Origin of the sequence: Pseudonocardia sp. NPDC046786 (genome assembly GCF_040645415.1) — a bacterium.
GTDB lineage: Bacteria > Actinomycetota > Actinomycetes > Mycobacteriales > Pseudonocardiaceae > Pseudonocardia > Pseudonocardia kongjuensis.
On the sequence record NZ_JBEYYF010000001.1, the window covers coordinates 212,337 to 327,438 of the forward strand.

Genomic DNA, 115,102 nt, shown 5'->3' on the forward strand with positions numbered 1-115,102 from the left:
CCAGGTCGGTAGAGAGGGCGACCCGCAGCCCGCCGGGCGCGACCGGCTCGGGCGGCGCCGCGAACAGCTCGCCCGGGTCGCCGAGCGCGTGCGGCGCCCGCGGATCGGGCCCGGCCAGCACCGACAGCAGCAGCGCGAGGTCGCCGACGGTGCGCGCCATCGGGCCGCCGGTCGACGTGGTCTCCCACATGTTCTGCGACGGCCACTCCGGCACCCGCCCCCAGGACGGGCGCAGGCCGACCACCCCGCAGAACGACGCCGGGTTGCGCAGCGAGCCGCCCATGTCCGAGCCCTCGGCGAGCGGCACCATCCCGGCCGCCAGCGCGCAGGCGGCGCCGCCGGAGGAGCCGCCCGCGGAGCGGGACGGGTCGTGCGGGTTGCGGGTGGTGCCGAAGACCGGGTTGAACGTGTGCGAGCCGGCCGCGAACTCCGGCACGTTGGTCTTGCCGATCGGCACCGCCCCGGCCCGCCGGATCCGCTCGACGATCAGGTCGTCGGTGTCCGGGACGTGCTCGGCGTAGAGCGGCGAGCCGTAGGTGGTGCGCCAGCCGGCGGCGGCGTGCGTGTCCTTGAACGCGAACGGCAGCCCGTGCAGCGGGCCGACCTCGGCACCGGAGGCGAACCGCTCGTCGGCGGCCGCGGCGCCGGCCAGTGCGCGCTCGGGATCGAGCGACACGATCGCGGTGAGCTCCGGGTTCCGCTCGGCGATCCGGTCCAGGTGCAGGGCGGTCAGCTCGCGCGCGGAGATCTCCTTGGCGCGCAGCGCGGCGAGCTGCTCGCGGGCGGTGGATTCGACCGTCGGCCCGGTCACCGGCGCCGCCCGATCGCGGCGCCGACCAGGACGCCGAGCAGCGCCACCGCGGCGCCGACCCCGACGCCCCGGGTGAAGTCGCCGCTCGCGGGCGGTGCGGTGAACACCCCCGCCGGTGCGGTGGACCCGGGATCGCCCACGAGCGCCGCGCCCGGCAGCACAGCACCGGAGGCCGCGCCAGAAGGCACCGCGCCGGAGGCCGCGCCAGAAGGCACCGCGCCGGGCGGCGCGGCGATGGCCCTGCCGACGTTGCCGAAGAACTCCGCGGCCATCCGCTTCGACACGCTCGCGAGCATCCGCTGCCCGACCCCGCCGACCATCCCGCCGACGGTGGCGTCGGCGGCGTAGGAGATCCGGGTGCGGCCATCGCCGAGGTCGTCGAATCCGACGTCGACGACGGCGTCGACGGTGCCCGGCCCGCCGGACCCGCGCAGCGTCATCACCAGCGACTCGTGCTCCTTGAGATCGGACAGCGCGCAGCTGCCCGCGTAGGTGCCCTTGATCGCGGCGACCCCGGCGGTGACCGTCATCGCGTAGGCGTTCTCGCCGGTGGCCTCCAGCTTCTCGCAGCCGGGGATCGTGGTGACCAGCACCCGCGGGTCGAGCAGCGCCGCCCAGACGTGCTCGACCGGGTGCGGGACGACGTCGGTTCCGCTGATCTTCACGCTCGGTGCTCCTCACGCAGGGTGTGCAGGTCGGACGGCGAGATCGGCATCGCGGTGATCGGGAAGCCCTCGGCGTCGGAGATCGCGGCGGCGATCACCGCGGACACCGGGATCACCCCGGCCTCGCCCGCACCCTTGATGCCGAGCGGGTTCAGCGGGGAGGGCGTCTCCAGGTGGTCGATGTCGATCGCATCCGGGATCTCGCTGACGTAGGGCATCAGGAAGTCCATGAAGGACGCGTTGAGCAGCTGGCCCGAGTCGTCGTAGGCCATCCGCTCGTACAGCGCGCCGCCGATGCCCTGGGCGACGCCGCCGTGGATCTGGCCCTCGACGACCATCGGGTTGATCAGGTGCCCGCAGTCGTGCACGACGGCGTAGCGCAGGATCCGGATCTCGGCGGTCTCCGGGTCGGTCTCCACGATCACCGCGTGCATGCCGGACGCGAACGTCGCGTGCACCGGGCTGTAGAAGTCCCTGCCCTCCAGGCCGGGTTCCTCGCCCTCGGCGACCGGCGGCGCCTCGGCGTCCCCGACGGAGAACTGGGTGGCCGCCTGCGACGCCTCGTCGAAGGCGTAGCGCAGCGGATTGGACAGCACCGACAGCGTGCCGAGCGGCACCGACCGGTCGGTGCCGCGGACGCCGACGATCCCGTCGACGATCTCCAGGTCCTCGACCGACGCCTCCAGCGCGTCGGCGGCCAGCCGCAGCGCCTTCTCCCGGGTCCGCCGGGCGGCCTTGTGGATCGCCGAGCCGGACATCACCGCGGCCCGGGAGGCGAACGTGCCGACCGCGTACGGCATCCGCCGGGTGTCCCCGGTGACCACCTCGACGTCGTCGAAGCGCACCCCCAGCTCGTCGGCGACGATCTGCGCGAACGCGGTGGCGTGGCTCTGCCCCTGGGTGGTCAGGCCGGTCGCGACCTTCACCTTGCCGGTGGTCTCGACGTGCACGTGCGCGCCCTCGTACGGCCCGACGCCGGTGCCCTCGACGTAGCAGGCCAGCCCGATGCCGACGGTGCGGCCCTGCTCGGCGCAGGCCCGCCGGAACGCGGCGAAGCCGTCCCAGTCGATGAGCTTGCGCAGCTTGTCCAGCGAGGCGGGGTAGTCGCCGGAGTCGTACTCCAGCGCCCGGCCGTCCTGGAAGACGAGGCCGTGGTCGTAGGGGAACTCGTCGGGCCGGATGAAGTTGACCGCCCGCACCTCGGCGCGGTCGCGGCCCAGGTACGCGGCGATCGCGTCCATCGTGCGTTCCATCGCGAAGCAGCCCTGCGGCCGGCCGGCGCCGCGGTACGGGGTGACGATCACGGTGTTCGTGTACATCGACTCGAAGGCGACCCGGTAGGCGCCCGGCTTGTACGGGCCGAGCAGCTGCGTGGAGGTGATGATCGGGACGATCAGCCCGTACGGCGTGTAGGCGCCGTGGTCGTGCCAGAACTCGACGTCCAGGCCGAGCAGCCGGCCGTCGTCGTCGAACCCGACCTCGACGTGCTGGGTCTGGCCGCGCTCGTGTGCCGAGGACACGAAGTGCTCGCGGCGGTCCTCGGTGAACTTCACCGCCCGGTCCAGCGCGCGGGCGGCCATCGGCACCAGCAGCTCCTCCGGCCACGGGTGCACGATCTTGACGCCGAACCCGCCGCCGACGTCCGGGGTGATCACGTCGACCCGGCCGATGTCCAGGCCGAGCTTCGCCGCGACGGCGGCGCGCACGCCGGTCGAGGTCTGGGTGGACGACCACAGGACCAGCCGGTCGGCGTCGCGGTCCCAGCGGGCGACGGTGCCCCGGCCCTCCATCGGCATGCAGGCGCTGCGCTCGATCTCCAGGTCCAGCGCGAGCCGGTGCGGCGCGGCGGCGATCGCGGCCGGGGCGTCGCCGACGGTCTGCTCCAGGCGGGCGCCGACGTTGCCCGGGACGTCGTCGTGCACCAGCCGGTCCGCGGCGCGGGCGGCGTCGAGCCCGACGACGGCGGGCAGCACCTCGTAGTCGACGACGATCCGGTCCACCGCGTCCTCGGCGAGATAGCGGTCCTCGGCGACGACGAACGCGATCGCCTCGCCGACGTGGTTCACCTCGTCGCGGGCCAGCGCGTACTGGGTGCGGCCGTGGGTGAGCGCGGGATGCGGGATGAGCACCGGCAGCGGTTCGGCCATCGGGCCGGTCAGGTCGTCGTAGGTGTAGACGGCGTGCACCCCGTCCACGTCGAGCACGCCGGACACGTCGATGTCGAGGATCCGGGCGTGCGCGTGCGGGGAGCGCAGGACGGCCGCGTGCAGCGTGCCGGGGCCGTCCGGGCCGGTCAGCACGTCGTCGACGTAGCGGCCCTCGCCGAGCAGGAACCGGCGGTCCTCGACCCGCGCGACCGGCTGCCCCATCAGCCTCGTGGTCACCGGCTCGACTCCAGCTCAGCGGCGCGCTCCACCGCGCGCACGATGTTCTGGTAGCCGGTACATCGGCAGAGGTTCCCGGCGATCATGTCCCGGGCGCCCTCGTGGGTCGGGCGCGGATCGCGGCGCAGCCCGGCGGTGACCGTCGTCAGGAAGCCGGGGGTGCAGAAGCCGCACTGCAGGCCGTGGCACTCGGCGAATGCGCGCTGCACCGCGTTCGGCTCGCCGTCCGGCCCGGCCAGGCCCTCGACGGTGGTGATCTCGTGCGCGGTGGCGGTGACCGCCAGCATCAGGCAGGCCCGGGCCGGCTCGCCGTCGAGCAGGATCGTGCAGGCACCGCAGACGCCGTGCTCGCAGCCGACGTGCGTGCCGGTCAGCCCCAGGTCGTGGCGCAGCGCGTCGGACAGCAGCCGCCGGGCGGGGACGCGCAGCTCGTGCGTCACCCCGTTCACCCGCAACCGGATCTCGTGCCGGGTCTCGCGCCGGATCTCGTTCATGGCGTCCCTCCCTGGGCGTTCGCGATGGCGGCGGCCACGACCCGGTCGGTCAGCACCCGGACCAGGGTCCGCCGGTAGGCCGCCGTGGCGTGGATGTCACCGGCCGGGTCGAGCCGGTCCAGGGCGGCGTCGCCGCGATCGCCCGGCGGCACCCCGGTGAGGTCGACGACGGTGGGCACGTCGCTCACCGACAGGTACCCGACCCGGATCCGCTCACCCTCGACCAGCGCGGCGGCCCCGGCCAGCGCGTAGTCGCCGTGCCGGCGGGCGATCTCGTCGAAGGCGACACCCGCGCCAGGGGGCAGCGCCGGGAAGAACGCCGAGAGGGCGATCTCGTCCGGCGCGACCGACGACTCCAGCGGGCCGACGAACAGCTCCGGCGCCGCGATGGTGCGCCGCCCGGCGGGCCCGGCGACCTCGACCGACCCGCCGAGCAGGCTCAGCACCACCGGCATCTCGGCGGCGGCGTCGGCGTGCACCAGCGAGCCGACCGTCGTCCCGCGGTTGCGGATGGTGGCGTGCGCGACGTGCTCCAGCGCCATCGGGACCAGCGGCTGGACCCGCGCCACCTCCGGCGACTCCAGCACCGCGGTGTGCCGGGCCAGCGCACCCACCTGCACCCCGCCGGCCGCCACGGTGATCACGTCCAGCCCGGGCAGGCCGTTGATGTCGACGACCAGCGACGGCGACGCGAGCCGCATCGACAGCAGCGGGACGAGGCTCTGGCCGCCGGCCAGCACCTTGCTCTCCGGTGCCGCCAGCGCGGCGACGGCGTCGGCCAGCCGATCGGGACGGACGTAGTCGAAGGGCGGGGGTTTCACGGCTTCCTCCCGGCCTCACCGTCCTGGTCGGGGGCCTCGGTCTCCATCCGGCCGGCCGGCACACCCTCGGCGGGGGGCCCGGCGCCGACCCGCCGGTCGCGCAGCGCGACGACGTGGAAGTAGACGATCACCAGGATCGTGCCGAGCGCGATCCCGCCGATCTCGAAGCCGCCGCCCAGGTCGAGCGCGACGCCGCCGATCCCGGCGACCATGCCCGCGGCCAGCCCGACCAGGTTGCGCGGTTCGGCGAAGTCGACGCCGTTCTCCACCCAGATCTTGGCCCCGACCAGCGAGATCATCCCGTACAGCACGAGCGTGATCCCGCCCAGCACACCGCCCGGGATGGCCGCGACCAGCACCCCGAACTTCGGGCACAGGCCGAGCACGATCGCGACGCCCGCCGCGACGTAGTACGCCGCTGTGGAGTACACCCGGGTCGCGCTCATCACGCCGATGTTCTCGGCGTAGGTGGTCGTCGGGGACCCGCCGAACATGCTGGCCAGCGCCGTCGCGGCACCGTCGGCGCCGAGCGCGCGGCCCATGTAGGGATCGAGATCGTCGCCGGTCATCTCGGCGACCGCCTTGACGTGCCCGAGGTTCTCGGCGACCAGCGCGATCACGCCGGGCAGCACCAGCAGCACGAACACCAACGAGACGCTGGGGCCGTGCACGGCCGGGACGCCGTCGTCGAGGGTGCCGCTGGGCAGCCCGAACCAGGCCGCCTCGGCGAGCCCGTCGAACCCGACCCGCAGGTGCGGCTCGGGTGTGCAGCCGTCGCCGCCGCAGGAGGTGATCGGGCCCAGCAGGACGTCGAACAGGTAGGACAGCAGGAAGCCGAACACCAGCGCGAGGAACACCGCGATCCGGCCCCAGAAGCCGGGGAACAGCACCGCGGCGAGCACCAGGAACGTCGCGGTGAGCAGCGCCGTCCACTGGTCCACCGGCCAGTAGACCGACGCCACGACCGGCGCGAGGTTGAACCCGATCAGCATGACGACGGCGCCGGTCACCGCAGGGGGGAGCACCGCGTGCACCATCCGCGGCCCGGCGAAGTGCACGAACACGCCGACGGCGAGCAGGACCAGGCCGGCCACCATGATCGCGCCGGTGACGTCGGCGGAGTCGCCGCCCATCGCCCGGATCGCGGCGACGCCACCGACGAACGCGGCGCTGGTGCCCAGGTAGCTGGGGACCCGGTTCTTGCAGACGACCAGGAACAGGATCGTACAGAGCCCGGAGAACAGGATGGCGAGGTTCGGGTCGAGCCCCATCACCACCGGGAAGACGAAGGTGGCGCCGAACATGGCGACGACGTGCTGGATTCCCAGCCCGGCGGTCTTCCCCCAGCGGAGGCGCTGGCGGGCTCCGACCGGCTCGCCGGGTGCGGGATCGACCACCTCCCACTTGAACATCGACATGCTGGTCCCTCCGGTCCGGTGCCTCGCGAACCTGACTCAAGCTAATGAGACCCAGGTCGCACCTCGACGGCGATCCTTGCCGATCGTCCGCCGGATCCGCTGGCACGAATTGATGACGCGAACACTCTCGCCCCGTGCGTTCCCGTGCAGGTTTCCGGCGGATGTCCGGGATGTCGCAGCCGGGGGTCCCGGTAGTCGATCCCGCCGGCCTCCGGCCTCAGTACTCGATCCCGCCGGCCTCCGGCCTCAGTACTCGATCTTGCGGGCCTGCAGCGCCACCGCCACGTCGAGGCGCAGGTTCGGGTCGGTGGACAGCGGCCCGAGCAGCCGCTCCAGCTTCGAGACCCGGTAGCGCATCGTGTTGTAGTGGAAGAACTGCAGCCGGGCGGCCTCGGCGACGTTGAAGTTGGTGTCCAGCAGGATCTGCAGCGTCTCCCGCAGCTCGGCCGCCTCGGCGGTCGGCTCGGCCAGCGGGCCCAGCGCGTCCCGCACGAACGAGCGCAGCTCGGTCGGGTCCGGGATCAGCGCGATCAGCCGGTGCAGGCCGAGCTGGTCGAAGAACGTCGTCCCGCCGCCGCCACCGATCCGGCGGCCCACCTCGACCGCGCGGCGGGCCTGCCCGTAGGCCGCGGGCAGCGCGTCGACGTCGGCCGCCGGCCGGCTGACCCCGGCCGAGAACTGCCTGCGCCCGCCACCCTTGTCCCCGGCCACCGCGGTGACCACCCGCCGGACGATGTCCCGGCCCGCCGGACCGGCCTCACGGTCCGCGGCGACCGGCAACAGGGCCACCACCTCGGAGGAGAAGTCGACGGTCGGGATCCCGTCGCCGACCCCGGCGCACACCTGCCGCCAGGCGGCCGAGAAGCGCTTCTGCCAGGCCCGGCGCTGCTCGCCGGACACCGGCTCGTCGGTCGGGTCCAGCTCGGCCGAGACCACCACCATCGGCCGGCGCAGGTCCCAGCCGAAGGTGTCGGCGTGCTCGGCGACGTAGGCCGGATCGGCGGTGCGGCGCAGCAGCAGGTCACGCAGGAAGTCGCCCTGGTACTTCGTCTCGACCGCGGTCACCGCCTCCTCCCGGACGATCAGCAGCGCGGCGACCGCGGCGGCCCGCTCCAGCGCCCGCACGTCGTCCGCGGTGAGCCGGGCACCCCGGCGCAGGCAGACCAGGCGCGCCAGGTTGGTGCCCCCGGCCGCGACCCGCAGCGTGCGGGCCTCGCCGCCGCCGATCGCGATCCCGTCGGCGCCCATCCGCTCGACCCGCAGCCGCCCGGTCGGGTCGACCAGCTCGTGCTCGGCGAGCAGCTCGCGCAGCTCACCGGACAACGCGGAGGCGCGCTCCCGGCCGTCGGTCGAGGTGAAGGCGACCCCGACGCCGAGCACCCGCCCGACCTCCGCCGCGATGCCGTCGAGATCGCCGCCCTCCAGGGCGATCTGGGTGAGCCCGGTGTGCAGGGCGTCGACCCGGGCGAGCGCGGCCCGCGCCGGCAACTCCGGATCCGGACCATCACGTTTGAGCAAGAGTTGCCTTCCCTCGGAGCCGAAGGTGGCACAAATTAACATCGGATCGCGGGATTGCCCAGGCTAGCGTCGGCTCCGTGATCGCCGTCAGCGCGCCCGTCCGGGTCCGGGACCGGCTCCGGTCGGCCGCCGACGGCCCGCTGCGGATCGTGCACCGCGGGCCCGCCGCCGTGTATCTCGCCGTCGGCGGGGAGTGCGTCGGGGTGACCGCGCGGGACGCGGTCGCCGTCCCGTGCGCGCTGCACACCCGGCTCGGGCGGCTCGAGGTGAGCAGAGCAGAGCTGCGCGACGGCGTGCTGCACCTGGACGGCGAGCCGCTGCGGATCCGGCGGTTCGCCGACACCCGGGTCCCGCCGCTGCCGGCCGGCGCCCTCGCCCGGCCCGGCACGTCACGGGCGGGCGGGACCGGCCGCCCGGCGGAGCCGGGCGCGGCGACCGGGCACCGTCCCGCGACGGGAACCACGTCCTCGCTCGCGGCGCTGCCCGGCCGGGTGCGCCCGGTGACCGTCTCCGGCCTGGTCGGCAGCGGCGACGGCCTCACCCCGCTCGGCGACGACGTGCTGTGCGGCTGGCTGGCCCTGCACCGCGCCGCCGGTGCGGCCACCCCGGCCGTCGACGCCGCCGTCCGGGCCCACCTGCACCGCACCACGCTGCTGTCCGCGACGCTGCTGCGCTGCGCGCTCGACGGCGAGGTGGTGGACCGGTTCGCCCGGTTCGTCGCCGCGCTCGGCTCGCCCGCCGAGCAACACGCGACCGCGGCGCTCACCGCCGTCGGGCACACCTCGGGTGCCGGGATGCTGCACGGCGCCCGGCTCGCCCTGCGGGAGCTGCACCCGGCCCGCCGGGCCGGCCGGCGGCACGACCCCGCCCAGCACGATCACGCGCGGCGCGACCCAGCGCGGCACGACCCCGCGCAGCACGACCACCGCCCCCCGGCCGACGAGCACCCTGGAGGGACCGCCGCATGAGCACGCACGTCGAGGTACGACCCGGCGCCTACGCCGACTCGGTCACGCTGCTCCGGGTGAGCCGCACGGTGGCCGGGCTGGACGGGGTGACCGCGGCCCAGGTCGCGATGGCGACGCCGCTGAACGTCGACGTGCTCAGCGGGATGGGGTTCGAGGTCCCCGCCGGGACCGGCCCGAACGACCTGGTCGTGGCGCTGCGGGTGACCGGCGACGCGGAGCTCCCGGCGGCGCTGGCCGGGGTGGACACCGCGCTCGCCGAGGCGAACCGGCCCACCGCGGGCAGCGGTGACGGCACCGGCACCGCCGCGCCGCGGACCACCGGCTCCGCGCTGGACCGGGCGGCCGCGCCGATCGCGCTGGTCTCGGTGCCCGGCCCGCACGCGGCCGTCGAGGCGATGGACGCGATCGAGGCCGACTGCGACGTGCTGATCTTCAGCGACAACGTCCCGGTCGAGCAGGAGATCGCGCTCAAGCGGGCCGCCGCCGAGCGGTCGGTGCTGGTGATGGGCCCGGACTGCGGGACGGCCGTGGTGCACGGCCTGGGACTCGGGTTCGCCAACACCGTCCCGCCCGGCCCGGTCGGGATCGTCGCCGCCTCCGGCACCGGCTGCCAGCAGCTGCTCGCCCTGCTCGACCACGCCGGCGTCGGCGTGACCTCGGCGCTCGGCGTCGGCGGGCGGGACCTGTCCGCCGAGGTCCGCGGGCTCGCCACCCGGGAGGCGCTGCGCCGGCTGGACGCCGATCCGGCCGTCGAGCTGATCGTGCTGGTCTCCAAACCTCCCGCCGACAACGTCGCCGACGAGATCCGCGCGCTGGCCGCCGGCTTGGCCACCCCGGTCGAGTTCGCCCTGCTCGGGCCGGGCCGGCCGGACCTGACCGCGGCCGCCGGCTCGGTGCTCACCCGGCTCGGCAGGCCGGTGCCGGACTGGCCGGTGCACGGCTCCGCCCGGCCCGCCGCAGGCGGCCGGTACCTGCGCGGCCTGTTCGCCGGCGGCACCCTCGCCACCGAGGCCGCGACCGTCGCCACCGCGGCCGGGGCCGGGGCCGGGCACACCTTCCTCGATCTCGGCGACGACGCCTACACCGCGGGCCGCGCCCACCCGATGATCGACCCGACGCTGCGGCTGGAGCACCTGCGGGCGGCGCTGGCCGATCCGGACACCGCCGTCGTGCTGCTCGACGTGGTGCTCGGGCACGGCGCCGAGCCCGATCCGGCCGCGGCCCTCGTCCCGGTGCTGTCGGGCGCCCGGCCACCGGTCGTCGTCACCGTGGTCGGGACGACCGCCGACCCGCAGGACCTGCACCGCCAGGTCGGCGCGCTGGTCGCGGCCGGCGCCGAGGTCCACCTGTCCCAGGCCGGCGCCACCCGCCGCGCCGTCGAGCTGCTCGGAGCCGCCCAGTGAGCACCACCCGCACCCCGGACGCCGTGGTGAGCACCGGCACCGATCTGCTCGCCGACGCCGTCGAGGACCAGGCCGTCCCGGTCACCCGGGTCGACTGGCGGCCGCCGATGGACGGCACCGCCGACGACCTGGCGACGGTCGCCACCGATCCGCTGCGGGCCGCGGCGAACGAGCGCGCGCTGGCCGCGATGCTCGGCGTGACCGCGACCCTGGTCGACGTCGCCCCCGCCGCCGAGGTGCTCGGGCTGGCGCCCGGCGAGTTCCTGCACGCCGGGCCGCCGATCACCTGGGACCGGACGTCCGGGCCGCTGCGCGGCGCGCTGATGGGCGCCGCCGTGCTGGACGGCCTGGTCGACGACCCGGAGGACGCCCCGGCGCTGTTCGAGGCGGGCACCTCGGTGTCGCTGGAGCCGTGCCACCATCGGGCGACGGTGGGCCCGATGGCCGGTGTCGTCACGTCCGGCATGTGGATGTTCGTGCTGGAGGACGCGGCGACCGGGCGGCGCACGTACTGCTCGCTCAACGAGGGCCTCGGCAAGGTGCTGCGCTACGGCGCCTACGGCCCGGAGGTGCTGGCGCGGCTGCGCTGGCTCGGCGACGTGTTGGGCCCGCTGCTGCGGGTCGCGGTGCGCGCCACCCGCGACGCGGGCGATCCGGTCGACGTCACCGCGATCCTGACCCAGATGCTGCAGATGGGCGATGAGGCGCACAACCGCAACCGCGCGGGGACCCTGATGCTGCTGCGCGACCTGTCCCCGGCGATGGTCACCGGCGCGGCGGACGCCGGGCGCTCCGCCGACGACGTCGCCGCGGCGTTGCGCTTCGTCGGCGGCAACGACCACTTCTTCCTGAACCTGGCGATGCCGGCCTGCAAGCTCGCGCTGGACGCGGCCCGCGACGTCGAGGGCTCCACGATGGTCGTCGCGATGGCCCGCAACGGCACCGACTTCGGCATCCAGGTCTCCGGCACCGGCGACGAGTGGTTCACCGGCCCCGCGCAGCTGGCCGACGGCCTGTTCCTCGGCGACCACGGGCCGGCCGACGCGAACCCCGACATCGGCGACTCCGCGATCACCGAGACGGCCGGCATCGGCGGGTTCGCGATGGCGACGGCCCCGGCGATCGTCCGGTTCGTCGGCGGCACCGTGCCGGATGCGCTGGCCACCACCCGCCGGATGCGCGAGATCACCCTCGGCACGAACCCGCGGTGGACGGTCCCGGTGCTGGAGTTCGCCGGCGTCCCCAGCGGCATCGACGTGACGAAGGTGTGCCGGACCGGGATCCTGCCGCAGATCAACACCGGGATGGCGGGCCGGGTCGCCGGGACCGGCCAGGTCGGCGCCGGGCTGGTGACCCCGCCGGCGGGCATCTTCCCGGCCGCGCTGGGTGCGCTCGCCGCCCGGACCCGCGCCCGCCGCACGACCTGACCCGTCGGGGCGTTCCGCAGGTCGGAGGATGGACTTCCGGTCCGCGCTCGGTACCGTGACCGCATCATCCGCAGCGCCGCACCGAACCGGACGCACGGTCCCGCCCGCACCGCCCGGCAGGCCCGGCGCGCGCCGGTGCCCACGGCCGGGGGCGCCCGGTGAGCAGCCCCGGTCCGGTCCCCGAGCGGCCGGCGTCGAAGGTGCGGCTGCGCGACCACGCCCCGCGCCCCGGGATCACCGTGCTCGAGGTGATCGGTGAGATCGACGAGGCCGAGGCGGAGGCGATCCGGCTGCGCATGGTCGAGCTCCTGCGGCGGACCGGGCCGGCGCGGGCCGTGCTCGACCTGTCCGGAGTCGGGTTCCTCGGGTCGCACGGGCTGACCGCGGTGGTCCGCTCCTCCCGGGCCGCCGTCGAGCTCGGGGTACTGCTGTCCGGGGTGACCGGGCCGGACAACCGGGCGGTGCTGCGGCCGGTCCGGATGACCGGCCTGGACCAGGTGATCCGCTGGTTCCCGGATCTCGACAGCGCGCTGGCCGACGGCCCCGGCCGGCCGCACCTACGGGACGGGCCCGCATCCGGTTCACCGCCGGGGCGGTGACGACTCCCACCGCGGCCGCGGACGTTCACCGTGCATCGGGCGGGTAGCCCGATCGCATGACGGACGTGTCCAACCGAACGGCCCCGGCCCACGACGAACGCGCAGCGGCGCCGGACGACGCACCCCTGGTGGTCCGCCATGACCTCCCGGAGGCCGCCGGGCCGGAGCGCGTCCTGGTGCCCGGCGGCTCGCTGGAGCCGCCCCGGACCCGGTCCGGCGAGCAGCTCGCCGAGGTGTTCGAGGAGGCGGTCGACCGGCATCCGGACCCGGTCGCCGTCGACACCGGGGACGCCCGGCTCACCTACCGCGAGCTCGACGACCGCGCGAACCGGCTCGCCCACCACCTGCGCGCGGGCGGGACCGGCCCCGGCCGCCCGGTGACGATCGGCTGCGCGCCCTCGGCGTCGTCGTCGCGCTGGTCCCGCTCGGGTTCTCGGTCGCGCTGTGGCCGGTGTGGGGGCTGTGGGCACCGGGCCTGGCCGTCGCGGCCGGACCGCTGCTCCTGCTGACGTGGTCGGCGCTGCTGGAGCGCGCGATGCTCCGTTTCCGGCCGCTGCAGCCGCGCACCGCGTCGATCTACGACCGCTACTTCTGGTTCCACGAGCGGCTCTGGAAGCTCTACGTGCGCCCGGTACTGGCCGGCACCCCGCTGCTGGTGTGGCGGAACCGGCTGGCCGGGCTGTCCGCCGGCGCCCGGGTGTTCGACGACGGGGCGTCGTTCCCGGAGAAGAGTCTCACCTCGGTCGGCGACGACGCCGTGCTCAACGCGGGCTCGGTCGTCCAGTGCCACTCGCTGGAGGACGGCCGCTTCGAGTCCGGCCGGGCCCGGATCGGCGCGGGCGCCGCGATCGGCGTGCGGGCGTTCGTGCACCACTCCACCGAGGTGGGTGACGGTGCCCGACTGGCGGCGGACTCGTTCCTGATGAAGGGCGAGCAGGTCGGCCAGGGTGAGCGCTGGGGCGGCAATCCGGCGGTCGTGGGCTGAGCCGGGCCGTGAGCCCGGACCAGGCGGTGCACGCCGGGCGCCGGCGTCAGGCCACGAGCGCGAGCACGCTCTGCGCCCCGACGCCCCCGCCGACCAGGAGCAGCAGCACCGCGAACGACCGGTTCAGCGCGGCCGCGGACAGCCGGTCGGCGACCAGCTTCCCGGCCAGCGCGCCGAGCACGGCGACCGCGACGAACGGGCCGAGCACCGTCCAGTCCGGCTGCAGGTGGCCGGCCCGGGCGGCCAGCGAGCCCGCCGCGTTCAGGGTGAGCACGAGCAGCGAGGTGCCGATCGCGGCGGGCATGCCCATGCCGAGCAGCACGACCAGCGCGGGGACCACCAGGAACCCGCCGCCGACGCCGAGGAACCCGGTCAGGAAACCGATCAGCGATCCGGCGGCCAGCACCTTCGCGGTGCGCACCGCGAGCGCCCGGCGGTGCGGCCGCACCAGCACCGCGGTGCGGCCGGCCGGGCCGGCCGGACCGTCCTCGGTCGGCACCGACCGGGCCGCCGGACCGGTCGAGGACGCCGGTTCGTCCCGGCCGTCGCCGCCGCGGACCAGCATCAGCGCGGCGACGGCGAGGGTCAGCCCGGCGAACGACAGCAGCAGCACCGGCTGCGGCACGGCCCGGTTGAGCACCGAGCCGGCCCAGGCCGTCGGCAGGCCGACGGCGCCGAACGCGAGCCCGGTACGCCAGTCGATGGTCCGGTCACGCAGCCTGCTCAGCACGCCGACCACGGAGATGATCCCGACGATGACGATGCTGCCGGTGGTGGCCGCGTGCGCGTCCTGGCCGAGCGCGTAGACCAGCGCCGGGACCGACAGCACCCCGCCGCCGCCGAGCGCGCCGATGACCAGGCCGACGGCCAGCCCAAGCACCCCGGCGACGATCCCGGTCACCGGCGCGGGTCCGTTCGGTCGGGGCTGCCCAGCAGCTCGAGCTGGTAGCCGTCACGGGTGGCGAAGTCGGCGCGCAGCACGAACCGGTCGCCCCGGACGAGGGTGTGCCGCCACTCGACGCGGCGGCCCTTCGCGGTGCCGAGCCGGCGGATCGAGTAGGCCGCGGTGGACGGGCTGCCGCCCAGCAGCCGGTGCTCGGCAGGCGTCGGCAGGATCGGCTGAATGGTCTCCTCGCCGCCGGTCAGCACCACCCCGCACAGCTCGGCGTAGCGCTCGTAGAGGGCGCCGCTGCTGAAGTCGGCCTCCAGCAGCGGGGCGGCCAGCTCGTGCGGCAGCCAGAGCCGGTCCAGGGCGAGCGGATCGCCGCCGGCCAGCCGCAGCCGCTCCAGGTGCACCAGCGGGGTGGACTCCTCCAGGCCCAGCCGGGTGGCGACGACGCCGTCGCGGCGGACGTCGAGCGCGCGGACCACGCTGTGCTGCTCGATCCCCATCGCGCGGACCGACTCGTGCAGGCTGTAGAGCGCGCCGAGCCGCTGCACGATCTCGACCGGTTCCGCGGTGCGGGAGGGGCGGCCGCGGGTCCCGACGACGAGACCCTCGTCGCGCAGCACCTTCACCGCCTGCCGGACGGTGTGCCGGCTGACGCCGTACTCCTCGACCAGCGCCAGCTCGCCGGGGAAGCCGTCGGTGAAGGCGTCGGCGTCGAGCCTGCGCCGCAGGTCGTCGAGCAGCTGGAGCCAGAGCCGGCGGTCCGGGGTCCGGTGCAGTGCCGCCGGACCACCGTTCCCCGCCATGCCCGTGAATGTACGGTCATTTGCCCGGGACGGCCAGCGTCACCGGACGTGACCTGCGTGACGGGCGCCGGTCAGAAGGGGACGTGCGCGGCATGTGCGGCGCGGGCCGCACCGGCGATCCGGGCGAGCAGCCCGGGCCGGCGCTCCCCGCCGTCGCCGGACGGGGACGGCTCGGCGGGCGGTGGCGGCACGGGACCCGCGCCGGATGCCGGAACGGGACCGGCGGGCGGCGCGTCCACCTGCGGGGACAGCACGGGGTTCACGGCGGATCGGCTCCGGGGGCGTCGCGGCGGGGTCTGACGGGTCTACGGAGCGGGCCGGACCGCCGGACCGGCGGCGCTCAGCCCGCGCAGGGCCCCCGGCGACAGCGACGGTCGTCGACCGACAGCAGCTCCACCGCGATCAGGCACACGACGAACGTGTGATCGGTGGACGGGCCGGTGGCGGACACGCCGTCCACTGCACCATGCCCCGGGCGCCACCGCAACGCCCGGACGGTCATCTCCGGGACCAGGCGCAGCCACCGGCGAAGGTGACGGTCTCGCCCTCGATCAGCCGGACCGTTGCGGGCCCGTTCAGCACGGCCCGCGCGACCTGCCCGCCGTCCGGGCCGACCCGGACGTGCTCGCAGGCCGATCCACGGCCGGGACCCGGGGTGCCGTAGTCGCCCGGCTCCAGGGCCGGTCCGACCCGGAACTCGCCGTCGGTGGCCGTCACGGCCGCCACCGGGGCGGGCACCGGCGCGGCGACCGCCTGGGTGGCGGTGGCCTCGGCCGACTCGCCGGGGATCACGAACGAGCGGACCACCAGCAGCGGCACGACGACCGCGAGCAGCACCCACGGCCACAGGACGGTCCGCTCCCCTGCGGCCTGCCGGTCCGCGTAGTAGCGCTCGTACGGTCCGCCGTCGTCCATCCACCCGCCCCGTCGCTCTCGTCGTCACTCTGCCCATCGAAGCGATCGGGCGGGTGCGTTACGCGGCAGGTGGGTGACATCGCAAGGACCGTGCTGGAATGGCCGGGTGAGCACGGGCCGCACCTACGCCGGGGAGTCGGCCGCCGACCGCGCCGAGCAGCGGCGCCGCCGGCTGCTGGACGCGGGCCTGCAGGTGCTCGGCACCGAGGGGTACCGGGCGGCGACGGTGCGCCGGATCTGCCGGGTGGCCCGGGTCGCCGACCGCTACTTCTACGAGTGCTTCGACGGCACCGAGGACCTGCTGCTCGCGGTGCACGCGGAGTGTGTCGACCGGTTGCGGGCGGCGGTGTCCGCGGCGCTGGCGGTGCCGGCCGGGGGGCACCGGCCGGCCGATCCGCTCGGCCTCGCCCGGACCGGGCTGGACGCATTCCTGGCCGTCGTCGAGGACGACCCGCGGCTGGCCAGGGTCGTGTGGTTCGAGGTGCTCGGGGTGAGCGAGCGGGTCGAGCGGACCTCACTGCGGACGAAGTCGGACTTCGGCAGGCTGCTCGCGGCGCTGGCCGCCGAGCACACCGGGACCGCGCTGGACGTCGACGACGACGGTCTCACCACCGACGCGCTGATCGGCGGGATCAGCCACGTCGTCATGACCTGGACGGCGCGCGGCTTCACCCCGCCCCGGGCGCGGGTGGCCGACGCGCTCGCCCGCTTCCTGGTCGGCGGCGCCGGGGCGGCCCACCGGCCGGGCGACGCCGGTCACCCCCCAATGAGGAATCAGCCGTCATCAGATTAGGCTCGGCGATCAGCACACCCCCCCCCCCCCGGATGGAGAGGCTCCCGGCATGAAGACGTTCACCGGCCGCACCGCGGCGATCACCGGGGCCGGCTCCGGGATCGGCCGCGCGCTCGCGCTGCGACTGTCCGGCCAGGGCTGTCATCTCGCGCTCGCCGACCGGGACGCCGCCGGGCTCGCCGAGACCGCCGCGCTCGCCGGGCCGCAGGTCCGGGTGACCACCACCGGGCTCGACGTCGCCGACGAGCAGGCCGTGTACGCCTGGGCAGACACCGTCGTCGCCGCGCACGGCGCGGTCGACCTGCTCGTCAACAACGCCGGCGTCGCCCTGTCCGGGACGGTCACCGGGCTGTCGCTCGACGACTACCGGTGGATCATGGACGTCAACTTCTGGGGCGTGGTGTACGGGACCAAGGCGTTCCTGCCGCACCTGGAGGAGTCCGGCGACGGGCACGTGGTGAACCTGTCCAGCGTGTTCGGCCTCGCCGCCCAACCGCTGATGAGCGGCTACAACGCCAGCAAGTACGCGGTGCGCGGGTTCACCGAGTCGCTGCGCCAGGACCTGGAGCTGACCGGGTCCCGGGTGTCGGCGACCTGCGTGCACCCGGGCGGGATCAAGACCAACATCGCGCGGGCCGCGCGGATGGACCCCAGCGTCGCCGACGCCACCGGGCGGTCGCCACAGGACGCGTCGAAGGAGTTCGAGGCACTCTTCCTGACGACGCCGGACCGGGCCGCCCGGACCATCCTGGACGGCGTGCTCCGCGACCGGCGCCGGGTCCTCGTCGGACCGGACGCCTGGGCGATCGACTCGATGGTGCGGCTGCTGCCGACCACCTACCAGCGGATCATCACCGGGGTCGTCCGGTCCCGGCGGAGCTGAGACCCTCATCCCCGCCGGGCGGTCCCCGGCCCGACCCCCAGGAGCCGCCCGATGAGCCCCGGCCAGCAGCCTCCGGTCACCGCCTTCGGCCCGGACTTCCCGTTCCCGTTCGACGACTGGATCTCCCATCCCGCCGGGCTCGGCCGGATCCCGACCGACCGGCTCGGCACCGAGGTCGCCGTCGTCGGCGCCGGGATCGCCGGGCTGGTCGCCGCCTACGAGCTGATGCGGCTGGGACTGCGACCGGTGGTGTACGAGGCGTCGCACCTGGGCGGGCGGCTGCGGTCGCAGCCGTTCGAGGGCGCCGACGGGATCGTCGCCGAGCTGGGCGGCATGCGGTTCCCGCGCTCGTCGACCGCGTTCCACCACTACGTGGACCTGCTCGGGCTGCGCACCGAGCCGTTCCCGAACCCGCTGACCCCGGCGTCCGGCAGCACCGTGATCGACCTGCACGGACGGACCTACTACGGCCGCACCCTGGCCGATCTGCCGCCGTTCTTCACCGAGGTCGCCGACGCCTGGGCGGCGGCGCTGGAGGAGCGCGTCGGGTTCTCGGCGATCCAGGACGCCATCCGGAACCGCGACACGGAGGCCCTGAAGCGGCTGTGGGACGAGCTGGTGCCGCAGTGGGACGACCGGACGTTCTACGACTTCGTGTCCACCTCGAAGCCGTTCGCCGAGCTGAGCTTCGCGCACCGGGAGGCGTTCGGGCAGGTCGGCTTCGGCACCGGCGGCTGGGACTCGGACTTCCCCAACTCGATGCTGGAGATCCTGCGGGTGGTGACGACCGCCTGCGACGAGGACCAGCTGCTCGTCGTCGGCGGCGTCGAGCAGGTCCCGCAGGGCCTGTGGCGGCGCGCCCCGGACGGGATCGCGCACTGGCCCGCCGGGACCAGCCTGTCGTCGCTGCACGGCGGCGGGACCCGGCCGGGCGTCGCCCGGATCCACCGGGTGGACGACGGCACGATCCGGATCACCGACGTCTACGGCGGCGTCCGCGACTTCCCGGCCGTCCTCGCGACCTGCCAGGGCTGGCTGCTGTCCACCCAGATCGAGACCGACGAGTCGCTGTTCAGCCAGGAGCTGTGGATGGCGATCGACCGGACCCGCTACATGCAGTCGACGAAGACGTTCGTGATGGTCGACCGGCCGTTCTGGCGGGACGTCGATCCGGCGACCGGCCGGGACGTCATGAGCATGACGCTGACCGACCGGCTCACCCGCAGCACCTACCTGTTCGACAACGGCCCGGACCGGCCCGGCGTGATCTGCCTGTCCTACACCTGGATGAGCGACTCGCTGAAGATGCTGCCGTACCCGGTCGAGAAGCGGGTCGAGCTGGCGCTGCGCGCGCTGCGCGAGATCTACCCGGGCGTCGACATCGCCGGGCACGTCATCGGCGACCCGATCACCGTGACCTGGGAGTCCGACCCGCACAGCCTCGGCGCGTTCAAGGGTGCGCTGCCCGGCCACTACCGCTACAACCGGCGGATGTACTGCCAGTTCGTGCAGGACGACCTGCCGCCGGCCGAGCGCGGGATCTTCCTGGCCGGCGACGACGTGTCGTGGACCCCGGCCTGGGCGGAGGGCGCGGTGCAGACCGCGCTCAACGCCGTCTGGGGGATCATGCACCACCTCGGCGGCAGCTGCCCCGCCGACAACCCGGGGCCCGGCGACCGGTTCGCCGAGCTCGCCCCGCCGGCCCTGCCCGACTGATGCGGATCGCGCTCGCCCAGTGCGTCCCCGGGCCGCGGGACGTGCCGGGCAACCTGCACCGGCTCGACGGGTTCGCCGCGGCGGACACCGATCTCGTCGTCACCCCGGAGATGTTCCTGACCGGCTACGCGATCGGCGCCGACGCGGTGCGGGCGCTCGCCGAACCGGCCGACGGGCCGTCGGCCGCCGCGGTGGCCGCGCTGGCCCGGCGGCACAGCACGGCGGTCCTCTACGGCTATCCCGAGTCCGACGGCGGGCAGGTGTTCAACGCCGTCGCGCTGATCGGGCCGGACGGCTCCCGGCTCGCCGGGTACCGCAAGACGCACCTGTTCGGCGAGCTGGACCGGGCCCGGTTCAGCGCCGGTGCCGACCGGCCCGCGGTGGTCGAGCTGGACGGCTGGCGGCTGGGCCTGCTGATCTGTTACGACGTCGAGTTCCCGGAGGCGGTCCGCGATCTCGCGCTCGCCGGGGCGGACGCGGTGCTCGTCCCGACCGCGAACATGACCGGCTACGACCGGGTGCCGACCACCCTCGTCCCGGCCCGGGCGTACGAGAACCAGATCTACGTCGGCTACGCCAACCTCACCGGCGCCGAGGCCGGCCTGCTCTACGGCGGGCTGTCCTGCGTGGCCGGTCCGGACGGCGCCGACGTCGCCCGCGCCGGGCGCGGCGAGGAGCTGCTGCACGCCCGGCTGGACCGGACGGCGCTGGCCGCGTCGCGCCGGGAGAACCCGTTCCTCGCCGACCGGCGGCCCGAGCTCTACCGCCGCCTCACCGGCCGCTGACCGGCGCGATCCGGATACCGATCTTCGTCGCGCCGCCGCCCGCCCGGCGGGCCAGCTCCAGCGCGGCCGGGGTCTCGGCCAGCGGCAGCTCCCGCTCCAGGCACTGGCCGACCTCGACCAGCCCGCCGTCGACGAGCTCGAGCGCCTCGTGGAATGAGCGCAGGCCCGGCTCGTACTGCGCGCCGCTCGGCCAGACGATCGTCACGTTGCGCCGGAACGCCAGGTGCGCCGGGAACGCGCTCGGCTCGTTGCGCTCCGGGTACCCGAAGAAGCAGACGGTGCCCGCCCAGCGCACCATGCCGATCGCGGCGGCCCGGCAGTCGTCGTAGCCCGCCGCCTCGACGACGACGTCCGCGCCGCGCCCGCCGGTGAGATCGGCGACCAGCTCCTCCGGGCTCCCGTCCGGCACCAGCACGGTGTGCGTCGCCCCGAGCCGGGCGGCGACGGCCAGCCGATCGGCGTCCCGGTCGGTGACGACGACGGCCGGGTACCCGAGCCGGCGCAGGTGCTGCACGAAGTAGCCGCCCGCCGAGCCCGCCCCGATCACGACGGCCACGTCGCCGTCCGGGCGGCCGACCCGGCGCATCGCGAACAGCGTGGTGCCGAGCTGCTGCGCGGTGACCGCGCGGCGCAGGTCGGTGCCGGGCGCGAGCGGGACCAGGTAGCCGGCCGGGACCGCCTGGTACTCGGCGAAGCACTGCCCGGTCGTCCCGGGCGGGACGGTGAGCACCGGGGTGCCGGGCGGCAGCGGCGCGTCCTCGGGCCCGACGACGACGCCGGTGCCCTCGTGGCCGGGGTACCCGGGCCGGCCCAGCATGTCCGGCCGGTGGAAGCCGTCGAACACCGAGTGCACGTCCGAGCCGCAGACCGAGGCGTGGTGCATCTCGACCAGCAGCTCCCCGGGCCCGGGGACCGGCCGCGGGAACGACCCGACGACCGGCTCGCCGGGCGCGGCCAGGGTCGCTGCCGTCATGGGAGGACTGCTCGCCGAGGTGCTCACGGGGACATATTCCAGCACATCCGGTGCGTCGCGAGCACGACCTCGCGGGTAATCGACCCAGTGCCGGCGCCGGTCGATCGTGGACGCCAGGCACCGGGGACCCACCCCGGCACACCGACCGCGCTCGGTACGGCCTTCCTGCTGGCCCAGGCCGTGGTGGTGGCGGTGTTCGCCGGGTGGCAGTCGGCCGCCGGGCGCTGATCGCCGTCCGGTGGAGGTCCGGTGCCACCAGTGGCACCGGACCTCTACGAAGCGCTGATCACTTCGGCTGGTCCCCGGTGCGGGTCCGCAGCACAGTGCGGGCGCGCCGGAGCAGCTCGAGTGCCTCGTCGGGACCGAGCACCCCGGCGGCGACCGCCGCGGTCAGCCGGACCGGCATCTCCTCCACCAGCCGCGCGTGCTCGGCCAGGTCGATCTCGTCCGCCACTGCGCACCTCCCGCACCCGGAGCTACGCACGCCGGCGCCGGTCGGTTCACCGGTGCCCCCGGACGCAGCAGGGCCGCCGTGGCGAGCACCAGGCCCGGCCGCTCGCCGAGCAGCAGCCCGGCTACCCGTCGTCGCCCAGCGCGACGTCCGACACCGCCGCGATGTGCTCCCCCATCGCCGCCGACGCCGCGACCGGGTCGCCGGCGCGGATCGCCAGCAGCACCGCGCGGTGCCCGGCCAGCGACTCGGCCGGGCGGCCCGGCCGGCTGAGCGACTCGATCCGGGACTCCCGGATCAAACCGGCGATCTCGCCCATCAGGGTCGCGAGCAGGCCGGAGTGCGCGGCGGCGGTGACGGCGGCGTGGAACTCCTCGTCGGCGGCGATGCCGCGGCCGCCGGCGGCGATGTCGGCGGCCATGCCGGCGAGTGACTCGTCGATCCGCCGCAGGTCCTGCTCGGTGCGCCGCTGCGCGGCGAGCGCGGCGATCCGGACCTCGAGGGCCTCGCGCGCCTCGATCACCTCGCGGAGCCGGTGCTCGCGGGCACGGACCGCGGCGAGCACCTGGCGGTCGGCGGGAACCTCGCGGACCACCGCGCCGTCGCCGTGCCGGACCTCGATCACGCCCTGCACCTCCAGCGCGACCAGCGCCTGCACGACCGAGGCGCGGGAGACGCCGAGCCGGCCGGCCAGCTCGCGCTCCGGCGGCAGCCGGTCGCCGGGGCCGAGCCGGTGCTCGGTGACGTGCTCCAGCAACCGCTCGACGAGCTGCTCGTAGAGCCGCGGCCGGGTGAGCGGCTGCAGCGTCGCCGGACGTCGGGACTCTGCGGGCACCGGCACCTCCGCGCATCTCGTTGACAGCCACCGTAGCGCGAGTGGATAGTCCACTGGGGTATTGGACTGTCCACTGCGCCACCGGGTGGCGATCGCAGCGACGCCGGTGACCCGTGACCGAGGGGGTCGCATGCCACCGCAACCGGTTCCGTCACCGGCCACCCGGACGCCCGGGTCGGCCGCTCTGCTCACCGCGCTGCTCGATCCCGGCTCGTTCCACCCGTGGGACTCCCCCGCGGCCCCGCCCGCCGGGGCCGGGCCGGACCACCGGCGCGAGCTCGACGACGCGACCCGCGCTGCCGGGACCGACGAGTCCGTGATCACCGGGCGGGGCCGGATCGACGGTCACCCGGTCGCCGTCGTGTGCAGCGAGTTCGCCTTCCTCGCCGGTTCGGTCGGCACCGTCGCCGCCCACCGGGTGATCCGCGCCGTCGCCCGGGCCACCGCCGAGACGCTGCCGCTGGTGCTCTCCCCGGCCTCCGGCGGCACCCGGATGCAGGAGGGCAACGCCGCGTTCCTGGCGATGGTCGACATCGCCGACCGGATCGCCGCGCACCGGGAGGCGGGCCTCCCGGTCGTCGGGTACCTGCGTCATCCGACGACCGGCGGCGCGTTCGCGTCCTGGGGGTCCCTCGGCAGCCTGGTGTTCGCCGAGCCGGGTGCGCTGATCGGCTTCCTCGGGCCGAAGGTCCACCGGGCGCTGCACGGCGAGCCGTTCCCGCCCGGCGTGCAGACCGCGGAGAACCTGCACGCGCACGGCCTGGTCGACGGCGTCGTCGACGCGGGGGGCCTGCGCGACCGGGTGGCCGGGATCCTGCGCTGCACCGGCCGGGGCGCCCGGCCGCCCCACACCCCCGCGGCCCCCGGACCCGGCCCGGACCCGGACCCGGACCATGCAGCGGGCATCCGCCCCGCCGACGCCCGGACCGCGATCACGGCGACCCGCCGGGACGACCGGCCCGGCGTCCGGGACCTGCTCGCCCACGCCCGGGACGTCGTCGAGCTGCACGGGACCGGCGCGGGCGAGATCGCCGCGGCCACCGTGCTGTGCCTGGCCCGGCTCGGCGACACCGGCTGCGTGCTGGTCGGGCAGGACCGGGCGGCCCTCCGCCCGCCCGGCCCGGCCGATCTGCGGGTCGCGCAGCGCGGCATGCAGCTCGCCCGCGAGCTGCGGCTGCCGCTGGTCACCGTGGTCGACACCGTCGGCGGGGAACTGAGCCCGGCTGCCGAGAACGGCGGCCTGGCCGGGGAGATCGCCCGCTGTCTCGCGACCATGACGCGATTGCCCGTCCCGACGGTGTCGGTGCTGCTCGGCCGCGGCACCGGCGGGGTGGCGCTGGCCCTGCTCCCCGCGGACCGGGTGCTCGCGGCCGGGCACGGCTGGCTCGCGCCGCTGCCGCCCGAGGGCGCGAGCGCGATCGTGCACGGCACCCCGGACCGGGCGGTCGAGGTCGCCGGGACCCAGCGGGTCACGGCGGGCGAGTTGGCCGCGCTGGACGCGGTCGACCGGATCGTCGCGGAGGTACCGGATGCCGCGGACGAGCCGATCCGGTTCGTCCGGCGGCTGGCCGGGGTGATCGAGGACGAGATCGCGGTGGCGCGCACGGTCCAGGGGCTGCACCGCAGCCGGTCCGGGGCGACCGGCGGGTGAGCCGGGCCGGGCCCGGGCCCGGCACGTTCTCAACGTGCCTGTGATCTTGGCGGCGGCTGCCCTAGGGTCCTCCCCATGTCGTCGTCCGCAGGCACCACCACCGGCCGGTCCCGCCGCCCGGGACCGCCGAAGCGGGACGGCCGGCTGGCCGGCGTCCGCCGGGTCAGCGTGGTCGACGAGCTCGTCGAGCAGATGACCAGGAAGATCGTCACCGGGGTCTGGCCCGCCGGCACGATGCTGCCCTCGCTGCGCGAGTTCGCCGCGGACACCGGCACCTCGATGCTCACCGTGCGGGAGGCCGTCCGCACCCTGCAGGCCCGCGGCTGGGTGGAGACCCGGCAGGGCGTCGGCACCGTGGTGCTGGAGGTCGAGCACGACGGCCGGTTCGTCCCGTGGTCGCTCGGCGCCTCCGACGTCTCCGAGTACGTCGAGATGGTGGAGGCCCGCGAGGCCATCGAGTCCGCGATCGTCGATCTCGCCGCGCAGCGCCGCACCGATGCCCAGCTCACCCGGCTCGACGAGCTGCTCGACGCGATGTTCGAGGCCGGCACGGACATCCCGCGCTTCCTCGCCGCCGACGGCGAGTTCCACATCGTGCTCGCCGAGGCGGCGCACAACCGCATCCTGCTGCGGAACATGCTCGCCATCCGCAGCCCGATGCGCCGGCTGATGGCGAACCGGCTGGAGGCCGAGATCGCCGACCGCGGCGACCTCATCCGGTCGCACGCCGACCACCGGGACATGGTCGAGTCGGTCCGCGGCCGCGACCCGCGTGCCGGGCGTGCGGCGCTGGGCCGGATGAGCGAGCGGGCCCGGCTGCACCTCGACGCGCTCGGCCCCGCCGACGACGGCTGACCCGCGCCCGCGGTCCTGCTCGGCCCCGCCGACGACGGCTGACCCGCGTCCGCGGTCCTGGTCGGCCACCCGTGGCCCGCGTCCGCACACCCGGCGGCCCGCGCACGCCCCCGCACCCGGCCGGGCCCGGCAGGTCATCCCGGGCGGGTGATGCGACCCGCCGGTCCCGCGGCCATCGTCGGCACACGCCGTCCCCGAGCAGCCGGAGTGTGATGACCATGCCGGACGGACCATCCGGCGCGCGCCCCTCGACCCGGCGGCGGCTGGCCGCGGCGCTGCCGACGGTCGGGGTGCTGCTGCTCACCGGTTCGGTGCTGCGGCTGGTCGCGGTGGTCGTGCTGGTCCCGCTCGCCACCGCGGCGGCCCGGGTCGCGATCGGCCGCGACCTCGCACCCGAGCCGTCCGCGGCCCGGGCGGTCGGCCCGGCCCGTCCGGGGTGCCGCTGATGAACCCGCGGTCCGGCGGCGGGAAGGTCGGCCGGTACGACCTGATGGGTGCGGCCCGCCGGATGGGCGTCCGCCCGGTGCTGCTGCGCCCCGGCGCCGACGTGCTCGGGATGGCCGGCGGCGTGGTAGCCGTCGAACAGCACCCGGCGCTCGGACGGCAGCGAGTCCCGGTAGTCGCGCAGGAACCCGCGCAGCAGCGCCTCCCGGTCGGCCACCGCCCGGGCCGGGAGCAGCTCGCGCAGCGGGACGACCAGCGGCGGGGCCGCGGTCAGCCGGAGCCCGTCGGCGGTGGTCGTGGTGAACCGGCGCAGCGCGCCCATGTTGTCCCGGCCGTGCGCCCTGGCGATGCCGCGGTCCAGCCGACAGAACCGGCGCTGGCCGACGCGAACCGCGCCCACAGCGCGGCGAGCAACCCGGCGGCAGGCTCGGGATCGGCCGCGGGCCCGGGCACGAACCCGGGCACCGGATCAGGATCGGCCGGGCCGGTCGGTCGCGGCACCGCGCCGGGCGCCTCCGGTCCCGGACCGGGACCGGCCGGGACGCCGTCCCCGCCGGCGGCGGGCTCGTCGGGCCATCGTCGGTTCACGGCCGCCGGTCCCCCCGGTGTCACGAGCCGGGACGCCGCGCCCCGGGACCCCTCACCCGGGGCGCGGCGTCCTGTACCGCAAGGTCATTGATATTTGTCGTAACGTCTAGTCAAATTATTCGGCCGGACGGGACCGGGTCAAGACTCCATCCGCCGCAGTCCACCCTGGTGACGGCTGTGCGGCCGGCGCCGTTCGGGCACCGTTGCGGGATGCTCGTATCGAGGAAGCGGCCCGGCGTCCGGGTCACCGACAGCGTCGGGGTGGTGGGCGGCGTCGCGGTCGCCGGGAGCGCGGGCGTCGCCGTCGCGGGGAGCACCGGGGTGGTCGGCAGCGTCGCGACCGCGGGCAGTGCCGGGGTGCTCGGCAGCGTCGCCACCTCGGCGGGTGTCGCGGTGCTCGGGAGCGTGCTGACGTTCCTCGGCATCGGGCTGCTCGGCTGTGTCGGCTGCGCCGCCTGCGTGTTCTGCCGCCGCTGCGTCGGCTGCGCCGCCTGCGTCCGCTGCACCGACTGCGTGGGTTGCGCGGGTTGTGTCGACTGTGTCGGCTGCGTGGGGTGCGTCGGCCTGCGCGGTGCCGTCGGGGTGGTGCGGCAGGCGGCGTGAGGCCGCCGGGACGGCGCAGGACCCGGCGATGCCGCAGCCCGGCGCGATACCGCAGCCCGGCCGCGGGTGACACCCGGTCCGGCCGCAGGTGACGCCCGGCCCGGCCCGCCCCGTTCCGTCCCCGGCCGGTCGTCGTCCGCTATCCGGTGGTGACGGTCAGCCGGCCCAGGGTGGTCGCGTGGTCCGGGTGGTCGGCCGGGACGACCGCCGAGGACAGCGCCGTCCAGCAGGAGGGGCAGCTGTACTGGCGGAACACGACGGGCGCGTCGACGTAGTCCGCCGCGACGGCGATGATCTGCGGCCCGGCGGCGGTCGGCGGGCCGTCGTAGACGGCCAGGGCCAACGGTGATCCGCCGCCGGTGTCGCCGAGGATCTCGGCGCAGTGCACGCAGACGATGGTGTCGCCGACCTCGGCGAGGTTGTCGTCGATCCGCCTGGCCGAGGTCAGGTCCGCCCGGCCGCGGGTCCGGCCGACGGTCCGGGACCGCGCGCGACGCCCGTCCCGCAACCGGGCCCGCTCGGCCCGGGTGGCGTCCGGGTCGACCGCCCCGTCCGCGGCGACCACCCCGTAGACCTCCGCCGCGGCGGCCGGGGTGATCTTCTGCTCGCGCAGGTCGCGCAGCACGGCGTCGGGATCACGGGTGAGCGGGTCGCCGTAGCCGCCACCCCCCTGCCAGGTCATCGCGAACACCTCGCCGGGGGCGAGATGGCTGGAGACGTAGTTCTGGCCGGGTTCGAGGGTGTCGCTGATCTCGTCGAGCCCGGAGGGCAGCCGGCCGGCGGCCAGCAGCTCGGCGATCCGGCTGTTCCGCGCGACGACGTCGAGCCCGCTGTTGCCGGGATGCCCGCCGCAGAGCCCGGCGTTCTGCGCGACGGCCTTGCCGGCCGATGCCAGGACCAGGCCCATCGGGATGCTCGTGCCGTGCGGGGTGAGCGCGATCGAGGCGCCGAGCCCGCCGCGGTGCCGCCCCGGGCCGCCGGAGTCGCGCACCTCGCGCCGCCAGAGTGCGAGGACCGGGTACATGAACTCGGTCATCTCGACGTCCGGGACCCGGCCCATCGGGATGCCGAGCAGCCCGCCGGTGTCCACGCCGTCGGCGTGCGGCCGGGCGCCGTAGCCGCCGGCCATCGGCTCCATCATGATCGACAGGAACGGCGCGGGCTGCTCGCCGCGCTCGTCCAGCCCGGCGATGACCGCGGTGTCCCAGGTGCCGCAGCAGGTGGCCTGCACGTTCTTGCCGAGCTCCAGGTCGCGGTCGAGCATCTGGGACAGGCACTCGGCGATCAGGCTGCCGGTCAGCCAGGCCGGCCCGATCGGCCCGCGCCCGACGGCGGCCGGGAAAGTCGCGTTGTTGAGCGTGCCCTCCTCGGTGACCAGGTCGAAGCAGCGCATCAACCCGCCCGCCGACCAGGGGATGTCGTGGGCGAGGATCGGCAGCAGCGCCAGCATCACGCCGCCGCGCATGCCGGCGTAGGTGCAGTTGATGACGCCGGCCTGCGGATCGGTGCCGGTGAAGTCGAAGGTCAGCCGGTCGGCGGTCTTCGTCGTCCGCACGGTGATCCGGTGCAGGCCACGGTCGCCCTCGTGCGACTGGTCCTGGTAGCCGGTGGCGGTCCACGAGCCGTCCGGCAGCGCGGAGAGCTTGTCCTTCAGCCGGGACTCGGCGTCGGACATCATCCGCTTCATCACGGCCTTCACGGTGTCCGCGCCGTACTGCTCGACGAGCGCGGCCAGCCGCTCGGCGCCGACGTTGTTCGCGCCGATCTTGGCCCGCAGGTCCAGGCCGACCAGCATCGGGACCCGGGAGCGCCGCACCCACAGGTCGGCGACGTCGCGCTGGAGCTGACCGCCGCGCACCACCTTGACCGGCGGGGTGGGCAGCGACTCGGAGAACACGTCCTGCGCGGCGGGTGAGAACGACCCGAGCCCGACGCCGCCGAGATCGGGCTGGTGCGCGACGGCACTGGTCCAGGCGAACAGCTTCCCGTCGTGGAACACCGGCTGGTAGACGATCACGTCGTTCTGGTGCAGCCCGCCGCCGACCCACGGGTCGTTGCACAGGAACATGTCGCCGGCCTCGATGCCCGGGTTGTCCGCCCGGTTCCGCAGCGTCCAGTAGATCGCCAGGTCGACGGCGCCGACCAGCATCGTGTTGTAGAGCCCGACCTGCACCTCCTGGCCCAGCTCGTCGGAGATGGCGAAGTCGAAGTCGTTGGCGTCGGTGACGATCGGCGAGCCGGACATGCGCTTGAGCGCCTCGCCCATCTCGTCGGTCACCGACCACAGCCGGTGCCGCACGACCTCGTAGGTGAGCGGGTCCAGCGCGTCGATCTGGTCCTGGCCGACGGTGTGCACGGCCAGCGCCGATGGCAGCGAGCGGGCGAGCTCGTCGGGATCGACGGGACGGCTGGAGAAGACATCCGAGCCGGGGATCGGCATGGTCATCAGGCGCTCCTGCGGATGGAGAGGTTGCCGAGGTGGTCGACGGTTCCGGTGGTCCCGCCGGGGACGACGACGGTGGTGGTCGGCACCTCGACGATCGCCGGTCCGTGCAGCACGTGGCCGGCCCGAAGCTCGCGGTAGTCGTGCACCGGGGTGTCGACGTAGCCGAGCCGGGCGTCGAGCTGGACCGGCCGGCTGGTGAACCCGACGGCCTCCGACGTCGCCGCGGGCACCGGGGGCAGCTCGGGGCTGAACGGCAGCACGCCGACCGCCCGGACCCGGAAGGTGATCGCCTGGATCCCGGCCTCGCGGAAGCCGGCATCCCGGCCGAACAGCTCCGCGTACCGCTTCTCGAACGCGTCCGCGGCGGCCTCGACCTCCGGCATGCCGAGCGGGCCGTCCGCGACCGGCGCGGTGACCTCGGCGAGCTGCATCGAGTACCGCATGTCGATCTCGCGGTGCAGCTCCACCGTGGAGAACGTCACGCCCTGGCGCTCCAGGCCCGCCCGGACCCGCTGTTCCAGCTCGGCGAAGTTCCGCTGCGCCCGCTGCGGGTCGAACGGCACGGTCAGCGGATCGGACAGCTCGGCGGCCAGCACGATGTCGCTGGACGCCAGCCCGAACGCGGAGAACGCGCTGGCGACCGGCCCCAGCGGGACGACGACCTCGGCGCAGCCGACCTCGGCGGCGTACCCGGCGCAGTGCGCGGGGCCCGCCCCACCGAAGGCGTAGAGCACGAAGTTGCGCGGATCGTGGCCGGACTCGACGACCGTCTTGCGCAGCAGGTCGCCGGTCTGGGCGTTCTGCACGGTGTAGATCCGTCGACCTCCGCCGACGTGATCGAGCCGTACGCCGCGACGGAACAGACCCCGCTATGCGCATGGCCTAATCACGGTCAGGCTGCAGGCGTGCCGCTCGGTATGAGCATTTGCGGCGGGGATCTGACCACCGGTCGGTCGCCATCAGAAGTCGGCGCGCCTGCTTACCAAGATTTACGCCTCGTCGGTCTGCGTGAAGCAGACGAAAGAGCCATAAAACTCGCATCTGCATCTGCATCTGCATTCGACGTTGCTAGTACTCTTTACATACCTGGCAGGGGCGAACAACACGCCTGAGCTAAAGGGGCGACTGTGCGTCACAACGGAAGCACCAGTTGGCGCCGACATATCACCGACCCTGGGGTACCAACACGTTCTTCTGGGCTGTATGGGCGCTTCGTATAGTCTTGACGGACTAGCCTGATGTCGGCAGGTTTATGAGCATGATCGCAGAAGAGGTTGGCATTGGGGTCTTGCCGACGGACCGCCTAGTCCTAGCCTTCGATGCCACATGCGGTACCTGCAAGCGCATGGCAGAGGCCGTTCGGGTCCACGCTTACGGCGTCATCGATGTCGTGCCACTGAGCCACCCTGAGGTTGTTCGGCAGCGCGAAGACCTTCTGGGGCCGGAACCTCCATGGGTGCCAACACTGATCGACATCGCTGACCGGAAGGCGTGGACGGGGCTTAGGTTGCGCACCACGCTGACCAGGCGCCTTGGGGTGCGCAAGTCGGTGCGGATGCTGGCAGCTATCGGTGCTGCGAGCGCCGCAACCCAGCCGGCGAAGCCCGGTGAGTTGTCACGGGGGGAGTTCTTCAAAGCGGCATCGCTCGTAGTGGCAGGGGCGGCCGTCGTCGGGATCGGCGGCAAGGTATCAGGTCGGCTTGCGGAAGCAGCCGGAACAGGGCCGGCTTCGTCCGCGATCCGCAGCAGTACGCCGATGGGGACGGCTCAGATCTCCTCGCAGTTTGCAACATCCTTGACGGCGCAGGACCTGCGAAACGTTGCCGACCCTGATCTTGTCGATCTTCTGTCTTCGTCGCGGCAGGCTTCTGATCACACGCTGTCCAAGGACTACGGTGTCTGGACCCTGTCGGAAGCTGGTACGACTCGACTCGACGCACACACCACCGTTCGAGGTGAGCGGGCAGTCGTCCGTGCAACTGAGCATCTGTCCTACAGCGGGGCTCGGGCGGTCACGACGGCCATCGTGGTGCCGAGCCGCTCCCTCGTCCTGACCTACGAAGTGTCGGACGGCATGGGCGCCGACGTTCGAACCCATGCCCACGCGTGGAACTTCGACGCGAAGACTGGAGACATGACGCTGCGGGCGTACAGCGTCAACGGGTCGCATGTCGAAGCGCTTCGGAATGAACCTGATGCTCCACTACGAGCTTCAGCTCAGCAGGCCGACCCGTGCGGCGGCTGCGACCTGGTGCCGGGTGGAACCGATCGCACGCTGGGTAGCCGCTGCAAGGGCGGCGTTCCGTACGAGTGCGCCAAGTCGTCTGCGGCGTGCGGGGCCTGCGTCGTCGGATGTCGCGGAGTCCCTACCGCCGCGTGCCTCAGTTGCTTAGGCTCAACCTGCCCGTTCGCATGGATCGAGTGCTGTGGAGGACGTGAGCCCGCGTGCCTGAAGTGCGGCCAGACCTAAGGGGAGACCATGACTAACCAGTTGCCACGATCGAATGTCCTGCTGACTGTGGGCAACACGGCCCTAGGGCTGGCCCTTGGCCTTTCGCTCATGAACGCGTTCGTGTGGGCGTCGGCAGACTGGCAGAGCTGGGCAATTCTGATCTTGACCGCTGTCGCAGCCGTGGTTCAAGGAACGCTTCAGAGGCGATCGCGTCCGGTTAGCGACGCAGCATCACGGCCATGAGCATGGTGTGCCGTGGCCGCCAGGCCAGGGCCCACCATTGGCTCGTATGCGCAGCTCGCGTCATGTGGGGTGGTTGTTGTCAGAGGGTCCTGCCACTCTGAGTGCATGGCAGCCACTCCTGAGCAGGTTGCACGGATTCCGATGGGGAACTGCGGGTCTCGCGCTCGGAGTTCATCACGGTATGGTCCGTTGCGGAGCAACAATCGATCAAGCAGTCCGAGAACGGTGTCCTGGATTGGTACTCCGCGGCGATCGTCGCGACATGCGAGTGGATGGCGTGTGCGATCTACCGGCCGCCTTGGGGCCGTCCGCGCCCGGCCGAGGCGCCAGCGACTCGAACCCGAGCGTCAGCTTACGAGGAGCTGATCGAGGCGGAGTATCTCGCCGCGGACCGCTTCGAGGAGCTGCATCCTCATCGGGCGGAGCGAGAGCCTGGTTGGGCTGAGGGCGCTCGAGCGACGCTGCGGTGGGCCTGGCGGGGCCAGGGCCCACCCCCGATCGAAAGTCGACGGGTGGTCGGCGGCGGGGCGCCGGACGACCGGCATCCGGCTGCCGATCACGCCTGCCGCACCTTCGTCGGCCGCGGTGACCCACGCCGCGTAGTGGCGCAGCGTCGTGGTGCCGTCGCCGTGCCCGAGCCGCCCGGCGACCGTGCGGAGGTCGACTCCCGCTGTGAGGAGTTCGGTGGCCGAGTAGTGGCGCAGCTCCTTCAACCCGGTGTCGATCCCGAGCTTGGCGACGAGGCGCGCGTACCGGCGGGTGAGCGACGACGGGTCGCGGGGCCGGCTCATGTCCGGCGTAGCCGAGAACAGCCAGGTCCGGTCTGTCACGGCCAGCCCGAGCAGAGCCAGCCGCTCCTCGCAGTCCGAGCGGTGCTGGCGGAGGAGTTCGACGGTGGGCGGGTCGGTCGAGACCCGCCGCATCTGGTGGGTCTTCGTGTCCTTGAGGATCATGCCCCCCGGGCTCCGGACGTAGTTCTCGTCCAGGCGGACGATGCCCGCGTCGAGGTCGATGTCCTCCCACTGGAGCGCGACGACCTCGCCCCGGCGGGCCCCGAGGACGGCCGAGAGCCACACGAACAGGCCCCACTCCGCCGCGGCCGTCCAGGCGGCCTCGACGATGCGGGCCATCTGGGTGCTCGTCGGGGGCCGCGGCTGCGGACGCACCTTCGACGGCGGTCGGACCGACGGCATCGGGTTGAACGCGATCCAGCCCCACCGCACCGCGGCGCTGCACGCCCCGGAGAGGATCGCGTGGATCGACCGCACGCTCGACGCCGCGTAGGGCTTGCAGACGTGCCGCTTGCAGCCCGCCACGGCGCAGTCGTGCGGCCCCTCGACCGCGTGCTTCTCGACGAAGGGCCGGCCGTTGCACAGCGAGCGGCACTTCCGCAGGCGGCTGTAGAGCGTCTCCAACCGCTGCGAGGCCTCCCGTACGAACAGCACGAGCGGGACGTCGCCCAGGTTCGGGCCGATGTACATCCGGATCTGCGACTCGTAGGTCATCCGGGTCGTCGGGTCGATCTCGTGCTGCGCCATCCATCGTTCGAGCAGCGCCCCGACCGTCGCCTTGGTCCGGGCGATCTTCAACTCGTCGGCGTCCGCGAGGAGCCGGGTCCGGACCTTCTCGGCCTCGCGGTACGCCGCCTTCTCCGCGCGGTCTCCGGTGCCCTCGATGTCGACGCTCTCGCACAGCACGATCCGCTCACCGGTCGAGGGATCCTCACCTGCCGACACCCGGATCTCGTCGCACCGTGCTCGGCGGCGGATGCTCCCTCGCTGGCGCTTCACGGCGGCGTCGGATCGGCTGGCCACGTGGCGGAAGCTAGCAACGTTCGTGGACCGGTTCGTGGACCACGATCAACTTCTGACCCGGGAACGAGAACCGGCCCTGACCGTTCATGCTGGTCAGAGCCGGATCTTCTGCTGCGCGCCCGAAGGGATTCGAACCCCTAACCTTCTGATCCGTAGTCAGATGCTCTATCCGTTGAGCTACGGGCGCATGATCATTCAGTTGTCGACCCGCCGGTCCGGTAGGTCCGCCGTGCCGCAGCGGAGGCTCCGGGATTTGAACCCGGGATGGGGGTTACCCCAAACCGCATTAGCAGTGCGGCGCCATAGACCAGACTAGGCGAAGCCTCCTCGGTGCCTTACGGCCACCAGCGAGGACAACACTACACTGCGCCTCCCCGGCCGCTGAACCGGGGCCCCGCACGGGGCCCCGGGACGGTTCGGCTCAGCGACCCGCCAGCTCGACGAACGGGTTCAGCGACTCCGGGTTCTGCAGCGCACCCGCGGAGACGGCCTTCTCCGCCGGGGTCCCGGAGAGGATCTTCTTCACCGGGACCTCGCACTTCTTGCCGTTGAGGGTGCGCGGCACCGTGTCCACGACGACGAACCGGTCCGGCACGTGCCGCGGCGAGAGCTCCTTGCGCAGTGCCGTCCGCAGGCCGGGCTCGACGTCGTCGAGGGTGTACCCGTCGGCCAGCACGAGGAAGCAGAGCAGCGCGCCCTCCTCGCGGGCGCCCAGCGCGGTGGTGTCGATCACCAGCGAGTCGGCGACCCCCTCGAAGCCCTCGACGACGGAGTAGAAGTCCGCCGTGCCCATCCGGACGCCGCCGCGGTTCAGCGTGGAGTCCGACCGGCCGTAGATGACGAACGAGTCGCGCGGGGTGCGCCGCACCCAGTCGCCGTGCCGCCAGCGGCCGGGGAAGTCCTCGAAGTAGGCCTCGCGCAGCCGGCTGCCGTCCGGGTCGTTCCAGAACATCACCGGCATCGACGGCGTCGGCGTCGTGATGATCAGCTCGCCGACGTCGTCGAGCAGGTCGGTGCCGTCCTCGGCGTAGGACCGGACGTCGGCGCCCAGCGCCGCACAGGACAGCTCGCCCAGCCAGACCGGCACGGTCGGCGCGGAGGCGAGGAAGGCCGCGCACACGTCGGTGCCGCCGGACACCGAGCAGATCTGGATGTGGCTCCCCGCGGCCTCACCGATCCAGCGGAAGCCCTCCACCGACAGCGGGGCGCCGGTGGAGCCGAGCGCGCGCAGCGCGGAGAGATCGTGGTCGTCGCCGGGGCGCAGGCCGACCTTCATGCAGGACTGCACGTACGGCGCGGACACCCCGAACAGCGACACCCGGTAGCGGGCGGCCAGCGCCCAGAGCGCGTTCAGGTCGGGATGGCCGGGGCTGCCGTCGAACAGCACGATCGTGGACCCGACCAGGAGCCCGCCGACCAGGAAGTTCCACATCATCCAGCCGGTGGTGGTGAACCAGAAGAACCGCTCCCCCGGCCCGAGCCCGTGCTGCAGGCGCATCGCCTTGAGGTGTTCCAGCACAATGCCGCCGTGGCCGTGCACGATGCCCTTCGGCAGGCCGGTCGTGCCGGACGAGTACAGCACCCACAGCGGGTGGTCGAACGGGACCGGGGCGAACTCCAGCGGGCCGGCCTGCGCGGTGAACTCGCTCCACGGCGTCGTCCCGTCGAGGGTGGCCCCCGGGTCCAGGTACCCGACGAGCACGGTCTCCCGCAGCGAGGGCATCTGCTGCTGCAGGGACGCGACGTTCGACCGGACGTCGAAGCCCTTGCCGTTGTAGCGGTAGCCGTCGACGGCGACCAGCACCGTCGGCTCGATCTGGGCGAACCGGTCGTGCACGGCGCGGGCGCCGAAGTCCGGCGAGCAGGACGACCAGATCGCGCCCAGGCTCGCTGTCGCCAGGAACGCCACCAGCGTCTCGACCGAGTTCGGCGCCAGTGCGACGACCCGGTCGCCCTGGCCGACGCCGGCCCGGACCAGCCCGGCGCGGGCCTTGGCGACCTGGTCGCGCAGCTCGGCGTGGGTGACGGTGCGGGTCAGGCCGTCCTCGCGGACGAACTCGATCGCCACGTCGGCGTCGGCGCGGCCGGGCCCGGGGGTGAGGGCGTGCTCGGCGTAGTTGAGCGTCGCGCCGGGGAACCACTCGGCGCCCGGCATGTCTCGCGAGCCCAGCACGGCGGTGGGCCGGTCGTGGAAGATGACGCCGGAGAACTCGGCGACGGCGCCCCAGAAGCCCTCCAGGTCGGTCACCGACCACTCGTGCAGCTGCCGGTAGTCGGTGACGTCCTCGATCGGCGCGCCCCGCTCGTCCCGGGCCCAGGTCGCGAACCGCACGATATCGGTGTGCGGCACCTGCTCCGGGTCCGGGCTCCACAGCAGCTCGGGGGTCTCCGGATCGGTCACGGTCTGCACTGACGCCATGGCATCAGCTTCCCTGACCGCACCGGCTCGGCACCAGTGGTCGCGCCCCACATCCCCGCTCCGGAGCTGGGGGTGCACCACACCCCGGTGGTGGGTTCCGGATGGCCGCTCCCGGTGCGGTCGCGGTCGCGGCGACGAACTGGGGGTGCGGCACTCCGCCCGGCCCAGGCATTCGCACCCCCAGTTCGTCGCCGCACCTGCTCCAGGGAGTGCGACAACGAGCCAGAGGTGCGACGCCGAGCCAGGGATACGATGCCCGGACCAGAGATCCGACGCCCGAGCCAGGCGGGCGAGGCCGAGCCAGGGGGCGCCGCATCGGCTCAGCACGTGCTACGCCGACCCGGCAGGTGCGGCGCCAGGGTCAGCGGACGCGACGCCGATCCGGAGACGCGGCCCCGCCGGACCGCACCCCAACCCACGCGATCAGCGCAGGTGTGAGTCGAACCAGTTCAGCACCCGCTCCCACGCCTCCGCGGCCGACTCCGGGTCGTCGTCGAACCGGTGCCCGGTGCTCGGGTAGACGACCACGTCGGTCGCGACACCGGAGGACTCGGCTGCGGCGCGCAGCCGCCCGACGGCGTCGCTGTCGGCCTCGGAGTAGATCCCCAGCCACGGGCAGGTCAGATCGGGCGCCGCCTCGACCAGCGCGGGGACGCTCGGCGACGGCGAGGACTCGATGCCCTCCCCGGCGACGGTGACCGCCGCGCCGAAGGTGCGCCGGGCCGCGACCTGCAGCGCGACGGTGCCACCGAGGTCGAACCCGAGCACGCCCATCCGGTCGGCCTCGACGCCGGTGTCGGCGAGCCAGCCGAACGTCGTGTCGCAGTCGTCCAGCACCTGCTGGAAGGTCAGGCTGCCGACCCGCTCGGCGACCGTGTCGTCGTCGCCGGCGTCGGGATCGTCGTCCCCGCGGTAGAGGTGCGGTGCGACGGCCAGCCAGCCGTCCGCGGCGAGCCGGTCGACGATCCGCCGGACGATCTCGGTGACCCCCCGGGCCTCGTGCAGCACCACCACGCCACCGCGCAACGGACCGTCGGGCTCGGCGACGCTGAGCCGGAGTTCTCCCCCGTCCGTCAGCGGAACGCCCTCGATCCGGATGCCCGTCGTCATGGGCGTCACTCAACCAGAGCAGGCGTCCGGGTTTCGACCCCCGCCCGTTACCGTTGCCCACATGACGCCGATCCGTCCCGATCTGGACACGCTGCCCGCCTACGTGCCGGGCCGGACGGTGCCCGGGGCGATCAAGCTCGCCAGCAACGAGGTCTCCGATCCACCTGCACCGCCGGTGCTCGAGGCGATCGCGCGGGCCGCGGCGGGCGCCAACCGCTACCCGGATCTCGGGGTGGTCGAGCTGACCGCGCGGCTGGCCGCGGTGCACGACCTGGAGCCGGAGCGGATCGCCGTCGGCTGCGGCTCGGTGACGATCTGCCAGCAGCTCGTGCAGGCCACCTGCCTCGGGCCGGGCGACGAGGTGCTGTTCGCCTGGCGCTCGTTCGAGGCGTACCCGATCGTGACCCAGATCGGCGCGGCCGCGGTCCGCACGGTGCCGCTGACCGCGGACTTCCGGCACGATCTGGACGCGATGGCCGCCGCCGTCACCGAACGCACCCGGCTGGTGTTCGTGTGCAGCCCGAACAACCCGACCGGGCCCGCGGTGCACCGCGCCGAGTTCGAGCGCTTCCTGGCCGCCGTCGGGCCGGACGTACTGGTCGTGCTGGACGAGGCGTACGCCGAGTACGTCACCGACCCGGATGCCGTCTCCGGGCGGCCGCTGCTCGACGGGCACCCGAACCTGGTCGTGCTGCGGACGTTCTCCAAGGCGTACCGGATGGCCGGCCTGCGGGTCGGCTACGCGCTCGCGTCCGCCGAGGTCGCGACGGCGCTGCGGAAGGTCTGCCCGCCGTTCAGCATCAGCGCGGTCGCGCAGGCCGGCGCGATCGCTGCGCTGGAGCACAGCGCGGAGATCCTGGCCGGCTGCGCGGACGTCGTCCGCGAGCGCGACCGGGTGGCGAACGCGTTGCGCGGCAGCGGCTTCACCGTCCCCGACAGCCAGGCGAACTTCGTCTGGCTGCCGCTCGGGGAGCGGGCCGCCGAGTTCGCCGCGCACTGCGCCGAGCGGAAGGTGATCGTGCGCCCGTTCCCGTCGGACGGCGTGCGGGTCACCGTCTCCACCCCGCAGGAGAACGACACCCTGCTCGACGTGGCCGGCGCCTTCGCGCTCTGACTCACCCCTCCAGCTGGTAGCCGGTGCCGCGCACGGTGCGGATCCGCTCGGGGCCGATCTTGCGCCGCAGGTAGGAGATGTAGACCTGCACCAGGTTCGCCGACACGGGCTCGGACCAGGCCCGGCGGGCGAGCTCGTCGTGCGTGACGACCTCGCCGGCCCGTTCGGCCAGCGCCAACAGCAGCGCGTACTCGGTGGGCGAGAGCGCGACTCGGCGGCCGTCGGCGAACACCTGGCCGGAGTCGACGTCGACCGACACTCCGCCCTGGCCGATCACGGTGGGCGCGGGCAGCCCGACAGCGGCCCGCAGCCGCAGCCGGATCCGCGCGGCGAGCTCGTCGGGCACGAACGGCCGGACCAGGAAGTCGTCCCGGTCGCCGCGGAGCAGTCCGAGCACCCCCGCCCGGCGCTCGCGCGGGACGACGGCGATCACCGGCGTCGGCGGCGACTCCGCCTGCACCGCGCCCAGCAGGACGGTCGGATCGGGGCCGGGCAGTTCGAGATCGAGCACGACGAGATCGGCGGTTCCGGCGCGCACCGCGTCGAGCAGCTCGATGCCGTCGGCGGCGACGGCGAGGTCGAGCCCCTCGGCGCCGAGATCCTGGCGCAGGCCGCGGCCGAGCGAGGCCGATCCCGCGGACGGCGGCACCGCGAGCAGCACGGTCAGCGGGCGCGACGGGGCGCGCGGCGCCGGGATGTACGGACGGGGGTCCGCACCGGACACAGGACCGGACGCAGGGCCGGCGGGGGCACCGGGGGCGGGGCCGGGAACCACACGGGGAGCGTGGTCCTTCACGGCACGGACGGTCGGGGTCGGGAAGGCGGGGAGCACATCGGTGTCACCCTCCCGCGACCGGTAGCCGGTCACAATCGGCTAACGGTGCGACGCACTGTGCCGATGTGCGTCGAACGAGTGAATCTGAGATCGCTACTACGCCGTTCGGCGCAGAGATCCTGCCGATTTGGTCGAATTCTGCAGATCGTCGCTGATTCGCTACCTGTCGGCGCGGGGAGGCAACCACCCTTCTCAGCGAGGCTGTTCACACTGGGTCACGCTACATAGAGTCTTCGATCATGCGACGGAAGAGTTCCGCTGCGGCTGATCAGGTCGACCCCCGCGACCTGATCGAGCGGGTCGCCGCAGAGCACAGCTCCCCCTCTGTGCCCTCCCCCCGGGGCCGGCATGCCGACCCCGCGACAGCGTCGGCCGTCCCGGCGACGACCCTGCTCGCGGAGGCCCCGGTCTCGGCGTCCGGCCGGCACCGCCGCGCACGGGACGAGGCAGACACGGCCGACCCGGCAGGCGCGGCGGGCACAGCGACCGCGCTGGCCATCGCCGAGCTTCACGAGCCGGACGACCGGCCCGCCGGAAGCCGCTCCGGGAACTCGACCGTGATCGAGATCGACCGCGCCGCGTCGGCCCGGCGCTCCCGGATCCGCCGGATCGCGCCGCTCGGCGTGGGCGCCGCGGCGATCCTGGCCGCGACGATGGTGCTCACTCTGCTGCAGCCCGGCACCGAGGACCCCTCGCTCAGCACGGCGCTGCTCGACGACTCGTCGCGCCGGTCGGCCTCGGACAGCACGCTCGCCAGCAACCCGGCCATCGGCTCCGGCGGCGGGACCGCGCTCGGCGACGCCGCACTGGGCGCCACCGACCGGATAGGCGAGGCGATCGCGGCCCGGGAGGCCGCCGAGCGCCGCGCCGAGGAGCGCGCCCGAACCGGTGGCGGCGGCGACCGGCAGCAGTCCCCCGCGGGCGGCGCCGGTGCAGGCGGCGGGAGCTCCCCCCAGGTCGCCGGCGACGGCGTGCAGGCGGCGCTGGCCCGCGGCTGGCAGGCGATCGGCGGCGACGAGTTCACCGGATCGAGCCTCGGCGGCGGCTGGTCCGCCTACGACAGCGCGGGTCACGACGGCAACGGCCGCCGCACCCCGGACGCGGTGTCGGTGGAGAACGGCAACCTGGTGATCCGCGGCGACTCCCAGGGCAACACCGGCGGCATCGCGTGGGGCACCCCGCGGCAGTACGGCAAGTGGGAGGTGCGCGCCCAGTTCCCGGCCGGGGACCGGCAGTACCACCCGGTGATCCTGCTGTGGCCCAGCGAGATCGAGTGGCCGCGAGGCGGCGAGATCGACTTCGCCGAGACCACCAGCGCCAGCGACGACGTGTCGTTCTTCCTGCACTACGGGGCGGACAACTCGCAGGTCGACGCGCGCCGCACGCTCGACATCACGCAGTGGAACAACTACGCCGTCGAGTGGACCCCGAACGCGGTGATCGGCTACATCAACGGCGAGGAGTGGTTCCGCTCCGAGGACCCGCAGACGCTGCCGCCGGGCCCGATGCACGCCGCGATCCAGCTGGACTACTTTCCCGGCGGCGGTGGCCCGCCCGCACCGAGCGAGATGCGGGTCGCCTGGATGCGCATGTACTCCTGACCTCCCGCCCGGGCACCCCCGCCGTCCGGCGCTCCCCATCGGACGGCGGGGGTGCCCGGCGGTCAGCCGGTCGCGAGCCCGAGCCGGGTGAGCAGCGGCTCGATCCGCGGGTCCCGGCCGCGGAACGCGCGGTAGGCCGTCATCGCGTCCACCGAGCCGCCGCGGGACAGCACCTCGCGGCGGAACCGGTCGCCGTTCTCCCGGCGCAGCCCGCCGTGCTCGCCGAACCAGGCGACGGTGTCGGCGTCGAGCACCTCGGCCCAGATGTAGGAGTAGTAGGCAGCCGCATAGCCGCTGCCGCCGAAGACGTGGTTGAAGTATGTCGTCCGGTAGCGCGGCGGGATCAGCGGGTGCGCGATCCCGGCCGCCTCCAGGGCCTGCTGCTCGAACGCGCCGACGTCGGCGACCGCGTCGGCCTCCTCCGGCGAGAGCCGGTGCCACGCCTGGTCGAGCAGCGCCGCCGCCAGGTACTCGGTGGTGGCGAATCCCTCGCCGTAGCCGCGGGCGGCGAGCGCCGCCGCGAGCAGCTCGGCGGGCAGCGGCTCGCCGGTCGCGTGGTGCCGGGCGAACGACGCCAGGATCTGCGGGTCCTCCAGCCACATCTCGTTGACCTGGCTGGGGAACTCGACGAAGTCGCGGGGCACCGCGGTGGCGGCGAACGTCGGGTACTCGACGTCGGAGAACAGCGCGTGCAGGGCGTGCCCGAACTCGTGGAACAGCGTCCGGACCTCGTCCAGCGACAGCAGCGCCGGCTCGCCGGCGGCCGGCTTCACCAGGTTCAGCGTGTTCAGCACGACCGGGGTCGTCCCGAGCAACGACGACTGCGTGACCAGCGAGTTCATCCAGGCACCACCGCGCTTCGACGGCCGCGCCCACAGGTCCGCGCCGAACAGGCCGAGCACCGCGCCGGCGTCGTCGCTGACCTCCCACCACCGGACGTCGGGGTGGTAGGCGGGCAGGTCGGTGCGCTCGGCGAACCGGATGCCGTAGAGCTCCCCGGCGGCCCGGAACACGCCGTCGGTGATCACCCGCTCGGCCTCCAGGTACGGCCGCAGCGCCGCGTCGTCGACGGCGAGCCGCTCCCGGCGGAACCGCTCGGCGTGGAACGCGCGGTCCCACGGCTCGAGCTCGGTCCCGGCGAGCCCGGCGAGGTCGGCCAGCTCCCGGTCGGCGTTCGCGACGGCGCCCGGGACCAGCGACTCCAGCATCTCCCGGGCGGCCTGCGCGGTGCCCGCGGTCGCGTCGTCGATCACGTAGGACGCGTGGTCCGGGTAGCCGAGCAGCCGCGCCCGCTCGGCCCGCACCCGCACGATCCGCAGCACCGTCGCGCGGGTGTCGTGCTCGCCGTCCAGCCCGCGCGACACCGACGCGCGGTGCAGCTCCTCGCGCAGCGACCGGTCGGTCAGTGCCCCGAGGGCGGGCTGGCCGGTCGGCAGCACCAGGGTGAGCAGCCAGCCGTCGTCATACCCGCGGTCGGTGGCCGCCGCCGCGGCGGCCGCGATCGCGTCGTCGGAGAGCCCGTCGAGCCGGGACCGGTCGGTGACGTGCACCGCGGCCGCGTTCGCCCCGGCCAGCAGCATCGCGCCGAACGCGGTGGTCAGCCCGGACAGCTCCTCGTTCAGCTCCCGCAGCCGGGCCTGCTCGGTCGCACCGAGCTGCGCCCCGGCCCGGACCATGTCCCGGTGGTGGCGCTCCAGCAGCCGCAGCGACTCGGCGCCGAGACCGAGGATGTCCCGGCGGGCGTGCAGCGCGTCGATCCGGGCGAACAGCTCGGGATCGAGCCGGATCGCGTCGCCATGCGCGGCGAGCAGCGGCGCGACCCGGGCCTCGATCTCCTGGATCGCCGGGGAGGTATGCGCCGACACCCGGGTGAAGAACAGCGCCGACACCCGGTCCAGCACGGAGCCGGAACGCTCCAGCGCGGCCACCGTGTTCTCGAAGGTCGGCTCCCCGGCGCCGACGATCGCGGCCACCTCGGCGCGCTGCTGCGCCATCCCGGCCTCGAACGCGGGCAGGTAGTGGTCGTCGCGGATCCGGGTGGTGTCGGGGAGTGCGAACGACAGCTCGCTCGGGGTGAGGAACGGGTTCTCCGCGGTCGTCATACCGGCGACACTACGAGCCCAGGTCCCGGCGCATCGCCAGCCGCGGCCAGACGTCCAGGCCGCGGGCGATCTCGGCGTCCCGGACCGCCCGCAGACCGGGGCCGAGCTCGATCAGCTCGCGGAACCCGAGCCGCAGCCAGTACGGCCCGTTCCACGGCACGTCCCGGTAGGTGGTGAGGGTCAGCGCGGGCAGCCGCCGGTCGCGGGCCCACCCGGCCAGGTGCTCGACGAGTGCCTCGCCGATCCGCGAGCCTCGCATCCGGGGCAGCACCGACACCTGCTCCAGGTGCGCACAGCCGTCGACGAGCTCGGTGAGCAGGTACCCGGCCGGGCGTCCGTCGTGCTCGGCGACGAACGCGCGCCCGGCCGTGGCGTAGGCCGCCAGCAGCGCCGCCGGCGGCGGCTCGTCGTCGGCGACGACATCCAGCCCGATCTCCCGGAACGGCTCGCCCGCGGCCCGCTCGATCTCGCGCAGTGCCGGTGCGTCGGCCGGGACGGCGGGCCGGATCACGACGCCACCACCAGGTCGGCGGCCCGCTCGCCGATCATCACGGCGGTGGCGGCCGGGCCGCGCCTCGGGACCGACGGCAGGATCGAGGTGTCCGCGACCCGCAGCCCGGCCAGGCCGTGCACCCGCAGGTCCGGCCCGACGACGGCGTCCGGCCCGGTGCCCATCCGCGCGCTGCCGGACAGGTGCACCGAGGTGGTCAGCCGCCCCTGCACCCACTCGTCGAGCCGGGTGTCGTTGCCCAGCTCCCAGCCGGCCGGGCCGCCGTCGTCCGCCCCGGCCCGGTCCCAGTCGGCCACCCGCAGGATCTCCGCGCCGATCCGGACCGCGGCCCGCATCCGGTGCCGGTCCGAGGTGCTGCGCAGGTAGCGGAAGTCCAGCCGCGGCGGGTCCGCCGGGTCCGGTGAGGTGACCGCGAGCATCCCGCGGCTGTCCGGGCGCTGCACGGCGCACATCAGGTGTGCCGGGCCGCCCGGCGCGAACGGATGAGCGAACAACAGGACCTCCAGGTCGCCGGCCGGGTCGGTGCCCGAGTCCAGGTTCAGCGCGGCCTGGCCGGCCACCGCGTCCGGGTCCGGATCGGGCAGCCCGCTGCGCAGCGGCAGGAACACCGCCGGATGGTCCGACCAGCCGCGCCCGACGCCCGGCAGCTCGTGACGGACCGGGACCCCGGCCGCGCGCAGGGTGTCCTCCGGCCCGATCCCGGAGCGCTGCAGCAGCGCCGGGGTGCCCACCGCGCCGGCACTGACGATGACCTCGCCGGCGAGCAGCTCGTCGTCGCCGATCCGGACGCCGTGCACCCGGCCGCCGGAGTGCAGCAGGGTGTCGACGGCCCGGCCGCCGAGCACGGTCAGCGCGTCGCACCACTCGGCCTCGCCCCACGGCGGCGGCAGGTACGCGGTCGCCGAGCTGATCCGCCGGCCGTCGACGGCGTTCGTGGGGACCGGGCCCGCACCGGGCGGGTCGCCGGAGTTCTTGTCCGGTTCCGCCGGGTAGCCCAGCTCGGCGCAGGCCCGCAGGAACGGTTCGGTGACCGGGGCCAGCAGCCGGCCGGCCGGCCGGGAGATCCGCAGCGGCCCGGAGTCGCCGTGCACGTCGGCGGTGCAGAAGTCGAGATCGCGCTCCAGCCGCCGGTAGTAGGGCAGCACGTCGTCGTAGGACCAGTCCGGGACGGCCCAGTCCGCGAAGTCGGCGGGCACCGCGCGCACGAAGTAGCCGCCGTTGATCGCGCCGGAGCCTCCGAGCACCCGGCCGCGCGGCACCGTCGCCTCCCGGCCGTGCGCCAGCGTCGCGTGGTACGCCCAGTTCAGCACGTGCCCGGGCGCGGTCGCGGCGAGCGAGGCGATCGGTGTCGACTCCGGCGGGACGACGACGGCCCCGGCCTCCACCAGCGCCGTCCGGATCCCGCGCGCGGCGAGCCGCCCGGCCAACGCGCAGCCCGCTGACCCGGCGCCGACCACCACCACGTCGAAGGTCTCCGTCATCGCCGCCATCATCACTGACAGGATGCCTCACGTGACCGACGCCGCCCGTGATCTCTCCGCGTTCCTCACCGCGAGCCCGTCGCCGTACCACGCGGTGGCCGAGGCCGTCCGCCGGCTGACCGCCGAGGGCTTCGTCGAGCAACCCGAGGACGGCCCGTGGATCGACGGCGCCGGCGGCCGGTACCTGGTGCGCGACGGCACGATCCTGGCCTGGTGGCAGCCCGCCGGCGCGCCGCGGCCGCTGCGGGTGTTCGCCGCGCACACCGACTCGCCGGGGTTCAAGGTCAAGCCGAACCCGGACGTCGGGACGGCGGGCTGGCGGCAGGTCGGCGTCGAGGTCTACGGCGGCGCGCTGTGGAACTCGTGGCTGGACCGCGACCTGGGGCTGGCCGGGCGGCTCGCGCTCTACGACGGCCGGGTCGTGCCGGTGCTGGTGGACCGGCCGCTGCTGCGCATCCCGCAGCTCGCGATCCATCTCGACCGCGGCGTGAACCAGGGCCTCGGCCTGGACCCGCAGCGGCATCTGCTGCCGGTCTGGGGGATCGGCGACCCGGCGGGCGGCGATCTCGTCGGGTTCCTGGCCGCGCTCGCCGGGATGGACCCGGCCGACGTCGCCGCGCACGACCTGTTCACCTTCGACCTCACCCCGCCGGCCACCCTCGGCCGCGACGAGGAGCTGCTGGCCGCACCCCGGCTGGACAACCTGGCGTCGGTCCACGCCGGGATCTCCGCACTGCTCACCGCCGCCCGGCGGGACCCGGCGACGGTGCCGGTGTTCGTCGGGTTCGATCACGAGGAGATCGGCTCGGACTCGGCGACCGGGGCGGCCGGGCCGCTGCTGGAGACCGTGCTGACCCGGCTGGCCGGCGGGTTCGACGACCGCCGCACGGTGTTCGCCCGGTCGCGCTGCCTGTCGGTGGACGTCACCCACGCGGCGCACCCGAACCACCTCGACAAGCACGACACCGACCACCTGTCGCTGCCCAACCACGGGCCGTCGCTGAAGGTCAACGCGGTGCAGCGGTACGCCACCGACGCCCCCGGCGCGGCCGCCTGGAAGCGCGCCTGCCGGGCCGCCGACGTGCCGAACCAGGTGTTCGTCTCGAAGAACACGGTGCCCTGCGGGTCGACCGTCGGGCCGATCATGGCGACCCGGCTGGGGATCCGGACCGTCGACGTCGGGATCCCGGTGCTGTCCATGCACTCGGCCCGTGAGCTGTGCGGGGTGCGCGATCCGGAGCTGCTGCAGCAGGTCGGCGTCGAGTTCCTGACCGACCCGGACTGACCCGCCCCGCGCCCCCGCGCCGTGTCGCGCACCGCGTCGCACCGCCGCTCCACGCCACGCAGCGCGCCGCGGCGAACCTACCGCGCCGTGTCGCACCCCTCGCGCCACCGAGATGCAGATCAGCGGGCCGCAAAGATCAACAATTCCCGCTGATCTGCATCTCGGCGCGGCGCGGGGCACGGCGGCGCGGCGCGGCGCGGCGAGGTGCGGTGCGGCGCGGCGCGGCGAGGTGCTGTGCGGTGCGGTGCGGCGGGATCAGGCCGCGATACGCGAACCGGGCACGTAGGCGTCGGTGTCGACGATCTGCGAGCCCATCGGGAACAGCGACACCGGGATCAGCTTCAGGTTCGCCCAGGCCAGCGGCAGGCCGACGATCGTCACCGCGAGCGCCAGCGCGGTGCCGATGTGCCCCAGCACCAGCCACCAGCCGAACAGCAGGATCCACAGCACGTTGCCGATCATCGAGGCCACTCCGGCGGACGGGCGGCGCACCACGTCCCGGCCGAACGGCCACAGCGCGTAGAAGCCGATCCGGAACGACGCGATGCCGAACGGGATCGTCACGATCAGCACGCAGGCCACGATGCCGGCGGCCATGTAGCCCAGGAACAGCCAGAAGCCCGAGAGCACCAGCCAGATGACGTTCAGGATCAGCCGCAGCATGCTTCCAGGATGCCCGGCCCGGAGGGGCCCAACTCAGGGTTCACCCTGAGGTTCGCGCGAATTGTGCCGGGCGGCCGCGGGCGCTGTGCCGCCCGGCGCGCACCCCGCCCCGCGAACGGCCGCCCGCGTAGGAGCCCGGGCCGGCTCAGCCGGCCGGGATCTCCTCCACCACGCTCGCCCCCGCCCCCGGCCGCGACTCCCAGCACCAGTCCTCGTGCGACCGCAGCCGCCCGTCCGCGAGCACCTCGAGCCGCGCCTCGCACCGGCCGGAGCTCGACTCGCCGTCGACCGCGACGTGCACGTAGCGGAACCGCAGCAGGTCGCCGTCCCGGGTGCCGACCAGCCGCCCCAGCCGCACCGCGCCGCCGGCGTACTCGGCCCAGACCAGGCCGTCCGCCTCGTGGTAGCTGAACACGGTCGCCTGCCCGACCTCGCCGTCGGCGGAGTTGCTGATCCCCGCGAACCGGCGGCCGTCGAGACTGGGTGCACTGCTCACCCCGCCAGCCTGGCACGGCAGGATGACCGGGTGGAGTTCCCCGCGACGCGTCGGTGCCCGCTGGTCCGGACGGCCTCCGACAGCGGCGAGGGACCGTGGAACGAGCTGCTCGGGATCATCGCGCCGGTCGATCCGGTCGAGGACACGGCGCCGGCCGCGTTCGACGTCGTCACCGAGGACCTGTTCGGCGACTGGCCGGTGGACCGGGTGGTGGCGTTCGCACTGGAGGACGGGATCGGCGAGCGGCATCCGCTGCTGTTCGTGGTGGACGAGCACACCCTGACCGACCACGGCTTCCCGCTGGTCGCCGCGGACCTGCGCGACGAGCCCGGCCGGACCCTGCGGGTCGCCGCGGCGCAGCTGTGGAGCGTGCAGAACGACGTGTCGCTGCACGCCGTGGAGTTCGCCGTGTACGCCGACCACGCCCAGCTGCAGCCCGACCGGGTGTTCCGCGGGTTCGGGTGACCGGCCCGGGCTCACGCCCCGGCGCGGCCGTCGAGCTGTTCCCGGATCAGGTCCGCGTGGCCGCAGTGCCGCGCGTACTCGCCGATCATGTGGACGATGACCCACCGCACGGACACCGGCCGGACGGCGAGCGAGCCCGCCCGTCTCCGGGTCGGGATCGAACGACGGGGGCACCTCCTCACCGGCGAGCACGATGCGGAACCAGTTGCGCTCGACCGCGGTCAGGTGCCGCACCAGCCCGAGCAGGGTCAGCGACGACGGCGGAAGCGGCGCCGCACGCACCAGGTCGTCGCCCGGCCCGGTGCACTTCCCGACGAGAGTCGCCCGGTAGAAGTCGAGCCAGCCGTCCAGGGTGGCCTGCTCGCCGGGCCTGCATCGGCGGAACCGCACGTCCATCGGTCGTCATGCCGCCGATGGGGGTGCTGCTCACCGGATGCTCGACCGCCCCGGCCCCCGATCTCGCCCTCGCCTACTGGAACTTCTTCGGCGGCGGCGACGGCGAACGGATGGTCGGCCTGGTCGACCGGTTTCGCGCCGGAGGCGGTCGGGATGCGGCCGCTGGACGGGGTGCGGGCCGAGGGGGAGGAGGTGTCGGTGTCGCTGCCGCCGCTGTCCTGGGCGGTCGTTCCACTTCATGTGATCTGACTCACTTGAATTGGGCGCCGTTCGCTGGAAACGTGCTGTCTTGACGCAATGCGTTCCGACGAGATCCTCGCGTTTCTGGCGACCTTCCCCGGCACCCGGCTGATCGAGGCGAACGGCGACGTGTTCGCCGTTGACGATCCCGATCTCGACTACGAGCGACGCCCGCGGCAGGGCTGGGCCACGCTGGTCCACTCCGATGTCAACGACGCCTTCTCCGATCTGGACCGGCCGGGGGTGTTCCGGCTGAACATCGGACTGCCCGCGGCGCGTTTCCGGGAACTGTTCGGTGAACCGGGCGGGCACGACCCGGCCGCGCTCGACGTGCTGTTCCCGCACCCGGTCTACGCGTCGTCCCGGTGGGTGTCGGTGCTCAACCCGGACACCACCTGGCCGCTGGTGCGGGAACTGCTCGTCACCGCGCACGGGTTCGCGGGTTCCCGTTCGTCCAAGACGCGCGGGCGGACCGCGCCTACCGTCGTCCCGGACGCGACCGGCGCGAGCGAGGAGGACGGCGATGGCTGAGACGGACCGGGCCCCGGTGGTGCTGGGCCCCGGCGAGGGCCGGCACTACGACATGGGCCGGATCTCGGCTGTGTTCAAGGCCGACGGCGCCGAGACCGGCGGTGGCTACTCGGTCTCCGAGTGGTGGCTGGAACCGCACACCGCCGGGCCGGGCACGCACAGCCATCCCGAGGACGACGTGTTCTACGTGTTGGAGGGCACCATGTCGGTGCTGGTCGGCGACCGGTGGGTGGACGCGACGAGGGGCGCGTTCGTGGTCATGCCCGGTGGGGTGGCACACGACTTCGAGAACCGCGGCGACACCCGGGCGGGCGTGCTCAACCTGACCCATCCCGGGGACTTCGAGCAGCACATGCCCGGCGTCGTCAGCTGGTTCGCCGAGCATCCTGCGGGTCGGGCCGGACCCGCCTGACCCGGCCGCCGACGCCGATCCGGCCCTCCGGCAGCAGCCGCGTCCGGATCTCCGAGCCGACGCCCTGCCGCACCGTCAGCGACCGGCCGAGTTCCGCGGTGAGCCGGAGCGCGGCGGCGCCGGTGGCCTCGTCCTCCACGATCGCGTCGCCGCGCCACGGGAACGCCCGCGCCCGCACCGATCCGGCCGGCTCGTCCGTCCAGGCCCAGACGTAGAGGAAGCCGGTCCCGTCCGGCGGGACCGGGAGCGCATCGACCTCCGCCGGTGACGCGAGCTGCCGGGTGGTCCGGCCGGTCACCCACTCCGGACGGCCGGAGACCCAGCCGAGCTCCGCCGCCCGGCGCTGCCGCTCCACCGGACCGGACGGGTCGTCCAGGATCACGGCGAGCCGGTTGCCGGCTGTGTGTCCGGGGCCGCAGAAGACGTCGACGAGCAGTCGTTCGGGCACACCGGGAGCCCAGCACACACGGGTGCATACTCTGCGTTCGGCAGTGCAACCGGAGGGGACCGTGCCGCCGCAGCTCGTGCCGTTCGTGCTGGTCGTGATCGTGCTGACCGTCGTGCCGGGGCCGGACACCGCGCTCGGCCTGCGCAACGGCGCGCGCGGCGGGAGCAGCGCGATGTGGTGGACCGGCCTGGGCGCGTGCAGCGGGCTGTGCGTGCACGCGGCGGCGTCGGTGATCGGGTTGTCGGCGCTGCTCGCCGCGTCGGCCGAGACGTACACCGTCGTGAAGGTCGCGGGCGCGGCGTACCTGGTGTGGCTCGGCGTCAGCACCCTGTGGTCCACCCGGCGCCGGCGCGATCCGGTGCCGTTGCCGTTGCCGTTGCCGTTGCACGGAACGCTCGGCCCGTACGACGACGGGCACCGCCGGGCCGTGCTCGATCTGTCGCTGCGGGCGTGGGAGCCGGTGTTCCCCCGGACCCGCGCCGCGGTGCCCGGGTAGGTGTACGACGCGTTCTATCCCGACGGCTGGCGGGCCCGCCAGCTCGCCGGTCTGGCCGCGGTCTCCCGTCGGTCCGTCGCCGGGGTGGCCGTCGGGGACCTGGAGAAAGTGCTCACCGGACGCACGGGCCCACATCGGATCGATCGGATCGGTCAAGTCGACGTAGCCGAACCAGCGCAGCCACACTGCCGACGACACCCGAGTCGGCACCTGCGGCAGCGAGAGGATCCACCTCGGCGGTATGCACCCAGGTGGGCACGGTCCTGGCCTTCGCGACGGTCGTGGGCCTGTCGGCCCGTCTACGCGCACGGGAACCTCGACGTGAAGGCCGCCGCGCTGTCCCAGCTCAGCACCACGGTTACCGGCGGGTTGCGGTCAAGGGGTGAGGTCAACGGCGGCCGGGCGGACGGGTCGTGATCGCCGATCATGCCTCTGACCTGTGGCGGAAGCGGGGGGATTCGAACCCCCGGTCCTGTCGGACGCTCGCTTTCAAGGCGAGTGCATTCGGCCGCTCTGCCACGCTTCCGTCGGGGAGGGTACCGGGGCGGACCGGTCGCGCCACGCCCCGGCAGGACTGCCCGCCCGGTCAGCCGGACACGCCGACCGGACGACGAGGGCGGTCCAGGCAGGGCCGCTTCGGATCGAACTCCCAGCCGGGCAGGATCGTGCGCATCGCGACGGCGTCGTCGCGCATCCCCAGCCCGTGGGCCAGGTAGAGCTCGTGCGCGGCGGCGACGGCGTCCTCGTCGAGGGTGACGCCCAGGCCCGGGCGGTCCGGGACGGCGATCCCGCCCTCGACGATGCGCAGCGGGTCGGCGGTCAGCGCCTGGCCGTCCTGCCAGATCCAGTGCGTGTCGATGGCGGTGATCTCGCCGGGCGCAGCGGCCGCGACGTGGGTGAACATCGCCAGCGACACGTCGAAGTGGTTGTTCGAGTGCGATCCCCAGGTCAGGCCCCAGTCCGCGCACAGCTGGGCGACGCGCACGGAGCCCGCCATCGTCCAGAAGTGCGGGTCGGCCAACGGGATGTCGACCGCGCCCGCCTGGACGGCGTGACCCAGCTGCCGCCAGTCGGTGGCGATCATGTTGGTCGCCGTCCGCAGGCCGGTCGCCCGGCGGAACTCGGCCATGACCTCGCGGCCGGAGAAGCCGTCCTCCGCGCCGCACGGGTCCTCGGCGTAGGTGAGCACGTCGGACAGCGACCGCCCGACCCGCACGGCCTCGGCCAGCGACCAGGCCCCGTTGGGGTCGAGGGTGACCCGGGCGTCGGGGAAGCGCTCCTTGAGCGCACGCACCGCCGCCGCCTCCTCGTCCGCGGGGAGCACGCCGCCCTTCAGCTTGAAGTCGGCGAAGCCGTAGCGCCGCTGCGCGGCCTCCGCCAGGCGGACGACCGCCTCCGGGGTGAGCGCCTCGGCGTCGCGCAGCCGCATCCAGTCGTCCTCCGGCGCACCGGCGGCCCGGTAGGGCAGGCCGGTGGCGGTGGCGTCACCGACGTAGAACAGGTATCCCAGCGCGGGCACCGTGCCCCGGACCTGCCCGTCCCCGAGCAGCTCCGCGACCGGCAGCTCCAGGTGCTGCCCGAGCAGGTCCAGCAACGCCGACTCCAGCGCGGTCACCGCGTGCACCGTCACCCGCAGGTCGAACGTCTGGGCACCACGGCCGCCGGCGTCCCGGGCGCCGAACCGCTCGGAGACCGCGCGCAGGGTGGAGCGCAGCCGGGCCGGCGCGGTGCCCACGATCAGGTCGGCGCTGTCGGCCAGGGTGGTCCGGATGGCCTCGCCGCCGGGCACCTCCCCGACCCCGGTCCGGCCCTCGGAGTCGGTGAGGACGACCAGGTTGCGGGTGAAGAACGGGGCGTGCGCGCCGGAGAGGTTCAGCAGCATGCTGTCCCGGCCGGCGACCGGGACGACGCGCAGACCGACCACGGTGGGAACAGGACTCATCGCAGGCCCTCCTCGATCGCGGCCCGGGTGAGCTCGCCGTCGACCCGGCGCCAGGCGCCCTCGGGATTGTCGTTGCGCAGCACCGCGGGCAGCAACGCCTCCGGCACGTCCTGGTAGGCGACCGGACGCAGGAACCGCTCGACGGCCAGCGTCCCCACCGAGGTGGAACGGCCGTCGGTCGTCGCCGGGAACGGTCCACCGTGGACCATCGCGTGCCCCACCTCGACGCCGGTCGGCCAGCCGCCGAACAGGATGCGCCCGGCGAGGTCCTCCAGCACCGGCATCAGCCGCGCCGCGAGCTCGACGTCCCCGGCCTGCTCGACGTCGGCGTGCACGGTCGCGGTGAGCTGCCCCTCCAGCACCCCGAGAACCGCGAACAGCTGCTCGGTGTCGGTGCAGCGCACCACGAGCGAGGTGGCGCCGAACGCCTCGGCCTGCAGCGCCGGGTCGTCGACGACGCGCTCGCCGTCGACGACGAGCAGCCGGGCACGACCCGCCGCTGCGGCGTCCGGGGACGCCCCGCGGGCCAGCTCCTGCACACCCGGCCGGGCCGCGACGGCGTCACCGGCCCCTGCGTAGTGCCGGGCGATGCCGGGGGTCAGCATGACGGCGCCCGCGTCGGCGCCGACCGCGGTCGCCGCGGCGTCCAGGAAGGCGTCCAGCCCTGGCCCGTCGACGGCCAGTACCAGGCCGGGGTTGGTGCAGAACTGGCCCGCCCCGAGCGTCAGCGACCCGACGAAGGCGATGCCCAGCTCGGCGCCGCGGGCGGCCAGCGCCCCGGGCAGCACCAGCACCGGGTTGATGCTGGACATCTCCGCGTAGACCGGGATCGGCGTCGGGCGGGCGGCGGCGGTCGCGGCGAGCGCGAGACCGCCGGCGCGCGAGCCGGTGAAGCCGACGGCCCGGATCCGGGAATCGGCCACCAGGGCCGTCCCGGTCTCGTTCCCGGTGCCGACGAGCTGGGAGAACACGCCCTCCGGCATGCCGCTCGCCACGGCGGCGTCCCGCACGGCGGTGGCCACCAGCTCGGCGGTACCGAGGTGCGCCGGGTGCGCCTTCACGACGACCGGGCAGCCCGCCGCGAGCGCCGACGCGGTGTCACCGCCCGCGGTGGAGAACGCGAACGGGAAGTTGCTCGCCCCGAACACCACCACCGGGCCGAGCGGCACCCGTCGCCTGCGGATGTCGCTGCGCGGCAGCGGGGTGCGGTCCGGCCGGGCCGGGTCGACGCAGGCGTCCTGCCAGGTGCCCGCGAGCAGCTCGGCGGCGAAGAGCCGCAGCTGCCCGCTGGTGCGGCCGACCTCGCCGGTCAGCCGGGGCAGCGGCAGCGCGGTCTCGGCGTGCGCGCGCTCGACCAGCGCGTCCCGCCGCTCGTCGAGCAGGTCGGCCACGGCGGTGAGGAAGCCGGCCCGCTGCTGCGGGGTGGTCGCCCGCGCGGGAGCGGCCGCCGCGGCGGCGAGCGTCACGGCCGCCTCGACCTGCTCGTCCGATGCCGCCGGGTAGCCGGGCTCCAGCGCCTGGCCGGTCCGCGGGTCGGTGGACGTCTGCCGCGGCCCGGTCCCGGTGACGGCGTCGAATCCGATGATCATGCTGCCGGTCGGGCCGGCCAGGGTGGGGGCGGACACGCGTCGTGCTCCTCCGGGTCGTGTGGGTGTCGTGGACGGGTGCTCAGTCCTGGTCGAGCTCGGCGACGAGCGCCTACGCCCGCTCGACGATCGCACCCAGCTCGGCCAGCTCGTCGTCGGTGAGATCGGTCAGCGGCGGGCGGACCGGGCCCGCGGGGTGCCCGGTGACCGTCATCCCGGCCTTGACGATGCTGACGGCGTAGCCGGGCCTGCGGTCGCGCAGCGCGGTCAGCGGCAGCACGACCTCGGACAGCAGGCGCCGGACGGTGTCCCGGTCACCTGCCCGCACCGCCGCGTAGAACACGAGCGCGAACTCGGGCAGGAAGTTGAACAGCGCCGAGCTGTAGGTGGTGACGCCCAGCTCCAGGTAGGGCAGGGCGAACGTCTCCGCGGTGGGCAGGCCGCCGATGTAGACCAGCCGGTCGCCGACGGCCGCGTGGATGCGGGTGATCGCCTCCAGGTCACCGACGCCGTCCTTGAACCCGATCAGGTTCGGGCAGTCGGCGGCGAGGGCCGCGACCGTCCGCGGGGCGTAGACGGCGTTCGCCCGGCTGTAGACGATGACGCCGAGCGAGGTCGCGGCGCACACGGCGCGCACGTGCTCGGCCAGCCCGTCCTGGGACGCCTCGGTCAGGTACGGCGGGAACAGCAGGATGCCGTCGGCGCCCGCGGCCTCGGCGGCCCTGGCGAACGCGATCGCCTGTGCGGTGCCGTGACCGGCCGGAGCCAGGATCGGCGTGCTGGCAGGGGCGCTGTCCACGGCGGCGCGGACGACGGCGTCCACCTCGGCCGGGGTGAGCGAGAAGAACTCGCCGGTACCGCCGGCGGCGAACAGCCCGGCGACGTCGTACTTGCCGAGCCGGACGATGTTCTCCCGGTAGGCGATCTCGTCGAAGGCGAGGTCCGGGCCGAAGTGCGTGACCGGGAAGGACAGCAGGCCCGAGCCGAGCCGGGTGGCCAGCTCGACGGGGGTCGGTGTCGGCATCAGGGGGTCTCCTTGCGGGTCGTGGTCGGGGTGGCGGCGGTGGGGGTGGACGGCGCGGTGGCCGCGTCGTCGGTGCCGGACAGTCCGTCACCGACGGTGCGGTCCTGGTGGAGCATGACCACGAGCAGCGCGGCGAGCAGGCAGAACCCGGCCAGCCCGTAGAGCCCCCAGGTGACCTCGCCGGTGGCCTCCTTGATCAGGCCGAACCCGTAGGGCGCGACGAACCCGCCCAGGTTGCCCAGCGAGTTGACGACGGCGATGACGGCGGCCAGCGCCATCGGGTGCACGGTCGACTGCGGGATCGTCCAGAACAGCGGGCTCGCGCTCTTGAAGCCCATCGCGGCGATGCAGAGCATGATCAGAGCGAGCCACGGGGCGACGACGGCGGCGGCGAACGTGCCCGCTGCCGCGACGAGCAGGCAGCCGACGAGCAGCGGGCGGCTGCGGCCGAGCCGGTCGGAGGCCTTGCCGGTCAGGTACATCGCGATGACCGCGCAGATCCAGGGCAGCGACGACAGCAGGCCGACGGTGATGTCGTCGGTGCCCTCGATCCGGCGCACGATCGTGGGCAGCCAGAACGTGTTCGCGTAGATGGACAGCTGGATCGCGAAGTAGATCAGGCAGAACATGAGCACGGCGGGCTGGACGAGCAGCGTCCAGCGCGACACGGTCGCCGGGTCGGTGCCCGCGGCCCGCTCGGCGTCCTCGCGGTCGATGGTGTCGCCGAGTGCGGTGCGCTCACCGGCGGTGAGCCAGCGGGCGTCGGGGATGCGGCTGTCGAGCCGGGTGTAGGCGAACAGGCCGACGACGACCGAGAGCAGGCCCTCCAGCAGGAACAGCCACTGCCATCCGTGCAGGTCGAGCAGGCCGTGCATGGACAGCAGCGGGCCGGACAGCGGGCCGGACAGCGCCGCCGCGACCGACGAGCCCGCGACGAAGATCGCGGTGGCCCGTCCGCGGTGGCTGTGCGGCAGCCAGCGGGTGAAGAAGAAGATGATCGCCGGGAAGAAGCCGGCCTCGGCCGCGCCGAGCAGGAAGCGCAGGACGTAGAACGAGACCGGGCCCTGCACGAACATCATGGCCGCGGAGATGAGTCCCCAGCTGACCATGATCCGGGTCAGCCACACCTTCGGGCCGAACCGCTCCATCATCATGTTGCTGGGCAGCTCGAACAACGCGTAGGCCACGAAGAACAGGCCCGCGCCGAGCCCGTAGGCCGCGGCGCCGATGCCGACGTCGGCCTCCAGATAGGTCTGGGCGTAGCCGATGTTCGAGCGGTTCAGCTGATTGCAGATCAGCATCACCACGAACAGCGGGACGACGCGCCGGAACACCTTGCGCACGGCGCTGTCGAGCAGTTCCCGGGAATCGTCGAGTCGTGGGTTCGAGGACATCTGTGGCCTCCGTGACGGGCACCGTCGTCGGTGCGTCGGACCGGCCAGGGGGCCGACGATCTGCGGAGCGGAGGTGTTCCGCTGCAACGACGCTAAGCCGCTCGGCCATGCACGTCTAACATTAGTTCAGCATCGAGCAATGCCCTCACGGCATCGTTGACGCGGTACCGCCGACGAGGGCGTCCACCACCGACCACACCGCCGGGTTCGACGACTGACGCCGCCACAGCAGGTGCAGCTCCACCGGATCGGCCCGCGCCGTGTCCAGCTCGGCGTGGACGACCCCCGGGATGCCCAGCCGGCGCGCGGACGCCGGGACGACGGCCACGCCACGACCCGCCTCGACCAGGCACAGCATCGTCAGGATCTGGTCGACGGTGTGCGCCACGTTCTGCGGCGGCACCGTGATCACCGAGACGACCAGGTCGTAGAAGTAGCGGGCCCTGGTCGGCGAGTACATGATCACCGGCTCGTCGCGCAGGTCGTCCGCCCGCAGAGCGCGACCCAGGCCGGCCAGCTGGTGCCCGGCGGGCAGCGCGACCACCAGCGCCTCGCGGGCGAGCACGTGCGAGGCGAACACCGTGTGGTCGAACGGGGGCCGCCCGAGACCCAGGTCGATCTCCTCGTTGAGCAGACCGGCCACCTGGTCCCGGGTGACCATCTCGGCGAGCACGATCTCGATGTCGGGCAACGTCCCCGCCAGCCGGTCGAGCAGGCCGCCGAGCACCCCGAACGTCGACGCCGCGGTGAACGCGATCCGCACGACGCCCGCGGCACCGGACGACACCCGGCGGGCCAGGTCCGGGGCCGACTCGGCCAGCGACAGGATGCGGCGGGCCTCGACCAGGAACGCGGTCCCGGCCGCGGTGAGCTCGACCGAGCGCGGACCGCGGTCCAGCAGCCGGGCGCCGACCGCCGTCTCCAGCTTCTGGATCTGCCTGCTCAGCGGTGGCTGGGTCATGGACAGCCGGGCCGCGGCCCGGCCGAAGTGCAGCTCCTCGGCCACGGCGACGAAGCCCTGCAACTGGTCCAGGCTGAACTGCACCGCAGGACGGTAGCAACGCCGCGGGGGTGTCGTCGGCGCGCCGCGACGGCCGGTGTGGTGGGATCCGTCCACGGGTCAGGGGAGGTCACCGTGCGGTTCGACGAGAACGCCCGACTGGACACGTCCGGGGTGGACGATCTGCGTGGCTCCGGCGGTGGCCGGATCGGCGGCGGCCGGGTCGGCGGCGGCCGGGTCGGCGGCCGGGTCGCCGGTGCCGGCGGCGGGCTCGGCATCGTCGGCGTCATCATCTACCTGCTGCTGTCGAACTTCGCGGGTGTCGACATGGGTGGGATGGGCGCGGGCGGTGGCTACCCCGGGCTCGACCAGGTCGGGGCCGGGCAGACCGCGGACAACTCCTCGCTCGCCCAGAACTGCGCCACCGGGGCGTCGGCGAACGACTCGACGGACTGCCGGATGGTCGCTGTCGTCAACTCCCTGGACGACTTCTGGTCGACCCAGTTCTCCTCCGGTTTCGCGCCGCCGCGCACCAACTTCTTCTCCGGAGGGGTGAGCACCGACGGCTGCGGTTCGGCGTCGTCGGACAGCGGGCCGTTCTACTGCCCGGCCGACTCCGAGATCTACATCGACCTGACGTTCTTCCAGGACCTCCAGGACCGGTTCGGCGCCCAGGGCGGCCCGTTCTCACAGTCCTACGTGATGGCCCACGAATACGGCCACCACATCCAGAACCTCACCGGTGACCTGCAGCGGGCGGGCCGCGAGACCGGCCCGGAGTCCGGGCAGGTGCGGCTGGAGCTGCAGGCCGACTGCTACGCGGGCATCTGGGCACACCACGCGACGACGGTCCCCGGCGACTCGGGGCGCCCGCTGATCACCGAGCTCACCCAGGCCGACATCGACGCCGCGCTGGACACCGCGTCCCGGATCGGGGACGACTTCATCCAGGAGAACCTCGGCTCCGGCCGGGTCGACGAGTCGCAGTTCTCGCACGGCAGCTCCGCGCAGCGCGAGCGCTGGTTCCGCACCGGCCTGGAGACCGGCGACGTCCGGGCCTGCGACACGTTCTCGGCCCGCGACCTGGGCTGATCCCGGCTCAGGCGTCCGCCGGGGGTGGGTCCGCGGCCAGGAACCCGGCCAGCTCGCCGGTGTAGCCCTCGACGGCGAGGTCCCAGCCGGGCCGGGCGAACTCCTCCGGCGTGAGCAGCAGCCGGTGCTGCACCTCCCGCACGTCCCGGGCGGTGTTCAGCGAGGTCCCGTCGTAGCGGTAGCCCAGCCGCCGGGAGACCTGCGCCGAGGCGTCGTTGCCCTCGACGTGGTCCGAGCGGGCACTCGTCGCACCCAGCCGGTCGAACGCGAACGCCAGCACCGCGGCCCGCATCTCGGTGCCGTAACCCTGCCCCTGGTACCGGCGGCCCAGGTAGGAGCCGGTGCCGACCTCGCGCAGCAGACCGAACCGGTTCGCCGTCACGCTCTGCAGCCCGATCACCGCCCCGCCGGCCCGGACCACCAGGTGCAGCGCCCAGGACTCCGGCGACGACCGCGCGCGCTCCGACCAGAGGTACTGCGCGACGCCGCGGCCCAGGTAGCGGGGATCGGCGTCGGTCCACGCGACGGCGAACGGCATCTCCGACCCCGGATGGACCCCGGCCTCGTGCAGCATCGGGACCAGCTCGCGCAGCGACCCGTCGTCGTCCGGGCGCAGCTCCAGGCGCGGGGTACGCAGCACCAGGCGGTGCGGCGGCCACGGGTCCGGGACCGGGTCGATCGACGCAGGCAGCCATTCCATGCCGGGAACCGTGCCGGATCGCACCGGCCGACGCGACGGAATACCGTCGGACCCATGAAGGCGATCACCCTGGCGGAGTACGGCGGTCCCGAGCAGATGGCCTGGGCCGATGTCGAGGATCCGACGCCCGGGCCGGGCGAGGTCGTGCTCGACGTCGCCGCGTCCGCGGTGAACCGGGCCGACCTGCTGCAGGTCCAGGGGAACTATCCGGTCCCGCCGGGCGCCTCGCCGATCCTCGGCCTGGAGTGCTCGGGCCGGATCGCCGCGCTCGGCGACGGCGTCCAGGGCTGGACGGTCGGCGACGAGGCGTGCGCGCTGCTGGCCGGTGGCGGCTACGCGCAGAAGGTGGCGGTACCCGCGGTGCAGCTGCTGCCCGTCCCCGACGGGGTGTCGCTCGTCGACGCGGGTGGCCTGCCCGAGGTGGCCTGCACGGTGTGGTCGAACGTGTTCATGGAGGGACGGCTCGCCGACGGTGAGACGTTCCTCGTCCAGGGCGGGTCGTCCGGCATCGGGACGCACGCGATCCAGGTCGCGAAGGCGTTCGGTGCGCGGGTCGCCGTCACCGCCCACCCGGACCGGCACGGGTTCTGCCGTGACCTGGGCGCGGACATCGTCATCGACTACCACGACGACGTCGCCGAGGCGCTGAAGAAGGCCACCGACGGGCACGGCGCCGACGTCATCCTGGACAACATGGGGGCCAAGGGCCTGGCGAACAACCTGTCCGCGCTGGCCCGCGACGGCCGTCTGATGATCATCGGCATGCAGGGCGGGGTGAAGGCCGAGCTGAACATCGGTGCGCTGCTGGCCAAGCGCGGCCACATCTCGGCAATGGGCCTGCGCGGACGCCCGGTGACCGGCCCGAACTCGAAGGCCGAGATCGTCGAGCAGGTGCGCGAGCAGGTGTGGCCGCTGTTCGGGGCGGGGAAGGTCCGTCCGGTCGTCTTCGAGCGGTTCTCGATGGCCGACGCCGCCGACGCGCACCGCAGGCTGGCCGAGGGCGGCGTCACCGGGAAGCTGCTGCTGCTGAACCCGAACGCCTGATCGGCATGATCCCCGCTGCGCGGTGCCGCCCGGCAGGGCCAGAATGGCACCCATGAGCGACGAGCAGGAGACCCCCGACGAGCGGGTCGTGGTGGTCGGCGCCGATGGCCGTCCGGTGGGCATGGCGAAGATCCCCTCCGGCGACGACGAGGCCGAGCAGCAGAGTCCGGCGAGCATGGTCGAGCAGCCCGCGAAGGTCATGCGGATCGGCACGATGATCAAGCAGCTGCTGGAGGAGGTGAAGGCGGCACCACTGGACGAGGCGTCCCGCAGCAGGCTGAAGGAGATCCACGAGAACTCCGTGAAGGAGCTCGAGGAGGGGCTCGCCCCGGAGCTGCGCGAGGAGCTGCAGCGGCTGAGCCTGCCGTTCACCGCGGACGAGACGCCGTCCGAGGGCGAGCTGCGGATCGCGCAGGCGCAGCTGGTCGGCTGGCTGGAGGGCCTGTTCCACGGCATCCAGACGGCGCTGTTCGCCCAGCAGATGGCCGCCCGCGCACAGCTGGAGCAGATGCGCCGCGGCCTGCCGCCGGGCGTCGGTGGCGGGCCGGATCAGGCCGGTGTCCCCGAGGGTCTGGGCCGGGGCACCGGCCAGTACCTCTGAGCTGCACTTCTGAGCTGCACTTCGCGGTGCCCGGCAGGGGCCTCCCCGGCCGGGCCCCGCGGAGTGCTCTGAGTACCCTCGTCGGGTGGCCGTGACCGTGACCGACAACGAGCCGGGCGATCTCGTCGACCCGTCCGAGGTGTCGAGCCCGCGCAGCTGGCGCCGGGCGTTCGCGGATCTCGCGGCCGGCTGGCGGCAGCGCCCGCTGTGGGGCTACCTCGGCTGGCAGGACATCAAGCAGCGCTACCGCCGCTCGGTGCTCGGCCCGCTGTGGATCTCGATCAGCATGGGCGTCATCGCGCTCGGGCTGGGCATCCTCTACTCGGCGCTGTTCGACATCCCGATCGCGACGTTCCTGCCGCACGTCGCCGTCGGGCTGCTGATCTGGAACTTCGTGTCCGGCTGCATCCTCGAGGGCAGCGAGGTCTTCATCTCCAACGAGGGCCTGATCAAGTTCCTGCCGGCCCCGCTGAGCCTGCACATCTACCGGCTGGTCTGGCGGCAGACGCTGTTCTTCCTGCACAACCTGGTCGTCTGGGTCGTGCTGATGATCATCTTTCCGCATCCGCTGGGCCTGCCGTCGCTGCTCGCGGTGCCCGCGTTCGTGCTGCTCGCGATCAACGGTGCCTGGGTGGCGATCCTGGCCGGGATCCTGGCGACCCGGTTCCGGGACATCCCGCCGATCATCGCCAGCGTGACCCAGCTGGTCTTCTACCTGACCCCGATCGTCTGGTCGGTCGACATCCTCCGGGACAACGAGGCGGCCCGCGAGCGAGCCAGCCTGGTCGAGTTCAACCCGGTGTTCCACTTCGTGGAGATCGTCCGCCAGCCGCTGCTCGGGCAGGAGATCGTCGGCCGGTACTGGCTGGTCACCGGCGTCATCACGATCGTCGGCTGGACCGCAGCGCTGGTCTGCCTGCGCAACTACCGCTCCCGCGTCGCGTACTGGGTGTGAACACCGTGCCGGAACCGTCCATCCGCATCGACCGCGCCGCCGTCGACTTCCCGATCTTCGACGCGAAGACCCGGTCGCTCAAGAAGGCCGTCCTCGGCCGGGCGGGCGGCCGGATCGGCACCGAGTCGAAGGTCCCGATCATCGAGGCGCTGCGGGACATCACCGTCACCCTCTCCAAGGGCGACCGGGTCGCGCTGGTCGGCCACAACGGCGCCGGGAAGTCCACCCTGCTGCGCCTGATGGCAGGCATCTACGAGCCGACCCGGGGCCGGTCGGCGGTGCGCGGCAAGGTCGCGCCGGTCTTCGACCTGGCCGTCGGCATGGACCCGGAGATCTCCGGCTACGACAACATCCTCATCCGCGGCCTGTTCCTGGGCATGACGCGCAAGCAGATGGAGGAGCGGATCGACGACATCGCCGAGTTCACCGAGCTCGGCGACTACCTCGAGATGCCGCTGCGCGCCTACTCGACGGGCATGCGGGTGCGGCTCGCACTCGGCGTCGTCACCTCGATCGACCCGGACATCCTGCTGCTCGACGAGGGCATCGGCGCCGTCGACGCCGAGTTCCTCGGCAAGGCCCGCGGCAGGCTGCACGAGCTCGTCGAACGCTCCGGGATCCTGGTGTTCGCCTCGCACTCCGACGAGTTCCTGGCCGACCTGTGCGACACCGCGCTGTGGATGGAACACGGGACGATCAAGGAGTACGGCCCGCTGCAGGACGTGCTGGACGCCTACAAGGGCCGGACCCCCTCGTGACCCCGGGCCCGATGACCGCTGCACTGCCGCCCGGCTCCGTCGTCGGCGTGATCGTCACCCGGCACCGCTCCGACATGCTGGTCGACTCGCTCGCCGCGATGGCGAAGCAGACCCATCCGATCACGCACCTGATCGTCGTCGACAACGGACCGGACCAGCCGGCCCGCGAGGCCGTCGACGCCTGCCCGCTGCCGACCACCTGGCTGCCGTCGTGGACCAACCTGGGCGGCGCAGGCGGGTTCGCGCTCGGCATGCTGCACGCGCTCGCGATGGGCGCGGACTGGATCTTCCTGGCCGACGACGACGGCCACGCCGCCGACGCCTCCACCCTCGCCACCCTGCTCGACGTCGCGCAGCGGCACGATCTCGCCGCGGTCTCGCCGGTGGTCGCCGACAAGGCCGACCCGGACCGGCTGGCGTTCCCGCTGCGGCGCGGCGTCACCTGGCACCGCAGCCGTTCCGCGCTCGGCGACGACGACCTGCTGCCCGGCATCGCCTCGTTCTTCAACGGTGCCCTGTTCCGCGCCTCGACGCTCGAGGTGATCGGAGTGCCAGACCTGCGGCTGTTCGTCCGGGGCGACGAGGTCGAGATGCACCGCCGGATGGTGCGCTCCGGGCTGCCGTTCGGCACCGCCCTGCACGCCGCCTACCTGCACCCCTACGGCTCGGACGAGTTCAAGCCGATGCTCGGCGGGCGGTTGCACGCGCAGGACCCGGGCGACGCGGTGAAGCGCTACTACACCTACCGCAACCGCGGCTACCTGATGAGCCAGCCCGGGATGCGCCGGATCGGCCTGCTGGAGCTGCCCCGGTTCGCCTGGTACTTCCTGGTGACCAAGCGCGACCCGCGCGCCTTCCGGGACTGGCTCCGCCTCCTGAACCAGGGCCGCAACGAGCGCTTCCACCGCGCTCCCTGACCGGCCGCACACCCGGACACCGCGCCGCACACCTGCTGCAGCAGGTGTGCCGCACGGTCAGGGGGTGTGCACCTCTGTCCACAGGGAGGGGTGGTTGTCCACAGGTTGGGGGATTGGGGGTGCGGGGGCGCTTCCTGGGTGTGGGGTGGGGTGGTGGATGCGTCGTTGCGGGTGGGAGCGGACGGACTGGTCCGCCGGCCGGCGCTGGTCGCCGACGGGTTCGACGGGGCCGAGATCGACCGGATGCTGCGCTCCGGTGTGCTCGTCGCGGTGCGCCGTGGCGTGTACCGGCTCGCCGGGGGTGACTCGCCGCGGGCCGAGGACGACCATCGGCTCCGGGCCCGGGCCGCAGGGCCCGAGCTGGTGTCCGGGGCGGTCTTCGGCTTCGTGACGGCGGCGGTGCTGCTGGGGCTACCGGTCTGGCGGATCCCGCTGCGACGGCTGCACGTGGTGCGCGACCGTTCGAACGGCGCACGGATCCGCGGCGACCTGCAGATCCACGGCGGCCGGCTCCCCGAGGGCGACGTGCTGGAACTCGCCGGCGGGTTGCGGGTGACCTCACCGGCCAGGACGGTCGTCGATCTGGCCCGCACCGTTGCGGCGCCGCAGGCACTGGTCACGATCGACGGGGCGCTGCACCGCCGGATCGTCGCCGAGCGCGCCCGGCGGCCGGATCCCGCAGCGGCGACGACCGGCGAGATCATCCGGGCGCTGGGGGCCTCGGCGAACTGGTCCGGGTCCCGGGCGGCTCGGCGCGCGGTCGCGTTCGCCGACGGACGCAGCGAGAGCCCCGGGGAGACACTCAGCCGGTTCCGCATGCACGTCGCCGGACTCCCGGCACCGGTCCTCCAGTGGCCGGTCCCGGGCACCCGGCTCCGTACCGACTTCGCGTGGCCGGACCGGGGGGTCGTCGGCGAGTTCGACGGTCGCACGAAGTACGGCCGCTCGCCACGCCCCGGCGCAGACCCGGCCGAGGTGCTGTGGCAGGAGAAGCGTCGCGAGGACCGGATCCGGGCGGAGGGTCTCACCGTCGTCCGGTGGACGTTTCCGGAGATCGACGATCCCGGCCCGAACGGCATGGCCGCCCGCCTGAGGCCCCTCGTCGGCCCGTGACCTCACACCGGTTTACCCCGCCGCACACCTGTTGCAGCGGGTGTGCGGCGCAGGGAAGGGGTGTGCGGCGTCAGCTTTTGAAGATGATGTAGCGGAGCATCACGAAATTGATCGCGGTGGCGGTGCCCTGGGCGACCAGCCAGGCCAGCGAGGTGTCGTGGGCCAGCGGCGGGAGCAGGTACAGGACGAGCGAGTTCATCCCGACGTTCACCGCGAACGTCGTGCCGTAGAGGGCCACGAAGCCGGCGAAGCGGCCCTTGCCGCCGGTGTTGGCGCCGGTGAAGGTGAACCGCTTGTTGAGCAGGTACGCGGTCGTCGTGCCGAGGATGAAGCTGATCCCCTTCGACACCGGGACCCACAGGCCGAGGTTCAGCAGCAGGTGGTAGATCCCGAAGTCGACCATCGCGGCGAGCACACCGACGACGACGAAGCTCCCGAGCTGGCTGACCAGTCCGCGGCGCGGCGCGGGCACCGCGTCGGGTGCCGGGCTCTCGGCCCGCGAGGGCTCGGTGGCGGTCACGCATCGAGGGTAGCGGCGCGCACCGCCCGGCCGGTCGGCGACCCGCCGCGCCGGGCCACCGCACCGGCCACGACCAGCGCGGACACCAGCCCGCGGCACGCACGCCGGCCCGGACATCGGGTTCGGCCGGACCCGGAGAACGAGGTCCGGGTGGCCGGAGCGGACAGCCGCCCCACTGGACACCGCCAAGCACTTTGTGCTACAAACTAGGCGCGAAGACAAACTACTCCGCGCTGGAGGGGACGATGCAGGACCGACCGAGCACCGACATCGGCGACGAGCCACCGGCCTCGCCGGCCGACGCCCTCGCGATCATCGAACGCGAGCAGGCCCGCCGGACGCCGGACTTCGCCCCGTACTTCCTGTCCTGGGGCGTGGCCTGGCTGCTGATCGGGCTCGCCTGGTTCACCGACCGCGCCGGTCTCGGACCCGCCGTGGACGCCTCGGCGATCACCGGCATCACGATCGGCATCGCGATCGTGCTGAGCGCGGTGATCGGGATCCGGATGGGCCGCGGCGTGCAGGGCACCTCCAGCCGGTTCGGCGCCATGTACGGCGTCGGCTGGATGGTCGCGATGATCGGTACCGGTGCGATCGCCGCGGCGTTCGCACCGGCCGTCACTCCGAGCGGCGCGAACCCGTTCCCGGTGCTCTTCGTGTTCGTTGTCGGCGTGCTCTACATGGCGACCGGCGCCTTCGTGCACAGCGCCGTCGACTACTGGACGGGCCTGACCGTGCAGGCGGTCGCCGTCGTCACCGCGTTCACCCCTGACCCGTGGAACTCCCTGGTGATGGGTCTCGGCGGCGGCGGCGCGCTGATCGTCGCCGGGCTCGTGCACCGGAGGGCGCGGTGACCGAGCTCGATCCGATCATCCACGCCCAGGCCCGGCTGCGCGTCACCGCCACCCTCGCGACGCTGCCGGACGGCGACCGGATGACGTTCCCCCGGCTCCAGGAGCTCCTGGAGATGACCGCCGGGAACCTGTCGACCCACCTGCGGAAGCTGGAGGACGCCGGCTACGTCGCGATCACGAAGACGCACCAGCGCCGCACCCCGGTCACCTTCGTCGAACTGACGAGAAGCGGTCGCCGGGCGTTCGAGGACTACACGACCGCGCTGCGGACACTGCTCGCGCCGCAGTCCAGCACGGAGGTCGGACGATGACGGCACCCGTGGAACTCACCGGGGTCAGCCGTCGCTACGGCGACACCGTCGCACTCGACGAGGTCGACCTCACCCTCGAGCCCGGCAGCCTCACCGGGCTGCTCGGGCCGAACGGCGCCGGCAAGTCCACCCTGGTCAACCTGGTCGCCGGGCTGCGCCGGGCCGACTCGGGCACGGTCCGGCTGTTCGGCGGTGACCCGCGGGACGCGGCCAACCGGGTCGCGCTGGGCACGACGCCCCAGCAGACCGGACTGCCCGAGACGCTGCGGGTCGGCGAGGTGCTGCGCTTCGTCTCCGGGCACTTCCCGGATCCGGTCCCGGCCGGTGAGCTGCTGGAGCGGTTCGGCCTGGGCGGTCTGGAACGCCGGCAGACCGGCGGGCTGTCCGGTGGCCAGAAGCGCCGGCTCGCCGTCGCGCTGGCCTTCTGCGGGCGGCCCCGGCTGGTGCTGCTCGACGAGCCGACCACCGGGCTGGACGTCGAGGGGCGCCGGGCGCTGTGGGACGCCGTCCGCGACTTCCACTCCGGGGGCGGGACCGTCCTGCTCACCACCCACTACCTGGACGAGATCGAGAACCTTGCCGAGCGGGTGGTGGTGCTCGCCGCCGGCCGGATCCGGGCCGACGGCGACGTCGGCACCGTGCGCGGGGCGGTCCGGCGCAGCCGGGTCACGCTGCACGCGCCGCTGCTGCCCGAGCTGCCGGGCGTCGAGCACGCCGAACGGGACGGGGACCGCTGGACCCTGCACACCGCGGACGCCGACGAGCTGGTCCGCACCCTGGTCCGCCACGACGTCGCGTTCTCCGATCTCGGCGTGCAGCGGGCGTCCCTGGAGGACGCGTTCCTGTCACTCACCGGAGGCACCCGATGAGCACCCGCACCGCGCCCCGCGCGGCCGCCGCGCTGGTCGCCGCGCACGTCCGCTACCTGGTGCTCGAACAGCTCCGGATCCCGATCGCGGTGCTGTCCTCGGCGCTGTTCCCGGCACTGACGCTGCTGTTCTTCGTGCTGCCGTTCGACTACTCGCAGGATCCGGCCGCGGCCACCGCGGCGGTCGCGCAGCTGGCCCTGTTCGGCGTGCTGACCGGGTTCCTGTTCACCTTCGGCGTCGGTGTCGCCGACGACCGGGAGAAGCCGTGGGACCCCTACCTGCGGACGCTCCCGGCGCCGGCGGCGGCCCGGATCGTGGCCCGGCTGGCGTGCGGCGGCTTCTTCGCGCTGCTCTCGGTGCTGCCGGTGCTCGTGGTGGGCGCGCTGTTCACCGCGGCGACGGTGCCACCGGGCCGGATGGTCGGCGCGGTCGCGATGCTGGCGCTCGGCGGGCTGCCGTTCCTGCTCGGCGGCCTCGCGATCGGCTACTCGCTGCCGACGAAGGTCGCGTTGCCGGTGGTGCAGCTGGTGTTCTTCCCGATGGCGTTCGGCGGCGGGCTGCTGCTGCCGCCCGCGCTGTTCCCGGGCTGGATGCAGGTCGTGTCGTCGCTGCTGCCCACCCGTGGTGCCCGTGACCTGCTGATCCTCAGCCTCGGCGGGCCCACCCCGGGGCTTCTGACGGTGCTCGCCTTCGCCGGCTGGACGGTGCTGGCAGCGCTGGTCGCGGGCTGGGCCTACCGGCGCGACGAGGGCCGCCGCTTCCGCTGAGCCACCCGGCGCGGCCCCGAGGGGGGTCGGGACCGCGCCGGGACCCGCAGGTCAGAAGTGCCGGCCGGCGAACGTGTAGCGGGTGCGGACCGTCACCGAGCCGGCGGAGGTGCGGCCGTAGACCCGGAAGTGCGGGCGCCCGTGCACCGGCCGGGACGCCACCTTCGAGCGGATCGAGCCGAACGACGAGACCAGGCCGTCGACGTCGGCGGTGGCGTGCTCGGGCACCAGCAGGCGGGCCGAACCGGCGCCGAGCTCCAGCTCCACCTCGACCACCGGCGAGGGCAGCTCGGCCTCGCAGAAGTCCAGCAGCACCGAGCCGAACGAGCTCTGCACCCGTAGCCGGGGCGGGACGTTCCAGCGCCCGCGCCGCTTGAGCGGGCCGACCCCGCCGCGCAGCACCGTGGGCGGGCCGACCGGGGTGGCGAGGACGTCGGCGCTCAGGTTCAGCGGATCGCCGGGCAGATCGGACAGCACCGGCAGCAGGTCCGCGCCGAACCGGGCCGCGTAGACGGTGCTCAGCCGCTCCTGCAGCTCGTCGACCGAGATACGGCCCTCCGCCATGGCCCGGTTGAGCCGTTCGGCGGCACGCTCGCGGTCGGCGTCGGAGATCCTGATCTCGCGCCGCTCCCCGGGAACCCGCGGACCGTCCACGTGTCCAGGGTAAACGGCCACCGGTACTCAGCCGACCGGGGCGGCGGCAGGGAGCCGGAACAGCCACGCCCCACCGTCGAACCGGCCCGGATCGCCGGTCACCCGCCGGGTCCACTCGACGACGCGGTCCTCGTCGCCGCCGTCGACCGCCCGGCCGGGCACCATCACCACCGCGGTGATCCCCAGCCGGCGCAGCTCGGCGTCCGCCTCGGCGGCGTAGCCGTCACTGGGGTCGTTCTTGCCGTCGGCGACCCACTGCGCACCGATCTGGTAGCGGTTCCAGCGGCTCTGCACGACGACGTCGTCCTCCGGATCGGAGGCGATGAAGTAGCCGCCGCGGATCCGGAAGCCCGGCCCGGACGCCGCCTGCCAGCGCAGGCCCTGCGCGCCGTCGTCCCAGGCGGCGGTGATCCGCGGGTAGATCTCGACGACGTCGGCCGGGCCGAGCCCGCCCGCCCCGGCGGCGAAGAACTCCGGCACCGGGGCCGGCCGGACCTCCTGGGCGTCCGCGGGCAGCCAGCTGAGCAGCGCGAACCCGGTGAGCGCCAGCGCGCCGACCCGGGCGCCCGGCGGGGCGAGCGGCATCCGGTCGATCCAGATGGCGACCACCGCGGCCACGCACAGCGCGGTGACGACCTGGATCCGCACCGGCTCGATGTCGCTGAGCAGCGGCACCCGGGCGAGCCCCAGCCAGGGCAGCGGGATCCCGGTCTCCCGGCCGAACAGCACCACCGCGGTGCCGAGCGAGCACAGCCAGGACAGCGCGGCGACCGCCGCCAGCACCCGCAGCGCCGTCGAGCGGACCACCACCATCGCGACGACCACCAGCGCCAGCATCGCCAGCCCGACGTAGCCGCCCTGCTCGCCGATGTGCCCGCGCAACTGCTCGCCGGTCACGTCCGGGGTCAGCCGGAACGCCGTCATCCGGCTCGGGACCAGCACGTTCGCCAGGTCCGCCCCGGTCGCGTGCACGTTGCGGATCGCCGCGCGCGGCCGGTTCGGCCCGGCCAGCACCAGGTACAGCGGGTAGGCGCCGACCGCGGCGAACACCCCGACGCAGGCCATCCCGGCCCGGACCAGGCCGGGCAGCCGGGCCCGGACCCGCCGCGGGTACCGCAGCGCCAGCAGCAGCGCCGTCAGCACCAGCAGGATGACGCCGATCGCCAGGGTCTGGGTGTACAGCACGAGCTGGCCGGCGAACGCCAGTCCGGCCAGCCCGCCGACCAGCCACGGCCGGGCGACCGGGCCGCGGCCGAACAGGTGGTGGGCGAGCAGGAGCAGCAGCGGCGGCAGCACCGACCAGGTGAGGTTCAGGTGCCCGGCGACGGCGTGCGCGAGATGGAACGGGGAGAACGCATACAGCGCCCCGGCGACGCCGCGGGCCACCCAGCCGCGCGGGCCCGCGGACCGCACGAACGGGCCGAGCGCGGCGACCAGCAGCAGCCCGGACACGACCGGACCGAGCACCACGCCGACGTTGAACGCGGCCACCGAGCCGGCCGCCACGGTGACCGGGGCGAGCAGCACGCCGAGCAGCGGGACCGCGGTGTTCCACAGCGCGTTCAGCCCGTACGGCCAGTGCATCCAGTCGGTGAGCAGCGGGTTCTCGCCGTGCGCCGTCGCGAACGGAAGCCAGTTCAGCCACCAGGCGAACATGTCGGCGTCGGCGGTGACGTGCCCGATCAGCACCCCGCCCGGGTCGGCCAGCGCGCGCCGCTGCAGCCACAGCGAGACCAGCAGGTAGCCGATGCCGAGCAGCAGGTACCAGCCCGCCGCGGTGGCCCGGGTGCGCCGCGGCGGCAGCGCGCCCAGGGCACGCGGGGCCTGCCGCTCGTCCAGCACCTGCCCAGTGTGGCGCCTCCCACCCCGCGACCGGTCACCGCGGTGCCGGGTACGCGCGGTGACAGCACGGCGGTTGCACCGCGACGAGCCCGCCCGGGACGGGTGTCTACCCTGGGCCCGGTGACGGACACGACCGTTCCCGGCAGCCTCCGGTCCGGGACACCCACCCGCCGGACCACCGCCCTGCACGGCTGGGGACGGACCGCACCCACGCTCGCGCAGCTGGTCACCCCGCGCGACGCCGAGGACGTCGCCACGGCGGTGCGCACCGCTGGCGAGCGGGGCGTGATCGCCCGCGGCCTGGGCCGGTCCTACGGCGACCCGGCGCAGAACGCCGGCGGCGTCGTCCTGGACATGCCCGGCCTGGACCGGATCCACTCGATCGACCCGGACACCGGCGTCGCCGACGTCGACGCGGGCGTCTCGCTGGACCAGCTGATGCGCGCCGCGCTGCCGCACGGGCTGTGGGTCCCGGTGCTGCCCGGCACCCGCCAGGTCACCATCGGCGGCGCGATCGGCGCCGACGTGCACGGCAAGAACCACCACACCAAGGGCAGCTTCGGCAACCACGTCGAGTGGCTGCAGATCGTCCTCGCCGACGGGTCGGTGCACGAGCTGACCCCGGACTCGGAGCTGTTCTGGGCCACCGTCGGCGGGATGGGCCTGACCGGGGTGATCGTCCGGGCGCGGATCCGGCTGCACCGCACCGAGTCGGCGTACTTCGTCGTCGACACCGACCGGACCGACGACCTGGACGGCCTGCTGGAGCTGCTCACCGACGGCTCCGACGACACCTACGGCTACTCCGCCGCCTGGTTCGACACCACCACGACCGGCGCCCGGCTGGGCCGCAGCGTGCTCACCCGCGGCTCGCTCGCGACCGTCGACCAGCTGCCCGCGAAACTGCGCTCGGACCCGCTGAAGTTCGACGCGCCGCAGCTGCTCAGCTTCCCGGACGCCTTTCCCAACGGCCTGATCAACAAGCTGTCGGTGCGCGCGTTCAGCGAGCTGTGGTTCCGCAAGGCACCCCGCCGCCAGCGCGGCTCGGTGCAGAACATCACCGCGTTCTACCAGGTGCTCGACGTGTTCGGCGGCTGGAACCGGATCTACGGGTCCAAGGGGTTCCTGCAGTACCAGTTCGTGGTGCCGCGCGGCGAGGAGACGGCGCTGCGCCGGATCGTCGAGCGGATCTCGCAGTCGCCGTTCGACTCGGCGCTGAACGTGTTCAAGCGGTTCGGCGCCGGGAACGACGCACCGCTGTCGTTCCCGACCGAGGGCTGGACGATCACCGTCGACTTCCCGATCACCGACGGCCTGTCCCGGTTCTGCACCGAGCTCGACGAGCTGGTGCTCGCCGCCGGCGGCCGGCTGTACCTGGCGAAGGAGTCGCGGACCTCGCCGGAGGCGTTCGCCGCAGGCTACCCGCGGTTCGACGAGTGGAAGGCGATCCGCGACGCCGCCGACCCGTCGGGCGTCTTCGCCTCCGACATGTCCCGCCGCCTCAAGCTCACCCTCTGACCCTGGAGTTCTCCGAACCATGATCGACGCCGTGGGCAACCCGCAGAGCATCCTGCTGCTCGGTGGCACCTCCGAGATCGGCCTGGCCACCGTCCGCGCGTTCGCGTCGGACCGCCCGATGCGGGTGGTGCTGGCCGCCCGGCCCGGGCCCCGGCTGGACGCCGCCCGGACCGAGCTGGAGGCGCTGGGCTGCGGGGTGGAGACCCTCGAGTTCGACGCCGCGCAGCTCGACACGCACGCCGAGGTGGTGCGCAAGGCGTTCGCCGGTGGCGACATCGACGTCGCGATCGTCGCGTTCGGCCTGCTCGGCGACAACGAGCGGGCCTGGACCGACGTCGAGCACGCCGTCGAGCTCGCCCAGGTCAACTACACCGCGACCGTCTCCACCGGGGTCGCGCTGGCCGAGCGGTTCCGCGAGCAGGGGCACGGCTCGATCGTCGCGATCTCCTCGGTCGCCGGGGAACGCGCCCGCCGCTCGAACTTCGTCTACGGCTCGACGAAGGCCGGGATGGACGCGTTCTACACCGGACTGACCGAGGCGCTGCGCGAGCACGGCGTGACCGTCACGATCGTGCGTCCCGGGTTCGTGCACTCGAAGATGACCGACGGCCTCGACCCGGCCCCGCTGGCGACCACGCCGCAGGCGGTCGCGGACGTGATCACCGACGCGGTGCGCAACCGCAAGGAGCTGGTGTGGGCACCGGCGCCGATGCGGTTCGTGATGAGCGCACTGCGGCACGTGCCGCGGCCGATCTTCCGGAAGCTGCCGATCTGACCCGGCTCACCAGCCGTCGACGTGCAGGACGGTGTCGAGCGGCGCCCGCTTCGCGGGCTTGAAGGTGTCCCCGGTGTAGTACGCGACGGGCAGCAGGACGCCCTGGCGGACGTCGTCGGGGACGCCCAGGAGCTGCGCGATCTCCTTCTCGTACTTCAGGTGCAGGGTGGTCCACGCGCTGCCCAGCCCGCGCGCCCGCAGCGCCAGCTGCAGGCTCCACGCGGCCGGCAGCAGCGATCCCCACAGACCCGCCTGGTTCGACGCCGGCAGCTCGGCCGACGCCTGCAGCGCGCCGATCACCAGGACCGGGACCTCCCCCATCCGCTCCGCGAGGTAGGTCGCGCTGTCGGCGACCCGGCTCTGGACGACGTCCCGCTCGGTGTCGCCGGTCGACCGGTTGGTGGGGTACGTCGGGCCGTTCCGGTACGCGGTGTAGGACTCGCGGTAGTACTCGCCGATCGCTTTGCGCTTGTCCGGGTCGGTCACGACCAGCCAGTGCCAGCCCTGCTGGTTGGAGCCGCTGGGCGCCTGCAAGGCGACCTCGAGGGCGTCCCGGACGACGCCCAGCGGGACATCGCGGGTGAGATCGAGGCGCTTGCGGACCGAACGGGTGGTGGAGAGCAGCTCGTCGGGGCCGAGGGGAAGAACGTCGCTCATGACAACTATCTTGCCCCCTTCGCCGTCAGCCGGACTTGCGAAGCACGAACACCGCCCGCTCGCCGCTGCCGACGGCCATGCTCAACCGGCCCGACGAGCGCTGCGCCCTGGTCGCGGTCAGGCGCGGGTCGAGCAGCGCCGGGACGCCGCCGTAGGGCGGGCGGGTCAGCCCGTCCGAACCCTCGCGGACGACGTCGAACCCGGCGTCGGTGAGGATCTCCCGGATCCGGACGTGCCCCCGCGGGTGGCGCGGCGGGACCCAGCGCGCACCGGCCAGCTCGCGGCCGCGGCCCTCGGCGTCGGCGGCGACGACGAGCGCGTGCCCGCCCGGTTCCAGCACCCGGAACCAGCCGCCGGGCCCGGTGTCACCGGCCAGCGCGTCGTCCGGGAGCCGGTCCAGCACCTCGACGGCGGTCAGCGCGGCGACCGCGCCGGGCAGGTCGTCGAGCCGGCGGTGCACCGGGCAGCCGGGGGCGCCGGACCGCATCGCGTCCGCCTCCGCGTCGGACCCGGCCAGGCCGGACGCCGGGCCGAGCCGGGCGAGACCGGCGAGCAGCAGCCCGCCGGCCCCGGCGACGTCGAGATACGGCCCGCGACCGAGGTGACGGCGGACCAGGCGCAGGTACCAGTGCACGGCCGCGGCGTCCGGCGGTGCGGGTGCGGGATCCGGCAGGTCGGCGCGGGAGGAGCTGGTCGGAGTCATCGGTCCACAGGGGTCGGCGGGATCGGGCGGGCGGGCTCATTCTCCCCCGCGCGGCCCCGGCCCCGGCCACCCGTCCGGCACCCGCCCACCGGGACGCGCCGGACGGGCGCCGGATCAGATCCCGTGCGAGGGCCGCTTGCGGCGGCGGCGGGCGGCCTCCCCCGAGGCGGCCACGATCGGGGTGGCGGCGCTGCCGTGCGCCACGTCACGGCGGTGCGACCTGCGGCCGCAGTTCTCCGCCCCGCTGCGGGTCCCGGGCAGCGCCGAGGCGGACCTGATCGCGCGCGGCGCCGGCACCACGCCACCGCGCAGCTCCTCGGACAGCTCGCGGGCCGCGCGCTGCAGCGACCGCAGCCGCTGCACCCGGTCGGTGCCCGCCGGCGGCCCCGGCCCGTCGACGACCGGGCTGAACAGCTCCGGGCCGCGGACGTCGTCCCGGGGGCGGGTGAGCGCGACCAGATCGGCTGCGACGCCGCCGCCCAGCCCGTCGCCGCCCACCGCGCGGGCGGCCGCGAGCCGGTCCAGCACCCAGCGGGCCGTTCCCGCCGGGACGACGCCGCCGGAGGGGGACGGAGCCCGGTCGGCCTGCTGCTCGGGGGGGACCACCGGGATCAGGGCGGTCTCGGGGTCGATCCGCGCGTCGTCGGTGGTGACCCGGCGCCGGGCCGGGCCGGTCACGACCGGGAACACCGTCGTCTCCGGGTCGCGACGGGCCGCGTCGCTGTCCACCCGCAGAACGGCACCGGTCCCGTCCACCGGGGCGGGACCGCCGTCCACCGGCGCGGGGCCACCCGGGCCGGGCTGCGGGGCGGCGGCTCCCCGGCGACCGGGCAGCGCACGCATCCACCGGCGGGCGGGGCGTTCGACGAGCGTGTAGAGCAGGTGTGCCACGGGCAGTGTCCCCACGAAGACGGTGAGTGCGATCAGGTGGTCGGTGGCCCCGCCGGTGGGGACGACACCTGAGTCGCTCAGGAACCAGTAGACCTCGAACATCGGGATGTGGACGAGGTAGAGCGCGTACGAGATGCGGCCCCCGTGCACGACGGGGCCGCGGGACAGCAACCGGTGCACCGGCCCGCGGTCGGCGAGCGCGAGCGCACCGACCAGCACCGGGAACAGCAGCACCGTCAGCCCGTGCAGCCCGTGCCCGGCGACACCACCGGCGAGCAGGACGAACGGGATCGCGGCGAAGGTGAACGTCGCCACCGACGACGCGGCTGCCGCGGCTGCCGCGGCTGCCCCGGTCGTCCCGGCCGGCCGCTCACGCAGCCTGCGCACGGCCAGCATCGCCAGGACACCGGCGGAGAACCCGCCGAGGATCCGGACCAGCCAGCTGTACGGGTAGTAGGGCGACCCGACGACCACGAACGCCGCCGCGAGCGGGGCGACGCACAGCAGGGAGCCGGCCGCGAGCACCGCGAACGGCAGGTTCCGCAGCCGGAAGAAGACCACCGCGAGCAGCGGGAACAGCAGGTAGGCCAGCCACTCCGCGCTGATCGACCAGGTCGGCCCGACCCAGGACGCGCCGTCCAGGTAGGGCTGGGTCCACATCTGGACCAGGAACACCTGCTCCAGCCAGGCGCCGACGCTCAGCTCCGGCTGGACGGCCTGGTAGGCGATCTCGTCGGTGCCGCCGAGCAGCGCGCGGGCCACCAGCCAGATCCCGAACAGGTGCAGCACGACCGCGTAGGCCGGCCACATCCGGGCCGCCCGCGTCCACACGAAACCGCCCGCGTCGGCCATTCGCAGTCGCGGACCGAGCTGCTCGAGGTAGGTCCAGGCGATCACGAAACCGCTCAGGACGAAGAACAGATCGACCCCGAGCGCACCCTGCGTGACCAGCGGACCGAGCCAGTCGTTCACCATCCCCACCCCGGCCAGCGGGGTGAAGTGGAAGTGGAACGCCACCACCCACAGCGCCGCGACGATCCGCAGCCCGGTGAGTGCCCGCACCTCGGCACGCCCCCCGGTGACGGCCGGTTCGACCCGGTCGGCGCGGGTGTCACCGGGGCCGGGGACGCCCTGGGCCGGGATGTCCACCGGCCGGCGCTGCGAAGTGCGGATGCTCACGTGAGGGGCCAACGAAAGATCGCCACCACCGTCACCGGTGACACCTGAAGAGGGCCCGAATGTCGCATCCGGTGACACAGCGTCACCATGGGCCGCCGTGAGGCCCCGGCGGGGCGACATCCGCAAGCGGTCATCACGGGGGTGTCACAGTCGATCTTCGGCGCCCGTCTAGCCTCGGCCGCGTGGTGAGCGTCGAGAGCGAACCCGATCAGCGGGTCGGGCCCCGGCCCGGTGATCGCGGATCGCGTGGCACCGACCGCGTCCTCGCCGCGGCACTCGGGCTGCTCTCCGCGGCGTTCGCGCTGCTCATCCCGTTCCTGCCGGTCGTGCAGAGCACCGCGACCGTCACCTGGCCGACCGCGGAGACCGGCACCGCGGCGATCGACGCACCCCTGGTGGCCTACCGGCCGGAGATGCTGCAGGTCGCCATCACCTGTGACGCGATCCGCAGCCTCGACGACCGCACCCCCGGCCCGGCGACGGTCCTCGCCACGGTCCCGCCGCAGGCGCCGCACGGGGCGGCCGTCGGCCTGCAGATCAGCGTCGCCGACGACGTCCTCACCGTCGACAACCGCGGCCAGCGGGCCGCCACCGAACCGCTCCCCCCGCCGGGCCCCGGCTGCGCGTTCGAGCTGGACTCGACCGGAGCCGCGACCACCGCGACGCTCGGCGGCAGCACCGTGATCGATGCGGGCGGCGACGTCCGCCCGCAGGTCGTCGGCGTGTACTCCGATCTGGACGGTGCGCTGGACCCGATGGCCGGGACGTCGGTGACGTTCGACACCGACAACCGCTACGACACCTCCGCCACCGGCCTGAAGACGGTGGCCGGGGTGCTCGCCGCGCTCGCGCTGGCCGGCTGCCTGTGGTTCCTGCACCGGATCGACGACCGGGACGGCCGCCGGATCGTGCACGGCCGCCGGCTCGCCGGGGCGCTGCGCGGGCGGGACTCGGTCCGGGACGCCGTCGTCGTCGGCGTGCTCGCGGTGTGGGCCGTGATCGGCTCGATGACCTCCGACGACGGGTACATCCTCGCGATCTCCCGAGGCAACGACGCGGCCGGCTACATCGGCAACTACTACCGCTGGTTCAACTCGCCCGAGGCGCCGTTCGGCTGGTTCTACCAGCTGTACTCGCTGTGGAGCGGGATCTCCGAGGCGGTGCTGTGGCTGCGCCTGCCCGCACTCGCGATGGGCATCGCGTCCTGGTTCCTGATCAGCCGGGCGCTGCTCCCCCGGCTCGGCACCCGGGTCCGCCGCAGCCGGTCCGCCGGCTGGGCCGCGGCCGGGGTGTTCCTGTGCTTCTGGCTGCCGTTCGACAACGGGCTGCGCCCGGAGAGCGTCGTGGTGATCGCGGCGCTGGTGTCGTTCGTGATGCTGGAGCGGGCGCTGGCGACCCGCCGGCTGCTCCCGGTCGCCGGGGCGCTGATCGCGGCGGCGTTCGCGGTCGCGGCGACCCCCACCGGGCTGATCGCGCTGGCGCCGTTCCTGGCCGGCGCCCGGCCGCTGCTGCGGCTGTTCACCGAGCGCGCCGCGACCGCAGGCTGGGTGCCGACGCTGGCGCCGCTGCTGGCCGCCGGGCTGATCGTGCTGCTGGCCGTGTTCGGCGACCAGACCTGGGCGACGATCTCCGAGGCCACCCGGGTCCGCACCGAGCTCGGGCCGAACCTGTCCTGGTACCAGGAGCTCTCCCGGTACGACCTGCTGTTCGCCGAGTCCCGGGACGGCGCGCTGCAGCGCCGGTTCCCGGTGCTGCTGCTGTGGCTGTGCACCGCGGTCGCCGGCGCCGTGCTGCTGCGCCGCGGCCGGATCCCGGGGGCCGCGCTCGGCTTCTCCCGGCGGCTGCTCGGCAGCACCGTGCTGTCGTTCGCGGTGCTCGCGCTCACCCCGACGAAGTGGACCCACCACTTCGGCGCGTTCGCCGCGCTCGCCGCGGGCGTCGCCGCGCTGGCCGCGCTCGCCACCAGCACCGGGGTGCTGCGCTCCCGGCGCAACCAGTCGCTGTTCCTCGCCGCCGTGCTGGCGGTCACCGCGCTCGCCTTCACCGGCCCGAACACCTGGTGGTATGTCTCCAACTGGGGCGTGCCGTGGTTCGACAAGCCGCCGTCGGTCGGCGGGTTCTCGGCGACCGGCCTGCTGCTCGGCCTGGCCGGCATCTCGCTGGTCGTCGGCATGATCGAGCACCTGCGCACGCCCGGCGTGCCGCGGCCGGTGCCGCCCCCGCAGGCCGGCGGGCGGCGGCTGCGGCGGCGCGGCGGGCAGGCCCGCGCCGTGCGGCTCGGCTCCGCGCCGGTCGCGCTGATCTGCGCGTTCATGGTGCTGTTCCAGGTCGCGTCGCTGGCGAAGGGCATGGAGAAGCAGGCCGGCTCGTACTCGCTCGGCGCCGACATCATCACCGACCCGACGGGCTCGCAGTGCGGCCTCGCCGGACGCCTGCTCGTCGAGACCGATCCGGCCGCCGGCGTGCTGCCGCCGGCCCCGCCCGGACCGCTCGACGAGCCGCCGCTGGAGCAGGGCTTCGTCCGCGACGGGCTGCCGCCCACCGGGCCGGGCTCGCTGCGCGACAACGACGGCACCGGCCAGGCCCGGGCCGGGATCACCGGCACCGGGCCGCAGGGCGGGCCGGTCACCGGCAGCTGGTCGCCGGATCCGGAGCACACCGGCGAGTACCGGTCCGGCTGGTACACGCTGCCGGCCGCGGCCCGGCGGGGGGACGCCCCGCTGGTGCTCGGCGTCGCCGGGACCGTCGGGGGCCCGAACTCGCTGACCCTCGAATTCGCCGCGGGAGACCGCCCGGTGGAGACGATCACGCCGCCCGGCAACGCGGGCACCGTCACGTCGGTCGCCGACAACGCCGGCACCGCGGCCGGCGGGTCCGCCTGGCGCGACATCCGGCTCGACCTGTCCGGCACCGCCGCCGCCGGCGCCGACCGGGTCCGGGTCGTCGCGTCCGACCAGGGGCTCGGGCCGAGCGCCTGGCTGGCCGTCGCCCAGCCCCGCGTCCCGCAGCTGACGCCGCTGACCGACGTCGTCGCCGGCCGTCCCGGTTACCTGGACTGGCCGACCGCGTTCGTGCACCCCTGCCTGCGCCGGTTCGAGGTGAACGGCGGCGTCGCCGACGTGCCCGCCTACCGGCTGCTCGCCGACACCCAGCAGCGCTCGGTGGGCGACGAGTGGGGTGCCGCCTCCGGCGGCGGTCCGCGCGGCTGGACGTCGCTGGTCGGGGCCGAGCGGGTGCTGCCGACGTACCTGCCGGGCGAGTGGGACTTCGACTGGGGCCAGTTCCGGATCTACGAGCCCTACGCCCCGGCGTCCGTCCCCGCGCCGGTGGAGCGCGGGGAGCGCACCATGTGGGGATGGCAGCAGGTCGGCGAGATCGGCGCCGCGCCGGGCGACCCGCCGCCGCTGCCCGGTTGAGCGGACGGCAGACTCTTCACCCGGCCCACCTGACCGAGAGGCACCCCCGAGACATGCTGGACACCGCGCGCCCCACCCGCGACGGAGACCCCGCTCCCGCCGCACCAGCGGGCGGTGATCCGCAGCCCGGCAGGCTCGTGGTGCAACGGGGCCCGTTCACCGGCCCGACCCCGCTGGTCCCCGAGGACCTCTACGCCGAGGTGCTGCGCGGCGCGGCCCGCCGCGAACGCGACCGGATCGAGCTCGCCCCGGCCACCCTCGTCACCACCAACACCTACTGGGGCAGGCTGCACGCCACCTACTGGCACCGCTGGACGTCGGTGCCGGAGGTTCTGGTCTCGCTGCACGCGACCGGCCGCGGCCGGGTGTGGCTGATGGCCTCGGACACCAACAAGGTCGGCCGCGCCGTCGCCTACGCCGACGTCGAGGGCACCGGCCCGGTCGAGCTGACCGGCGCGATCGACCGGTTCATCGACGGCGGCGGGCTCTGGCTGGAGTTCGGCACCGACACCGGCGAGCTGGCCGTGTCCGATGTGGAGTGGACCGTGCAGGTCCCCCGCCCGCCGCGGCCGACGTCGATCACGATCTGCACGTACAACCGGGTCGAGGACTGCCTCAACACCCTGCAGGCGCTGCTCGACGACCCGGTCGCGCTGGCCCGCGTCGCCCGGGTCCGGGTGGTCGACCAGGGCAGTGACCCGCTGGACTCGCGGGACCGGTTCGCCGGGATCGCGCAGGCGTTCGGCGAGCAGCTCGTGCACCAGCGGCAGCCGAACCTGGGTGGCGCGGGCGGGTTCAGCCGCGGCCTCTACGAGGCCACCGCCGGGGACCCGGCCGACGACCACGACGTCCTCCTGATGGACGACGACGTGCTGCTCGACCCGGAGATCGTCGTGCGGCTGACCGGTTTCGCCGCCTGCACCGCCACCCCGACGATCGTCGGCGGGCAGATGCTGAACCTGCTGCACCCGGCGCACGTGCACATCACCGCCGAGTACGCCGAGCCGGAGAAGCTGCGCGTCGGCAGGCCGGTCCCGGGCGCGCTGGAGGAGGGCTTCCTGCTCGGCCGCGACGAGCGGCTGCTGCCGGTCGTGCAGGAGCGCCGGGTCGACACCGAGTACAGCGGCTGGTGGTCCTGCCTGATCCCGGCGCCGGTGGTGCGCGCGATCGGCTACCCGCTGCCGCTGTTCTTCCAGTGGGACGACGTCGAGTTCGGCTACCGCGCCCGCGAGCACGGCTTCCCCACGGTCTCCCTGCCCGGCGCCGGCGTGTGGCACGCCGACTTCGGCTGGAAGGACTGGGACGAGTGGCACCGCTACTTCAACCAGCGCAACGGCCTGATCACCGCTGCCCTGCGCACCGGCTTCGACCGGCGCACGGTCACCGCCACCGTCGTCGAGCTGCTCGCCCAGTACCTGGTCGCGATGCAGTACGGGCTGGCCGCGACCCTGCTGACCGCGGTGGACGACTTCCTGGAGGGCCCGCAGATCCTCGACGACGGCTCCGCGGGCGCCGCCGCGACGATCCGCCGGATCCGCGCCGCCTACCCGGAGACGACGGCCGTGCCGATCGCCGACGCCGGGCTGGACCCGCGGGAGTCCGTGGTGCACCTGGCCGGGGGCAGGCCGTCGAAGATGATCCGGACCTGGCTCAAGCGGGCCGTGCTGCAGGCGTCCGGGCGGGTGCCGTTCCGCAGCGGGATGGTGCCGGCCGGCGAGGCGCACTGGTGGCACGTGGCGCTGTTCGAGCGGGCGATCGTGACCGACATGGCCGAGACCGGCGTCCGGATCCGGACCCGGGACCGCGAGCGGCTCCGCGAGCTGGCCGGCCGGGGCGTGCGCACGGTGCGGCGGCTCTACGCCGAGGGTCCGGACGCGGCCCGCGCCTGGAAGGCCGCCGAGCCGCGGCTCACCTCGCGGGAGACCTGGGCCCGGCTGTACGGCGAGGGCTGACCGGCCGGTACCGCTCCTCATCCGGTGGCGAGCTCCCAGCGGGGGCCGGACATCGGCAGGTAGCCCTCGGGGGCAACCCCGAGCAGCCGGAGGTGGGGCGGGGTGTCCGTAGCGCCGGCCACCGACACAACCCGCGACGCCCGGCCCGACCATGATCGTCGTCGTGGCGCGCACGACCGCGATCCGCGTGGCCGGACGCACCACGACGACGATCATGGCGGCGTCAGCCCAGGAAGTCCCGCCCGGTGTACTCCTTGTTCGCCAGGCTCGGCAGGCGCTCCCAGCCCCACCGCCGCTCGCTCCGCACGGTCAGGTCGTAGCCGTCGGTCGGGTGGTCGTACACCACCCGCTCGACGTGCCCCCAGCCGAACGCGGCCCGCCCGGGCGGCGGGTCCAGCCGGGACGGCAGCTCGTCGAACGTCGCGGTCCGCCCGATCCCGGTGAGCACGCCGCCGTTGGGTGCGAAGAACGCGTTGTCCTCGGTGGCGCCCTCCAGGCCGTCACCGACCCGCAGCCGCCACTGCGGGGCCTGCGCGATCCCGTGCCGGACGACGATCTGATCCTCGCACGGCCACAGCAGCGCCGAGACCTGGTCGGCGAACACCGGGTCGCCGCGGACCACCTCGGACGCCGGACGCTCCCGGGCGGGCACCGGGGCGCCGACGCCGATCAGCGTGCCCGGCGGGTTGCCGACGACCAGCCGCACCGGGGCGGCGTCCCCGGACAGCTCGACCTGCAGGTCGTGCCAGCCGGACTCGGACGAGCCGGGCAGGTCCGGCCGGACCGGGGCGGTCGCGCCGTCGGCGGACTCCACCGTCACCGATGCGCCGGCGGTGAGCTCACCGGTGACCGGGACGAGCAGCGCCGTGGCGCCCCGCGGGACATCGAACCAGCCGGTGCGCAGCGTGCCGGCGTCGGCCGCGTGCCACACCGGCCCGGGCAGCGCCGGCCGGTCCGGTGGCGGGCCGTCGACCATGGCTCCGGTGAGCTCTGCCGGTCCGTCCGGCGGGGGTGGCCCGTCGTCGGGGACCAGCACGGTGACCGCGTCGGCCAGCCCGCAGGGCTCACCGGTCAGCGACGCCAGGTTCATCGACGCCACCGACGCCCCCGGTGCCTGCTGCACCGGCGCGACGGTGAAGACGAGCAGCATCAGCACCACCCCGCCGGTCGCGGCGGTGCGCAGCACGGCTGCGTCCGGTCCTGCCCCGGACGGCCGCCCGGCCCGCCGGCGCCGGTGCGCCCACCAGAGCGCGGCGACCGCGACCAGCAGCCACAGCAGCGGGCTGCGCAGGTACAGCGGGCCGAGGTGCGGCGCCAGCACGTCCTGGTGCACCGGCGCGTCGACGACCGAGTGGTCGCCGAACGGCTGCCCCCAGTCCCCGAACGGCCGCCACAGGTTCGGGCCCGCGTAGATGACGGCCGCGACGAGACCGAGCGCGGCGGTGCCGATCGCGACCAGCCGGCCCGGGGCGCGCCGGGGCAGCGGGCCGCGGACCAGCGCGATCGCCAGCAGCAGGGTGGCCGGGGCAGCGACGGCACCGAAGTGGTTCACCCACTTGGTCGGGCTGAGCCCGACCGCGACCAGGCCGAGCGCGGTCGCGGCGAGTGCGAACCCGAACGCGCGGCCGAGCGGGCCGCCGGCGCCGCGGCGGGTCACCAGCCGGACCACCCCGAGCACGACGACGGCGACGGTCAGCAGCACCGGCAGCCGCCGGCCCCAGGCGCCCTGGTCGTCCGGGCCGAGCAGGTTGGCGTAGTGCACGATCTCCCGCCACCACGGGTACTGGAAGTAGTACCAGCGGTGCACCGCGACCGACTCCCGCACGTCGGCGAGGGTGGCGTCGGCCAGTCCGAGCGGTACGGCGACGCTCGCCGCGGCGAACGCGACGGCGACGGTCGCCAGCCGGGTGACCCATCCCGTGTACACCAGGTGCCACCACACGAGCGGCAGCGCGAGCAGCAGCGGGACGGCGGCGACCAGCGCGGCGGGCGCGGCGGTCACCCCGAGCACGGCAACCGCCGTCGCCGGGGCGAGCAGGCCGACGGCGCCGGTGCGCAGCGCGGCGGCGACCAGCAGCAGCACCCCGGCCGCGGCGACCGTACCGACCGGCTCGGGCCGCAGCGTGATCCCGTAGGGCAGGAACCAGGCCAGGTGCGCGACGGCGAGCGCGGCGACCACCGCGGGCCGGGCGCCGACCCGGTCGGCGAGCACCACCATGGTCAGCCGCAGCAGCACCCAGGTGCCGAGGCCGAGCAGCACCGGCACCGCCCGCAACGGCAGCAGACCCCAGCCGGCGAGGCTCCCCCAGATTTGCATCAGGTACTGGCCGGTGGTGAACGGTGCCTCGGTGACGTTGAACTGGTAGATCGCGTTGCCGATGGCCCCGGTGTCGGCGCCCTGGCGGGCCATCAGCGCGTACCAGGAGTCGTCGATGTTGACCGGGCCGAGCACCGCCCAGGCCAGCGTCACGACGACGACCACGGCGTCGCCGATCCCGGGCCGCGGGCGCACCGCGAGGATCGGCCGGGTCCCGGTCCATCTGCGGACGGCGACGGCCAGGGTCGCGGCCAGCGCCAGCAGGTGCGCGACCAGCAGGCCGACCTTGAGCGGAGTCGGCGACGACTCGTAGCGGGCGTCGGTGTGCAGCTGCACGCCGAGGCCGGCGGTGTCCGGGCCGGTCAGCGTCGTGGACAGTTCCGCGACCTGCGGTGGCGCGAGGTCCGGGTGCTCGGCGAGGGTCGCCCCGTCCCGGGTGAGCACGGTGCCGCCGGCGTCCGCGGTCACCGTGTACGTGCAGTCCCCGCCGGCCGGGCCGCTGTGCAGCACCTCGGTGCCGGAGCGGATCGTCAGGGTCCCGCCGGTCACGGTCGCCGACAGCCCGGGCGCGGTGACCGGGTCGTCGACGGCGGCGGGCATCGTCCGCAGGACGTCCCCGTCGGCGGTCGGGGCGCACGGGATCGTGGTGGTGAGCTCCAGCGGCCGGTACGGCGACAGCGCGAGCACCGTCGACGACGGCTCCTGTCCCGCCCGGGGCCAGCTGACCACCGGGTCGTCCGCATCGACCGGGGCGAGCGCCGCGGCGAGCCCCAGCAGGCAGGTCAGCGCACCGAGCAGGAGCAGGACCAGGCCGCGCCGCGAGCGGTCGGCCCGGCTCACTCGAAGATGTGCTTCCAGCCGTCCCGGCCGGTCAGCGTCGGCTCCGCGGCCCGGTAGCGGCCGCGCAGCGTCCCCCAGTCGGCCGCGACCGCGCGGTGCAGCCGCAGCGACTCGGTGACCATCTGCTTGAACAGCAGCGGATCACGCCGCCGGAACGTCACCCCGCGGCCGTCCGGTGTGGACACCGTCGCCGAGTCCAGCCCGGCCAGCACGAACCACTGGGCGTTCGCCCACGGGACGTTGCGCTGCGGGCGCTCGCGCAGCGCCGGGTCCGGGGTGCGCAGGTTGCGCAGCACGCCGCGGGCCAGGCCGAGCGCCGCCTTCGCCCGCCCGACCGGCGGCTCCGGGAACAGCTGGGCGCCCAGCGCGTCGAGATCGGCGAGCGGGACGTCGGTGGCGGAGTTCAGCGGGCGGCCGTCGTCGTAGCGGGACCGCAGCTCGCGGATCTCGTCGAGCACCACCGGCAGCTTCGGGAACAGTGCCTCCGGCCCGGCCAGGAAGTCGGTGAACGCCTTGATCTGCAGCGCCACCGCCGAGTACTCCATCAGCATCAGGTGCCGCAGGGTGCGCTTGAAGGTCTCCTTCAGGAGCGCACGCGGGTCGTCCGGGCCGCGCAGCGCGGCGGCGACCAGCCGGTTGCGGTAGTGGAAGTACGCCTGCCAGTCCGACGAGTCGTCCTTCTCGATGAACGACATGTGCCAGATCGCGATGCCGGGCACGGTCGCCGTGCGGTAGCCGGCGGCCCGGGCGCGCAGGCCGTACTCGGCGTCGTCCCACTTGATGAACAGCGGCAGCGGCAGCCCGAGGTCCTCGGCGACCCGGCGCGGGATCAGGCACATCCACCAGGCGTTGTAGTCGACGTCGACCCGGCGGTGCAGCCACGGCGACTGGCGCAGCGTGCGGGCGGCCAGGTCGTGGTGCGACTCGGTCTCCGGCGCCGGCCGCCACATGAACTGGTTGCGGTCGACGACCTCGCCCATCGTGGACAGCTGGGAGCGCGCCTGCAGCGACAGCATCTGCCCGCCGACCAGCATCGGGGAGCGGGCGAACCGGGAGAACGCGACCGCGCGGAGCACCGAGTCGGGCTCCAGCAGGATGTCGTCGTCCATGTAGAGGATCTGCTCGCAGTCGATGCCGCCGGCGTGCGGCCCGGTGCCGTGCAGCACCTCGTACATGATCCGGGCGTAGCCGCCGGACCCGCCGAGGTTGGGCTGGTCGATGATCCGCAGCCGGTCCCCGAGCAGCGCGGCGGCCTGCTCGTAGCCGGCCTCGTCGCGGACCTTGCGGGTGCCCTGGTCGGGCAGGATCACCGCGGTCACGGTGTCGAGCACCTGCGGATCCGAGCCGAGCGCGGTGAGCGTGGCGACGCAGTCGGCCGGCCGGTTGAAGGTCGGCATACCGACGACGACGGCGGCCCGGCCGGGCGCGTCGTGCTGCGCGTGCCAGCCACCGCCGTGCAGGTGCAGGCCCTGCTCGGCGGCTTCGTCGGTGGACAGGTCGAACCAGTACCAGCCGCCGTCCTCGAACGGCCGCAGGTCCAGCTCCAGGGTCACCTGCCGGCGGCCCTGCACGAGCTCGCCGGCGACGAAGATCTGCGAGCCGTCGGCCTTGGTGCGGTACACGTCGACCCGGCCGGTGCCCTCCAAGTCCAGCCGTAGCTCGATCGCGGTCAGCGTGGACCAGGCCCGCCAGTAGCCGGCGGCGAAGGCGTTGAAGTAGGCGCCGAAGGACACCTCGGTCCCCGGCGGGACGGTCGCGGCGGTGCGGTCGTGCACCCGGGTGCGGCGCCCGCCCGCGGTGGAGACGGTCAGCGACAGCCGGCGGTCCTGCTCGCCCCGCAGCGGCTCGACCGGGGCCAGCGTGGTGCCGGGGCGCTCGTCGAGGTACAGCGCGCGCACCGCGAACGGATCCGCCGGGCGGGGCATGATCACCCGCTGCAGCAGCGTCTCGCCGGTCGTCGGGGACTGCGCGGTCTCGGACACCTGGTGGCCTCGTCGATCCGTGGGGGCGGTGGTCATCGCAGAAACTGCCTCGGGGGTCGGCTGGTTCCGGTCGTTCCCGTACCCGGGCGGCCGCGTCGCTCGGCCCGGTCGGGTCGCCCGAGCGTAGCCGCGGGTCGCGGGCGCTCCGGGAGGCGGTCGGGCGCGCCGCCGATCCGGGGTGGTACGTCCGTTTCGCCGGGGTCGGTCGGGCCGCGCCCGGCCTGCTGGGGGCGCTCCCCCGCATGGTGAAGACTGGCCGGGTGTCCGGCGCTGAGCAGGAGCTCCGGGACGCCGCCGTCGCGGTGCTGCGGTCGGCCGGCGCGCGGTTCGCGTTCGTGCACGGCAACCGGGCCGCCGGCGGGTCGCGCTGCACGACGAGCTGCTGTTCGACGACGATCCCCCCGCCCGCGTGCGATGGGTGGCGACCACCCGCGAGATCTATCTCGACGAGCTTCCCCGGATCATCCGGGCGTACCGGGAGTTCCTGGACTCGATGAGGAGCCGGGATGGTCGATGAGGCGCGGCTCGCCCGCCTGCTGCGGTCGATCAGCGACGATCTGTTCGTGCTCCGGGGCGAGTCCGGTGCGGGCCGGAGCGGCGGGCCGATCCGCTGTGGATGCGGGGCGTCACGTACCTCTTCGTGACCGCCATCGAGGGATGCGTGGAGGTGGCACAGCACGCCGTGGCGGGTTGGCTGCCCCGCTGGCTCAGGCGCCGCAGCCGTCGTGCCTGACGCCGTCCTTGCAGAACACCAGCGTCCGGTCGCCGCTGCCGAGCAGCACGACGCCCGGTGCGGGCTCCTCGACCGGCAGCAGGTCGCCGACCGGGAACTCCGGCTCGTCGTTGCTGGTCACGACCTCGGCCACCCACGGCCCGCCGCCGACGTCGTAGATCAGCACCTCGACCCGGCCGACCTGCTGCGGGCCGTCGGGCTCGCAGGGCACCCCGGGCCGCTGCGACGGGCAGGTCTCGTAGGTGCGGAAGGTCAGCAGGCCGGTGCCGGACGGGTCGGCGTCCAGCGAGCGCCCGTGGCCGTAGGACCGCCCGGCCCAGTACGGCTGACCGCTCGGCGCCGGCGTCCCGGTCGCAGCGCCCGGTGCGCGCTGCCCGACGCCGACGAACGCCAGCCGGCCGTCGGCGGTCAGCCCGAACCCGTGGTCGCCGTCGCTGAACAGGTAGGCGATCTCCGGCCGCGGCTCGGGCGGGTTCCGCAGCGCGGACGCGAGCTTCGCCTGGTTCGCCGGGTCGCTGAGCCGATCGGCGACGACCGTCCAGGACGCCGCGCCCGGCGCCGGGCTGTACCGGTCGCGGACCGGGGTGGGATCGCCGGAGGACAGCGCGGCGTCGAGCACCCGGGCGGTGTCGGTCACCGCGGCCGGGAGCGGCGCCCCGGTCGTGTCGACGGACGCGATCGCCGGGCCTGCGTTCACCGGCCCCGGGCTCGCCGGCGCGGAGTTCACCGGCCCTGGGCTCACCGGTGCCCCGCCCGCACCCGTCGAGCAGCCCGCAACCAGCACCAGCCCCACCAGCACCGCCCAGCACCACCGCACCCCGGCACCCTAGTCCGGCGAGGGGTACACCGGCGCTGTTCCGGCGGGCGCGGGGGTGCACCGGTGCACCTCTCACCAGGCGGCGTCGAGGATGTCCCGGACGTCGGCCTCGCTCGGGGGGCGGGGGGCGTTGGCGGTGACCGGATCGGCGACGGCGGCGGCCGCCAGTACCGGCAGCAGGTCGCGGGCGGCGCCCAGCTCGCGCAGCGTGCGGCGGACGCCGATGCCCTCGGCCAGCGCGGTGACGGTGTCGATCGCGGGAGCCGGGCCGGCGGGGGGCGTCGCGCCGTCCAGCGCCCGGCGCACCCGCTCGTACGGTGCGGCGGCCGCGTCGGCGCTGTAGCGCATGACCTGCTCGTTCACCGCGGCCAGGGCGATCCCGTGCGGGGTGCCGAGGTGCGCGGTGACGGCGTGCGCTATGCCGTGCACGAGCCCCAGCCCGGACACGGTCAGTGCCTGCCCGGCCAGGTGCGCCCCGAGCAGCAGCTGCGACCGGGCGTCGAGGTCGGTGCCGTCGTCGACGGCGACCGGCAGCCACCGCCCGACCAGTGCGACGGCCTGCGCCGCGGCCGCGTCGCAGACCGGGTTCGCGCCGCGCGAGGCGAGCGACTCGACGCCGTGCACGAGGGCGTCGAACCCGGTGGCGGCGGTGATCGCGGCGGGCAGGCCGAGCGTCAGCTCCGGATCGAGCACCGCGACCCGCGGCCGCACCGACGGGTGGCCGAGGTAGATCTTGCGCCGGGCGCAGGTGTCCTCGACGACGCCGAACCCGTTCGTCTCGGCCCCGGTGCCCGCGGTCGTCGGGACGGCGACCAGCGGCAGCCCGTCGACGGGCGAGTCCCAGAGCGGGTCGGTGGCGTGCGCGTCGGGGTGGGTGGCGAGCAGGGCGATGCCCTTGGCCGCATCGAGCACCGATCCGCCGCCGAGGCCGATCACCACGCACGGCCCGAACCGGCGCAGCGCGACCGCGCCGGCGTCGACGACCGTGGTGGACGGGTTCGGCCCGATGCCGTCGAACACCCCGGTGCGCAGGCCGTCCGCGGTGAGCCCGCCGAGCACCCGGTCGACGATGCCGGTGCCGCGCAGGCCGGCGTCGGTGACCACGAACGCCGAGTCCGCGCCCAGCCCGTCGACCAGGGCGGACAGCCGGGAGACCGCGCCGGGACCGAACTCCAGCGCGCAGGACGGCGCGATCGAGAACCCGGTGCTCATGTGATCCGCCACCGCTGCACTGCGTCCTCGTCGAGCACGACGCCCAGGCCGGGCGGCGACGGCACGGCGATCGTGCCGTCGCCGCCGACGACCGGGCCGGACACCAGCGGGAAGTCCCGGCGGGCGGGCGTCCAGTCCGGCGGGTCGTACGGGAACTCGAACCACGGCCCGCCGCCGACGCCGGCCGCGACGTGCAGGTTCGCCAGCACCCCGATGCCGTTGGTCCAGCTGTGCGGGGTGAAGGCGCGGTGCCGCAGCATCGCCAGCTCGGCGAGGGTGCGGGCCCGGCTCATGCCGACCGAGAGGACGACGTCCATCTGGTAGACGTCGAGGACGTCGCGGTGGATCCAGTCCACGATCTCCGGCACCGAGTGCGCCATCTCCCCCGCCGCGATCCGCAGGCCGGGGTTCTCGGCGCGCAGTGTGCGGAAGCCGTCGACGTCGGCGTAGGGCAGCGGCTCCTCGACCCAGAAGACGTCGAGATCGGCGAGCCGGCGGACCAGCCTGCGGGTGCCGGCCAGGTCGGTCGCGGGCGCGATGTCGCCGGCCATCCGCCAGGACTGGTTGAGATCGACCATGATCGTGAAGTCGTCGCCGAGCGCGGTCCGGACCGCCGCGACGGTGGCGACGCCCTCGTCGATCCGGTCCCGGTCGATCCGGATCTTCGCCGCGCGGAAGCCCTCCTCGGCGACCCGGTGCGCGACCTCGACCCGCTGCGAGGCCGGTCGCGGCACGCAGAACGACGCGTAGGCGGGCACCCGGTCGCGGGCGCCGCCGAACAGGGTCGCGACCGGGAGCCCGGCGGCCTGCCCGGCGAGGTCCCAGAGCGCGGCCTCCAGCGGCCAGTAGTTGCCGCCGTGGAAAGTGCAGGTCTCGATGGCGCGGACGTGCCGGGCGATCGCCAGCGGATCGGTGCCGACGAACAGGTCGCGGAAGGCGTCGAAGCCGTCCATCGTGTCGCCGGAGCCGATGCCGACGAGACCGGCGTCGGTGTGCACCCGCACGATCGTGGCGTCGAAGACGCGTCGCGGGACCGGGTCCCACGCGGCGTGCAGCGGCGGGTCCAGCGGCAGCCGCAGGCGGTCCAGGGTGATGTCGGTGATCTTCATGGATTCCCGGTCGGGGACGGCGGCAGGTGCCGGCCCGGGGCGTGATCGGGGGGTTCGCACCCCGGGCCGGTCGGCGCCGACGCTAGGCCGGATCGCGTCGGCCGACCAGGTCGGTCCGGACATCGCAACCGTCGTTGCGCTGCGGGCAACCCCGCACGTCCCGGCTACTGTCGGAGGGTGACGCAGGCGCCGCACACCGGGCACGGGCTGGCCCGCGACATCGACCTGCTGGAGGCGCTGGCCTCGCCGCAGGCGCACCGCACCGGCGGCCTGGGCGTCGCGCAGGTCGCCCGGCTGACCGGCCGGGAGAAGAGCCAGGTGTCGCGGACGCTGCGCGCGCTCGCCGACGCCGGGCTGGTCGAGCGGGACGCCGACAGCCTGGTCTACCGGCTCGGCTGGCGGCTGTTCTCGCTGGTCGCCCGGGGCGCCGACGGCCGGCTCACCGGCGTCGCGGAGCCGGTGCTGCACCGGCTCGCGGTGGCGACCGAGGAGACCGTGCACCTGTGCGTGCTGCGCGACGACGCGCTGCTCACCGTGCGCACCGTGTCCGGGCACTCGTACCGCACATCCGGCTGGGAGGGGCACCGCGCGCCGCTGGCGTGCACCTCCGCCGGGCGGGTGCTGCTCGCCGACGCCACCCCGGACGAGCTGTACGTGCGGTTCGGCGCGGTCGACGATCTGGTACCCGGCCATCCGGACGCGACCGCCCGGACGGTGCCGCAGCTGTGGCAGGCGATCCGGGAGGCCGCCGAACACGGCTGGGCCGAGGTGCGCGAGGAGTTCGAGCCCGGGGTGTCCGGGGTGTCGGCCCCGGTCCGGGACTTCCGCGGCCGGGTGGTCGCGGCGATCAACGTGATCGGCCCGAGCGGTCGGATCGGTGACCGGCTCGGTGAGCTGGGCCGGACGACGGCCGCCGCGGCCCGCGCGGTGTCCGCGGAGCTGGGCTGGGCGCCGGGCGCGGGGTGAGGGCGCCGGGCGACCCCGCGAGCCGGCCGGGGATCGGGGCCCGCGTTCCGCGGAACGCGGACGGTCACACCCGGAACCGGCTCAGTCCTCGGCGTCGGTCCCGGAGAGCGGCCTGCCCTCGGTCAGGTGCGGGACGAGCCGGTTCTCGTACATCGTCAGCGCCGACCCGATGGCCATGTGCATGTCGAGGTACTTGTAGGTCCCCAGCCGCCCGCCGAACAGCACGTTGCGGTTGGCGGTCTCCTTGCGGGCGAGCTCCCGGTAGCGCTCCAGCTTGGCCCGGTTGTCCGGGGTGTTCACCGGGTAGTACGGCTCGTCCCCGGCCTCGGCGGCACGCGAGTACTCGCGCACGATCACCGTCCTGTCCTTCGGGTAGTCCCGCTCCGGGTGCATGTGCCGGAACTCGAGGATCCGGGTGAAGGGGACGTCGGCGTCGTTGTAGTTGATCACTGAGGTGCCCTGGAAGTCGCCGGTCGGCTCGACCGACATCTCGAAGTCCAGGGTGCGCCAGCCGAGCTCGCCCTCGACGTTGTCGAAGTAGCGGTCCAGCGGCCCGGTGTAGACGACCGGGACGTCCACCGGGAGCCGGTCGCGGACCTCGAAGAAGTCGGTCTCCAGCACGACGTCGATGTTCGCGTGGTCGGCCATCCGCTCCAGCCACGCGGTGTAGCCGTCGACCGGCAGGCCCTCGTGGGTGTCGTTGAAGTAGCGGTTGTCGTAGGTGTAGCGGACCGGCAGCCGGGTGATGATCGACGCGTCCAGGTTCTGCGGGTCGGTCTGCCACTGCTTGGCCGTGTAGCCCTTGACGAACGCCTCGTAGAGCGGGCGCCCGACCAGCGAGATCGCCTTCTCCTCGAGGTTCGCGGCGGTGCCCGTCTCCACCTCGGCGGACTGCTCGGCGATCAGCTCCCGCGCCTGGTCCGGGCTGTGCGCCTTCCCGAAGAACTGGTTGATCAGCGCCAGGTTCATCGGGAAGGCGTAGACCTGCTCGCCGACCCGGGCGAACACCCGGTGCTGGTAGTTCGTGAAGGACGTGAAGCGGTTCACGTACTCCCAGACCCGCTCGTTGGACGTGTGGAACAGGTGCGCCCCGTAGCGGTGGATCTCGATCCCGGTCTCCGGCTCCGGCTCCGAGTAGGCGTTGCCGCCGATGTGGTTGCGGCGCTCCAGCACCAGCACCCGTTTCCCGAGGCCCTGCGCCACCCGCTCGGCCACGGTCAGGCCGAAGAACCCGGACCCGACGACGATCAGGTCGTAGCCGGCGAGGTCGTGTCCTGCGAGGTCGCGACTGAAGCTCACGAGCCACGAGGGTAGGGCAGCCATGATGGAGGGCACCGAGCGGCTTCGGTACCCTCTCAGACGGGCCGCAGAAGCGGACGTATCCGGCATTCCCGCTGAGTATCGGCCCCTTGGCCATCGGAGGACGGGGAGGAATCGGGCCGCTGTGAGCTGGTTGTCCGCGGTTCCCCTGGTGCTGCTCGCCGCGGCCTGGGTGATCCTGCCCGGGCTGGCCGTCGGCGTGGCCGCCGGCCTGCGCGGGATCGCCGCGTGGGGTGCGGCGCCACTGCTGTCGGTCGGACTGATCGCCGGATCCGCGGTGGCCGCGAGCCTGCTGGGCGTCCCGTGGAGCGGGATGGTGCCGGTCGCGACGGCCGCGCTGTTCGCGCTCGTCGTGGTCGGGACGCGGCGGCTGGTGGCCCGGCGCCCGCTGCTGCCGACACCGGCCCGCGTCCGGGAACGGACGGCGAGCGCCTGGGAGGCCTTGCGCACCGGCGGGCCGGACCGGCGGTGGACCGGGCTGGCCGCGTTCGGCGGCATGCTGATCGCCTGGGTGCTGGGCTTCCGGGCCGCGATCCGCGGGATGGACCGGCCGGACGCGCTGTCCCAGACGTTCGACTCGAACTTCCACTACAACGCGGTCGCCCGGATCCTGAACACCGCCGACGCGTCGTCGCTGACCGTCGGCGGGCTGGTGAACTCTCCCGGCTTCTACCCGTCGGCCTGGCACGACGTGGTGTCCCTGGTGGTGCCGCTGACCCCCGGTCCGGGCGAGATCGTCGTCGCGTCGAACGTGGTCGCACTGGTGACGACGCTGCTGATCTGGCCGCTGTCGGTGCTGCTGCTGGTCCGCACCCTGGTCGGCCGCTCCGCGGGCGCCGCGCTCGCCGCGCCGGTGCTCTCGCTCGGCTTCATCGCGTTCCCCTGGACGCTGGTCACCTACGGCGCGCTCTGGCCGAACCTGCTCGGTGTCGCGCTGATCCCGGCGGCGCTGGCGACGGTGGCGATCGCGGCCCGCCCCGGGCTGGGCACCGCCCCGGCCAGCCCGGCGCGCCGCGGCCCCTACCCGCCGGGCCGGGTCGCCCGCTGGTTCCCGGTCGCCGCGGCCGTGCCGGCCCTCGGCTTCGCCCACCCGAACGCGCTGTTCGGCCTGGTCGTGGTGGCCGTCCCGCCGGTGCTGTGGGGACTGGCCGGCGCGGTCCGGCGCAGCCTGCGGTCGGGCCTGCGGGCGAACCTGCGGACGCTGGCGACGGTGCCGGTGGTCGCCGCGGTGGGCGCCGGGCTGGCCTGGTTCATGTTCGTCTCGCCGATCCTGGACGGCATCCGCGGCTACTACTGGGAGCCGCAGGTCGGCTTCCTCGGGGCGGTGCGCAACGCGCTGCTGCACAGCCCGGACGGCAACGACCCGGCCTGGTCGATCGCGCTGCTCACGGTGGCCGGGTCGATCGTCGCGCTGCGCCGCTCGCGCACGGCCTGGCTGGTGCCCTCGCACGTGCTGGTGTGCACGCTCTACATCATCGGGGCGAGCACGTGGTCCTCGGTGTGGACCGGGGTCTGGTACAACGACGCGCCCCGGATCGCCGCGCTGGTCCCGGTCACCGCGGCGCCGCTGGCCGCGCTCGGCCTGGTCGCGCTGTGCTCGCTGGCCCGCCGGGTGGCCTGCGTCGCGCGGGACGCCCTCACCCGCGCCGCCCCGTCGGTGCAGGCGTGGCCGCGACCGCGGGCCGCGGTGCTGGTGGCGGTCGGGGTGCTCGCCGTCGTCGTCACCTCGGGCGGGCTCTACCAGCGCTCGCACATCGACCAGCTCGCCGGCATCTACCAGACCCCGGAGCAGGTGCTGGTCGGCCCGGAGCAGGCGCAGTTCCTCCGCTACGCGGGCGAGCTGCTGCCGGCCGACGCGGTGGTCGCGCAGAACCCGTGGGCCGGCACCGCGATGCTGTGGCCGCTGACCGACCGGCAGGTGCTGTACCCGCACCTGACCGGGGTGTGGTCGGAGGACCAGCTGCTGATCGCCGACCGGCTGCGGGAGGCGTCCACCGATCCCGCGGTGTGCGCCGCGGTCGCCGAGACCGGCCTCGGGTACGTGATCACGGCGCCGCCGACGTTCTGGGAGCCGGACCCGCTGGCGTCGAACTGGCCCGGTCTGGACGACCTGCACGAGGCCGACGGCTTCGAACTGCTCGCCGAGGACGGCGACAACGCACTCTGGCGGATCACCGCCTGCGACGCCGGCCGGGTCGTCGGGTCATGATCATCCGGACGGGTGCTCCCGCGGCGGCCCCGGGCGTCCGCCGGTAGGGTTCCGGCACCCGTCACGCACCGCTCCGGAGCGCCGGGCCGGCCGGCGGCCGCCGCCGGGAGAGGAGCAGCGACCCCCTGATGGCCACGCCCACCTGGCTGTCCGCACTGCCCGCCGCGCTCGCCGTGGTGTTCTGGGTGCTGGTGCCGGGCCTGCTGGTGACCAGGCTGTCCGGGCTGCGCGGGATCACCGCGTGGGGGGCGGCGCCGCTGGTGTCGGTGTCGCTGATCGCGACGTCGGCGGTGCTCGGCACGCTCCTCGGGATCCCGTGGGGGCCGTGGGTCCCGCTCGGTGCGGCGCTGCTGGTGGCCGCGCTGGTGGTCGTCTTCCACGGGTTCCTCGCCCGGCGCCCGGCCGGGAGTGCGCTGCACCGCGGCTGGGGCCCGGCGCTGCGGACCTGGGAACCGGCCCGCCGCGCGCGGGCCGCGCTGGTGCGCCTGCAGACCCCGCGCGGCCGGTTCGCCCGCACCCCCGAGCCGCTGACCACCGCCATGCCGCAGGTGTGGCGCACCTCCGCGCAGCGCGAGGGTCCGGACGGCAGGCACGCCGGCGTCGCGGCCCTGGCCGGCACCGCGGTCGCGGCCGCCGTCGCCTGGCTGACCGTGGTGCTCGGGTTCGGCCCGGTGGACCAGCTGTCGTCCACCTACGACGCCGTCTTCCACTACTCGGCGATCGCGCACGTCCTGGGGACCGGGGACGCCTCGTCGCTGACCCTGGGCACGCTGACCAGCCCGACCAGCTCCGAGGCGTTCTACCCGGCCGCCTGGCACGGCCTGGTGGCGCTGGTCGCGATGAGCTCCGGCTCGGGCGTCCCGATCGCCGCGAACCTGACCGCGTGGGCGGTGGCCGCGGTGGTGTTCCCGCTGTCGGCGCTGCTGCTCACCCGGCACGTCGTCGGCCGCTCGGCGGGTGCCGCCTTCGCCGCCCCGGTGCTCGCGACCGGGTTCACCGCGTTCCCGTGGGCGCTGATGGCGTTCGGCGTGCTGTGGCCGAACCTGCTCGGGGTCGCGTTGCTGCCGGCCGTGCTGGCCGTGGCGACGGCGCTGCTGGGCCTGGCCCGGGATCCGGTGCTGCGCCCCGGCGGCGCTGCCGCGCTCGGTGCCGCGGGGGTACTGGCGCTCGGCTTCGCGCACCCGAACGCGGTGTTCAGCCTGGCCGTGCTCGTGCTGTTCCCGCTGGTGTGGTCGCTGCTCGCGCTGACCCGGCGGCGGCTGTCCACCCGGCGGTTCTGGCAGCCGCTGGCCGGGCTGGCGGTAACCGGCGGCGGGGTCGCGTTGGTGGTCTGGCTGATGGTGGCCTCGCCGCTGCTCGCCGGGGTGCGCAGCTTCGACTGGCCGGCGTTCACCAGCACGCCCGAGGCGGTGCTGCAGGTGCTGCTGCACTCGACGAACGTCCGTCCCGCGCTGTGGGTGCTCGCGGCGCTGGTGCTCGTCGGCGCGGTCGTGTCGCTCCGCCGGTTCGCGACGTCCTGGCTGGTCCCGGCGCACGCGGCGGCGGGATCGCTGTACGTGCTCGCGGCGTCCCGGGAGGACGCGCTCACCGCCGGCCTGACCGGCGCCTGGTACAACGACTCGTTCCGGCTGGCCGCGATGGTGCCGGTCACCGGCGTCGTACTGGCGGTGCTCGGCGTCGTCACGCTCGCCGGGCTGCTGCGGTCGCTGCTGCAGCGGTTCGCCCGTCCGGCACCGGCCCGCCGCGGGGTCCCGGCCCTGCTCACCGCCGGCGTCACCGCGCTGGTGCTGGCCGGCACCGGCGGGCTGTACGTCCCGACGCACGCCTCGGTGCTGGCCGGCCCGTACCAGCAACCCGGGGACACGCTGCTCGAACCGGGCCAGCGCGAGTTCCTGGAGCGGGTCGGGACGATCGTGCCGGAGGGGGCGGTGGTGGCGGCCGACCCGTTCACCGGGAACTCGCTGCTCTACCCGCTGACCGGGCGTGAGGTCCTGTTCCCGCACCTGATCGGCAGCTGGACCCCCGACCAGACGGTGGTCGCCGCCCGGCTGCGGGACGCCGCGTCCGATCCGGAGGTGTGCGCGGCCGCGGCGGCGACCCGGGTCGGCTGGCTGATCAGCGGGCCGATCACGTTCTGGCCGTGGCACGGCGGTGCGCGCTGGTACCCCGGGCTGCACGACATCGAGCCGGTCGACGGGTTCGAGTTCGTCGCCACCGACGGTGCGAACACGCTGTGGCGGCTGACCGCCTGCGACGACCCGCAGGGCGTCGCGGAGCCGCAACCCTGACCCTCGTACCGTGGGTGCCCCGACCGGCCGAACGGAGAACATCCCCGCCGTGGATCCGAACCCCCAGACCGACCTCCCCGAGTACGAGCGTTCCCTGCGCATGGTGGAACGCCGCAGGCTCGCCACCGGCTTCGCCAAGCAGATCGCCATCACCACGGAGCCGTTCCTGGACCGCCCGTTCGCGCAGTGCCGGGTCGCCGACATCGGCTGTGGCTACGGCTACACGGCGCTGGAGCTGGCCGGCCTGTGCCGCGAGGTCGTCGGCATCGAGCCGAACGGCGCGCTCGCCGCCCGGGCGAACACGCTGGCGGAGGAGGGCGGCGCCGACAACTTCACCTTCCGGGTGCAGGGCATCGGCGAGTTCGGGCACGGCCCGGACGCCGGCGCGTTCGACGTGGCGGTGCTCGACAACGTCCTCGAGCACCTCGACGACCAGCCGGACGCGCTGGAGCGCATCTCGGCCTGCCTGCGGCCCGGCGGCGTCGCCTACATCCTGGTGCCGAACCGGTGGTGGCCGATCGAGGCGCACTACTCGCTGCCGTTCCTGGCGTGGCTGCCGCTGCCGCTGGCGAACCGCTACCTGCGGCTGTCCGGCCGGGGCAGCGACTACACCGACGCCAGCTACGCCCCCGGCTACCTGCGGATGCGCAGGCTGCTGGCGCAGCGTCCCGAGCTGGACGCCCGGTTCACCGTGCCCGGCGACGTCAGCCTCGCCGAGGGCGGCGGCTCCGCGCTCTACTCGGCCGGGGTGCGCGCGCTGCGCCGGTTCCCCGCGCTGTGGGCGATCTCGAAGGCGTTCCTGGTCGTCGCGGTGAAGAAGCCGGCCTGACCGAGGTGCCGGGCGACGGGCGGGGCGGGGCGGGTGCTCCCGGGCGGCACAGCGGTCCGGAACCGGCACCGTGGCGCCGCTCGGCGGCGCGACCGGGTGGTGATCCGCCCGGCAGCGCGCCCGGCGGCCCGGCCGGCAGCGCGTCCGGCCCGCCCCGGCGGCTCGCCGCGCTCGCCGATCTGTTCCTCGGCCCGGTGGTGGCCGTCGCGGCGGTGACCGGGATCGTGCTGCTGGTCGACGCCCTCCCGATCCCGGCCGGCTCGAACGTGGCGCTGGCGATCACCGCGTCCGGCGGCGCCGCGATCGCCGCGCTGCTCGCCGCCGCCGCGCTGAGCACCCGGTACGCCGTCCCGCTGAGCTGGGTGGGGCTGGCCGCGCTGCCCGCCTGGCCGCTCGCGCTGTTCCTGGCGAACACCCCGCACTACCTGTTCGGGGTGTCCGGCGACCAGCAGTTCCGGGTGCAGTTCCTGACCCGCTTCGCCGACTCCGCCCGGCTCGCGGACTTCGCCTACGCCGATCTCCCGCCGTACTACCCGGCCGCCTGGTTCTGGATCGGCGGACGCACCGCGGCGCTGCTCGGCGTGGAGGCGTGGACGTTCCACAAGGCGTTCTCGATCGCGACGCTGGCCGTGACCGCAGTGCTCACCTACGCGCTGTGGTCGCTGATCACCACCCGCCGCCGGGCGCTGGGGGCCGCGGTCGCGACCACGCTCGCCGGGCTGGCGACGCTCGCCGCGTACACCCCGTACTCCTGGCTGACCGCCGCGCTCGTGCCGCCGCTGGCGGTGCTCGGGCTGCGCCTGGTCCACCGGCGCCCGGGTGCGGCGTGGCTGCGCACCGCCCTGCTGGCGGGCGTCGTCCTCGGGATCGCCGCGGTGACGCACACCCAGATCCTGGTGTTCGCCGGGTTCGTGCTGTCCGTCCTCGCCGCCGACGCCCTGCTCACCCGGTCCGCCCGGCCGGTGCCGCTCGCGGCGACCGTCGGCGTCGTGCTCGCCGCCGCACTGCCGCTCACGCTCGTGCACTGGCTGCCCTACCTGGCCGCGTCGGCGGGCGAACCCACCTACAGCGCCGGCCAGCACTTCCTCGCCGAGACCGGATCACGCTGGCCGCTGCCGATGCTCGAACCGACCGCGCTCGGCGCGCTGTGCCTGGTGGGGACGGTGTGGATCGTGGCCCGCGCCGGCCGGTCCCCGGTCGCCCGCGCGCTGGGCGTGACCGCGGCCTGCGGCTACGCCTGGTACCTGCTGTCGACGCTGCTGCTGGCCGCCGGGACGACGCTGCTGGCGTTCCGGATCGAGCCGATCATCACCGCGGCGTTCGCCTGCGGCGCGGTGTGGGCGGCGGCCGACGGGCTGCGGCGGCTGCGCGGCGCCGGTCACCGGACCCGCCCCGCCGTCGCGGTGGTCACGGTGCTGGCGGCGGTCGCCGTCGTCGCCCAGGTGCAGTCCGTCCCGGAGACCTACGCGTGGGCGGGCACCGCGCAGGACCACCGCCCCGACGGCACCCGGCCCGGCGGCAGCCGCGACCCGGCCGACGCCGACGCCTGGCTCGGCGAGCTGCGCAGCACGGTCGACGGGCTGACCGGCCGCGCGCCGCGGGAGGTGGTGCTGGCGAGCGCGAACCAGGCGCTCCTCACCTACACCCCGTACTTCGCGTTCCAGACCTCGGTCGCCCAGTACGCGAACCCGCTCGCCGACTTCCCGGCGCGCACCGACGAGCTGCGTCGCTGGGCGACCGCCGCCGGGCCCCGGCAGCTGCTCGCCGCGCTCGACGCGAGCCGGTTCCGGGCGCCGTCGGTGTTCGTCTTCGACCGGGCACCCGACGGCGGGCTGCAGCTGCCGACGTCGGAGGACCGGTTCCCCGACCCGGACGCCGGGGCGCCGCCCGCGACGTTCGCCCCGCAGCTGTTCGACGATCCGGCCTGGGAGCGGCGCGACGTCGGGCCGTACGCGGTGCTGGTCCGGGCCGGGGCCCCGCCGGTGCCCTGACCCCCTGATCGGTCCGACGGGCCCGGCGGACCGGCCGGCGGCTCCGCGGACCGGCGCCGGTTGACACCGCCGCAACGCGACCGGGGCAGACTGCACGCATGCTCCGCGTCCCCCGCCCGCCCGCCGAGCGCAGCGCCCCCGCACGCCCGGTCCGGGCGCGGCCGGCACTGTTCCTCGCCGCACTCGCCGCGCTCGCGGTCGGTGTCTGGGCGTGCTGGTCGGTGACGGTCGACGACGCCTACATCACCTACCGGTACACGGCGAACCTCGCGAACGGGTTCGGGCCGACCTGGAATCCCGGCGCCGACCCGGTCGAGGGTTACACCAACTTCCTCTGGATGCTCTGGCACGTCCCCTGGGTATGGCTGGGCGTCCCGCTGCCGGTGGTCTCGAAGCTGACCGCCGCGACGTGCGCGGCGGCGATCGTCGGGATCCTCGCGACCGAACCGCGCACCCGCACCGGCGCGGCACTGGCGGTCGGCGCGTTCGTGCTCTTCCTGCCGACCTGGGTACACGTGGACGGTGGCCTGGAGACGGCCCCGTTCGCACTGGTGGTCCTGCGTGCGGTCGTCGTCGCAGCCCGCCTGCTGCGGGACCGGGACGCCACCGTCCGATCATGGGAGCTCCCGGCACTGTTCCTGGTCGCCGGGATGCTGCGCCCCGACGGCATCCTCGCCGTCGCACCGCCGCTGGCCGTGTGGGCGTGGCTGCGGCGGCGGGACCACCGCACCTGGACCGCGTTGATCGTGGCGGCCGCGATCGGTGGCGCCTACACGGCATGGCGCTGGTCGTACTTCGGGCATCCGCTGCCGAACACCTTCTACGTGAAGGTCGGGGTGGAGGCCGCGACCGACGGCCGCTGGATCCGCACCACCCTGGCGCTGCTGCTGCCGTTGCTCCTGCTCGCCGTCGCCGGGCTCTTCCGGCGGTCGACCGCCCCGGTCGTCGCGGTGGCCCTCGCGAGCTGCGTCGCGCTCTACGCCATCCCGGCACTCACGGCTCCGGCGATGGACTACCTGTCCCGGTTCGCGTGGCACGGGTTCCCGGTGCTCTGTCTGGCCGCCGCCCGGACCATCGACGCGGTCGGACGGCGGCGGCTGGCCGCGGTGGGCGCCGCCGTCGCCGTCGGCTGGACCAGCGTGGCGGGCTTCCTGCAGCCGGACGGACCGACGATGGTGAACTACGGCGAGGACCTCCGCCGGGTCCACATCGCCATCGGTCTGGGGCTCGCGGACACCGACGTCCCGGCCGACCGGCGGACGGTCGCCATGACCGACGCCGGCGCGATCCCGTACTTCTCCGGCTGGCGGGCGACCGACTACATCGGCCTCAACGACGAGCGGATCGGGCACGGCGCGAGCCCCACCGATGTGCTCCTCGCCGACGAGCCGACGGTCCTCGTCGCGACCGGGCCGACCCCGGGGCTGCAGACCACGTCGTGGAACACCGACCTCCCGACCGCGGTCGGTGATCGGGAGCTGGTCGCCGTTCTGCGGGCCCGACCGGCCTACTACCAGCAGGTCTACGCCGACCGTGATATCGCCGACCAGGTGCGGACCGCCATCGAACGCCGGGGCGCCGAGGCCGACGCCGTCACCGACGGCCGGTTCGACCAGACCTACTCCCGCTGGGCGCAGCGGCTGCTGGGTCTCAGCGGGTGAGCAGGTGCGATCCCAGCGCCCGCAGCGCCCCGGGATCGCGCCGCAGCACCGCCCCCGGCACCTGCACGGCGGCGTTCAGCCGGGACGACACGTGCACCCGCGCGGCCCGCGCAGCCCGGTGCCAGCCGCGCGCGGTCATCCGCTCGGCCTCGGCCGCGAAGAAGCGCCGCTCCTCGGCGAACCGGTTCCCGGCGGCCGCGCCGGAGCCGGAGTCGCTGGTGCGGTGCCGCCGGTAGCGGAAGCACACGTGGTCGTCGACGACCATCGAGCCGCCCTCGGCGACCACCTGCAGTGGCAGCGCCAGGTCGAACACGTCCGCGGATTCCGGCATCGTGACCGATCGGACCGCCGCCGTCCGCCAGCACAGCGACGGGTTGTAGAGCCAGTTCCCGCGCAGCAGGCTGACCGCGAGATCCTCGCCCGCGACCTCGCGCGGCCCCGACCCGGACGGCGCCAGCAGCGACTTCACCCGGTCGGCGAGCGGCCGGACGGCCTGGTCCCGGTCGTCCATCACCGACACCCCCGGCTGGACGACGGCGGCGCCGGGCCACCGGTCGTGCAGCGCGAGCACGGTGTCCAGGTAGTGCGGCAGCATCAGGTCGTCGGCGCCCATCATCACGAAGTACTCGAGCTCGACGTGCTCGATGCAGTACCGGTTGTTGCCCTGCGCGCCGAGCCGCTGCGGGTTGCGCCGGTAGCGGATCCGGTCGTCGTCGAGCCCGGCGAACCAGGGCACGATCGAGTCGTCGGGGTAGCCGTCGTCGACGACGGTGAGCCGCCAGTCGGCGCGGTCCTGCCGTTGCACGCTGCGGACCGCCCGGCGCAGCAGGTACGGGTCCCCGAAGAACGGGAGCATGACGTCGACGGTCGGCGCAGGCACGGGCCCGACCGTAACGGGCGGTGCCGGCCGGCCCCGGGTGGCCTCTGCGATCCGGTGTCACCCGGCGTCGGCGTCGCCCCGGGTCCGCGCGGCGCAGCCGGGGCAGCGGAAGGTGCGCGGATCGACCCAGCGGCGGGAGCGGCACCCGAGGCAGACGCCCCGGCAGAACGGGCGCCGCCCGGTCGTGGAGCGCCGCAGCCTCCGCAGGAACCGCCCATGCATGTGACCCAACCCCTGGTGAATCCACGGACACGAATTCAGTTACGGTAACAGCAGTTGCCCGGGGTGACTAGGCTGGCGGACACCCGAGGGAAGGCAGGTGAGAGGCGTGGCTCCGTCGTCGCCGACAGTGGCGAGCTGGGAACTGTCGTTGCGGTTGCGGGAGCGCCGGATCGAGCTGGGGGTCGACGTCGCGACGATCACCGCGCGGCTGGGCTTCACCCGGAACTACTGGTCGGCGGTGGAGAACGAGCGCCGCTCGCTGACCGAGGAGAAGCTGGACCTGCTGCTCGACCTGCTGGAGTACGACGACGCCGAGCGGGCCGAGCTGTTCGAGCTGCGGGAGCGGTCCCGCGGGCGCGGGTGGTGGACGGCGTACTCGGCGCTGTACGGCGAGGAGATGCAGCGCTACCACGGCCTGGAGCACGGTGCGCAGAGCATCCGCAGCTACGAGTGCATCGTCCCGGGCCTGCTGCAGACACCGGAGTACACCCGTGCCCTGATGGAAGCGTCGATCCACATGCGCCCGATCGACATCGACCAGCGGGTCGAGGTGCGGCAGCGCCGACAGGAACGCCTCACCGGCGAGGACCCCCTCCATCTGACGGTGGTGCTCGGCCAGGCCGCGCTGTTGCAGCAGATCGGCGGGCGCGAGGTGTTCCGGGCCCAGCTCGTACACCTCGCCGCGATGCTCCGCGCCCACCCGAAGACCATTCAGGTCCGGGTGCTGCCCTTCACCTCGCCGGGCTGCAGCCTGATCGGCGCCTCCACGCTGTACCTGATCGACTTCGCCAGTGCGCGCCTCCCGACCCTCGCGTGGCTCGAGGCGGTCACCCTGCGCCGCATAGTGGACCGGCCGGAACAGGTCCGTGATGTACTGTTTTCCTGGTCCGACGCCCTCCGGCTGACACTGTCCGCGGAGGACTCGGTCCGCATGATCGAGGACTACGCCGAGGAGCTGTAGCGGATGGCCGGGCAGGCGGGCGGTTGGTTCGTCAGCAGCTTCTCGAACGCCCAGAGCGCTTGCGTCGAGATCCGCTTCCACGGCCCCCGGGTCGAGATCCGTGACACCAAGGACCGCACCGGCCCCGTCCTCTCCGTGACCCGGGCCGAGTGGACCGCGTTCCTCACCGGCTCCGGCGCCACCCCGCTCGTCGCCGAGCCCACCGCCGACGGCGGCGCCGTGCTGCACACCGGCGGCCCCGACCGGCTGCACTTCACCCCGGCCGAGTGGAGCGCCTACCGACTCGGCGTCGAGGCGGGCGAGTTCGACCTGCCGCACACCGCCGTCGCCTGACCGGGCCCGCCCCGGTCGCGGGGCACGGCCCCCGGCAGCCGCGGTCGCCGCAACCGCCCCTCGTTAGGATCGCCCGGCCCGACCACACGACGACCTGCAGCGATCCGGAGCACGGCCTTGGACATCCAGAACCACTACTACGGCCACTCGGCGGTGCTGGCCGCGTACGCGGGGCTGTCCCGGCCCCGGCACATCGCCGGGCTGCTGCAGCACGGCTGGACGGCGACCAGCCCGGTCGCCGCGCACTTCGCCGACTTCCCGCACGTGGGTGCGGACCCGCGGCAGCGCAGGCTGCTGGTCTGGTCGCACGGCTGCCGCGGCTGGTCCCCCGCCGACGAGACCCGCACGACCACCCCGGTCGGCGCCCCGGTGCTGTACCTGGAACGACTGCTGCAGGCCCGGGGCTGGTCCCGCTCGGACCGGCTGGGCCCGGTGTTCGTCCCGTTCCACGGCACCCGGCTGGTCCGGGTCACCGGCGCGCACGCCGACCTGGCCCGCCAGGTCGCGAAGGTCGACGGGCCGTCCACGGTGTGCATGCACCACGAGGACCTGACCGATCCGGAGATCACCTCGGCGTGGGCCGACGCCGGGCACCGCCTGGTCACCGCCGGCCGCCGGGACGACCCGCGGTTCCTGCTGCGGATCATGCATCTGATCGGCAACGCGAGCCGGGTGTCGTCGAACCGGCTGTCCACCGCGGTGCTCTATGCCGCCGCGATCGGCACCCCGGCAGCCGTCTGGGGCGATCCGCTGACGTTCGGCGCGCAGTCGGCGTCCGCGGTCGACGAGCTGCACGCCACCTGGCCGGAGTTCCACACCGCCGACCCGGCGAACGGGCAGCGGCCGGACACCGGGGCCGCCGAGGCGGACGCCGCGGCGACCGCGCTGGCCCGCCGCGAGCTGGGCGCCGACGCGCTGCTGGAGCCGGACACGCTGCGCGCCGCGCTGGGCTGGGGCCGCACCCCGAACATCGGCCCCGGGATCCAGTACTACGCGGCGTCGCCGCTGGCCAAGGCCGCGATGGTGCTGGGCCTGACGAAGCGCTCCGAGCAGAGCACGCAGGCGATGTCGGCGGGCAGCTTCAGCCCGATGCTGTGGCTGCGCAACCCGCTCGCGGCGCTGCCGCGGCCGCTGCCGAAGGGACTCCCCACGCCGGTGACGACCGAGGATCCGGCGGAGGCCGTCCCGCGCTCCTGAGCCGAGCCGGGGCCACCGCGGCGGCACCCGCGCCCACCGGGTGCCCGGCCGCGCCCCGACGCGCGGTCCCGCGCGCCGCCGCCGGTCAGCGCCGCCAGATCCGCCGGACCAGCCACAGCAGCGCGATCCCCAGCAGCACCGCCAGCCCGAACCGGACGGCCAGCCAGCCGGCCCCCTGCGCCGGGAGCAGCGCCGCCCCGCCGCAGAGCACGAACCCGGCGACGATCGGCCCGAGCAGCACCGCCTCCCGCCAGCGGGTCTCCGACACCCGGCGGCGCAGCAGCGACGTCCCCACGGCGAGCGCCAGGTACGTCACCGGGAACCCGACGGTGACCGCGGTCAGCGATCCGGTGCCGGCCAGCAGCACGGCCACGACCAGCCCGGCGACCAGGCTGAGCGGGCTGGCGAAGGCCAGCCCGCCGCTGCGTCCGGACGCGAACACCAGATGCACGTTCGCCAGGTACGCGACGCTCACGACGGCGCCGACCGCGGTCACCCCGGCGACCGGGACCAGCTCGACCGGATCGAACTCGGCGGGCGCGAGGAAGCGCAGCAGGTACGGCGCGAGCAGCGCGACGCCGGCGGACAGCGCGACGGTCACCGCGGCGACGTCCCGGGCGGTCCGTTCCAGTGCGGCGCCGCGCTCCTCGGGCGCGGTCCGGTAGACGACCGGCGCCCAGGCGTTGTTCAGCGCGGACACGATCAGCGCCGGGGCCGCGCCGAGCAGCAGCGCGATCTGCATCCGGCCGCCGTCCTCCGGGCCGAAGTACCGGGTCACGATCAGTACCAGCGCGTTCTGCACGAGCAGCAGCGCGACCAGGTGCGGCACCGCGGGCAGCCCGACGCGCAGCGCCTTGACCAGGTCACCGCGCTCGCTGCGCGGGCGGCCGCCGTGCACGGCCAGCGCGAGCCCGGCGAGCCCGGCGGCGAGGTAGCCGAGCAGCAGGCCGAACAGGTAGTCGTCGGCGTCGCTGGCGTGCCAGCTGACCAGGGCGAGCCCGGTGAGCGGCCCGCCCAGCGTGGCGACGGCCGACATCACCACGAACGGCACCGGCCGGTCCTGCACACGCAGCAGCGACTGGGCGTTCAGCACGGCGACGAACCCGGCGGCGGCCAGCGCCGCCCAGGTCAGCCCGGGCTGCCACGGCACGGACAGCACCGCGGGCCCCCACAGCGGCCCGGTGAGCATCGCGGCGACGACGAGCACGGCGGACAGCGCGGTGCCCTGCAGCACCAGCGCGCGGGCCCCGGCGACGCCGGAGCGTTCCAGGATCCCGTGCCGGGTGATCGACGCGGCCAGCCCGAACCCGACGACCATCGCGCCGACCTGCACCAGGATCAGCCCGATCGCGACGACGCCGTACTCGCCGCGGCCGAGCACCCGGGTCACGACCGGGGTGACCAGGACGTTCGCCAGGATCGGCGCGACCGTCCCGAGGGTGTAGAGCGAACCGCGGCCCAGCACCTCCCTGCTCGCGTTCACCGTGCTCATTCCCGGTGCCCGAAGAACTCCCGCACCAGCTGGGCGACCCGGTCGACGTCGGCGTCGGCCAGGTCCGGGAACAGCGGCAGCGAGATCTGCTGCGCGTAGTACTCCTCGGCGTTCGGGCAGAGGCCGCGGCGGTAGCCGAGATCGGCGAAGACCGGGTGCCAGTACGCCGGGATGTAGTTGACCTGCACGCCGATACCGTTGCCGCGCAGGTGCTCGAACAGCTCGCGGCGGCGGCCGTCGAGCACCCGCAGCGGGTAGAGGTGCCAGGCCGGGTCGGCGCCGTCGCGCCGGGACGGGGTGCGCACCTCGGCGACGTCGGCCAGGGCCGCGTCGTACCGGGCGTGGATCTCGGCGCGCCGGGCGGTGAACGCGGGGAGCCGGGTCAGCTGCGACGAGCCGAGCGCGGCGAGCAGGTCGGGCAGCCGGTAGTTCAGCCCGAACGCGTGCACCTCCTGGTGCCACGGCCCCTCGTCCGGGAACCGCTGGGCGGCCCTGTCCCGGACGAGGCCGTGGTTGCGGAACGAGCGCGCCCCCGCGACGAGATCGTCCCGCGGCGACACGACGGCGCCGCCCTCGGCGGTGGTGAGGTTCTTGGTCGGGAAGAAGCTCAGCGTCGTCAGGTCGGCGAGGTCACCGACCGGCCGGCCGTGCCAGGTGCCGCCGATCGAGTGCGCGGCGTCCTCCAGCAGCAGCGCGCCGGCGCCGTGCGCGATCTCGCGCAGCGGCTCCGCGTCGATCGGGTGCCCGGCGTAGTCCACACCGGACACGACGGTGGTGTTCGGGGTGAGCGCGGCCTTCGCGGCGTCCGGGTCGAGATTGCCGGTGTCCGGGCTGACGTCGGCGAACACCACGTTCGCGCCGAGCAGCGCTGCGGCGCTCGCCGTCGCGACGAACGTCAGCGGCGCCACGACGACGTCCTGGCCCGGCCCGACACCGGCCGCGGCGTAGGCGACGTGCAGTGCCGCGGTGCCGGAGGTGACCGCGACCGCCGGGTTGCCGCCGACGTGCGCGGACAGGTCGTCCTCGAACCGGGTGACCGCGGGACCGGTGGTCAGCCAGTCGGTGCCGAGGACGGCGGTGACCGCCTCGACGTCCTCGGCCGAGATCGACTGGCGTCCGTAGGGAAGCATCTAGTCGAGCGCCTCGACCATCTCGCGCAGCTGCTGCGGGGACAGCCACAGGTCGTTGGTGTCGCTGCGGTACGCCTGCCCGTCCGGCACCGGCTCGCCGTCGGCCGGGGAGGTGTAGCCCCAGCCGGCGATGTAGGGCTCGACCACGTAGCGGTCGTCGAGCCGCAGCGTCCGGCGCGAGTCGTCGGCGGCGATCATCTCCTCGTGCAGCTTCTCGCCCGGCCGGATCCCGATCTCGTGGGTCGCCGCGCCGGGCGCGATGGCCTCGGCCAGGTCGGTCATCCGCATCGACGGGATGCGCGGCACGTAGAGCTCGCCGCCCTGCATCCGGTCGAAGGAGTCGATGACGAACTTCACGGCGTCCGGCAGCGTGATCCAGAACCGGGTCATCCGCTTGTCGGTGATCGGCAGCGAGGCGCCCTCGGCGGCGAGCCGCTTGAACAGCGGGACGACCGAGCCGCGCGAGCCCAGCACGTTGCCGTACCGGACGACGGCGAACCGCGTCTCGTAGGCGGCCGCGTAGTGGTTCGCGCTCACGAACAGCCGGTCTGCGCACAGCTTCGTCGCGCCGTAGAGGTTGATCGGCGACGACGCCTTGTCCGTGGACAGCGCGACGACCTTCTTCACCCCGGAGTCGATCGCGGCCTCGACGACGTTCTGCGAGCCCTCGACGTTGGTCCGGATGAACTCGAACGGGTTGTACTCGGCGGTGTCGACCTGCTTCAGCGCGGCGGCGTGCACCACGTGGTCGACGCCGTGCATGGCGCGCTTGAGCCGGTCCCGGTCCCGGACGTCACCGAGGAACCAGCGCAGCCGCGGGTCGTTACCGAACAGCGACCGGCACTCGTACTGCTTCAGCTCGTCCCGGGACAGGATGACCAGCCGGCGCGGGTCGTAGTGGTCCAGCAGCGTGCGCACGAACGCCTTGCCGAAGGACCCCGTCCCGCCCGTGACCAGGACCGACGAGCCCTTGAGAACCGACATCACGCCTCCAGATCCGCGGATTTCTCCCGCCCGGCATGATGGCACGCGGGTACCCGGACGAAAGGCAGCAGGTGCGGATCAACGCGGTCGTTCAGGCCAGGACGGGTTCGACCCGGCTCCCCGGCAAGGTCCTGCGGGAGCTCGGCGGGCGTCCGGTGCTGGACCGGGTCGTCGACGCCGCCCGGGCCGCACACGGCATCGACGACGTGCTGGTCGCGACGTCCACGGCGGCCGGTGACGACGCCGTCGCCGAGCACGCCGCGGCGCTCGGCGTCGGGGTGGTGCGCGGTTCGGAGAACGACGTGCTGTCCCGGTTCGTGCAGGCCGCCGACGAGCACCCGTGCGACGCCGTGGTGCGGCTCACCGCCGACTGCCCGCTGCTCGATCCCGACCTCGTCGGCCTGGTCGCCGCGACCTGGCGGTCGGCGCCGGAGCACGACTACGTGGCGACCACGCTGGTCCGGACGCTGCCGCGAGGCCTGGACGTCGAGCTCGCGACCGTGCCGGCACTGCGCGCGCTGGACGCCGGCGCCACCGGGTACGACCGGGTGCACGTGACCTCGGGCCTCTACGGCGACCCGGGCCGGTTCCGGTGCCTCGGCGTCGTCGTCGCACCTGCCGCGGACGACCTGCGGGTGACCCTGGACACCCCCGACGACCTGCACGCCCTGCAGGGCCTGGTCGAGGCGCTCGACGGGCGCACCGGCTGGCGGTCGGTGGTGTCGGTGCTGCGGTCGCGGCCGGACCTGGTGGAGCGCAACGCGCACGTCCGCCAGAAGTCCCTCGCGGAGGGCTGATCGGGTGCGTCTGCTGCTGCGCTGCGACGCCGGACCGTCGACCGGCGTCGGGCACGCCGTCCGGTGCGCGGCGGTCGCCGAGGCCGCCGACGCGGCCGGGCACGAGGTGCTCTGGTCCGGCCGGCTCGACGGGCTGGACTGGCTGTGGGCCGGGCCGGCCATCGGGCCGCCCCGGACGGTGCTGCCTCCCGCCGACGACGCCGGGTCGCTGGCCGGGCTCGCCCGCGGGCACCGGATCGACGCCGTGCACGTCGACCACTACCTGCTGGGCGACGACCTGCGCGATCCGCTGAACGCGGCCGGGACCGTGCTGTCCACCGTGGAGGACTTCGCCACCGGACGGCGGCCGGGTGACGTCGTCGTCGATCCGAATCTGGGCGCCGACGAGCACCCCCGGCCCGACGACGGCAGCCCGCTCCTGCTCCGCGGTCCCGCCTACGCCCCGCTGCGGGCGGCCGCCCGGCGGGCGCGGCGGGAACGGGACGCCGGACACCCGGCCGGTGATCCGCCGCGGGTGCTGGTCGTGATGGGCGGGACGGACGCGGCCGGGCTGCTGCCCCGGGTCGTCGCCGCGCTCGACGCGGCCGGTGCGCCCGCCGGGGTCGACGTCGTCGTGCCGCCGGGACGGTCGCCGGAGCTGCCCTCGGGCGGTCCGGCGTGCTTCCGCGCGGTCGCCCCGCTGGCCGATCTCCCGGCCGCGATGGCGGGCTCGGACCTGGTGGTCAGCGCGGCCGGGACGACCGTGTGGGAGCTGTGCTGCGTCGGCGTCCCGATGGCGCTGGTCCTCGCCGCCGACAACCAGACCGACGGGTACCGGACGGTCGTCGCGGCCGGGGCCGCCGCGGGGCTCGGCGGGGTCGGTGAGCTCGCCGCGCCGGAACAGGCGGGGGCGGTGCTGCGCGGGCTGCTCACCGATCCGGGCGCCCGGGACGCGCTCGCCCGGCGGGCCAGGACCGTCGTGGACGGGGCGGGGGCGGGGCGGATCGTGGACGCGATCACCGACGCCGTGCGGCGGGTGGGGGGTGCGCGGGGATCGGTGCCCCTGGCCCGGACGTCCCCTGCGCGGGCCGGGCAGGATCCGCGCGTCGAGGACACCACCGCCGCGCTGCACACACGCCCGGCGACGCTCGCCGACGCCGAGCTCCTCCTGGCCTGGCGCAACGACCCGGACACCCGCCGGAACTCGCGCTCCGCCGACGAGATCGACCTGGACACCCACCGGCGCTGGCTCGACGGTTCGCTGGACCGCGAGGACCGGTACCTGCTCGTCGTGTCCGACACCACGGGCCCCGTCGGCACCGTCCGCTGGGACCGGGACTGTCGCGGCTGGGAGGTGTCGATCACCGTCGCACCGGAACGCCGCGGGGGTGGGCTGGCCGCGGCGCTGCTGCGGGCCGGTGAGGACGCGCTGCGGGAGCGGACCGGCTCCGGGACGCCGTTGATCGCGGTGGTGCACCGGGACAACGCCGCCTCCGCCAGGCTGTTCGCGCGGGCCGGGTACGTCGACGACGGCACCGGGCCGGACGGCGAGGGGTTCCGGACGCTGCGCCGCATCCTCTGATCGGGTGCGGGAGCGTCCGGTGCTCGCCGCCCGACTCCGCACACGGGCCCGATCCGGCCACACCGTCCGGCAGAGCACATGTCCGGCACCGCACCTCCACGCTCCCGGAGTGCTCCATCCAGGTGAATCATGCCGCGGCCGTCCGTCGACCACCCGAAACTGTCAGGGGTCCACGGCAGACTCGACCACATGTTCGACACAGGCACCACCACCAGCGCATCAACTGCCCCGGCCACCGCCACCCGCTGGTCCGAGATGCCGCCCGGTTCCGCGGTGGTGGCGGTTCTGGAGCGACCACCCGATCCCGGTGATCCCCCGGCCGAGCGGCTGGAGCGCATCGGCGCCTTCGAGCGAGTGATCAACAGCTTGCAGGCGCTGCAGAGCTGCGAGATCGCCGCACTCGTCGAGGGCGCCGAGTCCACGATGGCCCGGCACATCGCCGAGCACGATCCCGCTACCGACCCACCGCTGGGGTTGTTCGACACGGTCCCCGATGCACTGCAGTCGATCGTCGCGGAGCTGCGGCTCATGCTGCGGCTCACCACCGGATCCGCGTGGTACCGGGTCGACGAGGCCAGGGGCCTGTCCGCCGCCGAGCTCGCACCGGTCGCCGAGTTGGCGCGGGCCGGCCTGCTGTCCCGGTCCAAGGTCCTGCTTCTGGTGGAAGCCGCCACAGACCTGACACCGGAGCAGACCGAGCGGCTCCTCACCCGCGTCCTGCCGAAGGCTCCGGGCCAGACCACCGGTCAGCTGCGTGCAGCGATCCGCCGGTTCCTGACCGGTCTGCCGGACGGTGTCCGGGCCCGGCGCCGCGAGCGCCGGACCCTCGACCGCGGGGTACGGGTCCAGGCCGAGGCCGACGGCATGGCCACGCTGCGGGCGTTCCTGCCCGCCGCCGCGGCGACCGGCATCCTCGCCGTGGTCGACCAGCACGCCCGCGGCTGCGGCAGCGCCGATCCGCGCGGCATGGACGCCCGGCGGGCCGACGCACTGGTGGACCTCGTGCTGCGCGACACCGGCCGGGTGAGCGCCGGAACCGCGCTCGCCACCGGCGCCGCGAGCGCGGAGCCGACCGGGGTCCCGGGCCTGGCGTCCGCACCCGCGGGCGGCAGCCCGTTCGTGCGGAACACCGTGCGCGTGAACATCCATGTCACCGTCCCGCTCGACACCCTCACCGGCGCCGGGGACGAGCCGGCCGAGCTGGCGGGCTTCGGCCCGATCCCCGCGGAGGACGCCCGGGCCCTGGCCTTCGACCCGGCCTCCGTGTGGGACCGGCTGGTGACCGATCCGGTCACCGGCAAGGTGCTCGACCACGGCACGCAGCGCTACCGGCCACCAGCCGATCTGGCCAGGCTGGTGCGGTCGCGGCACGGCTGCTGTGCCCACCCCGGATGCCGGACGCCGGCCCACCGGTGCGACATCGACCATGTCGTCCCGTTCGATCCGGTGCGGGCGACCGGGCCGACCTCCGCGGGCAACACCGCCCCGCTCTGCCGTTCCCATCATCGGCTCAAGCACATGCCGGGCTGGCACGTCGAGATGCGGCCGAACGGCACGCTGGTCTGGACGACGCCGTCCGGGCACACCTACGAGGCGCAACCCTCACCGGTGGGGCCGGTGCGGGCCGAGGCGGGCCCGGCGCGCGGGCCGAGCCCCTGGGCCCGCGGGGAGGCGAGCGGACCGAGCCCCTGGGCCCGCGGGGAGGGTGCGGATGCGCGGGACCGGTTCGCCGAGGACGTCGCGGAGCCGCCGTTCTGACCGGCAACCGGACCGGTACCGACGGCCATCCGGAGCGGGAGGTGTCGCTCCGGATGGCCCCGCGGCCCCCACGGGTGCCGATCACGGAGCACACGCGGCCACCGGGCCGGGTGCGTCAGGGTGTCGAGAGGTGCGCGGCACGATCGTGGCGCGGTGATGCCGCCCGCAGAGGTGCCGGGGACACGTCTGCGTGACCTAACCTTCGCGCGTGTCCGGATCCCGCTCCACGCTGCCTGCCGCCGATCTCGCGCGGGTCGTGGTGTTCGCCGCCTTCATCGCAGTGCTCGGCCTCTTCCCCGGTTTCGGGGGTGTCGCCGGCGTCCCGATCGTCCTGCAGAACGTGGGCCCGATCATCGCCGGTGCGATCCTCGGCTGGAAGCTCGGCACCGCGTCGGTGGCGCTGCTCCTCGCACTGACCGCGATCGGCCTGCCGCTGCTGTCCGGCGGCCGGGGCGGGTTGGCCCCGTTCGTCGGGCCCAGCGCGGGCTTCCTCGTCGGGTGGCTGCTGTCCGCGCTGGTCACCGGCCTGATCGTGCAGCGGGCCAGGACCCGGACGTTGCCGGTGTTGCTGGTCGCCTGCCTCGCCGGGCTGCTCGCCGACTACCTGATCGGGATGCCGGTGCTCGGTCTGGTGGTCGGGGACCTGTGGTCCGGTTTCGTCCAGTCGCTGGTCTTCGTGCCCGGTGACCTGATCAAGGTCGTCCTCGCCGCCGTCATCGCCACGCTGGTGCACCGGGCCCTGCCCGATCTCCTCCCGACGCCGGCCCGCGAGCCGCGGGTCCGGTGACGGCGGGTCACGGTCGCACGGCCCGAGCGGATTCCACGACGACCGACCGACCGGCGCAGGCGGCGGGCCCAGCAGGCACATCCTCAAGGACCGAACAGACGAGAACGACCGAGCCGCAACGACCGACCGCGACGGTGCCCCCGCCCGGCACCGGCCGCACCTCGATCGTCCCACCCGACCTGCTCCCACCCGGCATGGCCGTGGCGACGGCCGTCGCTGCCGAGCACCTCCGCGCCCACGGCATCGGCCCCGGCGACCGTGTCGTGATCGACGCACCGGCACGCGTCCGGTGGTCCGTCCTGCCCCACCTGCTCGCCGTCGACCGGGCCGGCGCCGCAGCGCTGGTGGCCGATCCGGGCTGGTCGGACCGGGAACGCGCAGCCGTGCTCGCCGACACCGCACCCAGCAGGGTGCTCGACGTCAGTACCGCCGGAACCGGCTCAGGCACCGGCACCGGCACTGGCCGGCCCGAACCCGGGCAGCACCGGCCGACCGGCCCGCGCGGCCAGCCGGACGGCACGGACCCGTTCCTCCTCCCCACCACGTCCGGCAGCACCGGACCGCCCACCGTCCTCGCCCGCACCCGCGCCTCGTGGCTGCTCGGCTTCGACGTCCTCGGACCGCTGCCGGGCCCGGTCCTCGTCCCGGGCCCGCCGTCGTCGACGCTCTACCTGTTCGGCGCGCTGCACGCCCTGCACCACGGTCTCCGGCTCGTCACCACCGACCGGTTCGATCCCGCGGATCTCCCGGCAGGCGGTTCCGTGCACCTGGTCCCGGCGCTGCTGTCCACGCTGCTCGACGACCGGGACCGGCACCCGGACCGGCCCGCGCCGGCGGTGATCGTCTGCGGCGGCGCGCACGTCGCACCGGCCCTGCGTGAGCGCTGTACGCGGCTGCTCCCCGGCACCGTCCTGATCGAGTACTACGGCTCGGCCGAGCACTCGCTGATCGCGCTCCGCCGCGACACCGGACCGCTCCGCGCGGTCCCCGGAGTCCGGCTCGCGGTGCACGACGGCGTCCTCTGGGTGGACAGCCCGCAGACCGTTCTCGGCCGGCTGCGCGACGGCGTCCTGCAGCCGATCGGCCCCGGCCCGAGCACCGTCGGCGATCGCGCCGATCTCGGCCCCGACGGCGCGCTCACCGTGCACGGCCGGGCCTCCACGACGATCACCTCCGGCGGCACCCTGGTCGCGGTCGAGGAGGTCGAGCAGGTGCTGCGGGGCGTCCCGGGGGTCGCCGACGTCGTGGTCGCGGGCACCCCGCACCCCTCGCTGGGGGCGCTGGTCACCGCGGTCGTCGAGGCCACCGACGGCGTCGCGCCGTCCCGCCGGGCACTGCGGGCCGCGGTCCGGACGGCGCTGTTCCCGGCGAAACGCCCGCGTCGCTGGCTGCTCGTCCCGGCGCTCCCGCGGCTCGGCTCCGGCAAGCCCGCCCGGTCGGTGATCGACGACG

General features: G+C 74.3%; 99 protein-coding genes, 3 tRNA genes and 1 pseudogene (2 of these 103 only partly in view). 51 read left to right on the top strand and 52 right to left on the bottom strand.

Going from position 1 to position 115,102, the window contains the following annotated elements; genetic code table 11:
• The 7 genes from ABZ881_RS01140 to ABZ881_RS01170 form a co-directional block, all read right to left on the bottom strand.
• On the bottom strand, positions 1 to 811 hold the 5' portion of the coding sequence (locus ABZ881_RS01140) for an amidase family protein (RefSeq protein ID WP_358480774.1). It extends 581 nt beyond the left edge of the window; only the first 811 of its 1,392 coding nucleotides appear in the window; its start codon is at positions 809 to 811; the stop codon falls past the left edge of the window.
• Positions 808 to 1,476, bottom strand: a complete 669-nt coding sequence (locus ABZ881_RS01145) for a carbon monoxide dehydrogenase subunit G (RefSeq protein WP_358480775.1) — start codon at positions 1,474 to 1,476, stop codon at positions 808 to 810. The genes ABZ881_RS01140 and ABZ881_RS01145 overlap by 4 nt, the downstream gene beginning before the upstream one ends.
• Positions 1,473 to 3,860 carry an aerobic carbon-monoxide dehydrogenase large subunit gene (cutA, locus tag ABZ881_RS01150; protein ID WP_358480776.1) on the bottom strand — a complete coding sequence of 796 codons (2,388 nt, stop codon included), beginning with the start codon at positions 3,858 to 3,860 and terminating at the stop codon, positions 1,473 to 1,475. Before cutA ends, ABZ881_RS01145 begins: the two co-directional genes overlap by 4 nt.
• Complete coding sequence (locus tag ABZ881_RS01155) at positions 3,857 to 4,354, bottom strand: (2Fe-2S)-binding protein (RefSeq protein ID WP_358480777.1); 498 nt, start codon at positions 4,352 to 4,354, stop codon at positions 3,857 to 3,859. The genes cutA and ABZ881_RS01155 overlap by 4 nt, the downstream gene beginning before the upstream one ends.
• Positions 4,351 to 5,175 carry an FAD binding domain-containing protein gene (locus ABZ881_RS01160; RefSeq protein WP_358480778.1) on the bottom strand — a complete coding sequence of 275 codons (825 nt, stop codon included), beginning with the start codon at positions 5,173 to 5,175 and terminating at the stop codon, positions 4,351 to 4,353. The genes ABZ881_RS01155 and ABZ881_RS01160 overlap by 4 nt, the downstream gene beginning before the upstream one ends.
• Positions 5,172 to 6,587: a solute carrier family 23 protein gene (locus ABZ881_RS01165; protein WP_358481095.1), complete on the bottom strand. Its 1,416-nt coding sequence runs from the start codon at positions 6,585 to 6,587 to the stop codon at positions 5,172 to 5,174. Before ABZ881_RS01165 ends, ABZ881_RS01160 begins: the two co-directional genes overlap by 4 nt.
• A gap of 252 nt (positions 6,588 to 6,839) precedes the next feature.
• The gene (locus ABZ881_RS01170; protein WP_358480779.1) at positions 6,840 to 8,081 is read right to left on the bottom strand and encodes a helix-turn-helix domain-containing protein; all 1,242 of its coding nucleotides are present in this window, start codon (positions 8,079 to 8,081) and stop codon (positions 6,840 to 6,842) included.
• Between the two features lie 107 nt (positions 8,082 to 8,188).
• Here ABZ881_RS01170 and ABZ881_RS01175 point away from each other — a divergent pair, with 107 nt between their 5' ends.
• From ABZ881_RS01175 to ABZ881_RS01200, 6 genes are all read left to right on the top strand, one after another.
• The gene (locus ABZ881_RS01175) at positions 8,189 to 9,079 is read left to right on the top strand and encodes a DUF2877 domain-containing protein (RefSeq protein WP_358480780.1); all 891 of its coding nucleotides are present in this window, start codon (positions 8,189 to 8,191) and stop codon (positions 9,077 to 9,079) included.
• Positions 9,076 to 10,482: an FdrA family protein gene (locus ABZ881_RS01180; protein WP_358480782.1), complete on the top strand. Its 1,407-nt coding sequence runs from the start codon at positions 9,076 to 9,078 to the stop codon at positions 10,480 to 10,482. Before ABZ881_RS01175 ends, ABZ881_RS01180 begins: the two co-directional genes overlap by 4 nt.
• Positions 10,479 to 11,909, top strand: coding sequence for a DUF1116 domain-containing protein (locus ABZ881_RS01185; RefSeq protein ID WP_358480783.1), 1,431 nt, complete (start codon positions 10,479 to 10,481; stop codon positions 11,907 to 11,909). The genes ABZ881_RS01180 and ABZ881_RS01185 overlap by 4 nt, the downstream gene beginning before the upstream one ends.
• A 158-nt stretch (positions 11,910 to 12,067) precedes the next feature.
• Positions 12,068 to 12,508 carry an STAS domain-containing protein gene (locus ABZ881_RS01190; protein ID WP_358480785.1) on the top strand — a complete coding sequence of 147 codons (441 nt, stop codon included), beginning with the start codon at positions 12,068 to 12,070 and terminating at the stop codon, positions 12,506 to 12,508.
• Between the two features lie 65 nt (positions 12,509 to 12,573).
• On the top strand, positions 12,574 to 13,017 hold the full coding sequence (locus ABZ881_RS01195) for an AMP-binding protein (RefSeq protein ID WP_358480786.1): 444 nt from the start codon (positions 12,574 to 12,576) through the stop codon (positions 13,015 to 13,017).
• Complete coding sequence (locus ABZ881_RS01200) at positions 12,960 to 13,493, top strand: DapH/DapD/GlmU-related protein (RefSeq protein ID WP_358480788.1); 534 nt, start codon at positions 12,960 to 12,962, stop codon at positions 13,491 to 13,493. Before ABZ881_RS01195 ends, ABZ881_RS01200 begins: the two co-directional genes overlap by 58 nt.
• 46 nt (positions 13,494 to 13,539) lie before the next feature.
• Here ABZ881_RS01200 and ABZ881_RS01205 read toward each other — a convergent pair whose 3' ends face one another.
• The 4 genes from ABZ881_RS01205 to ABZ881_RS01220 all read right to left on the bottom strand — a co-directional run bounded on the left by ABZ881_RS01205 (position 13,540) and on the right by ABZ881_RS01220 (position 16,103).
• Positions 13,540 to 14,394 (bottom strand): sulfite exporter TauE/SafE family protein, encoded by an 855-nt coding sequence (locus ABZ881_RS01205; RefSeq protein WP_358480790.1) that lies wholly within the window; start codon positions 14,392 to 14,394, stop codon positions 13,540 to 13,542.
• Positions 14,391 to 15,188: a GntR family transcriptional regulator gene (locus ABZ881_RS01210; RefSeq protein ID WP_358480792.1), complete on the bottom strand. Its 798-nt coding sequence runs from the start codon at positions 15,186 to 15,188 to the stop codon at positions 14,391 to 14,393. The genes ABZ881_RS01205 and ABZ881_RS01210 overlap by 4 nt, the downstream gene beginning before the upstream one ends.
• Positions 15,189 to 15,259: 71 nt before the next feature.
• Positions 15,260 to 15,451 carry a hypothetical protein gene (locus ABZ881_RS01215; protein WP_358480793.1) on the bottom strand — a complete coding sequence of 64 codons (192 nt, stop codon included), beginning with the start codon at positions 15,449 to 15,451 and terminating at the stop codon, positions 15,260 to 15,262.
• A 235-nt stretch (positions 15,452 to 15,686) separates the two neighbouring features.
• Entirely contained in the window at positions 15,687 to 16,103 is a 417-nt protein-coding gene (locus ABZ881_RS01220; RefSeq protein WP_358480795.1) for a hypothetical protein, read from the bottom strand.
• A gap of 106 nt (positions 16,104 to 16,209) precedes the next feature.
• Between ABZ881_RS01220 and ABZ881_RS01225 the strand changes: the two genes are divergently transcribed.
• Genes ABZ881_RS01225 through ABZ881_RS01240 form a run of 4 tightly spaced genes read left to right on the top strand, consistent with a single transcriptional unit; the run spans position 16,210 to position 20,280 of the window.
• Positions 16,210 to 16,896, top strand: coding sequence for a TetR/AcrR family transcriptional regulator (locus ABZ881_RS01225; RefSeq protein ID WP_358480796.1), 687 nt, complete (start codon positions 16,210 to 16,212; stop codon positions 16,894 to 16,896).
• A gap of 49 nt (positions 16,897 to 16,945) precedes the next feature.
• A complete protein-coding gene (locus tag ABZ881_RS01230; protein WP_358480798.1) occupies positions 16,946 to 17,779 on the top strand; it encodes an SDR family oxidoreductase in 834 nt (277 codons plus the stop codon).
• Between the two features lie 51 nt (positions 17,780 to 17,830).
• Positions 17,831 to 19,495 carry an NAD(P)/FAD-dependent oxidoreductase gene (locus ABZ881_RS01235; RefSeq protein ID WP_358480800.1) on the top strand — a complete coding sequence of 555 codons (1,665 nt, stop codon included), beginning with the start codon at positions 17,831 to 17,833 and terminating at the stop codon, positions 19,493 to 19,495.
• Positions 19,495 to 20,280 (top strand): carbon-nitrogen hydrolase family protein, encoded by a 786-nt coding sequence (locus ABZ881_RS01240; RefSeq protein ID WP_358480802.1) that lies wholly within the window; start codon positions 19,495 to 19,497, stop codon positions 20,278 to 20,280. The genes ABZ881_RS01235 and ABZ881_RS01240 overlap by 1 nt, the downstream gene beginning before the upstream one ends.
• Here the strand turns inward: ABZ881_RS01240 and ABZ881_RS01245 are convergent.
• The 3 genes from ABZ881_RS01245 to ABZ881_RS01255 form a co-directional block, all read right to left on the bottom strand.
• On the bottom strand, positions 20,267 to 21,253 hold the full coding sequence (locus ABZ881_RS01245; RefSeq protein WP_358480804.1) for a zinc-binding dehydrogenase: 987 nt from the start codon (positions 21,251 to 21,253) through the stop codon (positions 20,267 to 20,269). The two genes, ABZ881_RS01240 and ABZ881_RS01245, sit on opposite strands and share 14 nt — an antisense overlap.
• A 286-nt stretch (positions 21,254 to 21,539) precedes the next feature.
• The gene (locus ABZ881_RS01250) at positions 21,540 to 21,707 is read right to left on the bottom strand and encodes a hypothetical protein (RefSeq protein WP_358480805.1); all 168 of its coding nucleotides are present in this window, start codon (positions 21,705 to 21,707) and stop codon (positions 21,540 to 21,542) included.
• 121 nt (positions 21,708 to 21,828) lie between these two features.
• The gene (locus ABZ881_RS01255; RefSeq protein WP_358480806.1) at positions 21,829 to 22,539 is read right to left on the bottom strand and encodes a FadR/GntR family transcriptional regulator; all 711 of its coding nucleotides are present in this window, start codon (positions 22,537 to 22,539) and stop codon (positions 21,829 to 21,831) included.
• A 130-nt stretch (positions 22,540 to 22,669) separates the two neighbouring features.
• On the opposite strand from ABZ881_RS01255, the gene ABZ881_RS01260 reads away from it, so the two are divergent.
• The 4 genes from ABZ881_RS01260 to ABZ881_RS01275 all read left to right on the top strand — a co-directional run bounded on the left by ABZ881_RS01260 (position 22,670) and on the right by ABZ881_RS01275 (position 26,680).
• Complete coding sequence (locus tag ABZ881_RS01260) at positions 22,670 to 24,190, top strand: carboxyl transferase domain-containing protein (protein ID WP_358480807.1); 1,521 nt, start codon at positions 22,670 to 22,672, stop codon at positions 24,188 to 24,190.
• 75 nt (positions 24,191 to 24,265) lie between these two features.
• Positions 24,266 to 25,045, top strand: coding sequence for a FadR/GntR family transcriptional regulator (locus tag ABZ881_RS01265; RefSeq protein ID WP_358480809.1), 780 nt, complete (start codon positions 24,266 to 24,268; stop codon positions 25,043 to 25,045).
• A gap of 218 nt (positions 25,046 to 25,263) precedes the next feature.
• Positions 25,264 to 25,491, top strand: coding sequence for a hypothetical protein (locus ABZ881_RS01270; RefSeq protein WP_358480810.1), 228 nt, complete (start codon positions 25,264 to 25,266; stop codon positions 25,489 to 25,491).
• 796 nt (positions 25,492 to 26,287) lie between these two features.
• Positions 26,288 to 26,680 (top strand): hypothetical protein, encoded by a 393-nt coding sequence (locus tag ABZ881_RS01275; RefSeq protein ID WP_358480811.1) that lies wholly within the window; start codon positions 26,288 to 26,290, stop codon positions 26,678 to 26,680.
• Positions 26,681 to 26,819: 139 nt separating this feature from the next.
• Here ABZ881_RS01275 and ABZ881_RS01280 read toward each other — a convergent pair whose 3' ends face one another.
• Positions 26,820 to 29,126: a hydantoinase B/oxoprolinase family protein gene (locus tag ABZ881_RS01280; RefSeq protein WP_358480812.1), complete on the bottom strand. Its 2,307-nt coding sequence runs from the start codon at positions 29,124 to 29,126 to the stop codon at positions 26,820 to 26,822.
• Positions 29,126 to 29,932, bottom strand: coding sequence for a hydantoinase/oxoprolinase family protein (locus ABZ881_RS01285; RefSeq protein ID WP_358480814.1), 807 nt, complete (start codon positions 29,930 to 29,932; stop codon positions 29,126 to 29,128). The genes ABZ881_RS01280 and ABZ881_RS01285 overlap by 1 nt, the downstream gene beginning before the upstream one ends.
• A gap of 452 nt (positions 29,933 to 30,384) precedes the next feature.
• Between ABZ881_RS01285 and ABZ881_RS01290 the strand changes: the two genes are divergently transcribed.
• Positions 30,385 to 31,596: a hypothetical protein gene (locus ABZ881_RS01290; RefSeq protein WP_358480816.1), complete on the top strand. Its 1,212-nt coding sequence runs from the start codon at positions 30,385 to 30,387 to the stop codon at positions 31,594 to 31,596.
• Between the two features lie 572 nt (positions 31,597 to 32,168).
• On the opposite strand, the gene ABZ881_RS01295 is transcribed toward ABZ881_RS01290, so the two are convergent.
• From ABZ881_RS01295 to ABZ881_RS01315, 5 genes are all read right to left on the bottom strand, one after another.
• A complete protein-coding gene (locus ABZ881_RS01295) occupies positions 32,169 to 33,557 on the bottom strand; it encodes a tyrosine-type recombinase/integrase (RefSeq protein WP_358480817.1) in 1,389 nt (462 codons plus the stop codon).
• A gap of 192 nt (positions 33,558 to 33,749) precedes the next feature.
• Positions 33,750 to 33,822, bottom strand: a tRNA-Arg gene (locus ABZ881_RS01300).
• 51 nt (positions 33,823 to 33,873) lie between these two features.
• Positions 33,874 to 33,962, bottom strand: a tRNA-Ser gene (locus ABZ881_RS01305).
• A gap of 94 nt (positions 33,963 to 34,056) precedes the next feature.
• Complete coding sequence (locus tag ABZ881_RS01310; RefSeq protein ID WP_358480819.1) at positions 34,057 to 36,054, bottom strand: acetoacetate--CoA ligase; 1,998 nt, start codon at positions 36,052 to 36,054, stop codon at positions 34,057 to 34,059.
• Positions 36,055 to 36,477: 423 nt separating this feature from the next.
• On the bottom strand, positions 36,478 to 37,164 hold the full coding sequence (locus ABZ881_RS01315; RefSeq protein WP_358480822.1) for a dienelactone hydrolase family protein: 687 nt from the start codon (positions 37,162 to 37,164) through the stop codon (positions 36,478 to 36,480).
• Between the two features lie 61 nt (positions 37,165 to 37,225).
• Here ABZ881_RS01315 and hisC point away from each other — a divergent pair, with 61 nt between their 5' ends.
• On the top strand, positions 37,226 to 38,278 hold the full coding sequence (hisC, locus tag ABZ881_RS01320) for a histidinol-phosphate transaminase (RefSeq protein ID WP_358480824.1): 1,053 nt from the start codon (positions 37,226 to 37,228) through the stop codon (positions 38,276 to 38,278).
• 1 nt (position 38,279) lies between these two features.
• On the opposite strand, the gene ABZ881_RS01325 is transcribed toward hisC, so the two are convergent.
• Entirely contained in the window at positions 38,280 to 39,002 is a 723-nt protein-coding gene (locus ABZ881_RS01325; RefSeq protein WP_358480826.1) for a response regulator transcription factor, read from the bottom strand.
• A 668-nt stretch (positions 39,003 to 39,670) separates the two neighbouring features.
• Here ABZ881_RS01325 and ABZ881_RS01330 point away from each other — a divergent pair.
• A complete protein-coding gene (locus tag ABZ881_RS01330; protein WP_358480827.1) occupies positions 39,671 to 40,714 on the top strand; it encodes a glycoside hydrolase family 16 protein in 1,044 nt (347 codons plus the stop codon).
• A 62-nt stretch (positions 40,715 to 40,776) separates the two neighbouring features.
• Here ABZ881_RS01330 and ABZ881_RS01335 read toward each other — a convergent pair whose 3' ends face one another.
• From ABZ881_RS01335 to mftG, 3 genes are read right to left on the bottom strand one after another with little or no spacing between them, the layout of a single operon-like run.
• On the bottom strand, positions 40,777 to 42,816 hold the full coding sequence (locus ABZ881_RS01335; protein ID WP_358480829.1) for a M3 family metallopeptidase: 2,040 nt from the start codon (positions 42,814 to 42,816) through the stop codon (positions 40,777 to 40,779).
• Positions 42,817 to 42,826: 10 nt separating this feature from the next.
• Positions 42,827 to 43,327, bottom strand: coding sequence for a GNAT family N-acetyltransferase (locus ABZ881_RS01340; RefSeq protein WP_358480832.1), 501 nt, complete (start codon positions 43,325 to 43,327; stop codon positions 42,827 to 42,829).
• Positions 43,324 to 44,808 carry a mycofactocin system GMC family oxidoreductase MftG gene (mftG, locus tag ABZ881_RS01345; protein WP_358480833.1) on the bottom strand — a complete coding sequence of 495 codons (1,485 nt, stop codon included), beginning with the start codon at positions 44,806 to 44,808 and terminating at the stop codon, positions 43,324 to 43,326. Before mftG ends, ABZ881_RS01340 begins: the two co-directional genes overlap by 4 nt.
• A 31-nt stretch (positions 44,809 to 44,839) precedes the next feature.
• Between mftG and ABZ881_RS01350 the strand changes: the two genes are divergently transcribed.
• On the top strand, positions 44,840 to 46,093 hold the full coding sequence (locus ABZ881_RS01350; protein WP_358480835.1) for a M18 family aminopeptidase: 1,254 nt from the start codon (positions 44,840 to 44,842) through the stop codon (positions 46,091 to 46,093).
• A 255-nt stretch (positions 46,094 to 46,348) separates the two neighbouring features.
• Here the strand turns inward: ABZ881_RS01350 and ABZ881_RS01355 are convergent, their stop codons facing one another.
• Together ABZ881_RS01355 and ABZ881_RS01360 are read right to left on the bottom strand one after the other, a co-directional pair.
• Entirely contained in the window at positions 46,349 to 46,753 is a 405-nt protein-coding gene (locus tag ABZ881_RS01355; protein ID WP_358481096.1) for a YccF domain-containing protein, read from the bottom strand.
• A gap of 148 nt (positions 46,754 to 46,901) precedes the next feature.
• Positions 46,902 to 47,252, bottom strand: a complete 351-nt coding sequence (locus ABZ881_RS01360) for a hypothetical protein (RefSeq protein WP_358480837.1) — start codon at positions 47,250 to 47,252, stop codon at positions 46,902 to 46,904.
• A 30-nt stretch (positions 47,253 to 47,282) separates the two neighbouring features.
• Here ABZ881_RS01360 and ABZ881_RS01365 point away from each other — a divergent pair, with 30 nt between their 5' ends.
• Complete coding sequence (locus ABZ881_RS01365; RefSeq protein WP_358480839.1) at positions 47,283 to 47,717, top strand: hypothetical protein; 435 nt, start codon at positions 47,283 to 47,285, stop codon at positions 47,715 to 47,717.
• Positions 47,718 to 47,728: 11 nt separating this feature from the next.
• Here ABZ881_RS01365 and ABZ881_RS01370 read toward each other — a convergent pair.
• Positions 47,729 to 48,123 (bottom strand): annotated as a pseudogene (locus tag ABZ881_RS01370) (DinB family protein).
• Positions 48,124 to 48,410: 287 nt separating this feature from the next.
• On the opposite strand from ABZ881_RS01370, the gene ABZ881_RS01375 reads away from it, so the two are divergent.
• Positions 48,411 to 48,884, top strand: coding sequence for a DUF6194 family protein (locus tag ABZ881_RS01375; protein WP_358480841.1), 474 nt, complete (start codon positions 48,411 to 48,413; stop codon positions 48,882 to 48,884).
• Complete coding sequence (locus tag ABZ881_RS01380) at positions 48,877 to 49,296, top strand: cupin domain-containing protein (protein WP_358480843.1); 420 nt, start codon at positions 48,877 to 48,879, stop codon at positions 49,294 to 49,296. Before ABZ881_RS01375 ends, ABZ881_RS01380 begins: the two co-directional genes overlap by 8 nt.
• Here ABZ881_RS01380 and ABZ881_RS01385 read toward each other — a convergent pair.
• Positions 49,250 to 49,744 (bottom strand): hypothetical protein, encoded by a 495-nt coding sequence (locus ABZ881_RS01385; protein ID WP_358480846.1) that lies wholly within the window; start codon positions 49,742 to 49,744, stop codon positions 49,250 to 49,252. The two genes, ABZ881_RS01380 and ABZ881_RS01385, sit on opposite strands and share 47 nt — an antisense overlap.
• 61 nt (positions 49,745 to 49,805) lie before the next feature.
• Between ABZ881_RS01385 and ABZ881_RS01390 the strand changes: the two genes are divergently transcribed.
• Complete coding sequence (locus ABZ881_RS01390) at positions 49,806 to 50,240, top strand: LysE family translocator (RefSeq protein WP_358480847.1); 435 nt, start codon at positions 49,806 to 49,808, stop codon at positions 50,238 to 50,240.
• A 440-nt stretch (positions 50,241 to 50,680) separates the two neighbouring features.
• Here the strand turns inward: ABZ881_RS01390 and ABZ881_RS01395 are convergent.
• The 6 genes from ABZ881_RS01395 to ABZ881_RS01420 all read right to left on the bottom strand — a co-directional run bounded on the left by ABZ881_RS01395 (position 50,681) and on the right by ABZ881_RS01420 (position 57,231).
• Positions 50,681 to 50,766 (bottom strand) — tRNA-Ser (locus tag ABZ881_RS01395).
• Between the two features lie 60 nt (positions 50,767 to 50,826).
• A complete protein-coding gene (locus ABZ881_RS01400) occupies positions 50,827 to 52,182 on the bottom strand; it encodes an enolase C-terminal domain-like protein (protein WP_358480849.1) in 1,356 nt (451 codons plus the stop codon).
• On the bottom strand, positions 52,179 to 53,807 hold the full coding sequence (locus tag ABZ881_RS01405) for an aldehyde dehydrogenase (NADP(+)) (RefSeq protein ID WP_358480851.1): 1,629 nt from the start codon (positions 53,805 to 53,807) through the stop codon (positions 52,179 to 52,181). Before ABZ881_RS01405 ends, ABZ881_RS01400 begins: the two co-directional genes overlap by 4 nt.
• 73 nt (positions 53,808 to 53,880) lie before the next feature.
• A complete protein-coding gene (gene kdgD, locus ABZ881_RS01410; RefSeq protein ID WP_358480853.1) occupies positions 53,881 to 54,792 on the bottom strand; it encodes a 5-dehydro-4-deoxyglucarate dehydratase in 912 nt (303 codons plus the stop codon).
• Positions 54,792 to 56,186 (bottom strand): MFS transporter, encoded by a 1,395-nt coding sequence (locus ABZ881_RS01415; RefSeq protein ID WP_358480856.1) that lies wholly within the window; start codon positions 56,184 to 56,186, stop codon positions 54,792 to 54,794. Before ABZ881_RS01415 ends, kdgD begins: the two co-directional genes overlap by 1 nt.
• Positions 56,187 to 56,331: 145 nt before the next feature.
• Entirely contained in the window at positions 56,332 to 57,231 is a 900-nt protein-coding gene (locus ABZ881_RS01420) for a LysR family transcriptional regulator (protein WP_358480858.1), read from the bottom strand.
• 90 nt (positions 57,232 to 57,321) lie between these two features.
• On the opposite strand from ABZ881_RS01420, the gene ABZ881_RS01425 reads away from it, so the two are divergent.
• Positions 57,322 to 58,278, top strand: a complete 957-nt coding sequence (locus tag ABZ881_RS01425) for a neutral zinc metallopeptidase (protein ID WP_358480860.1) — start codon at positions 57,322 to 57,324, stop codon at positions 58,276 to 58,278.
• Between the two features lie 7 nt (positions 58,279 to 58,285).
• On the opposite strand, the gene ABZ881_RS01430 is transcribed toward ABZ881_RS01425, so the two are convergent.
• Positions 58,286 to 58,978 (bottom strand): GNAT family protein, encoded by a 693-nt coding sequence (locus ABZ881_RS01430; protein WP_358480862.1) that lies wholly within the window; start codon positions 58,976 to 58,978, stop codon positions 58,286 to 58,288.
• A gap of 54 nt (positions 58,979 to 59,032) precedes the next feature.
• Here ABZ881_RS01430 and ABZ881_RS01435 point away from each other — a divergent pair, with 54 nt between their 5' ends.
• From ABZ881_RS01435 to ABZ881_RS01460, 6 genes are all read left to right on the top strand, one after another.
• A complete protein-coding gene (locus ABZ881_RS01435; protein WP_358480864.1) occupies positions 59,033 to 60,022 on the top strand; it encodes an NAD(P)H-quinone oxidoreductase in 990 nt (329 codons plus the stop codon).
• 43 nt (positions 60,023 to 60,065) lie between these two features.
• On the top strand, positions 60,066 to 60,623 hold the full coding sequence (locus tag ABZ881_RS01440) for a bacterial proteasome activator family protein (RefSeq protein WP_358480865.1): 558 nt from the start codon (positions 60,066 to 60,068) through the stop codon (positions 60,621 to 60,623).
• A 91-nt stretch (positions 60,624 to 60,714) separates the two neighbouring features.
• Complete coding sequence (locus ABZ881_RS01445) at positions 60,715 to 61,578, top strand: ABC transporter permease (RefSeq protein WP_358481098.1); 864 nt, start codon at positions 60,715 to 60,717, stop codon at positions 61,576 to 61,578.
• Between the two features lie 5 nt (positions 61,579 to 61,583).
• On the top strand, positions 61,584 to 62,336 hold the full coding sequence (locus ABZ881_RS01450) for an ABC transporter ATP-binding protein (protein WP_358481101.1): 753 nt from the start codon (positions 61,584 to 61,586) through the stop codon (positions 62,334 to 62,336).
• An 11-nt stretch (positions 62,337 to 62,347) separates the two neighbouring features.
• A complete protein-coding gene (locus ABZ881_RS01455) occupies positions 62,348 to 63,253 on the top strand; it encodes a glycosyltransferase family 2 protein (RefSeq protein ID WP_358480867.1) in 906 nt (301 codons plus the stop codon).
• Positions 63,254 to 63,424: 171 nt separating this feature from the next.
• Positions 63,425 to 64,366, top strand: a complete 942-nt coding sequence (locus ABZ881_RS01460; RefSeq protein ID WP_358480868.1) for a hypothetical protein — start codon at positions 63,425 to 63,427, stop codon at positions 64,364 to 64,366.
• Between the two features lie 70 nt (positions 64,367 to 64,436).
• Here ABZ881_RS01460 and ABZ881_RS01465 read toward each other — a convergent pair whose 3' ends face one another.
• Positions 64,437 to 64,886, bottom strand: coding sequence for a GtrA family protein (locus ABZ881_RS01465; RefSeq protein ID WP_358480870.1), 450 nt, complete (start codon positions 64,884 to 64,886; stop codon positions 64,437 to 64,439).
• Positions 64,887 to 65,131: 245 nt separating this feature from the next.
• Between ABZ881_RS01465 and ABZ881_RS01470 the strand changes: the two genes are divergently transcribed.
• The 4 genes from ABZ881_RS01470 to ABZ881_RS01485 are packed head-to-tail and all read left to right on the top strand — an operon-like array spanning position 65,132 to position 67,687.
• A complete protein-coding gene (locus ABZ881_RS01470; protein WP_358480872.1) occupies positions 65,132 to 65,740 on the top strand; it encodes a hypothetical protein in 609 nt (202 codons plus the stop codon).
• Entirely contained in the window at positions 65,737 to 66,051 is a 315-nt protein-coding gene (locus tag ABZ881_RS01475) for a transcriptional regulator (protein WP_358480874.1), read from the top strand. The genes ABZ881_RS01470 and ABZ881_RS01475 overlap by 4 nt, the downstream gene beginning before the upstream one ends.
• On the top strand, positions 66,048 to 66,920 hold the full coding sequence (locus ABZ881_RS01480; RefSeq protein WP_358480875.1) for an ABC transporter ATP-binding protein: 873 nt from the start codon (positions 66,048 to 66,050) through the stop codon (positions 66,918 to 66,920). Before ABZ881_RS01475 ends, ABZ881_RS01480 begins: the two co-directional genes overlap by 4 nt.
• Positions 66,917 to 67,687: an ABC transporter permease gene (locus ABZ881_RS01485; protein WP_358480877.1), complete on the top strand. Its 771-nt coding sequence runs from the start codon at positions 66,917 to 66,919 to the stop codon at positions 67,685 to 67,687. Before ABZ881_RS01480 ends, ABZ881_RS01485 begins: the two co-directional genes overlap by 4 nt.
• A gap of 51 nt (positions 67,688 to 67,738) precedes the next feature.
• On the opposite strand, the gene ABZ881_RS01490 is transcribed toward ABZ881_RS01485, so the two are convergent.
• Together ABZ881_RS01490 and ABZ881_RS01495 are read right to left on the bottom strand one after the other, a co-directional pair.
• On the bottom strand, positions 67,739 to 68,341 hold the full coding sequence (locus tag ABZ881_RS01490; RefSeq protein WP_344024281.1) for a DUF1707 domain-containing protein: 603 nt from the start codon (positions 68,339 to 68,341) through the stop codon (positions 67,739 to 67,741).
• Between the two features lie 27 nt (positions 68,342 to 68,368).
• The gene (locus ABZ881_RS01495) at positions 68,369 to 70,183 is read right to left on the bottom strand and encodes a hypothetical protein (protein WP_358480879.1); all 1,815 of its coding nucleotides are present in this window, start codon (positions 70,181 to 70,183) and stop codon (positions 68,369 to 68,371) included.
• Positions 70,184 to 70,366: 183 nt separating this feature from the next.
• On the opposite strand from ABZ881_RS01495, the gene ABZ881_RS01500 reads away from it, so the two are divergent.
• Together ABZ881_RS01500 and ABZ881_RS01505 are read left to right on the top strand one after the other, a co-directional pair.
• Positions 70,367 to 71,701, top strand: a complete 1,335-nt coding sequence (locus tag ABZ881_RS01500; protein ID WP_358481102.1) for an FAD-binding oxidoreductase — start codon at positions 70,367 to 70,369, stop codon at positions 71,699 to 71,701.
• Between the two features lie 19 nt (positions 71,702 to 71,720).
• Positions 71,721 to 72,476: a decaprenylphospho-beta-D-erythro-pentofuranosid-2-ulose 2-reductase gene (locus ABZ881_RS01505; protein WP_344024277.1), complete on the top strand. Its 756-nt coding sequence runs from the start codon at positions 71,721 to 71,723 to the stop codon at positions 72,474 to 72,476.
• A 6-nt stretch (positions 72,477 to 72,482) separates the two neighbouring features.
• On the opposite strand, the gene ABZ881_RS01510 is transcribed toward ABZ881_RS01505, so the two are convergent.
• The 3 genes from ABZ881_RS01510 to ABZ881_RS01520 form a co-directional block, all read right to left on the bottom strand.
• Complete coding sequence (locus tag ABZ881_RS01510; protein WP_358480881.1) at positions 72,483 to 73,133, bottom strand: nitroreductase family protein; 651 nt, start codon at positions 73,131 to 73,133, stop codon at positions 72,483 to 72,485.
• Between the two features lie 25 nt (positions 73,134 to 73,158).
• The gene (locus tag ABZ881_RS01515) at positions 73,159 to 73,836 is read right to left on the bottom strand and encodes a hypothetical protein (RefSeq protein WP_358480883.1); all 678 of its coding nucleotides are present in this window, start codon (positions 73,834 to 73,836) and stop codon (positions 73,159 to 73,161) included.
• Between the two features lie 114 nt (positions 73,837 to 73,950).
• Complete coding sequence (locus tag ABZ881_RS01520; RefSeq protein WP_358480884.1) at positions 73,951 to 75,906, bottom strand: acyltransferase; 1,956 nt, start codon at positions 75,904 to 75,906, stop codon at positions 73,951 to 73,953.
• 182 nt (positions 75,907 to 76,088) lie between these two features.
• On the opposite strand from ABZ881_RS01520, the gene ABZ881_RS01525 reads away from it, so the two are divergent.
• Positions 76,089 to 79,322, top strand: coding sequence for an arabinosyltransferase domain-containing protein (locus tag ABZ881_RS01525; RefSeq protein ID WP_358480886.1), 3,234 nt, complete (start codon positions 76,089 to 76,091; stop codon positions 79,320 to 79,322).
• A gap of 53 nt (positions 79,323 to 79,375) precedes the next feature.
• A complete protein-coding gene (locus ABZ881_RS01530) occupies positions 79,376 to 81,274 on the top strand; it encodes a glycosyltransferase (RefSeq protein ID WP_358480888.1) in 1,899 nt (632 codons plus the stop codon).
• A 223-nt stretch (positions 81,275 to 81,497) separates the two neighbouring features.
• Here the strand turns inward: ABZ881_RS01530 and ABZ881_RS01535 are convergent, their stop codons facing one another.
• The 5 genes from ABZ881_RS01535 to ABZ881_RS01555 all read right to left on the bottom strand — a co-directional run bounded on the left by ABZ881_RS01535 (position 81,498) and on the right by ABZ881_RS01555 (position 90,284).
• Positions 81,498 to 84,431 carry an arabinosyltransferase domain-containing protein gene (locus tag ABZ881_RS01535; RefSeq protein ID WP_358480890.1) on the bottom strand — a complete coding sequence of 978 codons (2,934 nt, stop codon included), beginning with the start codon at positions 84,429 to 84,431 and terminating at the stop codon, positions 81,498 to 81,500.
• Positions 84,428 to 86,413, bottom strand: a complete 1,986-nt coding sequence (locus ABZ881_RS01540; RefSeq protein ID WP_358480892.1) for a glycosyltransferase — start codon at positions 86,411 to 86,413, stop codon at positions 84,428 to 84,430. Before ABZ881_RS01540 ends, ABZ881_RS01535 begins: the two co-directional genes overlap by 4 nt.
• A gap of 707 nt (positions 86,414 to 87,120) precedes the next feature.
• Positions 87,121 to 87,963 carry a hypothetical protein gene (locus ABZ881_RS01545; protein ID WP_358480894.1) on the bottom strand — a complete coding sequence of 281 codons (843 nt, stop codon included), beginning with the start codon at positions 87,961 to 87,963 and terminating at the stop codon, positions 87,121 to 87,123.
• Positions 87,964 to 88,035: 72 nt separating this feature from the next.
• Positions 88,036 to 89,175 carry an iron-containing alcohol dehydrogenase gene (locus ABZ881_RS01550; protein WP_358480897.1) on the bottom strand — a complete coding sequence of 380 codons (1,140 nt, stop codon included), beginning with the start codon at positions 89,173 to 89,175 and terminating at the stop codon, positions 88,036 to 88,038.
• Positions 89,172 to 90,284, bottom strand: coding sequence for a mandelate racemase/muconate lactonizing enzyme family protein (locus ABZ881_RS01555; protein ID WP_358480899.1), 1,113 nt, complete (start codon positions 90,282 to 90,284; stop codon positions 89,172 to 89,174). The genes ABZ881_RS01550 and ABZ881_RS01555 overlap by 4 nt, the downstream gene beginning before the upstream one ends.
• A 177-nt stretch (positions 90,285 to 90,461) precedes the next feature.
• Between ABZ881_RS01555 and ABZ881_RS01560 the strand changes: the two genes are divergently transcribed.
• Positions 90,462 to 91,250 (top strand): IclR family transcriptional regulator, encoded by a 789-nt coding sequence (locus ABZ881_RS01560; protein ID WP_358480901.1) that lies wholly within the window; start codon positions 90,462 to 90,464, stop codon positions 91,248 to 91,250.
• An 81-nt stretch (positions 91,251 to 91,331) separates the two neighbouring features.
• On the opposite strand, the gene glf is transcribed toward ABZ881_RS01560, so the two are convergent.
• Positions 91,332 to 92,549: a UDP-galactopyranose mutase gene (gene glf, locus ABZ881_RS01565; RefSeq protein ID WP_358480903.1), complete on the bottom strand. Its 1,218-nt coding sequence runs from the start codon at positions 92,547 to 92,549 to the stop codon at positions 91,332 to 91,334.
• A 154-nt stretch (positions 92,550 to 92,703) separates the two neighbouring features.
• On the opposite strand from glf, the gene ABZ881_RS01570 reads away from it, so the two are divergent.
• The 5 genes from ABZ881_RS01570 (at position 92,704) to ABZ881_RS01590 (ending at position 101,548) form a co-directional block, all read left to right on the top strand.
• Positions 92,704 to 94,779: a DUF6541 family protein gene (locus tag ABZ881_RS01570; protein WP_358480905.1), complete on the top strand. Its 2,076-nt coding sequence runs from the start codon at positions 92,704 to 92,706 to the stop codon at positions 94,777 to 94,779.
• 128 nt (positions 94,780 to 94,907) lie between these two features.
• The gene (locus tag ABZ881_RS01575) at positions 94,908 to 97,067 is read left to right on the top strand and encodes a DUF6541 family protein (protein WP_358480906.1); all 2,160 of its coding nucleotides are present in this window, start codon (positions 94,908 to 94,910) and stop codon (positions 97,065 to 97,067) included.
• A gap of 49 nt (positions 97,068 to 97,116) precedes the next feature.
• Positions 97,117 to 97,896 (top strand): class I SAM-dependent methyltransferase, encoded by a 780-nt coding sequence (locus ABZ881_RS01580; RefSeq protein ID WP_344024237.1) that lies wholly within the window; start codon positions 97,117 to 97,119, stop codon positions 97,894 to 97,896.
• Positions 97,897 to 97,901: 5 nt separating this feature from the next.
• The gene (locus ABZ881_RS01585; RefSeq protein WP_358480908.1) at positions 97,902 to 99,887 is read left to right on the top strand and encodes an arabinofuranosyltransferase; all 1,986 of its coding nucleotides are present in this window, start codon (positions 97,902 to 97,904) and stop codon (positions 99,885 to 99,887) included.
• Positions 99,888 to 99,985: 98 nt separating this feature from the next.
• Positions 99,986 to 101,548: a hypothetical protein gene (locus tag ABZ881_RS01590; protein ID WP_358480910.1), complete on the top strand. Its 1,563-nt coding sequence runs from the start codon at positions 99,986 to 99,988 to the stop codon at positions 101,546 to 101,548.
• Here the strand turns inward: ABZ881_RS01590 and ABZ881_RS01595 are convergent.
• On the bottom strand, positions 101,538 to 102,428 hold the full coding sequence (locus ABZ881_RS01595) for a glycosyltransferase family A protein (protein WP_358480912.1): 891 nt from the start codon (positions 102,426 to 102,428) through the stop codon (positions 101,538 to 101,540). The two genes, ABZ881_RS01590 and ABZ881_RS01595, sit on opposite strands and share 11 nt — an antisense overlap.
• Positions 102,429 to 102,756: 328 nt before the next feature.
• On the opposite strand from ABZ881_RS01595, the gene ABZ881_RS01600 reads away from it, so the two are divergent.
• The 3 genes from ABZ881_RS01600 to ABZ881_RS01610 all read left to right on the top strand — a co-directional run bounded on the left by ABZ881_RS01600 (position 102,757) and on the right by ABZ881_RS01610 (position 105,141).
• Positions 102,757 to 103,611: a Scr1 family TA system antitoxin-like transcriptional regulator gene (locus tag ABZ881_RS01600; protein ID WP_358480914.1), complete on the top strand. Its 855-nt coding sequence runs from the start codon at positions 102,757 to 102,759 to the stop codon at positions 103,609 to 103,611.
• Between the two features lie 3 nt (positions 103,612 to 103,614).
• Positions 103,615 to 103,944, top strand: a complete 330-nt coding sequence (locus tag ABZ881_RS01605) for a DUF397 domain-containing protein (protein ID WP_358480916.1) — start codon at positions 103,615 to 103,617, stop codon at positions 103,942 to 103,944.
• A gap of 117 nt (positions 103,945 to 104,061) precedes the next feature.
• Complete coding sequence (locus ABZ881_RS01610; protein ID WP_358480918.1) at positions 104,062 to 105,141, top strand: hypothetical protein; 1,080 nt, start codon at positions 104,062 to 104,064, stop codon at positions 105,139 to 105,141.
• Positions 105,142 to 105,226: 85 nt separating this feature from the next.
• Here the strand turns inward: ABZ881_RS01610 and ABZ881_RS01615 are convergent, their stop codons facing one another.
• The 3 genes from ABZ881_RS01615 to pseB are packed head-to-tail and all read right to left on the bottom strand — an operon-like array spanning position 105,227 to position 108,747.
• On the bottom strand, positions 105,227 to 106,624 hold the full coding sequence (locus ABZ881_RS01615) for a lipopolysaccharide biosynthesis protein (protein WP_358480920.1): 1,398 nt from the start codon (positions 106,622 to 106,624) through the stop codon (positions 105,227 to 105,229).
• Positions 106,625 to 106,629: 5 nt separating this feature from the next.
• Positions 106,630 to 107,763: an aminotransferase class I/II-fold pyridoxal phosphate-dependent enzyme gene (locus ABZ881_RS01620; RefSeq protein ID WP_358480922.1), complete on the bottom strand. Its 1,134-nt coding sequence runs from the start codon at positions 107,761 to 107,763 to the stop codon at positions 106,630 to 106,632.
• On the bottom strand, positions 107,764 to 108,747 hold the full coding sequence (pseB, locus tag ABZ881_RS01625; RefSeq protein WP_358480924.1) for a UDP-N-acetylglucosamine 4,6-dehydratase (inverting): 984 nt from the start codon (positions 108,745 to 108,747) through the stop codon (positions 107,764 to 107,766).
• Between the two features lie 35 nt (positions 108,748 to 108,782).
• On the opposite strand from pseB, the gene ABZ881_RS01630 reads away from it, so the two are divergent.
• From ABZ881_RS01630 to ABZ881_RS01650, 5 genes are all read left to right on the top strand, one after another.
• Positions 108,783 to 109,544, top strand: coding sequence for a glycosyltransferase family protein (locus tag ABZ881_RS01630; RefSeq protein ID WP_358480925.1), 762 nt, complete (start codon positions 108,783 to 108,785; stop codon positions 109,542 to 109,544).
• 4 nt (positions 109,545 to 109,548) lie between these two features.
• Entirely contained in the window at positions 109,549 to 111,105 is a 1,557-nt protein-coding gene (locus ABZ881_RS01635) for a bifunctional UDP-2,4-diacetamido-2,4,6-trideoxy-beta-L-altropyranose hydrolase/GNAT family N-acetyltransferase (RefSeq protein ID WP_358480927.1), read from the top strand.
• Positions 111,106 to 111,294: 189 nt separating this feature from the next.
• On the top strand, positions 111,295 to 112,863 hold the full coding sequence (locus ABZ881_RS01640) for a DUF222 domain-containing protein (protein ID WP_358480928.1): 1,569 nt from the start codon (positions 111,295 to 111,297) through the stop codon (positions 112,861 to 112,863).
• A 208-nt stretch (positions 112,864 to 113,071) separates the two neighbouring features.
• Positions 113,072 to 113,650 (top strand): biotin transporter BioY, encoded by a 579-nt coding sequence (locus tag ABZ881_RS01645; protein ID WP_358480930.1) that lies wholly within the window; start codon positions 113,072 to 113,074, stop codon positions 113,648 to 113,650.
• Positions 113,651 to 113,784: 134 nt separating this feature from the next.
• Positions 113,785 to 115,102: the 5' portion of a class I adenylate-forming enzyme family protein gene (locus tag ABZ881_RS01650; protein WP_358480931.1), read on the top strand. Its footprint extends 62 nt past the window's final position; 1,318 of the gene's 1,380 nt are visible here — the first part of the coding sequence; its start codon is at positions 113,785 to 113,787; its stop codon lies beyond the right edge, outside the window.

Coding starts and splice junctions, on each gene's coding strand:
- ABZ881_RS01235 (WP_358480800.1), top strand. CDS start 17,831: ATGAGCCCCGGCCAGCAGCCTCCGGTCACCGCCTTCGGCCCGGACTTC.
- ABZ881_RS01180 (WP_358480782.1), top strand. CDS start 9,076: ATGAGCACGCACGTCGAGGTACGACCCGGCGCCTACGCCGACTCGGTC.
- ABZ881_RS01640 (WP_358480928.1), top strand. CDS start 111,295: ATGTTCGACACAGGCACCACCACCAGCGCATCAACTGCCCCGGCCACC.
- mftG (WP_358480833.1), bottom strand. CDS start 44,808: ATGACGGAGACCTTCGACGTGGTGGTGGTCGGCGCCGGGTCAGCGGGC.
- hisC (WP_358480824.1), top strand. CDS start 37,226: ATGACGCCGATCCGTCCCGATCTGGACACGCTGCCCGCCTACGTGCCG.
- ABZ881_RS01550 (WP_358480897.1), bottom strand. CDS start 89,175: ATGAGCACCGGGTTCTCGATCGCGCCGTCCTGCGCGCTGGAGTTCGGT.
- ABZ881_RS01280 (WP_358480812.1), bottom strand. CDS start 29,126: ATGACCATGCCGATCCCCGGCTCGGATGTCTTCTCCAGCCGTCCCGTC.
- pseB (WP_358480924.1), bottom strand. CDS start 108,747: ATGTCGGTTCTCAAGGGCTCGTCGGTCCTGGTCACGGGCGGGACGGGG.
- ABZ881_RS01210 (WP_358480792.1), bottom strand. CDS start 15,188: ATGGCGGGGAACGGTGGTCCGGCGGCACTGCACCGGACCCCGGACCGC.
- ABZ881_RS01375 (WP_358480841.1), top strand. CDS start 48,411: ATGCGTTCCGACGAGATCCTCGCGTTTCTGGCGACCTTCCCCGGCACC.
- ABZ881_RS01620 (WP_358480922.1), bottom strand. CDS start 107,763: ATGCTTCCCTACGGACGCCAGTCGATCTCGGCCGAGGACGTCGAGGCG.
- ABZ881_RS01530 (WP_358480888.1), top strand. CDS start 79,376: ATGCTGGACACCGCGCGCCCCACCCGCGACGGAGACCCCGCTCCCGCC.
- ABZ881_RS01290 (WP_358480816.1), top strand. CDS start 30,385: ATGATCGCAGAAGAGGTTGGCATTGGGGTCTTGCCGACGGACCGCCTA.
- ABZ881_RS01230 (WP_358480798.1), top strand. CDS start 16,946: ATGAAGACGTTCACCGGCCGCACCGCGGCGATCACCGGGGCCGGCTCC.
- ABZ881_RS01245 (WP_358480804.1), bottom strand. CDS start 21,253: ATGACGGCAGCGACCCTGGCCGCGCCCGGCGAGCCGGTCGTCGGGTCG.
- ABZ881_RS01485 (WP_358480877.1), top strand. CDS start 66,917: ATGAGCACCCGCACCGCGCCCCGCGCGGCCGCCGCGCTGGTCGCCGCG.
- ABZ881_RS01515 (WP_358480883.1), bottom strand. CDS start 73,836: ATGACTCCGACCAGCTCCTCCCGCGCCGACCTGCCGGATCCCGCACCC.
- ABZ881_RS01605 (WP_358480916.1), top strand. CDS start 103,615: ATGGCCGGGCAGGCGGGCGGTTGGTTCGTCAGCAGCTTCTCGAACGCC.
- ABZ881_RS01165 (WP_358481095.1), bottom strand. CDS start 6,587: ATGTTCAAGTGGGAGGTGGTCGATCCCGCACCCGGCGAGCCGGTCGGA.
- ABZ881_RS01510 (WP_358480881.1), bottom strand. CDS start 73,133: ATGAGCGACGTTCTTCCCCTCGGCCCCGACGAGCTGCTCTCCACCACC.
- ABZ881_RS01220 (WP_358480795.1), bottom strand. CDS start 16,103: ATGGACGACGGCGGACCGTACGAGCGCTACTACGCGGACCGGCAGGCC.
- ABZ881_RS01240 (WP_358480802.1), top strand. CDS start 19,495: ATGCGGATCGCGCTCGCCCAGTGCGTCCCCGGGCCGCGGGACGTGCCG.
- ABZ881_RS01430 (WP_358480862.1), bottom strand. CDS start 58,978: ATGGAATGGCTGCCTGCGTCGATCGACCCGGTCCCGGACCCGTGGCCG.
- ABZ881_RS01505 (WP_344024277.1), top strand. CDS start 71,721: ATGATCGACGCCGTGGGCAACCCGCAGAGCATCCTGCTGCTCGGTGGC.
- ABZ881_RS01400 (WP_358480849.1), bottom strand. CDS start 52,182: ATGAGTCCTGTTCCCACCGTGGTCGGTCTGCGCGTCGTCCCGGTCGCC.
- ABZ881_RS01335 (WP_358480829.1), bottom strand. CDS start 42,816: ATGACGACCGCGGAGAACCCGTTCCTCACCCCGAGCGAGCTGTCGTTC.
- ABZ881_RS01315 (WP_358480822.1), bottom strand. CDS start 37,164: ATGACGACGGGCATCCGGATCGAGGGCGTTCCGCTGACGGACGGGGGA.
- ABZ881_RS01435 (WP_358480864.1), top strand. CDS start 59,033: ATGAAGGCGATCACCCTGGCGGAGTACGGCGGTCCCGAGCAGATGGCC.
- ABZ881_RS01275 (WP_358480811.1), top strand. CDS start 26,288: ATGCTCGTATCGAGGAAGCGGCCCGGCGTCCGGGTCACCGACAGCGTC.
- ABZ881_RS01575 (WP_358480906.1), top strand. CDS start 94,908: ATGGCCACGCCCACCTGGCTGTCCGCACTGCCCGCCGCGCTCGCCGTG.
- ABZ881_RS01630 (WP_358480925.1), top strand. CDS start 108,783: ATGATGGCACGCGGGTACCCGGACGAAAGGCAGCAGGTGCGGATCAAC.
- ABZ881_RS01415 (WP_358480856.1), bottom strand. CDS start 56,186: ATGTCCTCGAACCCACGACTCGACGATTCCCGGGAACTGCTCGACAGC.
- ABZ881_RS01590 (WP_358480910.1), top strand. CDS start 99,986: ATGCTCCGCGTCCCCCGCCCGCCCGCCGAGCGCAGCGCCCCCGCACGC.
- ABZ881_RS01260 (WP_358480807.1), top strand. CDS start 22,670: ATGCCACCGCAACCGGTTCCGTCACCGGCCACCCGGACGCCCGGGTCG.
- ABZ881_RS01455 (WP_358480867.1), top strand. CDS start 62,348: ATGACCGCTGCACTGCCGCCCGGCTCCGTCGTCGGCGTGATCGTCACC.
- ABZ881_RS01470 (WP_358480872.1), top strand. CDS start 65,132: ATGCAGGACCGACCGAGCACCGACATCGGCGACGAGCCACCGGCCTCG.
- kdgD (WP_358480853.1), bottom strand. CDS start 54,792: ATGCCGACACCGACCCCCGTCGAGCTGGCCACCCGGCTCGGCTCGGGC.
- ABZ881_RS01310 (WP_358480819.1), bottom strand. CDS start 36,054: ATGGCGTCAGTGCAGACCGTGACCGATCCGGAGACCCCCGAGCTGCTG.
- ABZ881_RS01265 (WP_358480809.1), top strand. CDS start 24,266: ATGTCGTCGTCCGCAGGCACCACCACCGGCCGGTCCCGCCGCCCGGGA.
- ABZ881_RS01155 (WP_358480777.1), bottom strand. CDS start 4,354: ATGAACGAGATCCGGCGCGAGACCCGGCACGAGATCCGGTTGCGGGTG.
- ABZ881_RS01270 (WP_358480810.1), top strand. CDS start 25,264: ATGCCGGACGGACCATCCGGCGCGCGCCCCTCGACCCGGCGGCGGCTG.
- ABZ881_RS01480 (WP_358480875.1), top strand. CDS start 66,048: ATGACGGCACCCGTGGAACTCACCGGGGTCAGCCGTCGCTACGGCGAC.
- ABZ881_RS01380 (WP_358480843.1), top strand. CDS start 48,877: ATGGCTGAGACGGACCGGGCCCCGGTGGTGCTGGGCCCCGGCGAGGGC.
- ABZ881_RS01555 (WP_358480899.1), bottom strand. CDS start 90,284: ATGAAGATCACCGACATCACCCTGGACCGCCTGCGGCTGCCGCTGGAC.
- ABZ881_RS01440 (WP_358480865.1), top strand. CDS start 60,066: ATGGCACCCATGAGCGACGAGCAGGAGACCCCCGACGAGCGGGTCGTG.